Origin of the sequence: Pseudomonas sp. GM74, assembly GCF_000282455.1 — a bacterium.
GTDB lineage: Bacteria > Pseudomonadota > Gammaproteobacteria > Pseudomonadales > Pseudomonadaceae > Aquipseudomonas.
Genome location: NZ_AKJG01000044.1, coordinates 1 through 111,675 on the forward strand (window position 1 = coordinate 1; position 111,675 = coordinate 111,675).

The window sequence follows — 111,675 nt, forward strand, 5'->3', positions numbered from 1 at the left end:
GCGCGCCAATCCCCGGATGAACACCTCCACTCAGCCTCCCGAGGGGGCGGGTGGATCAAGATCAAGAGCTGCAGGCGAGCTAACGCTCGGCCTGTTGAGTGGTGAGGAGCAGTCGGTGTATGCCGCTTTTTCCTTTGCTTCTCTGTGGGAGCGGGCTTGCCCGCGAAGGCGTCCTGTCAATCACCGCTGCCCCATCAGGCATGCACCTTCACGTTCCTGCACCGCCAGACTATCAATCACATGCACGCTATAGCCCTGCACATTCTTCGCATGGTGCTTGGCTTGTGACGCCATTTCCGCCAGCAGGCTCGCATCGAGTTGTCCACAGGCCTGTGGATGCAAATGCACCACGCCGATCGACAGCGACAACAACGCAAACTCCTGCCGCACGCCCTGGCGATTTGGTGCGATGAAGCATCCGGCCTCCAGGTGTTCGCTGCGGTAGAAACGTCGGCACTGGCTCTGGAAGTCGTCGAGCAACTGGTTCAAACGTTTGCGCCAGTCTTCCGGGCCGAGTACCAGCAGGAAATCATCGCCGCCGATGTGGCCGACGAAGTCGCGGGACGGGTCGACGCGGTCGTTCAGGCATTGCGCCAGGCACAGCAGGACTTCGTCGCCACGACCATAGCCGTAGATGTCGTTGAAGGGCTTGAAGCTATCAATGTCCACGTAGCAGATCACCGATTCCCGTCGCTGTTGCAGCAGCCGTGTCAGGCATTGCCGGATCGGTACGTTGCCCGGAAGCAAGGTCAGCGGGTTGGCGTAGCGGGCCTGCTGGATCTTCAGTTCCGTGATCAGCTTGAGCACGTCAATCACCCGCCCCAACCCCAGATAACCGCCGTTGAGGGTGATGATGAAGTCTTCTTCGATGCGCTGGCGGGCACGGCTGGTGATCAGTCGGCTGACCTGTTGCAGGGATTGGCTCAGTTCGACGGCGAGGAAGTCATCGTTCATCAGGCGGCTGATGGGCTTGCGGGCGAACAGGTCGGTGGCAAAGGGCTTGAGCAGGGCGTCGGAGAGCGAATGACGATGGACGATACCGCAGGGCTGACCCTGTTCGTCCAGGACTGCCAGCGAGTTCAGGTTGGCCTGGCGGCGAAAGGCTTCGAGCACCATGGCGGTCGGGGTGTCCCGGTTCACCGCGGGGAGTTCGTTGAGCAGGGCGCTGAGGTCGCTGCCGTCTTCGCTCAGTACAACGGCGGTGTTGTCCTGTCGGGGCATCAATGCCCGGGCATCCCGTGGCGGGTGTTCCTGAGGGCGGCAAAGCAGATAGCCCTGCACCAGGTCCACGCCCATTTCGGTCAGCACCGTGAGTTCTTCGGCTAGCTCGATACCTTCGGCAATGACTTGTGCCCGCGAGGCCTTGGCGATTTGCAGGATCGAGCCGACGAACTCGCGCTTGAGCGCATCCTGATGAATGCCATCAATGAAATGCCGGTCGATTTTCACGTAATCAGGCCGCAGTTCGGACCACAAGCGTAAACTCGAATAGCCCGCCCCCAGATCATCCAGCGCAATCGAAAACCCCATCGCCCGATAGTGATGCAGGGCGGTTTGCAGCAACTGGAAGTCGTCCGTCGGCGTCTGCTCCGTGAGCTCGATGACCACCTGGCTTGGCGGAATGCCGAAGTCTTGCAGCAATTGCAAGGTGCGCCCTGGTTGATGGGCCGCTTCGAGCAGGGACTCCGGGGACACGTTAAGGAACAACAGACCAGGCAGTTGTTGTTCATTGAAGCGTCGGCAAGCGCTTTCGCGGCAGGCAATTTCCAGTTCGCTCAGGCGTCCGGCCTGACGGGCGACGGCGAACAGGGCGACAGGAGAGTGCAGAGGGCTGTTGGAGGGGCCGCGACTGAGGGCTTCGTAACCGAGGATACGTCGTTCAGAGAGGCTGATGATCGGTTGGAACAGACTGTGCAAACCGCTTTGACTCAGGATCGAGCTCAAGGCACTCAGCTGTTCGGTTGTGGTCATGGCGATCTCTGGCAATAAAAAAAGGACCGGGCGTGCCCTTGGTAAAAAGAGCACGCCCGGTCCTTTATTTCACGACAGAATGATGACTGTATGATGACGCTACAGGGGCGTCAGCATTAAATTGCCATCACTTGTTTGTGCAAACTCAGTGCTTGGCCACTGCCGTGTTGAGTTTCAGGTAGTCCAGCAGAATCCGCCCGGTTTCGCTGAGGTAGGCGTCGTCTTCCGGTTTGGTCTTGTCATCATCGGCCGCAATGGCGTCCTCGTCTTCTTTCTTCAACTCTTTGAGCGGTTCTTCGCCCTTGGCCTTGCGACGGATGTTTTCCATGGCCAGCTGTTTGGCTTCGATGTCGGCGTGTTGGGCACGACGGTCGACTTCATTGAGGCTGACGGTTTTCTCGGCCATCAGTTTCTGCGCCAGGGCCAGCTTGTCGCGAATGAACACGAACTCCGCATCTTTGGCCGTACGCATGTCGTGCTCGGACTGGAGCTGCGAAATATACGGCTTGAACGGGTCGAGCGCAGGTTTGATCGCCGCCTTGATGGTGTCCCACGGCATGGCTTCCGGCAGGGCGCTTTCACCGATTTCCTTGGTGTCGATGATCGACGGGTAATCGATGTCCGGCAAGACGCCCTGATGCTGGGTGCTCTGTCCGGAAACCCGGTAGAACTTGGCCAGGGTCAACTTCAGTTCGCCATGGTTGAGCGGCTGAATGGTCTGCACGGTGCCTTTGCCGAAGGTCTGGCCGCCGATGATCAGTGCACGGTGGTAGTCCTGCATGGCGCCGGCAAAAATCTCCGAAGCCGAGGCGGACAGGCGGTTGACCAGCAACGCCATCGGGCCCTTGTAGAACGCGCCCGGGTTTTCATCTTCCAGGACATCAACCCGGCCATCGGCGTTACGCACGAGCACGGTCGGACCTTTGTCGATGAACAGGCTGGTCAGCTCGGTGGCCTCTTGCAAGGAGCCGCCGCCGTTGTTGCGCAGGTCGATGACCACGCCGTCGACTTTCTCTTTCTGCAACTCGGTCAGCAGTTTCTTGACGTCCCGGGTGGTGCTCTTGTAATCCGGATCGCCGGCACGGAAGGCCTTGAAGTCCAGATAGAACGCCGGGATCTCGATAACGCCGAGCTTGTAGTCCTTGCCGTCCTGCTTCAGGTTCAAGACCGATTTCTTCACGGCCTGGTCTTCAAGCTTCACCGCTTCACGGGTGATCGGCACGATCTTGGTGGTCTGGTCGTTCGGCGCATTGCTGGCCGGGATGACTTCCAGGCGCACCACGGTGCCCTTCGGACCACGGATCAGCTTGACCACTTCGTCCAGGCGCCAGCCCACGACGTCGACCATTTCCTTGTTGCCCTGGGCAACGCCGATGATCTTGTCGGCCGGTGCAACCTGCTTGGTCTTGTCCGCCGGACCTGCCGGCACCAGGCGCACGACTTTCACCTGGTCGTTATCACTCTGCAACACGGCGCCGATGCCCTCGAGGGACAAGCTCATGTTGATGTCGAAGTTCTCCGCGTTATCCGGCGACAGATAGTTGGTGTGCGGGTCGTAGGACATGGCGAAGGTGTTGATGTACGCCTGGAAGATGTCTTCCGCGCGGGTCTGGTCCAGGCGCGCCAACTGGTTCTTGTATCGCTTGGTCAGGGTTTCCTGGATCTGCTTGGAATCCTTGCCGGCGATCCTCTGACGCAGGACTTCGTCCTTGACGCGTTTACGCCACAGGTCGTCGAGTTCCGCGGTGGATTTGAGCCAAGGGGCGTCCTTGCGGTCGATCAGCAAGGTTTCCTTGGTGGTGAAGTCGATCTTGTCGACGCCCTTGTTCAGCTCGGCAAGGGCGAAGTCCAGACGCGCCTTGACGCGGTCCAGGTAGCGCTTGTAGATGGTGAACCCGGCGTTCAGGTCGCCGCTCTTGAGGAAATCGTCGAACTGCGTCTTCCACTTGTCGAATTCGGCAATGTCGCTGGCCATGAAGTAGCTGCGCGACGGATCCAGCAGCTTGAGGTAGCTGTCGTAGATGATTACCGAGCGTGCGTCATCGAGTGGCGGCTTGCTGTAGTGGTGGCGCTTGAGCAACTCCACGACGTTCAGGCTGGCGATCACTTCGTCACGATCGGGTTGAAGCTTGTCCCAGCTATTGGCTGCGAATGTATTGCTCGACATCGGCAGCAAGCCGATACCGATGAACAAGGCGAGGGCAGTGCTGGGGAACAGATGCTTCATGCTGATTCGACGCGGGGACAATTGATAACGCATATTAGGCCGTCTTTGAAGTCGCCGGTTCTTTGGGAGCCGGTCGCATAATGCAAAAAGCCCGGCGCTATAGCTTCGGGCTCAGTCCAGACTCACTATGGAGGCACTGTGAAAGCATTGCAAGGCGTTGACGGTCAAGTGGTGTGGGTTGAAGAGCCGAGTCCTGCGTGCGATGTAGGACAAGTTCGTATACGAGTGGCGGCAGCGGGTCTCAATCGCGCCGATTTATTGCAGAAAGCGGGCCTTTACCCGCCACCACCGGGGGCCAGTCAAGTGCTTGGTCTAGAGTGCTCGGGGGTCATCAGCGAGGTTGGCGCCGGCTCCTCCTGGCAGGTTGGCGATCGGGTTTGCGCCTTGCTGGCCGGGGGCGGGATGGCCGAAGAGGTGGTTGTCGACGGGCGGCATGTGCTGCCGGTTCCCGACGGACTGTCATTGGTCGAGGCGGCTGCGTTGCCCGAAGTTTATGCAACAGTCTGGCTGAATGTGTTTCAACTGGCTGCGCTCAAACCGGGTCAGAAAGTTCTTCTGCATGCCGGGGCAAGTGGAATCGGTTCAGCGGCCATTCAGCTGTGCAAGGCGTTCGGCAACCCGTGTTGGGTCAGTGTTGGCTCCGCCGAGCGATTGGCGTACTGCGAAGCGCTGGGCGCCCAAGGCGGCGTGGTGCGTAATGACGATCTGGAGAGCCTGCGGGATCTGGGGCCGTTCGACGTGATTCTCGATCCGGTGGGCGGTAATTATGCGGCTTTGAACCTCAAGCTGCTGGCCCAGGATGGCCGTTGGGTGTTGATCGGTCTGATGGGCGGCCGCGAGGCCAAGCTGGATCTGGCCCAGGTGCTGGCCAAGCGCGTGCAGTTGCTGGGTTCGACCCTGCGCAGCCGCGACGATCAATTCAAGGCCGATCTGTTCAGTGATTTGAGCCAGCATGTCTGGCCGCTGTTTGCCGAGGGACGGTTGAGTCCGCAACTGGCCAGGACATTCCCGATCAAGGATGCCGAGGCGGCGTTTGCCGAGCTGGCGAGTAACAATGTGGCGGGGAAAGTTGTATTGGTGATAAATGAAAGCTTGAGCTGACAACGCTGAACCTGCGGGATCGGGCTTGCTCGCGAAAGCAGTGCGTCATTCAACGATGTATTGACTGATTCGACGCCTTCGCGAGCAAGCCCGCTCCCACAGGGGGGGCTTGCGTTATTTCCAGGTATGGATCGGCCAGCCCGCCTTTTCGGCGTGCTCGCGCAACACCGGATCCGGGTTGACCGCGTGGGGGAAATCCACCTTCAGCAACAGCGGCAGGTCGTTGCGTGAGTCGGAATAGAAACTCGCGCCTTCGAGGTTTTCCTCCTCTGCATCCAGCCACTCCAGCAAGCGGGTGATCTTGCCTTCGCGGTAGGTCAGGGTGCCAACGGTGTGGCCGGTGTAAACGCCATGGGCCACTTCCAGTTCGATGCCGAGAATCTCGTCGATGCCCAGACGCTCGGCAATGGGGCCGACCAGATGGGTGCCCGAGGCCGAGATCACCAGGATCCGGTCGCCGGCCTTGCGATGGGCGGCGATGGTTTTGGTGGCATCACTGAAAATGATCGGCTCGATGTAGTCTTCCACCCACGGGCCAACCAGGTGCGCGACTTCTTCAGGTGTACGACCAATCAACGGCTCCAGGCTGAAGGCCATGTAGTCCTCCATGGCCAGATGGCCCCTGCCGTACGCATCCATCAACTCCTTGTCGCGACGCAGGAACGATTCGCCATCGACCCAGCCGAGGCGGACCATTTGCTCGCTCCACAGTGAGGCGCAGTCGCCGTGGATCAGGGTTTCATCCAGATCAAAAATTGCCAGGGCCATCGGGTTCTCTCTGAGAACAGCTGCAAGCTGCAAGCTGCAAGAAGTGGATTGGAGTGGTCAGCAGCTTACAGCTTGAAGCTTGTCGCTTGCAGCTGCTTTCAAGCTACCTCACACAGGGCCGTCGGATCGATGGAAAGCGCCAGGCGCTGACCATCGGGATGCAGGTCGGCCGCCGAGCGGTTCAGCACATCCACCACCAATTCCACGCCCCGGGCTTCGACCCGGTAGCGAATCACGTTGCCCAGCAGGCTGTGGCTGCGTATCTGTGCGTCCAGTTCGCCGTTAAGGCTCAGTTCGATGGCTTCCGGGCGAATGGCGATGCGCTTGCTGATCGGTCGCTGCAGCAGCTTCGAAGCGCTGTCGGCATCCAGCAGGTTGTAGTTGCCGATGAAACCGGCGGCGAACACATCCACCGGCGCAGTGTAGAGGGTTTCGGCGTCGCCGCTTTGTACGATTTTTCCCTGATTCATCAGGAAAATCCGGTCAGACATGGTCAGGGCTTCCTCCTGATCGTGTGTGACGAAAATCGTGGTCAGGCCCAGTTCGCGCTGGATCTGACGGATCTGTTCGCGCAGGTGCTTGCGAATGCGCGCATCCAGCGCCGACAGCGGTTCGTCCAGCAGCAACAGGCGTGGCCGGGTCACCAGCGAGCGGGCGAGGGCGACGCGCTGGCATTGGCCACCGGACAGCTGATGTGGATAGCGTGCGGCGAAGTCCTGCAACTCCACCAGTTTCAGTACTTCGGCGACGCGTTTGTGGCTGTCATCGGCATTGACCTTTTGCATGCGCAGACCAAAGGCGACGTTTTGCTCCACGGTCATGTTGGGGAACAGCGCATAGCTCTGGAACACCATGCCGATCCCGCGTTTCTGTGGGCTCACCGGCACGATATCGGCGCCATCGAGCAGGATTTTGCCGCCATCCACCGAAGTCAGGCCGGCGATGCAGCGCAGCAGGGTGGATTTGCCGCAGCCGGACGGGCCGAGCAGGGTGACGAACTCACCTTTCTGGATTTCGCAATTGATGTCGCTGAACACCGTGGTGCCGGCGAAGCTTTTCTGAAGATGTTGGACGCTGACATAGCTCATTCGCTTTTGTCCCTGTTCAAGATATTGGCAATCCAGGTCAGAACCAGCACAAAGAAGAAGTAGGAAATCACCAGCGCACTGGTGAAATGACCGCTGCTGTTGCGCATGTTGTTGAGGTAGACCTGCAGGGTTTCGTAGCGGGTGCCGACGAGGATGTTGGCGAACACGAACTCACCGAACAGGAACGAGAACGACAGCAGCAGCGCTACCATCAGGCCCTTGCGCAGGTTCGGCAGCACCACCAGGAAGGCGGCTTGCCAGGTGCTGGCGCCGAGCAACTGGGCGGCGTCCATCAGGTCGCGCAGGTTGATCGCTTGCAGGTTGTTGGTGATCGCCCGGTACATGAACGGCAGCGCCACGGTGAAGTAGCAACCGATCAGAATCCACGGCGTCCCGACCATGGCGAATGGTCCGGAACCGTAGAGCTGCAACAGCCCCACCGACGACACCACCGGCGGCACGGCGAAGGGCAGCAGGATCAGGATGTTCATCAGCGCGTCGAGTTTCGGGAAGTGGTAGTGCACCACGAACAGCAGCGGCAGAATCAGCACCACCGAAAGAATCAGCGAGCCGACGCAGACCAGCAGCGATTGTCCGAACGCATTCAGGAAGCGCGGATCGCTCCACAGCTGGATGTACCACTTGAGGGTGAAACCGCTGGGCAGGATGGTCGCCGACCAACTGCTGGCGATCGAGTAGATCAGCGTGCCGGCCAGCGGCAACAGCAGGATGGCAAACAGCAAGTACACCACGACGCGGTGGTAGACACCGGCGGGCCCCAGTTCAGCGCGAGACATGGTAGCTCCTCTTCAACAGCAACTGATGCACGATGGTCACCAGGGTCATCAAGGCCACCAGCACCACGGCCAGGGCGCTGGCCAGGTTCGGGTCCAGGGAGATGTCACCGGACACCATCGCCGCAATACGGATCGGCAGCACGTTGAAGTTGCCGGTGGTCAGGGCGTACACCGTAGCGTAGGCACCGAGGGCGTTAGCCAGCAGGATAACGAAGGTACCCAGCAGTGCCGGCGTCAACACCGGCAAGCCGATGTGCCGCCAGTACTGCCAACCGTCGGCGCCGAGCAGTGAAGCCGATTCACGCCAGTCTTCGCGCAGCGCATCGAAGGCCGGGTACAGCAGCAGCACGCCGAGGGGAATCTGGAAGTAGGTGTAGAGAATGATCAACCCGGTTTTCGAGTACAGGTTGAAGTCCTGAATGATTCCGGCCTGCTTGAGCATGATGGTGAAGCTGCCGTTGAAGCCGAGCAGAATGATGAACGCGAAGGCCAGGGGCACGCCGGCGAAGTTGCTGGTCATGTTGGCGAAGGCGTTGACGAAGTTGCGCAGTTTCGAATCGACCCGACGCAGGGAGTAGGCGCCCAGTATTGCGATGACGATCCCGAACACGCTGGACCAGAAGCTGATCTCAAGGCTGTACTGGATGGCCTGCAGGTAAAACTTCGAGCTGAAGATTTTGCTGAAGTTGGCCAGGCCCCAGCCGAACTCTTCCGATTGCAGGCTGTTGATCATCACCCAGGTCAGCGGTGCGATTTCGAACACGATGAAGAACAGCGCGAACGGGACCAGGCATAAGGCTGCCAGCCATTTACTGCGGGTCATGGCATTCACTTCAACAGCTCCCGGCAGACCGGTTTGTCGTGGGGCACGCCGAGCAACTGGCAGACGGTGCCGCAGATCTCGGTTTGTTTCGGTGCGGCACCGGCGTCGAGGCTGAACGCGTCACCCAGAACGAACAGCGGCACTTCTCGTTCTTCGGGCAGCAGGCCGTTGTGGGAGCGGTCGTTGTTCATTCCGTGGTCGGCGGTGACCAGCACCTGATAGCCGGCATCGAGCCAGCCTTGCAGGTAGTCGGCCAGGATGATGTCGGCCGAGCGGGCGCTGTTGCGGTACTGCGGGGTGTCGAGACCGTGCTTGTGCCCGGCGTCGTCAATGTTCATCGGGTGGATCAGCAAAAAGTTCGGCGCATGGCGCAGGCGCAGGTTTTCGGCGTCGGCGAACAGGTGCGAGTCCGGGTAGTGATCGTTCCAGTAGAAATGCCCGTGCTGGATCGGCAGTTGCGGGTCATCGGTGTGACGGTCACGGGCCGCCACGAAGGGCGAACGGTTGTACAACTCGCTGACCCAGTGATAGGCCGCCGCCGCGGTGACAAGACCTGCGTCGGTGGCGTAGTGATAGATACTGCGCTGGTTGGACAGGCGCGAGACGTTGTTGTGGACGATACCGCTGTCGATGGGCGCCACGCCGGTCAGGATGCATTCGTACAGCGGGCGGGACAGGGCCGGCAACTCGCACTCCAGTTTGTAGAGTGCGGCGCGTCCGGCACCGACGTACGCCTGCAGGTGCCCCATGGCGTGGCGGGCGACCTCGTGGTTGAGGCCGTCGAGCACGACAAGGATGACGTTGTGCTTCATAGGGGCAAAAACTCCGTGTAACAGATATTCGAAGCTCACTCGATCCACTGTGGGAGCGGGCTTGCTCGCGAAAGCGGTGCGTCATTCAACGATGTATTGACTGATTCGACGCCTTCGCGAGCAAGCCCGCTCCCACATTTGGATCGCCATCAGATCCCGAAATGGGGATCTTCCCGGTTATTGCATATTGATGATGACTTCTTCCTGCCACTTCTGAGGAAGGGCCTTGGAGGTCTTTTCCCAGGCATCTGCGTCTTTGATCGGCGTCACTTTCTTGTACTGCTCGTTAGGCAGCAGCTTGGCCTGTACCTCGGCCGGCAGTGTGATGTGCTCGGCACGGATCGGACGAGCGTTGCCCTTGGCCAGGTTGATCTGGCCGGCGTCGCTGAAGATGTATTCGCGGGTCAGCTTGGCGGCGTTCGGGTTTTTCGCGTACTTGTTGATGATGGTGGTGTAACCGGAAATCACCGAGCCGTCGGACGGGATCAGCACCACGTAGTCATCCGGGTTGGCCATCTTGGCCTTGTAGCTCAGGCCGTTGAAGTCCCAGACCACGCCGACTTCGATTTCGCCTTTTTCCATGGTGGCAATCGTCGGGTTGGACATCGACAGGCGACCTTGCTTGGCGATGTCGGCGAACAGGTCCAGGGCCGGCTTGAGGTTTTTCTCGTCGCCACCGTTGGCCAGTGCCGCGGCCAGTACGCCGTTGGCTGCCTGGGCCGCGGTGCTCACGTCACCGATGGAGACTTTGTATTTGCCGGTCTTGAGGTCAGCCCACTTGGTTGGCGCCTCGGAGCCGTGCAGCAACTTCTTGTTGACGATGAAAGCGATGGTGCCGGTGTAGGCCAGTGCCCAGTTGCCGTCCTTGTCCTTGGCCCAGGCTGGAACCTGATCCCAGGTCGATGGCTTGTAGGGCTGGACCACGCCTTGCTTGACCGCGATCGGGCCGAACGCTGCACCGACGTCGCCGATGTCGGCGCTGGCGTTGTCTTTTTCCGCGGCGAACTTGGCGATCTCCTGGGCCGAGCTCATGTCGGTGTCGATGTGCTTGAGGCCGTACTTGTCGCTCAGGTCTTTCCAGGTGCCGGCCCAGTTGGCCCAGTCATTGGGCATGCCGACGCTGTTGACGGCGCCTTCCGCTTTTGCAGCGGCTTCCAGGGTTTTCAGATCATCGGCCGCCATGGCGGCGGTGCACATTGCGATGGTCGAGCCTAACAGTGATGCCAGGAAAAGCTTTTTCATTCCGAAGCTCCTTGGGTCGTGTTCAACGCTGCGATTGCGGTTTGTGTTGGTCTAGGTCAGCAATACCTGAGCCAATTTAAGGGGGCTGGATGACACTTTGATGTCGCTCGTCGCCCGGAATGACTTTTTGTTGAGCGGTATCGCGACTGGCCTGCTAAGCGTAGACCATGGTCAAGGCCTCGGCTGGCAAGGGGCTTGGCCGATGAATTGCAGGTTTTTGAGTTCGCAGAATGGCGACCGTTGGGCAGCTTTGTCACATCTCGGTCATCTACGCTGCCTACGCTTGCAGATCATTGAATGAGCCGGTTTGCGCGGTGGTTCTGCCCTGAATTGGTGCTGGTCTAGTCCAGAAAGGAAACGTTGATGCGTGAAGAGGCGACAAAAGCGGTAACAGCCATCGGCCAGGTGCTTCAGGAGCAGATCGACCACGGCCTGTTGACCCCCGGCAGCAAATTGCCGGCCGAGCGCAAGCTCAGTGAATTGTTCGGCACCACGCGGATCACTTTGCGTGAAGCGTTGTTGCAGTTGGAGTCGCAGGGGCAGATTTATCGCGAGGAGCGTCGTGGCTGGTTCGTCTCGCCACCACGCCTGGCGTACAACCTGATGCAGCGCAGCCACTTTCACGCGATGGTCAGTGCCCAGGGGCGGGTACCTTCCACCGAGGTGATTTCGGCACGATTGCAACCGGCGTCGGCGGCCGTTTGTGCCTGGCTGCAATTGCCGGCGCTGTCGAGCGTGATCCAGATCTGCCGCGCACGGAGGATCGACGGGCGGCTGGTGCTGTATGTGGAGCACTACCTGAATCCGCAGTACTTTCCCGGGATACTCGATTTCGATTTGAATCAGTCGATCACCGAGTTGTATGCGCGGCATTACGACTTGCATTACGGACGGGTGCGCTTCGAGATTGTGCCCACGGCGTTGTCGGTGGATGCGGCGGCGGCGTTGAAGGTGTCGGTAGGTAGCCCGGGTTTACAGATTGCCCGGGTCAACTATGACCAGCATGAACGCTTGATCGACTGCGACCTGGAGTTCTGGCGGCATGATGCAATTCATGTCGGTGTGGATGTGGTTTGATTTGAGTTGCATGCCATCACAATCAATATTGTTTGAGAGCATATTTTTGGTTGTTTGTTGTTTGGTTCTTGTAGTGATAAAACAATAAGTTTCGTTTGTAATCACTAAGTGTGTTGAAAAAATCAGATTTATTATTTTTCTGGTGAATTTGATTTTGGTGTGTGATTTTGCATGGGCCTTTTTTGATGGCTATGGATTTTTAATTTTACAAGGATTTAGTATGTCTAATTCGAGTTTTTCGTTTGTTGCAACGGTGGAAATCTTTGGGCGTCCAGTCAAGTGTTTTCCGGAGGGCCGGATTGGAACGGAATGGAACTACGGTGATTCAACGATTTTTAATGTCCATTGCGAAAATGATGAGTTTATTTTGTCCGTAGGACAGGGTGAAGATAAACGTTATGTAGCTCTGGATACCCAAGGGTATCTTACTCTGAGGAGCACTCACGCAAGTCTTCTTATTAAAGACGCTGGCGGTAAATCAATGTCGTCGGAAATCGTTGCGCAAGGCAAGGCGTCTGTCAAGTTGTATGCAACTAATGGGGCTCCTGTACTGCAGTTCTACGGGGATGACTTGTTTGATGTGGACGATGAGGCGCTCTATAATTTTTTGATAGCTGCGCAGAAGGTCAGAAAAGAGGGGAAAGATGGTAGTGTTAGTTATTATGTGCCATCCGGAGATGGGGCTTGGCTTAAAGTTTCGAGGGATAAGTCCTATTCCGCGATACCTGTGCCTATCGAGTTAAATATTCAAAGTGTTGTGGTTACGGGTTCCTGAGGTTTTATCGTTATCTGACACACCCTGCATGTTTTTTAGTTGAGGCAGTATCGGCTATCCCCCGAGCTGCCTTTTCTTTGTGCTATTTCTACTGTAGAACTTCAGCAGCGGTAATCACTTGCACGCTCATCCTCGGTGTCGCCAGATCCAGTCCGGCTTCATCCATATGTCGTTTCAGCGAAAGATTGAACGCCCGTGAAACCTCCCACTGCTTGATTGGCGCAGTCTTGAAACGGGCACGCAGGATGGCGTTGCCCGACTCGAAACTTTCCACCCCCTGAAACTCCAGCGGCGACCAGATATTGCGTCGCTGCAACGGATCGGTGCGCATTTTCTGGCCGACTTCGCGCATCAGTTTGATGGCGTTGTCGATGTCCATGTTGGCCGGCACCGCGACCCGGAAGATCGCGTAGCCGAATTCCCGGGAGTAGTTCTTGATGCTTTTGATTTCACTGAACGGAATAGTGTGGACGATGCCGTCGATGTCCCGCAGGCGCACGGTGCGGATGGTCAGGCCTTCGACCGTGCCGAGGTGGCCGCCGACATCCACGTAGTCGTCGATGGCCAGGGAGTCTTCGATGATGATGAACAGCCCGGTAATCAGGTCGGCTACCAGCGATTGCGCACCAAAGCCGATGGCCAGACCGATCACACCGGCACCGGCCAGCAGGGGCGTGACGTTCATGCCCATGTTCGCCAGGGCAACGATCAGCGCGACAATGAAAATGGCCACGAACAGTACGTTGCGGATCAGCGGCATCATCGTCTGCGCGCGGGCGTTGGCCAGGCCTTTGCGCGAGCGGGTCAGGGCGTGATGTACGGCGGTGTCGCTGAGAATCCAGATCAACCAGGCGAACAGCAGCGTGCCGGCGAGGCTGAACAGCTTGACGCTGACTTCGTGGCCGTCGCCTTCGGTAAAGCGGATCAACGACATGCCCCAGACCCGCAGGCCGAGCTCGATAAAGGCCAGCCACACCAACAGGTGGAGGATTGTGTAGAAGAAGTTTTTCAGTCGTTCCGAATACACGGCGTAGCGCCGGATGCCGCGCTGGGGCTTGAGGGCGTGGCGGCGTACCAGGCCGTTGATGACCATGCACAACACCAGCAACACGGTGCAGATCAGCGACTGGCGCAGGGCAGTGCTGGTGTCACCGGCGGAAATGAACGTCGCGAACAGGGAAATGGCCACCAGCACCAGCGCCGGTACGTACCAGAAGGTGCCGAGAATCGACAGGGTGTCGTTGAGGGCGCGGCGGGTCAGGCGTCGGGACAGCGGCTGGTTACGGATCAGGTGGGCGATGGGGCGGCGGAAACGCAAGATGAACCGGGCGGTGGACAAGGCTGCCAGGACGTTGGCAACCGTGGCAGCCGTATGGGCCAGATGACTGCCGAGGCTGTCGACCAGTTTTGGATCGCTCAGCGCTTCGCCAAACGCGGCGAAGCTGCCGATCAGCCACAGCGGCCGAAACGCCTGGTGCCGCAGAATGTACAAGGCGCGGTGGCGGTGTGGACCGTCGAGCAGGGAAAAGGCAATCACGCAGATGGCCGAGAAACAGGTGCCGACCACCAGTGCATAGGCCAGCACCATGGCCAGGCTTTTACCCAGGGACGAGGGCAGGGCGTAGCTCATGTAGATCGTGATCACCAGGGCGATCAGCCATGGCCCGAGCTTGCGCAAGGCAAAGCGCAACATGTCCAGGGCACGGGGGTGCTGCGGCAGTTCTTCAGTCAGGCCGAAACGCATGCGCACACGGTGGCTGATCCAGATCAGCGCGGCGGCCAGCAGGCTCCAGACCATCAGGATCATGGCGAATGCAAAGAGCATCGGCAGCCATTCATTGGCCGGCAGCGCCAGCGCCATCAACTCTTCCTGGGCCTGGTCGAACTCGCTGGACCAGCGTGTGAGCGGACTGTCGTCGCCGGTAAATTTCTTTTCGAGAGTGGCCAGGGTTCCGCCAATCAAGCCCAGCACGCCTTCTTCGGTAATCGGCTGGGCCTGTTTGGTGGTGTCACGCAGTCTTTTCAGATCGGCCAGCAGCTTGGTGCGCTGCTGATCGTTTTCCAGTGACTTGATCACTTCGTCCAGGGACTGCCCCAGCGGTTCCTGTGCTTCGGGCTGCGCCTTGGCCTGGCCGCCGAGCAGGTTTGGCAGGCCGGCCGCCTGGGCAGGTGCCACTGGCAGCAGCATCAGGCAGACAAGGAAAAAATACGGAAGGGCAAAAATACGAGCGAACACTAGGCGGTCAACCTCGCAGAGAGCGGATCGACCGAGTGTACGAGCCCGTCAAAATCAATGCGAGCCAAGGGTGATGAATTATTCGTTGAGTTTGGCGAGGATCTTGATCACCACGGTCGCGAGGATGGTCAGCATGCCGATCCACATGGCAAACACACCGGCATTCTTATCGCGAAAGTTGAAGCCGACGGCCAGCAGGAGCATCCCGGCTAGAATCGGAATCAGCATGGCGTGAAAGGTAGACATCGAAATCATGGAGACAGCCTTGTCGAAGGGATACTTGAAGTCTAGGCGGCTTTTGACGCGGCCGGCGTGATGTGTGTCAGAAATGAGCCATGTGCAGCGCAATTTTTTGTGGCGAGGGAGCTTGCTCCCGCCCGACTGCGCAGCAGTCGTAATTGAGACTTCCGCGGTCTATCTGACAGACCGCGAAATCTGAATTTGGGGCTGCTTCGCATCCCAGCGGGAGCAAGCTCCCTCGCCACAACGGTGTCTCAACCTTTAGTGTTGCACCAGGTTACGGCAACTCGCGGCAGGTGTAGAACGCGCTCAGTACCTTGACCAGATGCGCCAGGTCATGGCTGCCGCACAGTTCGCGGATCGAGTGCATGGCGAACGTCGGCAGGCCGATGTCCACGGTGCGCACGCCCAGGTGGCTGGCGGTGATCGGGCCGATGGTCGAACCACATCCCATGTCGCTGCGCACCACGAAGCTTTGCACCGGCACTTCTTCAGCCATGCACAGGTGACGGAAGAACCCCGCGGTTTCGCTGTTGGTGGCGTAGCGCTGGTTGCTGTTGACCTTGATCACCGGGCCGGCGTTGAGTTTCGGGCCGTGGTTGGCATCGTGCTTGTCGGCGTAGTTCGGATGCACGCCGTGGGCGTTGTCAGCCGAAACCAGCAGGGATTTCTGAATGGTGCGTACGAATTCATCACCTTCAGGCAGCAGGCGACGCAGGGTTTGCTCAAGCATCGGGCCGTCGGCACCGCAGGCCGAGCAGGAACCGACTTCTTCGTGGTCGTTGCAGACCAGCACGCAGGTTTCGTCGGTGTCGGCCGTCAGCAGCGCTTGCAGGCCGGCGTAGCACGACAGCAGGTTGTCCAGGCGCGCGCCGGCGATGAAATCGCCATGCAGGCCGATGACCGCAGCGCTTTGGGTGTCGTAGAAACTCAGCTCGTAATCGAGCACCACATCGGCATTCAGACCGTGTTCGCGGGCCAGTTGGTCGGTGAGCACTGCGCGGAAGTCCACACGCTCGTCGCCGGCAAATTGCGCGAGGATCGGCGGCAGTTCGGTCTGGGCGTTGATGGCCCAGCCCATGTTGGCTTCGCGGTTGAGGTGAATCGCCAGGTTCGGAATGATCGCGACCGGTGCCTTGAAGTCGATCAACTGGCTCTCGACCTTGCCATCACGTCGGAAGGTTACGCGCCCCGCCAGGGACAGGTCACGGTCGAACCACGGCGCCAACAGCGCGCCGCCATAGACTTCGACGCCCAGTTGCCAGAAGCCCTGGCGTTGCAGCTCCGGTTGCGGCTTGACGCGCAGGCACGGGCTGTCGGTGTGGGCGCCGACCAGGCGAATGCCACCGTGCAACGGTGAATGACGGCCCATCTTGATCGCGACAATCGAAGAGTCGTTGCGGGTGACGTAGTAGCGACCGTTGGCTTCGGTATTCCACGGCTCGCGCTCGTCGAGGCGTTGATAGCCCGCCGCTTCCAGGCGCTGAACAAGGCTGGCGGTGGCATGGAACGGTGTAGGGGAGGCCTTGAGGAAATCGATCAGGCCTTGGTTCAACTCTTCGCGCATAAAGTAGCTCCAGACAGCAGTGGCGCCAGTTTAACGTATTGGTTGCAGAAGTGGCGGGGGACTGCTGGTGGGGTGATGCCAGGATTGAATCTGGCAGAGAACCCTGTGGGAGCGGGCTTGCCCGCGAAGGCGGTTTGCCGGTCAGCATTGATGTCGCCTGGTACGACGCCATCGCGGGCAAGTCGGATCGCCGCACCGCCGCTCCCACAGGGATTACATCTGTTTCAGAACGGTGCCGGACACTCGAATCGCAGGCGCTCGCCACTTTGCGGGTGGGTGAAGCTGAGCATGCTCGCGTGCAGGCACAGGCGCGGCCAGGCCGCCAGCGCCTGTTCATGGGCATAGAGCCCGTCGCCCAGCAGCGGATGGCCAATCGAGAGCATGTGCACGCGCAACTGGTGGGAACGGCCGGTGATCGGTGTCAGCTCAACGCGGCACCAGTCGCCGCAGCGTTCCAGCACGCGCCAGAAGGTCAGCGCATGTTTGCCGAATTCATGGTCGACCACGTGGCGCGGCTTGGTCGGCGGGTCATAGCGCAAGGGCAGGTCGATGCTGCCGCTGTCCAGATCCGGCTGACCCCAGCACAGGGCGGTGTAGGCCTTTTCCGTTTCGCGGTCGTGAAACTGTCGGGACAGCTCGCGATGGGTGTCCGGGTCGCGGGCCAGCAGGATGATGCCGGAAGTCTCCCAGTCCAGCCGGTGGACAATTCGCGCTTCCGGGTAGCCGTTTTCCTGCAGACGGGTAATCAGGCAGTCCTTGTTGTCATCGGCCCGGCCAGGGACAGAGAGCAACAGGGTCGGTTTGTTCACCACCAGTACGGCGGCATCCTGATGGATGATGTGGATGTTGGACAACGGCATTAAAACAGCCTCGTAACAAACGCCAACGGCGACTCAGGTCCCTTCCGGTTGCAGAAGGGACCTGAGCCGCCGTGGCTCCTGGCGGATCGACTCAGCGATCAGGCAGGGTGATATTGAGTTCCAGAATCGAGCAGCTGCCCTGGCTTTCCAGTGCGACATGCACGTCATCGGACCCGATATTGACGTACTTGCGGATCACCTCGACCAGTTCCTTCTGCAAGGCTGGCAGGTAGTCCGGGGTACTGCGTTGGCCGCGTTCGTGCGCCACGATGATCTGTAGACGCTCTTTCGCTACCGACGCGGTGCTTTGCTTTTTGTTGGCACGAAAGAAGTCAAAAAGGTTCATTGCTTAGTTGCCTCCAAACAGGCGCTCGAAGAATCCCTTCTTCTGTACATCGAGGAATCGATGATCCACGGTCTTGCCCAGCAGGCGGTCAACGGTATCGCTGTAGGCCTGGCCGGCATCGCTCTGGTCGTCGAGAATCACCGGAACACCCTGGTTGGATGCCTTGAGCACCGCCTGGGATTCAGGGATCACGCCGAGCAGGGTCACCGAAAGGATTTCCTTGACGTCTTCTACGCCGAGCATTTCGCCTTTGCTCACACGTTCCGGGTGATAACGGGTAATCAGCAGGTGTTCCTTGATCGGGTCTTCGCCACGTTCGGCGCGACGGGACTTGCTGGCCAGCAGGCCAAGCATGCGGTCGGAGTCACGTACCGAGGAGACTTCCGGGTTGGTCACGACGATCGCTTCGTCAGCGAAGTACATGGCCAGGTGGGCGCCTTTCTCGATGCCCGCCGGGGAGTCGCAGACCACGAACTCAAAGTCTTCCTTGAGTTGCATCAGGACTTTTTCCACGCCTTCGACGGTCAGCGCGTCTTTGTCGCGGGTCTGGCTGGCGGCCAGCACGTAGAGGTTTTCCAGGCGCTTGTCTTTGATCAGGGCCTGTTGCAGGTTGGCTTCGCCGTTGACCACGTTGACGAAGTCATACACCACGCGGCGCTCGCAACCCATGATCAGGTCGAGGTTACGCAAGCCCACGTCGAAGTCGACGATCACTGTTTTGTGGCCGCGCAGAGCGAGGCCGGTACCGATAGCGGCGCTGGTGGTGGTCTTACCCACACCACCCTTGCCGGATGTAACCACGAGAATCTTGGCCAAGGTGTTTCACCCCTAAGGAAGAAGGACTTTTCAGTCCCTGAAAAACATCTCCTGAAAAACTACTGCAGTCGGACAGCCTTGGCTGGAATCCGGTTTTGAGCGGCGTTTACCCCCGGTAAACACTGCTTTCGGCCTTTTTCCTACTTCGTTTGAGCCGTTTTCGCTACGTTTTAGAGATGCTTGGAAAATGCGGCAGTATCCGTTAAAGCCGAATGATGTTCAACACGTCGCCGGACAGGCTGACCTGCACACCCGAACCCCATAGAGGGTCGCGGCGCAGATCTTCGGAAACCTTGTAATGCCCGGCGATGGAAATCAGTTCAGCACTCATTTGCTGACAGAATATCCGCGCCTTGGTGTCGCCCTTGACGCCGGCCAATACGCGACCACGCATCGGGCCGTATACATGGATGTTGCCATCGGCGAGAAGTTCCGCTCCCGGGCTGACCGAGGAGATCACCACCAGATCGCTGCCCTGGGCATAAATCTGCTGGCCACCACGTACTGGCGAGGTGATGATTTTCGTCGGCTTGATGGTCGGCTCGGGCGGTTTTTCCGGTTTTTTCTTCGGTTCGCCTTCGGTCAGGTCCAGTGGCCGCTCCCGGGCGCCGGACGGTGGCAGCACCGGCAGGTCGACCGCGATGGCGGCGGCAATGTCTTCGATGCGGCTGGCGCGGATCGCCAGGGTACGCAGGCCATGCTGGCGGCAGACGCGCATCAGCCCTGGCAGATCGACCGCGCCTTCGTTGGCCGGGAGTTTGTCCAGGGCCAGTACCAGCGGTGCGTTGCTGAAGAAGTTGGGCGCCTGGGCGACCTTGGCGGCCAGTTGCCGATCAAGGCTTTCGAGGTCGTTACGGGCCAGTTCCAGCACCGTAATGGCCAGCATGCTGCCCTTCAACTGGAACACGGGATCTTGGTCTAGCGGTTCGGTTTGGCTCATGGTCGGCATACAACGACTTGTCACTAAAAGTGCCGAGACTTATAACGAGAACGCCCGCGGGCCGCAAGCCGGGTCGAACGATGTAGAATGCGCGGCCATTGTCATTCCGGAAGCATTAATGGACCGCCCGCGTTTTCGAAAAGCATTTCTATCTCCACGTTTCTGGCCGCTGTGGTGTGGCCTGGGGCTGTTGTGGCTGATCGTCCAGCTGCCGTATCCGGCGCTGCTGTGGATCGGTCGTGTCCTGGGCTCTTTGATGTATCGGGTGGCCGGCGACAGACGGCGCATTGCCAAACGCAATCTGGAACTGTGTTTTCCTGAAAAGACCGCCGCCGAACGCAAACGCCTGCTCAAGGAAAACTTCGCCTCCACCGGTATCGCTTTCTTTGAGATGGCGATGAGCTGGTGGTGGTCGCGCAGGCGCCTGGCGAATCTCGCTCATATCGAAGGGCTGGAGCATTTGCAGCAGGCTCAGCGCGAAGGCAAGGGCGTGATCCTGATGGCCCTGCACTTCACGACGCTGGAAATCGGCGCGGCGTTGCTCGGTCAGCAGCACACCATCGACGGCATGTACCGCGAGCACAAGAATCCGCTGTTCGACTACATCCAGCGCCAGGGCCGCGAGCGGCACAACCTCGATTCGCTGGCGGTGGAACGCGAAGACGTGCGCGGCATGCTCAAGTTGCTGCGCTCGGGCCGGGCGATCTGGTACGCACCGGATCAGGATTACGGCGCCAAGCAAAGTATTTTCGTGCCGTTGTTTGGCATCCAGGCTGCGACCGTCACCGCCACGAGCAAGTTTGCGCGCCTGGGCAAGGCGCTGGTGGTGCCGTTCACCCAGGAGCGCCTGGCGGACGGCAGCGGTTATCGCTTGGTGATCCATGCGCCGCTCGAAGGCTTCCCCGGCGAAACCGAAGAAGAGGACTGCCTGCGCATCAACCAATGGATCGAAAGCGTTCTGCGCGAGCATCCCGAGCAATACCTGTGGGCTCACCGTCGCTTCAAGAGCCGTCCACCGGGCGAACCGAAGCTGTACGCCAAACGCGGTTGAATCCCGATCCAACAGGGGAATAGGTCGAAACAACGAAATCCCATCAAGCACCATGGAGAGTTGTGCATGAGTCCAGCTGAACCGGTTACAGGGTTGATTCTTTCCGGAGGCGGGGCTCGGGCGGCCTATCAGGTCGGGGTGCTGGCGGCGATTGCCGAATTGTTGCCGCCGGGGGCCCGCAATCCTTTTCCGGTGATCGTCGGCACCTCGGCGGGCGCGATCAACGCCGTCAGCCTCGCCAGCGGGGCAATGGATTTTCGTAACGCCATCGAACGTCTGACGGCCTTCTGGCAGGGCTTTCGCAGTCATCTGGTGTTGCGCAGCGACTGGCCCGGGGTGATCCGCCAGGCCAGTCGCTTTGTCAGCCACAGTTTGCTCGGCATCGGTGCTCAGGTGCCGGTGGCGCTGCTCAACAGTTCTCCGTTGCGGGATTTGCTCAACGACAAGCTGCATATGGGCGGCATCGCCGAAGCGATCGCACAGAAGCAATTGCATGCGGTGGCGGTCACCGCGTTCGGCTATGAGTCCGGCCAGGCAGTCACCTTCTATGAGGGCGGCGGCAAGATCGATGCCTGGTTGCGCCATCGACGCATTGGCGTTCCCACCCGCTTGTCCGTTGAACACCTGCTCGCCAGTTCGGCCATTCCGCTGCTGTTCGCTCCGGTGAAAATCGACGAAGAGTATTTCGGTGATGGCGCGGTGCGTCAGTCGGCGCCGATCAGTCCGGCGTTGCACCTGGGCGCCAGTCGGGTGCTGGTGGTGGGCGTCAGCGGCAACCCCCGCGGGTTCGACCCGCAACAACCCTTGCAGCGCAGCTACACCGGTCAGCAGCCGACCCTGGCGCAGATCGGCGGGCACATGCTCAACAGTACGTTCATTGACAGCCTGGAAAGCGATATCGAGCTGTTGCAGCGCCTGAACCAGTTCAGTCACCTGATGCCCGACGGTACACCCATCCGCGCTTTGGGCGTGGCGCCAGTGGACGTATTGGTGATCTCACCGAGCCAGCCGATCGACGAGATCGCCGCGCGCCATCGCCAGGAATTGCCGGCGGCATTGCGCCTGTTTTTGCGCGGGCCGGGTGCGACCAAGACCAGCGGGGCGGGGGTGCTGAGTTACCTGCTGTTCGAGGCGGGGTATTGCAGCGAGTTGATCGAACTGGGGCGACGGGATGCGTTGGCCAAGCGCGGGGAGTTGTGCCGGTTTCTCGGCTTGGCGGAGCCTGCAGTCTCGGCTTGAGATAGGCGGTGCAGCCATTCGCGAGCAAGCCCGCTCCCACACTCGATTTTCAGCGAACACAATAATTGCGTACGGCGCAGATCAAATGCGGGAGCGGGCTTGCTCGCGAAGGCGCCCATACAGACGCCTGCAGAATTAAATGATCAGAAGTGAACCTTGACCAGGAAGCTGGTCACGCTCTGATCGGTCTTGAAGCCCTGGCTGTCTTCGATACCGTACTTGTTTTTCCAGTAGTCATACTCGACACCCACGTACAGCTGCTTGGCACCCAGGTTCAACGCCTTGCCCAGGTCGTATTTGACCTGCGGGTTGAAGTGCAGGTTGGCGTGGTACTCGCCTTTGCTGTTGACGTCGTTGTCGACCACCCAGTCCATGAAGCCGTCGATCAGCACGTCCGAGCCACCCACCGGAATGGTGTAGGACCAGACCGGCGAGACCTGCCAGATGTTGTCGCCCGGGCGGTCGCCTTCGGTGTGGCGATTGTAGAAGTTCAGCTGGAAGTAATCGAAGCCCGGGATGGCCAGGTCGAAACCAGGGCCGATCAGGTAGGACTCAGTATCGTCTTCACCGAACTCGTAGGTCATGGCCAGCAGCACGTCCTTGATCGGGCCGAACTCGAACTTCTGGTCGAAGATCTTGTTGAACGACAGGCGTGGGCTGAGTTCGCCGTAGTGGGTGTTCTCGCCCGCGAAGTGGTCTTCCTTGCCGTTGTAGAAGATTTTGTCGATGAAGAAGAAGTTGTCGCCGTACTTCCAGCCATCGGCGTGTTCGAAGGTCACCGTCTGCTGGATGCGCGGGTTGACCTGGAAGTCCTTGCCATAGAGGTAGGTCAGGCTGTTGTTCTGCCACTGCAGCAAATCGCCGGCCATGGCCTGGCCCCCGGCCAGCATTGATCCCGCCAGCATCAGGCTAGTGCACGTACGTTTCATTCGGTTGCTCCCAAAAAGTAGGTGGTTCCACGTTATTTTTTTAAGGTCGGCGCTCTGGTGTGGCGCCTGTTTCTGTAGCTGTAAAAAATCATCCATTCGGTCAGCTTTAATGCTGTTAGCAAGAGCTGAGCCAAGGCTTTCAAAAAGCAAAAAAACTCCCGTTCGGCGGCTCAAGAGCGGTCGATTGAGAGGGGTTTTGGAGTGCCTTGGTGCCTGCCAGAGCCGGGATAAGTTGGCTTTCTGGTCAGGTTTTACATCCGGGCTTTTTTTTAAACCGGATTCGGGCGGCCGCGGAGAATACTGACTCCTCGGCCAGGTCTCAAGTACTCCGCAACGGCGCACCGACGACAGGCTTGGGGCACGGTTGCGGGGCAGCATCAGAAGTGCACCTTGACCAGCAGGCTGGTGGTGTTTTCATTGGTGTCGAAGCTGGAGCTGTTTTCGATGCCGTACTTGTCTTTCCAGTAGCTGTATTCGACGCCGACGTACACCTGTTTTTCCCGCCAGCCCATGACCTTGCCCAGGTCGTACTTGATCTGCGGGTTGAAGTGCAGGTTGGCGTGATAAGTACCATGGGCGTTCTGGTCGTTGTCCACGACCCAGTCCATGTAGCCGTCGATCAACAGGTTCGAGCTGCCCAATGGAAGGGTGTAGGACCAGGCCGGGCTGATTTGCCAGACGTCATCGCCAGGGCGCGAGCCTTCGGTCTGGCGATAGTAGAAGTTCAGGGTGAAAAAGTTGAAGCCCGGTACCGCGAGGTCGAAACCGGGGCCGATCATGTAGGCCTCGGTGTCGTCTTCGCCGTTCTCGTAGGTCATGGCCAGCAGCACGTCCTTGATCGGGCCGAATTCGAAACGGCGGTCGAGGATCTTGCCGAAGGAGAGGCGCGGGCTGAACTCGCCGTAGTAGGCGTGAACGCCTTTGTTCCGGTCTTTCTCGCCGTTGTAGTAGGTGCTGTCGATGAACATGAAGTTGTCGCCGTACTTCCAGCGATCGGCGTGTTCGAAGGTTATCGTCTGCTGGATGTGCGGGTTGACCACGAAATCCTTGCCATACAGGTAGCTCAGGCTGTTGGTCTGCCACAGCAGCAGATCGCCGGCCATGGCCTGACTCGCGGCCAGCAGGCCAGCACTCAACAGCAGGTTGGTTTGTGTCCGAATCATCTGTTGCTCCCTCTTGTTTTTATTTTTGAGGCGCATGTAGCTCTCCTGTGGGAGCGGGCTTGCTCGCGAAAGCGGTGCATCAGTCAACGAGGATGTTGAGGCTGATGGCCCCTTCGCGGGCAAGCCCGCTCCCACAGGTTTTGTGGCTTTCGTCTGTTAATGCGTGTGAGCGTGGCAGTCGTTGATGGCCGCGCGTTCGGCGCCACCGAGGATGTTGAACAACAGGTTCAGCGTCAGCGCACTGAGGGTGGCCATGGCGATGCCACTGTGGGTGATCGGGCTCATCCACACGGGCAGGTGGGCGAAAAACTCCGGGCGGACAACCGGGATCAAGCCCATGCCGATGCTCACCGCCACCAACAACTGGTTGCGACGGTCACCGATATCGGCTTCCTGGAGAATCTTGATCCCGGTGGTGGCGACCATGCCGAACATCGCAATCGCCGCGCCACCCAGTACCGCCGGAGGAATCGACGCCACCAAAAACGCGGCTTTGGGCAGCAGGCTCAACACGATCAGCAACCCGCCGGCAACGATGGTCACCGAACGGCAGCGCACGCCGGTCATCTGCACCAGGCCGATGTTCTGGGCGAAGGAGGAGTGGGTGAAGGTGTTGAAGAACCCGGCGAAGAACGAGGCGCCGGCATCGCACAGCAAGCCGCGACGCAGCATCCGTGGGCAGACTTCCTGGCCGGTGATCTTGCCCAGCGCCAGAAACATCCCGGTGGACTCGACGAAAATGATCACCACCACCAGGCACATCGACAGGATCGGCGCGAGCTCGAATTTCGGCATGCCGAAGTGCAGCGGCGTGACGAATTGCAGCCATGGCGCCTGAGCCATGCCACTGAGGTCGACCATGCCGAGCAGGCCGCAGAGCACGTAGCCCAGGCACATGCCGATCAGCACGGAAATGTTGACCCAGAAGCCGCGCATGAAACGGTGCACCAGCAAGATGGTGCCCAGTACCAGGGCGGCGATGGTCAGGTAGATCGGTGAGCCGAATTGAGCGGCGCCGGCACCGCCGCCGGCCCAGTTCACGGCCACGGGGAACAGCGACAAACCGATCGAGGTGATGACCGTCCCGGTCACCAGTGGCGGGAAGAAGCGCACGACCTTGGACATGAACGGGGCGATGAGCATGCCGAAGAACCCGGCGGCGATGGTCGCGCCGAAGATCCCTTGCAGGCCGATACCGGGCATGCCGGCCATGGCGACCATGCTGCCGACGGCGGCGAAACTGGCGCCCATCATCACCGGCATGCGAATGCCCATGGGGCCGATGCCGAGGGACTGGACGATGGTGGCGATACCCGCCACCAGCAGGTCGGCGTTGATCAGGAAGGCGATTTCTTCACGACTCAGGCCAGCGGCCTGTCCGATGATCAGCGGTACCGCGATGGCACCACCGTACATCAGCAGAACATGTTGCAAACCGACCAGGATCAGTTGCAAGAGGGGCAAACGCTGAATGGCGGGTGCGTCGGGGATGCGCGCTGCGGATAGCTCGGACATGCAACACCTCGGATCTTTTTATTCTTGTGATTTACAGCTGCAGTGCTGCCGGCAGTTGTATTCGAATCAGATAGGCCGCTTTGCGGCCATTCGCGGGCAAGCCCGCTCCCACAGGTTCTGTGTTGCCTGTGTGGGAACGAGCCTGCTCGCGAAGCTTTTAACGATTAATTGGTCTGGGCTCCCTGCACAATCCAGGCACCGATCAGGTCACGTTCCTGCTGGGTCATCTGAGTGATGTTGCCCAGTGGCATGATCTGGCTGGTGACGGCTTGCGCCTGGATCCGCGGTGCGTTCTGGCGAATCTGCTCAGGGGTGTCGAGCATCACGCCGGCAGGGGCCGCACTGAACAGCGGGCTGGTGGGTTTGGCCGAGTGGCAAACCGCGCAACGTTCCTGAATCACGCTGTGCACTTTGTCAAAGCCAGGGCCGGCGTTGGACGCCTGCGCCGGAGCGGCGGCTGGCGTTTCTGCAGGTTTGGCTTCAGCGGGTTTCAAACCACCGCCCACTGCGGTTTCCGGCAGCGGCTGGTATTCGATTTTCGCTGGAACGTTGGCCACTTCAGGGGCGCTGGACATCGGCTTCGGACCAGTCACATAAGCCAGGCAGATCATGCCCACCGCTGCCACAGGCAGGGTCCAGGCAAACTTGTGGCTGTCGTGACGGGTGTTGAAGTAGTGACGCACCAACACCGCCAGTACCGCGATCCCGGCCAGGATCAACCAGTTGTACTGGCTGCCGTAGGTGCTCGGGAAGTGGTTGCTGATCATGATGAACAGCACCGGCAAGGTGAAGTAGTTGTTGTGACGCGAACGCAGCAAGCCTTTGGCCGGCAGCGCCGGATCCGGCGTACGGTTCTCGGCGATGGCCGCAACCAGTGCACGTTGCGCCGGCATGATGATACGGAACACGTTGCCGACCATGATGGTGCCGATGATCGCGCCGACGTGCAGGTACGCACCCCGACCGCTGAACACTTTGCTGAAGCCGTAGGCCGCGCCGATGATCAGGACGAACAGGATGAAGCCCAGCAGGGCAGGGCGTTTGCCCAGGGCCGAGTCGCACAGGAAGGAGTAGACGAACCAGCCGATGAACAGCGAGCCGAGACCGATGGCCACGCCTTCAGGGCCGCTCAGGGTGCTGCCCGGAGCCAGCAGGTAGAGCGTCGGGTTGGAGTAGAACACCACGCACAGCAGCGCGATACCCGACATCCAGGTGAAGTAGGCTTCCCATTTGAACCAGTGCAGGTTGTCCGGCATGGTCGGTGGAGCCAGTTTGTATTTTTCCAGGTGGTAGATACCGCCGCCGTGGATCGCCCACAAATCGCCGGCCAGACCGCTTTTCGGGTTGACCCGATTGAGGTTGTTTTCCAGCCAGACGAAGTAGAACGATGCGCCGATCCAGGCCACGCCAGTAATCATGTGAACCCAGCGCACGCTCAGGTTCAGCCATTCCAACAGATGTGCTTCCACAGTCTTTACCTCTCGCCTGTCACTCTGTTGTCGAGTGATCAGACCTTCTCTTATTGGTGGGGGGCGAGGATCAAACGCTCATCCTCTTTGAAAAAATGCTCATCGCAGTTATTGCCTGTGCCACTGCGATCAACCACCAGGAAGTCATCCCGCTTTTCGATCGTCAGCACCGGGTGGTGCCAGACGCCGCGATGGTAATTAATGCCCTGCCTGCCGTTGGTGACGAAGGCTCGGACCAAGCCTGATACAGGTTCATCGCCAAGTGGCGCGACCACGATCAGAAAGGGGTTGCCGAGCAGCGGAATGAAAGCCTGGCTGCCCAGCGGATGGCGCTCCAGCATGCTCACGGTCAGCGGCATGTCCTGCGCGTCGGCGCGGAAGATGCTGATAATCGCGTTGTCCTCTGGCGTTGCGGTTTCGACCGTCGCCAGTTTATGGAAGCGCATGGTCGAACCGTTGTTGATCATGAAGTGATCGCTGCCGTCGGTTTCGATCACGTCACCGAAAGGGGCGAAGGCTTCTTTGGTCAGCGGTTCAATCGTCAGTGTGCGCATGCTGTTCTTATCCGAATTCTGTGTTGTTTGTTTTGACGCCATCGCGAGCAAGCTCGCTCCCACAGTGGACTGTGGCGTTCACAAAACCTGTGGGAGCGAGCTTGCTCGCGATTGGGTTCAGCGCTTATTTAGCGACCTTGCCCAGTACACGCAGGCGGCTCACACCACCATCCGGGAACACGTTCAGGCGGATGTGGGTGATCGGGCCCAGTGCCTTGATCTGCTCGGCGAAGGTGTGTTCGGCGTGCATTTCCAGCTTCTGGCTTGGCAGCAGTTCGCGCCAGAACAGCGACTGGGTTTCGATCTGGCTGTCGGTGCCGCCCTTCACGAACGCGCCCTGGATCGAGCAGCTGTCCGGGTAGTTGCCCTTGAAGTGCAGGGTGTCGACGATGACTTTCTCGACTTCGCCGGCATGACCCAGCGCGACGATGACCCAGTCATTGCCCGGGGTACGACGACGCGCGGTTTCCCAGCCATCGCCCATGTTGATGCCACGGCCCGGGTTAAGGATGTTGCTCATGCGGCCGAAGTGTTCGTCGGAGCAGGCGAGGGCGCGGCCACCGTTGAGGGCTGCGGCCAGGTCGACCTGCTCGTTGTCGCCGGTAGCCGACCAGTCACGGAATGGCACGCCGTACACGCGCAGACGGGCCACGCCGCCATCCGGGTAGATGTTGAAGCGCAGGTGGCTGAAGGCCTGGTCATTGTTGATTTCGTGGTAGTGGTGGCTGTTGCCTTGCAGCTCGACGGCGGACAGCACTTCAACCCACTGGGTGTTTTCGTTCGGCTCGCCTTCGGCCAGGAAGCAGGCTTCCAGGGACGCCGACGGCGGGAAGTTGCCGGTGAAGAATGAAGTGTCGATGTCGACGCCCTTGATCGAACCCGGTACGCCAAGGCGGATCACTGCGCTGTCGAAGCCTTCGAAGCGCTTGCGGCGCGATTCCCAGCCGTCCATCCACTTGCCGTTGTCATCGAACACGCCCTCCTTCCATACGGCCGGGGTCGGTTGGAACAGACGGTTGGCGTCTGCGAACCAGTCATCGGTGACCGAGATGATTTTGGTGCCCAGACGGGCATCGGCCAGGTTGACGAACTTCTCGAAAGGTACGGCGTAAGCTTTCATTCTTCTTGTCTGCCTTTAAATAAGTGGCTTGGGATGCTTGCAAGGCCCTGGTGGATTTCGGCGTTCATGAGATCGCAGGGCCAGGCTTGCTATAGGGTCAGTAATCGGAACAGGGCAATCTTGTTGATCTGCGCCAGCGCGCATTTGAACTCGGTGTCGACCGGGTTGTGGATGCGCGTTTCGAACGCTGCGAGGATCTGATGCCGGTTGCTGCCTTTTACCGCCATGATGAAGGGAAACTTGAACTTGGCCTTGTAGGCATCGTTCAGCTCGGTGAAGCGCTGGAACTCTTCGGCCGTGCATTGGTGAATACCCGCGCCAGACTGTTCTTCAGTGCTGGCCGCGGTAAGCTCGCCCTGGACGGCGGCTTTGCCGGCCAGGTCCGGGTGAGCGTTGATCAGGGCAAGCTGGCTTGCATGATCGGCGCTCAACAGGATGTCGCTCATGCGCTGGTGCAGGGTTTCGATCTGGTCGATCGAAGCGTCCTGGCCCAGGTCGAAGGCCTTCTCGGCCACCCATGGCGAATGTTCGTAGATGTCGGCGAAGGCTTTGACGAAGGCGTCGCGGCTCAATGTCGATGGTTTCAATGTTTGAAAGGCGCTCATTTCGCGGCCCCTTGGTACGGGTGGGTTTCCTGCCAGTGGCGCGCGATGTCGACGCGACGGCTGAACCACACCTGTTCATGACTTTTAGCGTATTCGATAAAGCGCTTGAGTGACGCCAGACGCGCCGGACGGCCGATCAGGCGGCAGTGCAGGCCGATCGACAGCATTTTCGGTGCCTCGGCGCCTTCGGCGTAGAGCACGTCGAACGCATCCTTGAGGTATTCGAAGAAGTCGTCGCCCTTGTTGAAACCCTGGACCTGAGTGAAGCGCATGTCGTTGGTGTCCAGGGTGTACGGGATCACCAGGTGCGGCTTGCCGGTCGGGTTGTTCGGTTCCCAGTAGGGCAGGTCGTCGTCGTAGGTGTCGCAGTCGTAGAGGAAACCACCTTCTTCCATCACCAGGCGACGGGTGTTCGGGCCGGTGCGGCCGGTGTACCAGCCCAGCGGGCGACTGCCTGTGATTTCGGTGAGGATGCGGATCGCTTCGAGCATGTGCTCGCGCTCCTGGTTTTCATCCATGTACTGGTAGTCGATCCAGCGGTAGCCATGGCTGCAGATCTCGTGACCGGCATCGACCATGGCGCGGATCACGTCCGGGTGACGCTGGGCGGCCATGGCCACGGCGAAGATGGTCAGCGGAATGTCGAATTCCTTGAACAGCTTGAGGATCCGCCACACGCCGGCACGGCTGCCATACTCGTAAAGGGATTCCATGCTCATGTTGCGCGCGCCTTGCAGCGGCTGGGCAGAAACCATTTCCGAGAGGAACGCTTCGGATTCTTTGTCACCGTGCAGGATGTTGCGCTCGCCGCCTTCTTCGTAATTGAGTACGAACGACAGGGCGATTCGGGCATTGCCCGGCCAGTGTGGGTGAGGAGGGTTACTGCCGTAACCGACCAGGTCGCGTGGGTAGTCAGCGCTCACTGCAGGCTTCCTTCTTGTTCGATGATGACGGTTGGTGTGACGCAGCTGAAGATTGGGTGGCGGGCTTGCGTCACAGCGATGGGCTGATTGTATACAACTTTATATTCACTTTGTAAGCCTGAATTTTCGCATTTTTAACCGACTGTCATCTTTTACTGCGATTGGCGTGAGCCTGCAAGAAATCTGCCTGACTGGTCAATTATTGATTGAAGGGTTCATAGGCTGTGCGGTTTGGCGGGAAATCGACGGTAAATATACAGACGGCGGGGCTAAGGCGAAAAATGTCGTTTTTATTGTGTACAATTTTTTTGAAAAGTGTCTTAATCAGTCGCTCGCCGCAGCTTTTCGTGCTCCGAATCGGTGCGGTCTCCTTTTCAACTGACTTCGGGAGGCGCGAAGTCTGACTGCTCCACGCAGGCAGGCGCGCAGAATCAATGGGACGTTTGACTACACACGTTTTGGACGCAGCACACGGTTGCCCGGGCAGCTCGATCAAGGTCGAGTTGTACCGCGTTGAAGGATCGCAGCTGGAATTGGTCGCCAGCGCTATAACCAACAGCGATGGCCGTGTCGATGCACCGCTGCTGCAAGGCGATGACTACCGCACCGGGGTCTATCAGGTTCAGTTTCATGCCGGCGATTACTACCGCGCCCGTGGCGTCAAGCTGCCGGAGCCGGCCTTCCTGGATGTGGTGGTGCTGCGTTTCGGCATCTCCGCCGAGCAGGATCACTACCATGTGCCGTTGTTGATTTCGCCTTACAGCTACTCCACCTACCGCGGCAGCTGATCCCCCAGGCAGCAGCTGCACCCTGGAAGCGACTGCGCATATAGCTTCTTTGGTCTTTGGCCCGCTCACACTGCGGGCTTTTTTTCGTCCTTGAGAAAGAGGGTGTCTGGTCTGACGCGTTCGCGAGCAAGCCCGCTCCCACAGGAGAATGCGTTCCAGTGTGGGAGCGGGCTTGCTCGCGAAGCTTTAGCTTTTGGCTTTTAGCGGCTCAGCAGGGACGCAGCCCCCGCCCCACTGAACAACCCCGCACTGATCCGGTTGAACCAGCTCTGCCCCTTACCACTGCGCAGATACCGCGCCGCACCATGAGCACCGAGGCCATAAGCCAACTTGCAGGCCAGATCCAGCAGTGTCCAAGTGACAATCATCACCAGCAACTGCGGCAGGAACGGCAGTTCAGCACTCAAGAACTGCGGCAGGAAAGCGGCGAAGAACAGGATGTCCTTCGGGTTGCTGGCGCCCAGCATGAACGCGCGCCCGAACAGCGCGCGAAAGCGTGGCACCGGCGCGGCCTGTGGCACTTCAGCGCCATGGGAAGGCAGGCGCGATTGCTGCCAGCTCTGCCAGGCGAGGTAGAACAGGTAAAGGGCGCCAAGAATCTTCAGAGCGCTGAACAGCTGTTCCGACGCCAGCAACAACGCACCCAGGCCCAGCGCCGAAGCGCTCAGCAGGCAGATCGACGCCGACACGCCGCCAAGAAAGGCCGGGTAAGAGCGGCGCAGGCCGTAATTCAGACTGTTGCTGATCATCAGCAACGACAGCGGCCCCGGGATCAGGATCACTATCAGCGCAGCGCCGCTGAACAGCAGCCAGGTTTCCAGACTCATCACTTTCCTCCATTTGCACAAAAGCCCCACCCGACGGGGTGAGGCTGTTTTCAAGCGTGTACCGCGTGTGGCTTACAAGAAGATGAACTTGGCGATGAAGATCGCGCAGAGTACCCACAGGCTCACGGAAATTTCCTTGTACTTGCCGGTGCCGGCCTTCAGCGCCACGTAGGTGATAAAGCCCAGCGCGATACCGTCGGCGACCGAGAAGGTCAGCGGCATCATGATTGCGGTGACGATCGCCGGGATGCTGTCGGTCGCTTCATCCCATTCGATGTGGGCCATGCCGCCCATCATCAGCATCGCTACATAAATCAGTGCGCCCGCGGTTGCATAGGCAGGAATCATCCCGGCCAGCGGAGCGAAGAACATGGCTGCAATAAATAGCACACCTACGGTCACTGCGGTAAGACCAGTCCGACCACCCGCAGCTACACCAGCGGCACTTTCAACGTAGCTGGTGACCGGCGGAACGCCGACTACCGCACCGAATACGCTGGACGCACTGTCGGCTTTCATGGCACGGGAGAGGTTTTCGATGCGGCCGTCAGCACCGACCAGGTTGGCGCGCTGGGCAACACCCATCAAGGTACCGGCGGTGTCGAACATGTGTACGAAGAGGAACGCCAGGACCACGCTGATCATGCTGACGTTGAACACGCCGGCGACGTTCATGGCCATGAAGGTAGGGGCGAGGCTCGGTGGAGCCGACATGATGCCCTCGTAGTGCACCAGGCCCAGACCCCAGCCAGCGAGGGTCACGGTGATGATGCTGATGAGGATCGCGCCGAACACTTTGTGATAGCTGAGGATGGAGATCATCAGGAAGCACACGGCAGCGAGCAGCGGGCCGGGTTCGCGCAGGGAGCCGAGCTTGATCAGCGTGGCTGGGCTATCGACGACGATACCCGCGGTTTTCAGACCGATCAGCCCCAGGAACAGACCCACGCCGGCGCCCATGGCGAAGCGCAGGCTGACCGGGATGCTGTTGAGCAGCCATTCGCGGATCCGCGAGAAGGTCAGGATCATGAACAACACACCGGACACGAATACCGCACCGAGGGCGGTTTCCCAGTTGTAGCCCATGGTGCCGACCACGGTGTAGGTGAAGAAGGCGTTCAGCCCCATGCCCGGTGCCAGGCCGACCGGCCAGTTGGCGTACAGGCCCATCAACAGGCAACCCAGGGCCGCGGCGATGCAGGTGGCGACGAACGCCGCACCGTGATCGATCCCGGCGTCAGCCATGATGTTGGGGTTGACGAAAATGATGTAAGCCATGGTGATGAAGGTTGTCAGACCGGCAATCAGCTCGGTCTTCACCGTGGTGCCGTGCAAGCTGAGTTTGAACAGACGTTCCAGCAAGCCATTGCGTAATGGCGGCGAGAGATCCAGCGTCGATGCTTCGGATTTGCGGCTTTCCACAGCGAATACTCCTCAAGAGTTTTATTGTTATTTCCAGGGCCGGACCCATGAGGGTGGCAGCGGCCCTTTGAGGCACTTGCGAATTTGTTGACCGCATGGTCAGGAACTCGCACGAAGTGGATTATGCTTTTGTATACAAAGAAAGCAAATAATGTTTTTGATTTTGTCGACGAAAAGTTTGGCTTTAGGGATATATCGCCTGTTTCGGCCCCTTCGTCGGAACGCCGCCCGGGGCAAGCCCGCTCCCACAGGAAAACCGGTCAGGCACAAGATTTGTGGACACCATCAATCACTGTGGGGGCGGGCTTGCCCGCGAAGGCGTCGGTTCAGCCACTACAAATCCAGCAGATTGAATACTCAGTCTGCCGACAACCGGCTTTGCCCCAACGCCAGATTCACCGCCAACCACCCATTCACCGCCGTCTCCCCAGCCTCGGCAAACACCCGCTCCAGCAATTTCACCTGCTCACGCCTCAATGCCTGCTCAAACCGCGCACCTTCAGCTGTCAACTCCAGCAGACGCTTACGCTTGTCCGTCTCGGACGCGACGCTGTCGACCAGATGCATCTCGAGCAATTGCCGCAACGGCATGTTCAACGCCTGCTTGCTCACGCCGAGCAACGCCAACAGCTCCTTCACGCTCAGGTTCGGATAGCGGGCGATGAAAAACACGATGCGCTGATGCACCCGACTCAGGCCGCGACGTTCGAGCATTTCATCGGCCTTGGCGGTGAAGGCCTGGTAGCCAAAGAAAAACGCCTCCATGGCCTGCTGCTGGGATAGCGGGTTTTTAAGGTCAAGCATATTGACGTATCCGTTCGAGTAAGCGTAATTTCGGTCAACAAGTTTGACTCATTTTCCACATGCCTCGCTACCGGTGATCCCCATGGCTTTTTCCGAACGTGTCTCACGCCTTAAAAGTTCTTTGATCCGTGAAATCCTCGCCGCGGCCCAGCGTCCGCAGATGATGTCGTTTGCCGGCGGTCTGCCGGCCGAAGCCATGCTGCCAAAAGTCGATTGGGCCGGGATGCCAGTTTCCATGGGTCAATACGGCATGAGCGAAGGCGAGCCGGCACTGCGTGAAGCGCTGGCCGCCGAGGCGCGAGCGTTGGGAGTGGCCTGTGAGGCGAGCCAGGTGCTGGTGGTCAGCGGCTCACAGCAGACCCTCGACTTGGCGGCCAAGCTGTACATCGACAAGGGCACCGAAATCCTGCTCGAAGCGCCGACTTATCTGGCGGCGTTGCAGATTTTTCAGCTGTTCGGCGCTGATTGCCTGACCGTGCCGCTGGAGGCCGACGGCCCGAACCTGATGGAGCTACGCGCTCGCCTGGAGCAGCACAGCCCGGCCTTCATCTACCTGATCCCGACCTTCCAGAATCCATCGGCGGTGCGTTACAGCGAAGCCAAGCGCGACGCGGTGGCGGCATTGCTCGATGAATTCAGCGTGACACTGATTGAAGACGAGCCTTACCGCGAACTGACCTTCGACGGTGGCAGCGCCACGCCGATTGTCAGCCGCTTGAAGAAGGCCAGCTGGATCTATACCGGGACGGTGTCGAAAACCCTGTTGCCGGGATTGCGCATCGGCTACCTGATCGCCAGCCCGGACCTGTTTCCCCATCTGCTGAAACTCAAGCAGTCGGCTGATCTGCACACCAATCGGGTCGGCCAGTGGCAGGCACTGCAATGGATCGGCACCGAGAAATATCAGCGACACCGCAGTGAATTGCGCGATTTTTATCGGGGCCGTCGGGATGCGTTTCAGGCTGCACTGGAAACTCATTTCTCCGATCTGGCGGACTGGAATGTGCCCCAGGGCGGGCTGTTTTTCTGGTTGAAACTCAAGCAGCCGCAAGACACCCGCACCTTGCTCAATGCCGCGCTGGCCAACGATGTGGCGTTCATGCCGGGCGAGCCGTTCTTCCCCGATCCGGACAAGCATCACGGCTATTTGCGGTTGAACTTCAGCCACATTGACCCGGCGCGACTGGATGAAGGGCTCAAGCGGCTGGCGGCGGTGGTGCGACAGGCGCAGGCGGCACAAGCGGCCTGAAAACAAATAAACCGGCGCAAGGGCCGGTTTATTTTTGTCTGAGTCATGTGTCGTTTTAGCGGGCCCCATCGCTGGCAAGCCAGCGATGGGGCCATCAGCAACACCACAGCAACATCAGGCTGCCGCGAAACGCTTGTCCAGATAATCAATGATCACCTTGGACTCATACATCCAGGTGGTCCGGCCATTCTCTTCGATGCGCAGGCACGGCACCTTGATCTTGCCACCTTGCTCCAGCAAGGTCTGGCGATCCTGTTCATTGTTCTTCGCATCGCGAAGGGCCACCGGCACATTCAGGCGGCGCAGGGTGCGGCGGGTCTTCACGCAGAACGGACAGGCGTGGAATTGATACAGGGTCAGACCCTTGGCGGCGGATTCGACCTGGACCTGAGCGGCGGCAGGACGCTTCATCTTGCTTGGGCGAGTGATGAAGTCGATGAAAATGATCAGTTGGCCAAGGCCGACACGAAGCGCTTTTACGAACACGTTGAAAGCCTCACGGTGCAAACGAAGAAGGGCGCGCAGCTTACCTGATTTTTTGCAGGTGAAAAAAAACCGGCGATGAATGCCGGTTTTCTTCGTGCGGCGAATTACTTGATGAGGCTGAGGAATTCACTGCGGGTGGCGGCGTTTTCGCGGAACTCACCGAGCATCACCGAGGTGATCATCGTCGAATTCTGCTTTTCCACGCCGCGCATCATCATGCACATGTGCTTGGCCTCGATCACCACCGCAACGCCCAGGGCACCGGTGACTTGCTGGACCGCATCGGCGATCTGGCGGCTGAGGTTTTCCTGGATCTGCAGGCGACGGGCGTACATATCGACGATCCGCGCCACCTTCGACAGGCCCAGCACCTTGCCGCTCGGGATGTAGGCGACGTGAGCCTTGCCGATGAACGGCAGCAGGTGGTGTTCGCACAACGAGTACAACTCGATGTCCTTGACCAGCACCATTTCGCTGTTGTCGGAGCTGAACAGGGCACCGTTGGTGACCTCTTCCAGTGTCTGTTCATAGCCGCGGCAGAGGTACTGCATGGCTTTGGCGGCACGTTTTGGCGTGTCGAGCAGGCCTTCGCGGGAAACGTCCTCGCCGAGCTGGCCGAGGATCGCCGTGTAATTCTGTTCCAGGGACATGAAACTACCTGTGGGATTTTACGCAAAGGGCAAGGGTACGGTGACGGACACGACGCTGCAAGCGTGACGCGTCAGCTTTACTCGTCGCGACCTTCCATCATGGTGCGTTTGAGCATCACATATACGGCGCCGGCACCGCCATGTTTCGCCTGGCACGAGGTGAAGCCGAGCACCTGTGGATGCTGGCGCAGCCAGGTGTTGACGTGGCTTTTGATCATCGGCCGCTTGCCGTCCAGGCGTACCGCCTTGCCATGGGTGACGCGCACGCAGCGGATTTCGAATCTGGTGGCTTCGGCCAGGAACGCCCAGAGGGTTTCCCGGGCTTTTTCCACGCTCATGCCGTGCAGGTCGAGGCTGCCTTCGAACGGAATCTGTCCGATCTTGAGCTTGCGCATCTGGCTTTCCTGCACGCCATCGCGAGCCCACATCAGTTCGTCTTCAGGGCCGACGTCGATGACGAACTGATCGGACAGCCCGTCAACGGTGGTGGATTCGGTGCGTACGGTTGCCGCTTGACGCAGCTTGGCAATCTGCGCGCGATCAGCCTTGGGTTTGCCGGTTTCGGCGCGATCATGCTTGATCGGCTTGACGCCTTGGATCGCGCTCTTGAACAGGGAAAAATCGTCGTCTTGCATGTCAGCCTCCGCGAAGGGCGGCCAGTTTACCCAACTCGAAGCGAATCGGGCGCGACAAAAACGCGCGCGACGCCAGGCTCAGTCGTGTTTTTTCATCAGGTGCGGCGACATGGCCAGTTCCCGGGACTGGCGCGAGCGACGACGGCAACGGCGCCACAGCCAGACACCGAGGTACAGCACGAACAGGCCGATGGCCAGGATCACGGCAGCACCGGTGCGGCTGGTGTTCAATTCACCCAGGGCGGGTGCGTGGCCGAGCAGGCTGGCGGCACCGGCCATGGCGAGCAACACGCCACACATCGCCAGCAACGCCGCGAACGTCGCGCCGATTCGAAAACGCCAGTTGCTTTGCCCTTTGGGCCGCAAGCGGCGAGCGTCAAAACCATCGGATAACTTCATTCCGACCTTCCTCAATGGGTATCGGCCCTTCGACCGGGAGTTGACCGGGATGTTCCTGAGGCTAAGACAATTACGGCAAATGGGAGGCTTTTGCGGATGAGCGGCGTTCCAGGCCGCTCATTGAGCGTCGATCAGATCAGCTCACGGGTCAGCGCGAGGGTGGCGAAGTTGTCGCCCATGATCGCCATTTCCGTCTGATGGACGTGTGCGGCACTCAGCACGCCGCCCTTGTAGGGCAGGTCGCGGGTGGCGCAGGCGTCTTCCACCAGGGTGCAGCGAAAGCCCAGGTTCTTGGCGGCGCGCACTGTGGTGCTGACGCTGGAGTGACTCATGAAGCCGCAGACGATCAGGTCAAGGGCGCCAAGGTCTTCCAGGCGTTTTGCCAGTTCGGTGCCGTGAAACGCGCTTGGCAACAATTTGCCGATGACGGTTTCATCGCTCTGTGGCTCCAGGCCCGGAATGAACTCACCACCTACGCCCTGGGGGTTGAACAGCCCGCCGAGCGTACCGAGGTGGCGGACATGCACGATCGGCCGGCCGGCGGCGCGGGCAGCCTCGAGCAACTGCTTGATGTTCGCGACAGCTTCATCTATGCCGCTCAGGGCCAGGGGACCGCTGAGGTATTCTTTCTGGGCATCGATGATGACCAGGGTGGCATGGCTCAGATTGGCCGCTGCATAACCGCGGCCGCTGAGTTGAAACATCGTTTTTGGAACAGACATTCTGGGGCTCCTTGGAGTGGGGCTTTTGCGCCATTGTCCTCTGGCTGAGCGGTTCTGTGAATCGCTACGATCGTAGGTGCCGTCGTTGCTGGCCTGTAGCCTTGTCAATAGTCACGTTTTGTTCAAGAGCCTGGCGAAAAAATGGATAACTCCTACATTTGAATCGGTAGTTTCCCGCGTCGTCGTGACGTCGTTTGACTGGTAGAATCTCCCGTCGATTTTTCTGGAGTTTGCCGTCGTGATCACTTCCCGCCTTCGTACCCTGCGTGACCATATCCGTTGGGCCGTCAGCCGCTTCCATGGGGAGGATCTGTTTTTCGGCCATGGTACTGACAACGCCTGGGACGAAGCCCGGCAATTGGTGTTGGGCGCGCTGCACCTGCCGTGGGAAATCGCCGACAGCTATCTCGACTGCAATCTGGAAGAGGACGAAGTGGTTCACCTGCAGCTCTTGCTCAAGCGTCGCATCGAGGAGCGGGTGCCTACGGCGTACCTGCTGGGCGAGGCCTGGTTCTGCGGCATGTCGTTCATCGTCGATGAGCGTGTGCTAATCCCGCGTTCACCTATCGGCGAGTTGATCGAAAACCGGTTTACCCCGTGGCTGGCCACCGAGCCTGCGCGGATTCTCGACCTTTGCACCGGTTCCGGTTGCATCGGCATCGCCTGCGCCTACGAGTTCCAGCATGCCGAGGTGGTGTTGGCGGACCTGTCGTTCGAAGCACTGGAAGTGGCCAATCAGAACATCGAGCGCCATGGCGTCGATGAGCGCGTGTACACGGTGCAGGGCGACGGTTTCGAGGGTTTGCCGGGTCAGCGTTTCGACCTGATCGTGTCGAACCCGCCCTACGTTGATGCGGAAGATTTCGCCGACATGCCGGACGAATACCAGCACGAACCGGAACTGGGCCTGGCCTGCGGTGATGACGGTTTGAACCTGGTGCGACGCATGCTCGCCGAGGCGGCGGATCATCTGACCGAGAAGGGCTTGCTGATTGTCGAAGTGGGCAACAGCCAGGTGCACGTCGAGGCGTTGTACCCGGAAGTCGACTTCGCCTGGCTGGAGTTCGAGCGTGGCGGCCATGGTGTGTTCATGCTGAGCGCGCAGCAATGCCGTGAGCATCAGGCGTTGTTTGCTTCCCGCGTCTGACTTCCAAAAGCTTCGCGAGCAAGCCCGCTCCCACATAGGATTTGTGTCTGACTACAAATCTTTTATCGATAACAATCGAGTGTGGGAGCGGGCTTGCTCGCGAATGGCGGCACCGCGGTCTTGAACCTTTACCGGTGCGTGGCAATCCAGATCAACAATCCCGCCTGAAACACCGCAAACGCCACCAGGCAGGTGATGGTGAATCGCAGCCCGGCGTCTTCGCGTTTGTACTTGCTGACTTTCTCTTCGTGTTTCTTGAGTTTGACTTCCTGCTCGGCCAGGTTCTGCTCGGCTTGCTGGAGCATCTGCGCCGCCTCGAGAATCTCCACGACCTGCAGTTTTTCACTGTTCCAGTCGCCAGAGAGGTCGCCGACCTTGACCGGCTTGACGCTGCCTTTCAAATGCTGGGCATCGGCATACGCCACGTCGAAACCGTGAACGCGCAAAAAATGATCGCGGCGCAGGCGAGTGTCTTCGTTCAGTGCATCCTTGTTGTTCAGGTCAAAGCCGTCGACGGTGTAGGTCGGCCAGCGCTTCTTCGCCCAGTTGATGCCTTGGGCCGCCATGAATCGGCCGATGCCACGGTTCAGCGGTTCGACCTGCAAGCCGCTTTCCGGTCCGAAATGCACGCGTTTTTCGGCGTGATCGACCCACACATCCAGATGATTCTGTTCCTTGCGCACGCGCTGGCCGGGCAGGGTGATGCTCATGCGCATCAGGCTGTGCGCTTTGTCGTTGCGTTCGGCATAGCCTAATTCGACAAAGCGCAATGGGCGCCCGCCGGTGTTGCGGTCAGTCTGCAGCGGCGCCAGACGGAGCATCTTGTGGTGCTCGGCGTGGACGTCCGCCCAGGGCAGCTCGACCGCTGGCGGTGCGTCTTTTTCAGCGCTGGTGTCGGGTGAAGTCTGGGTGTCAGTCATAACGGCGAGATCCTGTCCAAGCTCAGCTTGTCGCCAACCAATGTGTTGGCGACAAAGGCTTATCGGCCGTTTTTTTCAAGACTGGAGGTTAACTGGCGCGAAGTCCGTCAATAAAACCGAGGATTCGCGTGCCCAGTTCCGCCGCCAGGGGCAACTGCGGGTCCTTATAGGAGGCCATTTGGCGTTTGACGTCGTTGGGCACGATGCGCATGACGTGGTTCATGCCCTCGATCAGCGCCAGTTCGGCGTCCGGTTTGGCCGCCTTGAGCAACCTTGCGTCATTGACGCCGACCTGGATGTCGTTGCTGCCCTGGATGATCAGCGCCGGCATCTTCAGCTTGGCAAACGCCGTGGCCGGGTCCTGGCGGAACAGGGAAATCAGGTAAGGCTGCACACTCGGGCGGAAAATCGCCTGCAAGGGTGGCGGCACATTGTCGTCGGGTTTCCCGGCCTTGAGGCTGTCGAGCAATTCATTGCTGCGCAGCATCAGCGGTGGCGGCAGGCGATTGCCCAGTTGCTCGCGAATGACCTGATCCACCGGCCTTGCGCTGCCGGAGATAGAAATCACCGCGTCGGCATCGATATCCGGCGCAGCGAGGCTGGCGATCAAGGCGCCTTCGCTGTGACCCAGCACGATCAGTTGGCCGAAACGCGGATCGGTCTTGAGCTTGCGACCCCAGGCCTGTGCGTCGGCCACGTAGGCTTCCACCGTCAGGTTGCGTTCATCCGGGGTCGCCGCCAGGCTCGCGGCCACGCCACGCTTGTCGTAACGCACGCTGGCGATGTTGTGTTTGGCCAGCACCCAGGCCAGGCGCTTGAGGCTGTCATTGCGCCCGCCGTCGGTGTTGTTTCCGTCACGGTCCGTAGGGCCGGAACCGGAAATGATCAGCACAACCGGCACTCGATTGTCGGATTTTGGCAGCAACAGCGAGCCGAAAAGCTCGCCGGTGCCCGTATCCAATGTGATCGGTCGTTGCAGGACAGTCGCCTGGGCGAAGCCGGAAATCAGGGTAAGGCTCAAGGCTAGAACTCGCAGCATCATCGCGCCATCATCAAGAAGATGCCGGTTGGACTCACAGGCACCCATAAGGTTCGAGGATGAACTACTTGGGTAGCCTGCGTATACTGGCGCGCATTACGTATTCAGGTTCATTTCACGGAGCGTCCTGCATGTCCGGCAATACCTACGGCAAGCTGTTCACTGTCACCACCGCGGGCGAAAGCCATGGCCCGGCGTTGGTCGCCATTGTCGATGGCTGCCCGCCGGGGCTGGAGATATCCCTTGAGGATCTGCAGCGTGACCTGGACCGCCGCAAGCCCGGCACCAGCCGCCATACCACCCAGCGCCAGGAAGCCGACGAAGTCGAAATCCTCTCCGGTGTGTTCGAAGGCCGCACCACTGGCTGCCCGATCGGCCTGCTGATCCGCAACACCGACCAGAAGTCCAAGGACTACTCGGCGATCAAGGACCTGTTCCGTCCGGCCCATGCCGACTACACCTACCACCACAAGTACGGCGAGCGCGATTATCGCGGCGGCGGTCGCAGCTCGGCCCGGGAAACCGCCATGCGCGTGGCTGCAGGCGCGATTGCGAAAAAATACCTGGCCAGCCAGGGCATCGTCATTCGTGGCTACATGAGCCAGCTGGGGCCGATTGAAATCCCGTTCAAGACCTGGGAATCGGTCGAGCAGAACGCCTTCTTCAGCCCGGACCCGGACAAGGTGCCGGAACTGGAGGCCTACATGGACCAGTTGCGCCGCGACCAGGATTCGGTCGGCGCGAAAATCACCGTGGTGGCCGAGGGTGTGATGCCGGGCCTGGGCGAGCCGATCTTCGACCGCCTCGACGCCGAACTGGCCCATGCGCTGATGAGCATCAACGCGGTCAAGGGCGTGGAAATCGGCGCCGGCTTTGCCAGCGTCGCCCAGCGCGGCACCGAGCACCGCGATGAAATGACCCCGGAAGGTTTTCTCAGCAACAACGCGGGCGGCATTCTCGGCGGTATTTCCTCCGGTCAGCCCATCGTTGCGCACCTGGCGCTGAAGCCGACGTCGAGCATCACCACGCCGGGCCGTTCCATCGACATCCATGGCAACCCGGTGGAAGTGATCACCAAGGGCCGTCACGACCCGTGCGTCGGTATCCGCGCCACGCCGATTGCCGAGGCGATGATGGCCATCGTGCTGATGGATCACCTGCTGCGCCACCGTGGGCAGAACGCCGATGTGCGCGTGAGCACGCCGGTGCTGGGTCAGCTGTAAATGGCTGACATCATGGTCGCAGCCGTCTGATGGCGACTGCGGCGCTCCCGTACTGGCGGCTCTCCAGTTTCTATCTGTTCTATTTCGCCTTGCTCGGTTCGACAGCGCCGTTCCTGGCGCTGTACTTCGATCACCTGGGTTTCAGCGCCGCGCGCATTGGCGAGCTGGTGGCGATCCCGATGCTGATGCGCTGCGTGGCACCGAACATCTGGGGCTGGCTGGGCGACTACACCGGTCGGCGACTGACCATCGTGCGCTTCGGCGCTGTGTGCACGATGCTGACCTTTTCGCTGATTTTCGTCAGCAAGACTTACGCCTGGCTGGCGATGGTCATGGCCTTGCATGCGTTCTTCTGGCACGCGGTGTTGCCGCAGTTCGAAGTCATCACCCTGGCGCACTTGCAGGGGCAGACCTCGCGCTACAGCCAGATTCGCCTGTGGGGCTCCATCGGATTCATCATCACCGTGGTCGCGCTGGGCCGCTTGTTCGAATGGCTGAGCCTGGACATCTACCCGGCGGCGCTGGTGCTGATCATGGCCGGCATCGTGCTTAGCAGCCTGTGGGTGCCCAATGCCCAACCGGCGCCGGGCAACCGGGTGACGGGGGAAGGATTCCTCAAGCAACTGCGCAGCCCCGGCGTTTTGGCGTTTTACGGCTGCGTGGCGCTGATGCAGATGAGCCACGGGCCGTATTACACGTTCTTGACGCTGCATCTTGAGCACCTGGGTTACAGCCGGGGCGTGATCGGCATGCTCTGGGCCGTTGGCGTGGTGGCCGAAGTGTTGATGTTTTTGGCCATGAGCAAGATCCTCGCGCGGTTTTCCCTGCGTCGGGTGCTGATGGCGAGTTTTCTGCTGGCGGCGTTGCGTTGGCTGTTGCTGGGTTCGCTGGCGGAGTTTCTCTGGGTGCTGTTGTTTGCCCAGGTATTGCACGCGGCGACATTCGGCAGCTTTCACGCCGCTGCCATTTCATTCGTGCAACGTAGCTTCGGGGCGCGCCAGCAAGGCCAGGGCCAGGCGCTGTATGCCGCATTGGCCGGCACTGGCGGTGCGTTGGGCGCTTTGTATTCCGGCTACAGCTGGAATGCCCTCGGCGCGGAATGGACCTTTAGTATTGCCAGTCTCGCAGCCGTCGCGGCTGCCGTTATCATTGCCACTCGTATGCAAGAGGACAGGCCATGAGCCTTACCCGTGAACAACTCGCCCAGGAAATCATCGACGCCGGGCGTTTTCTGTATGGCCGCGGCTGGTCGCCGGCCACCAGCAGCAACTACTCGACCCGCCTGTCGCCGACCGAAGCCTTGCTGACCGTCTCCGGCAAGCACAAGGGGCAACTGGGTATGGACGATGTGCTGGCCACTGACCTGTCGGGCAACAGCCTGGAGCCGGGCAAGAAACCGTCCGCCGAAACCCTGTTGCACACCCAACTCTACAACTGGCGCCCGGAGATCGGTGCCGTGCTGCACACCCACTCGGTGAACGCCACCGTGCTGTCACGCCTGACGCCGCAAGACTTCATCGAGTTCGAAGACTACGAACTGCAAAAGGCCTTCAGCGGTGTGACGACCCACGAATCCCGGGTGCGGGTGCCGATTTTCGACAACGACCAGGACATTGCGCGCCTGGCCGCCAAGGTGCAGCCTTGGCTCGACGCCCATCCCGATTGCGTCGGCTACCTGATCCGTGGCCACGGCCTGTACACCTGGGGCGCGCGCATGAGCGATGCCCTGCGGCAGATCGAGGCCTTTGAATTTTTGTTCGAGTGCGAGTTGAAGGTGCGCTCGCTCTTTAAAGCATGAACCGTTAAGGAGTTGCCCTGATGAGCAGCCTGTCCGTCTATCACGTCTCCAGCCCTGAAATTCCCAACAAGGTGCTGACCCATTTCGAAGACATCGTCTCGACCCTGGCCGAGCAGGGCGTACGTTTCGACCGCTGGCAAGCGGCGGCGAAAATCCAGCCGGGTGCCAGTCAGGAAGAAGTGATCGCCGCCTACCGGGAGCAGATCGACCAACTGATGACCGAGCGCGGTTACGTCACTGTCGACGTGATCAGCCTCAACAGCGATCACCCGCAAAAAGCCGAATTGCGCGCCAAGTTCCTCAACGAACACCGCCATGGCGAAGACGAAGTACGATTTTTCGTCGCCGGTCGTGGCCTGTTTACCCTGCACATCGACGATTACGTCTACGCGGTGCTGTGCGAGAAAAACGACCTGATCTCGGTGCCGGCCGGCACCAGGCACTGGTTCGACATGGGCGAACATCCGCATTTCGTCGCGATCCGTCTGTTCAACAACCCGGAAGGCTGGGTGGCCAATTTCACCGGCGAAGACATTGCCAGCCAATTCCCGCGACTGGAGGACTGAGTCGATGCCGATCAAAGCGATTCTCACCGACATCGAAGGCACCACCAGCGCGGTGAGTTTTGTGTTCGACGTGCTGTTCCCCTATGCCGCCAAACACTTGCCGGCGTTTGTCCGTCAGCACGCCGAACGCGCCGATGTGGCGGAGCAACTGGCTGCCGTGCGCCACGACAGCAACGAACCGGACGCCGACGTCGAGCGGGTCATCGAGATCCTGTTGGGCTGGATCGCTGAAGACCGCAAGGCCACGCCGTTGAAAGCGTTGCAGGGCATGGTCTGGGAACAGGGCTATCAGACCGGGCAACTGAAGGGGCACGTGTACCCGGACGCCGTTGACGCGCTCAAGCGCTGGCATCGGGACGGCTTTCAACTGTTTGTTTATTCGTCCGGTTCGATCCAGGCCCAGCGGCTGATTTTCGGCTGCTCGGAGGCGGGGGATCTGACGCCGCTGTTCAGCGGTTATTTCGATACGACTTCGGGGCCAAAGCGCGAGGCGCAGTCCTACGTCAACATCACCCAGGCGATCAACCTTGAGGCGGGGAAGATTCTGTTTCTGTCGGACATCGTCGAGGAACTGGATGCCGCGCGCGCAGCAGGCATGTCCACATGCGGGCTGGCCCGTGAGGGCGGCGAACTGGCGGGGCATGTCACCGTGGACAGCTTTGCGCGGATAAATCCCGCTAGTTTCTAAACGCCACAAAACCTGTGGGAGCGGGCTTGCTCGCGAAAGCGGTATGTCAGTCAACATCAACGTTGAATGACACTCCGCTTTCGCGAGCAAGCCCGCTCCCACAGTTTTATTTACCGTTTTACAGCGAGTGATAAGTCGGCAAGGCAAACCGTTGCTGGCTCTGCAGCATGGAAATCTGCGGCAGTTCACTGGCTTGTTCGGCGAGGTCGCGGCGAATCGCGCTGATGACCCACGACAGTTGATCGCCATTGTGCAATTGCTGGTAGGAAATCGAGCGCTTGAACACTTTGCCTTCGCCGCCGCTCAGGGTCAGCAGGATCCCACCGTCGGGGCGGTCCTGGGTGGTGACTTCGAAGTTGGCGAACAGGGACGAAAATTTTTCCTGAATCAGGTTCATGTCTTTCAGCTCCGTTGGCTCTTGAATGGCAAGCATACGGAGAGGGTTGCAGTGATTGTGCCAGCCTTGGTTGTTTGTAAATAATCTTATAAAACAGCAAGTTGGTATCTTTGGTGATTTTTGCTTTCGTGCATTCTGCATGAACGGCCATCGTGCATCCTGCATTTTGCGAGGTCGTTCGGCACTTCGATGGAACCATTGTGTGTGCGGGGGTTCACGATTGGCCCGGATCAATCGCGGATCAAGATCGCAGATACAAAACATTTCAAAAACCGCGTGTACAGCTCAAGAACCGTTGACGTATTTTCGGGCTCAGTCATCGCAGCCCGACAATAAAAAGATCGAACGGGAGCATCATGAGCCGCACGTCGAACGACACGATTACCTGGAGCATGATGCTCCGCAAGCTGCCTTCCATCGCCAAGGCCATCCCCCGGGTGGTAAAGGGCATGAAGGCGGCCAACGTCAAGGACCCGGCCCAAGCGTGTGGTTTGGGCTGGAGTTTCGAGCAAGCCACGTTGCGCAACCCGGATGGCCCGGCGCTGTTGCAAGGCGACGTAACGCTCAGTTACTCCGAAGTCAACCAATGGGCCAATCGAATCGCCCATCACCTGATCGGCCAAGGCATCGGCAAGGGTGATGTGGTGGCGGTCTTCATCGAGAACCGCCCGGAACTGCTGGTGACGATTCTGGCGGTGGCCAAGGTCGGCGCGATCAGTGCGCTGCTCAATACCTCGCAGACCCGCGATACCCTGGTGCACAGTGTGAATCTGGTGGCGCCGGTGGCGATCATTGTCGGCGAGGAACTGGTCCCGGCGTACCTGGCGGTGCGTGACCGGGTGTCGATCAAGGCTGACCGAACCTGGTTCGTCGCCGATCAGGACACCTCGCGCCAACCGGGTATCGCGCCTGAAGGTTTCGTCAACCTGATGACCGCCAGTCTCGACGACGCCAGCGACAACCCGGCCAGCAGCCGGCAGATTTTCTTCGACGATCCCTGTTTTTATATCTACACCTCGGGCACCACGGGGCTGCCCAAGGCTGGCGTGTTCAAGCACGGACGCTGGATGCGCAGCTCGGCGAGCTTCGGCATGATCGCCCTGGACATGCGCCCCGAGGATGTCGTCTATTGCACCTTGCCGCTGTACCACGCCACGGGCCTTTGCGTGTGCTGGGGTTCGGCCGTCAGTGGTGCCAGCGGGTTCGCCATCCGTCGCAAATTCAGCGCCAGTCAGTTCTGGAACGACGCGCGCAAGTACCGGGCAACCACCATCGGTTATGTCGGCGAATTGTGCCGCTACCTGGTCGATCAACCGCCCAGCGCCGACGACAGCCGGCACGATGTGAAGAAAATGATCGGAAACGGCTTGCGTCCCGGTGCCTGGAACGAGTTCAAGACCCGCTTTGCGGTCAATCACATCTGCGAGCTGTACGCCGCCAGCGACGGCAACATCGGTTTCACCAACATTCTCAATTTTGATAACACCATCGGTTTTTCCCTGATGTCCTGGGAACTGGTCGCGTATGACCATGACAGCGGCGCGCCGATACGTCAGGCCAATGGCCTGATGCGCAAGGTTGCCAAGGGCGAGCAGGGGTTGTTGCTGGCAAAAATCGACGACAAGGCGCCCCTGGACGGCTACACCGATCCGCAGAAAACCGCCAAGGTCGTGCTTGAGGATGTGTTCGAAAAGGGTGACCGCTACTTCAACACCGGCGACCTGTTGCGCAACATCGGCTTCGGGCATGCGCAGTTTGTCGACCGCCTGGGCGACACCTACCGCTGGAAAGGCGAAAACGTCTCGACCACGGAGGTTGAAAACATCCTCCTGCAACACCCGCTGATTTCCGAAGCCGTGGCCTATGGCGTGGAAATCCGCAACACCAATGGCCGGGCCGGGATGGCGGCGATCACTCCTGCCGAATCCCTGGCAACCCTGGACTTCGGTGAGCTGCTGGCCTTCGCCCGCGAGCAAATGCCGGCCTATGCGGTGCCATTGTTCCTGCGGGTGAAAGTGAAAATGGAAACCACCGGGACTTTCAAATATCAAAAGACCCGACTTAAGGACGAGGCCTTCGATCCGGCTAAAACCGGCGATGACCCGATTTATGCCTGGCTGCCGGGGACGCAGACTTACGTGCAGGTCACGGAGCAGTTGTTGTCCGATATTCACGGCGGCAAGTACCGCTATTGAATCTGGCTATGGCGGCCCATGAGAAAAAACAAGTGACAGTGCCGGGGGCGCTCGGGAAACTGTCGGCTTTTACGAATGACAGAAAAGGGAGTGCCCAATGTCAGACAAAAGCCGCCAGATGACCCCCGAAGAAGCCGCTGAATTCACCGAACAGGTATTCAACAAGGCACGGGAGGGCGATGCGGCGATGATGGCCGCGCTGCTGACCAAGGGTTTGCCGCCGAACCTGCGTAACCACAAGGGCGATACCTTGCTGATGCTGGCCGCGTATCACGGTCATGTGGACACGGTAAAAGTCCTGCTGGAGCACAAGGCCGACCCGGAGATCCGCAACGACAACGGCCAGAGCCCGATTGCCGGCGCCGCCTTCAAGGGCGACCTGGCGGTGATCAAGGTCTTGGTCGATGGCGGTGCCCAGATTGAAGGTTCGTCCTTCGATGGCCGCACGGCGCTGATGATGGCGGCGATGTTCAACCGCGTCGAAGTGGTCGACTACCTGATCAGCAAGGGCGCCGACCCGAAAGCCAAGGACGCCAATGGCATCACCGCGCTGGAAGCGGCTAAAACCATGGGTGCTTCCGATACGGTTGCGCAGCTGGAAAAACTGCTGGGTTGACGTTGAGCCCTGTGGAGAGGGGGAGTGTGGCGAGGGATTGCATCGCCACAGGTCCGCATTTCACTCATTAATGCGCTATCCTTCGCGCCCTCAAAATTCACCTCGCTACAGGATCCTCCCCATGAAAGCCGCACTCGTCGAACTCATCAGCAAAATCAGCTCCGGGTGCATGGGCGAAGACGAAATCCTCAAGGTCGCGGACGAAGCGGCCCAGGCCTACGCCGATCCCGAGGCTTTCCTGACGGCCAATCCGGACATCAACTACGACGAAACCTTCCCGATCCCGCTGGGTGAGTGGGTGGTGGTCGGCAGCCTGCCGGAAACGGTACTGTTCCAGGCTGACACCTACATGGACCTGTTCGCGCAGATCGTCGCCTCGTTCGGCCCGGGTGTGGAGTTCAATCTCAAGCCCAAGCAACTGGCCAAGACCGAAGCCCTGACCGCGCTCAACCGCATCCAGGTGCAGATGAGCAGCATGAACAAGGAAAACGGTGGCTACACGCTGATGAACTTCAGCCAGTTGCTCGATGACGAGTTGCAGGTGGTCCTGGTCTACGGCAATGACCTGCCACGTGTGCTGGAATTGTGCGCCGAAGTCGGCATCGCAGCCGCGCCCTCCCTGGAAGCCCTGAAAGTGGCGATCCACGTCTGATCCAGACACTGTCAATAAAAAGGAATCCTCGTGGCGACCGTCTATCCTGAGGGGGCATTTCACTCTTTGGGAGCGTCACCATGGGTTCCACGTTCAACAGCCTGGTTGCCTTGATCATTTTTGTCCTGGATATCTGGGCAATCATCAATGTCTTCAAAAGTAGCGTCGAGACCGGGATGAAAATCCTCTGGGTACTGCTGATCGCGCTGTTGCCGGTGCTGGGACTGATCATCTGGGCCATTGCCGGACCGCGGGGCAACGTCAAACTCTGAACAGGCGACACTGAACCTGTGGGAGCGTGGCTTGCCCGCGATGCAGACGCCTTGGTCTGTCGGATGCACCGCGGTGATTTTATCGCGGGCAAGCCACGCTCCCACAGGATTGTGGAATGCTGATCGAACTGAGGTTCGACCTGTCATGTTCCGCGACGTAGAATGCGCGCCTTTCCCGGTCATTCGAGACGAACGAATGGCCATCATGGGCGGGTAACCGTCCGTTGCCACCCGCATTCATCGGAGCACTTCCCATGAGCAACACCCCGACCAGCGACTACCTGGAAACCCTTTACGAAGGCTACGGCCAGCGTTTTCGCATGGAAAAACTGCTGCACGAAGTGCGCACCGACCACCAGCACCTGGTGATCTTCGAGAACCCGCGCATGGGCCGGGTCATGGCACTGGATGGCGTAATCCAGACCACCGAAGCCGACGAATTCATCTACCACGAAATGCTCACCCACGTGCCGATCCTCGCCCATGGCACCGCCAAACGCGTGCTGATCATCGGCGGCGGTGACGGCGGCATGTTGCGTGAAGTGGCCAAGCACCGCGGCGTCGAACACATCACCATGGTCGAGATCGACGGCACCGTGGTCGACATGTGCAAGGAATTCCTGCCGAACCACTCCAAGGGCGCATTCGATGATCCACGCCTGAACCTGGTGATCGACGACGGCATGCGTTTCGTCGCCACCACCACTGAAAAGTTCGACGTGATCATTTCCGACTCCACCGACCCGATCGGACCGGGTGAAGTGCTGTTTTCGGAAAACTTCTACCAGGCCTGCCACCGTTGCCTGAACGAAGGCGGCATTCTGGTGACCCAGAACGGCACGCCGTTCATGCAGATCGAAGAAGTGAAGACCACCGCCGGCCGCCTGCGCAGCCTGTTCCCGGACTGGCACTTCTACCAGGCCGCCGTGCCGACCTACATCGGTGGCTCGATGACCTTCGCCTGGGGCGCCACCAATACCGCTTATCGCAAGTTGTCCCGCGAAACCCTGCAACAGCGCTTCACGGGCAGCGGCATCGTCACCCGCTACTACAATCCTGAAATCCACATCGGCGCCTTCGCCTTGCCGCAATACGTGTTGCAGGCAGTGAACAAGCCAAGCAACGACTGATCTTTCAGTCCACGCACCAACCCTGTGGGAGCGGGCAAGCCCGCTCCCACACTGAATTGCGGCGGAACAATTAGCCAGCTATCAAGGTCGAGATAGATGTAAGCCCATCCATGGGTTTTATCGAGGAGGCACCAATGCAAAAGTGGAGAGTCACTTTCGTGGATGACCATGGCGAAACCATCAACGAAGTCTTTGAGTGCACCGAGCGCCCGGACTACGAGCGCGCCGCCAAGCTCATCAAGGCCCGGTTGCTTCCTGTCGCCGCCGAACTGGATCTGAACGATCTGGAAGGGCGGACCGCCGATGCGTGCGTCAAAGAGCTCAAGTCCCAGAACAGCATTCAAATACTCGGCATTACTCCAATCTGAACGACACCTGTCGCATTCACATCCAGACCTTGGCAGAGGCTCTATCTTGAGGCTACTCTGCAAGCGAGATCAGCGAATGAATCGCTAAGGTCTGGTCTTGTCAGCTCCATGCTTGTTTCCCGCCGGCACATCGGTTGCCGTCGCTCGCGCTGTTCGGTTGCGGGCGAGGGAGTACGGAAAGTCTATCCATCGTTTTGAGGAGGACGTTTCATGAGCACAGCCTATCAAGAAGACATCAGCAGCAGCGTGCTGCGCCGCATGAAAGAAGGCGGTTTTGACTTTTCACGGTTTCACCCCATCGAGTTCTACGCCATTTTCCCGGACGAGGAGCGGGCACGCAGGGCGGCAGGTCATTTCCACCGTGGTGAATCCCTGGATGCTCAAGTCAGTGTGCGCGACGACGGCGCCTGGGCGCTGGAGTTGTGCAAGGTCATGTATGCCACCTACGACGATATCGGCGACTTCGAACAGGGTTTCGAAGCAGTGGTCGAGCCTCTGGGCGGCATCATCGAAGGCTGGGGTGTGAAACAGGAGGTACGAGGGCGACTCGCATAACCTTATGAACAGTGACAACCAGAAATGACGGCTGACCTTCGGGTTGGCCGTTTTCATTTGCGGGCGTTGGACACCTGCAAAAAAAAGCCGCCAGGGCAGGCGGCTAAAAGGGAAGTCCGGTGAGCTTTTCAGCGAATGCCTGGATTATCCGCACCCGTTGTCGGGCAGTGAAATCAACTCTGGCTATGCTGGTGATAGGCGACCACCACGCCTTGCAATGAAGCGGGGGCGATCAGGTTGGGGCATTTACCGCACAGGATTGGTGCGGTGCGTGCGCGTTGATTATCCAACCGATTGAAATCTAAGCGTTTATGCCGCTGGCACGGGCCTTGCGAAGGTCTGGACGTCCGAGTGACAAGGAGTACGGCATGATCCGCACCTATTTTGATGAGATGTACGATGCCGGCGGCCAGGTCCGCCCGCATTATCGGGAGTTTGCCCGTTGGCTGGCCGAGACGCCTGACGAGCTTCTGGCACAACGGCGACGCGAGGCCGATCTGCTGTTTCATCGCGCCGGGATTACTTTCACGCTCTACGGGGACGAGCAGGGCACAGAACGCCTGATCCCCTTCGACACCATCCCCCGCAGCATCCCCGCCAGCGAATGGCGGATTGTCGAACGCGGTTGCGTCCAGCGGGTCAAGGCGTTGAACATGTTCCTCGCCGATCTCTACCACGAGCAGCGCATTATCAAGGCCGGCATCATTCCGGCCGAGCAGGTGCTGGCCAACGAGCAGTACCAGTTGGCGATGCAAGGGCTGGATCTGCACCGCGATATCTACTCGCACATCTCCGGCGTCGACCTTGTGCGCGACGGCGACGGCACCTACTACGTGCTCGAAGACAATCTGCGAACACCGAGCGGCGTCAGCTACATGCTCGAAGACCGCAAGATGATGATGCGCCTGTTCCCCGAGCTGTTCGCGGCGCAACGCATCGCCCCCATCGACCACTACCCGAACCTGCTGCTCGACACCCTGAAAAGCTCAAGCCCGATCGATAACCCGAGCGTGGTGGTGCTGACGCCGGGGCGCTTCAACAGTGCGTTCTTCGAACATGCGTTCCTGGCGCGGGAAATGGGCGTGGAACTGGTGGAGGGCGCGGACCTGTTCGTGCGTGACGACAAAGTCTACATGCGGACCACCGACGGGCCGAAAGCGGTCGACGTGATTTATCGTCGACTCGACGATGCGTTCCTCGATCCTCTGGCGTTCAACCCGGAATCGATGCTCGGCGTGCCGGGGCTGCTGTCGTCCTACCGTTCCGGCAACGTGGTGCTGGCTAATGCCATCGGCACGGGGGTAGCGGACGACAAGTCGGTGTATCCGTTCGTTACCGACATGATCCGTTTCTACCTGGACGAAGAACCGATCCTGAAGAACGTTCCTACGTGGCAATGCCGTAATCCGTCTGAGCTTTCCCACGTACTGGCCAATCTTCCAGAACTGGTGGTCAAGGAAACCCAAGGCTCCGGCGGGTACGGAATGCTGGTGGGGCCGGCGGCGACGGCAGCGGAAATCGAAGCCTTCCGCGCGCGGATCATCGCCAAGCCCCATGCCTATATCGCGCAACCGACGCTGTCGCTGTCGACCTGTCCGACCTTTGTCGAAAACGGCATTGCGCCACGCCATATCGACTTGCGGCCGTTTGTCCTGTCGGGTCGTGAAACCCGGGTCGTGCCCGGCGGCTTGACCCGTGTTGCCCTGCGCGAAGGCTCCCTGGTGGTCAACTCCTCCCAGGGCGGCGGAACCAAGGACACCTGGGTGGTCGAGGATTAAAGGAAGCCTGTCATGTTAAGTAGAACTGCCTCGGATCTGTATTGGATGTCGCGTTACCTGGAGCGGGCGGAAAACCTCGCACGGATGCTCGACATCAGCTATTCGCTGTCGCTGATGCCGCAGGACGGACGTGGCGACGGTTTGCACGAACTGGCCATGCCGCTGTTGATCACCGGCACCCTGGACGATTACCTGGAGCGCCATGGTGAGCTGCATGCCGAACGGCTGCTGCATTTTTTCGCCCTGGATGCGGCCAACCCGGCGAGCATCTACAGCTGTCTCGGTGCCGCACGGGCCAGCGCCCATGCGGTGCGTGGGCGTATCACCGCCGACATGTGGGAAAACATCAACGCCACCTGGCTGGAAATTCGCGGCATCGCCGAACAGGGCCTCAGTCGCTACGGCATGAGCCGTTTCTGCGAGTGGATCAAGGAGCGTTCCCACCTGTTCCGGGGCGCGTCCTACGGCACCATCATGCGTAACGATGCGTTTCGCTTCATTCGCCTGGGGACCTTTATCGAACGGGCGGACAACACCTTGCGCCTGCTCGATGCCCGCTACGAAATGGCCGGCGACCAGGCCGAAGCGGTCAGCGATGGCACCGCTCACGCGTATTACCAATGGAGCGCGTTGCTGCGGGCTTTGTCGTCGTTCGAGGCCTATACGGAAATCTACCGCGACGCTCCCGGCGCCCGGCATGTCGCCGAGTTGCTGTTGCTGCGGGCCGATGTGCCGCGATCCCTGCGCGCCTGCACCGAAGAAATCGACCAGATCCTCGCGCAATTGCCGGGGGCCAACGGTCGCCCCGCACAACGCCTGGCGGCAGAAATGGACGCACGCCTGCGCTACACCGGCATCCATGAAATTCTCGAAGAAGGCCTGCACGCCTGGCTGACCGAGTTCATCCCGCTGGTGCGCCAGTTGGGTAACGCGATTCACAGTTCTTATCTGGAGGCCGCATGAGACTTTCCATTAGCCACGAGACCACCTATCACTACGAAGACAAGGTGCGGGCGAGCATCCAGTACCTGCGCCTTACTCCCCACGACAGCGAGCGCCAGCACGTGCTCAGCTGGCAGCTCGACCTGCCGCGTCCGGTGCGGGCGCAGCTCGATCCGTTCGGCAACATCCTGCATGTGCTGACCATGGACGAGCCCCACGAGGCGATAATCATCGGCGCCCGTGGCCAGGTCGATATCGACGAATGGCGTGAGGCCGAGCACGAGAGCCAGTCGGCGCTGCCGTTTCTGCGCTTTACCCGTTTGACCGAAGCCGACGCCGCTCTGCGTGCGTTCGCCGAGAAGGAGTGCAAGCAACGCCGCGATCGCACGGCGCTGATCGATCTGATGCATGGCCTCAACCAGCATATGACTTACACGCCGGGCTCCACGGAAGTGGATACCAGCGCGGCCCAGGCCTTTGCCGGACGCGCCGGCGTGTGTCAGGACCACACCCACGCGTTTCTCGCCTGCACCCGCAGCCTGGGCATTCCGGCTCGATATGTGTCGGGCTACCTGTACAGCGAAAACAGCGAACACCTGGCCAGTCACGCCTGGGCCGAAGCCTGGCTGGATGACGCCTGGTACAGCTTCGACGTGACCAATGAACTGGCTCGGCCGGAACGCCACCTGAAACTGGCGGTGGGCCTGGATTACCTGGATGCTTGCCCGGTGCGCGGGATGCGCCGGGGCGGAGGGTGTGAGCAGATGCACGCCAAGGTGCTGGTCTCACCGACGCCCGCGCCGGTGATTTCAGTGCAGCAGCAGTAGGCGGGATACCAAAGAACCCTGTGGGAGCGAGCAAGCTCGCTCCCTCAAAGAATTCGGTGTCAGGGCTTCACCTTGCGCCCGACCATATGTTGCAAATACCCCACCAACATCCCCAGATCTCCATCCGGCAACACCTCGGCCGAGAACCCGGGCATCTTCGCCTGCGGCCACTGGCGCAAGCTCTGTGGATCGCGAATGTAGCGCTTGAGGAAGTCCGCGCCGAAGTACTCGGTCGGGTTGTACGGAATATTCAGGTCCGGCCCGAATTGCGCATCCCCGGCGCCATTGAGTCGATGGCAGGCCAGGCAATTTTTCTGGAACAACGCAAAGCCCTTGTTCACAGGATCATCCGCCTTCAAGGCCGGATCGGGCAGCAGGGCAGGGAAGCGCTCGGCCACGGGCGCCAGGCGTTTGATGCTCGCCACCTGGAACGGCCATTGTTCGGGGCTGATGTTGCCAGCCTGCGGGTTGCTCCAGACCAGATAGAACGGCCCGGCGCCCGGCTTGCCTTCCGATAGCGGCGGCCAGGGTTTGGCCGGGTCTTCAATCGCCAGCCACGCCTGTGCCCCCTGGGTATTGAGCAACGGCGCCGCGGTCATTTCGGCGGCAAAGCCATCCAGGGCCACGGCTTGCAGATGGTCTTCAGGCTTGATGCCGGTCAGCAGTGCGGACAGCGGCACGGCGCGGTAACTCATGTCCCGTTTGTAGGAAACGTCGTTGCTGATGTCGATGGTTTGAACCTGAGGATGCTTGAGCAATTGCTCGGTCTGCCAGGTGCGACTGTTCGCGCCCAGTTCCAGGTTCAACTGTGCGGCATACAGGGGCGAGCCGAACAGCATGGCCCCGAGCAGAATGAGCATTTTCAAGTGATCGCCGTCCATGTCGTGTGCAAGTGCCGCAAGATTGGCACAGCCACGCTGGCCCGGGTAGCGGGCCAGTCACATTTTGAGAGTGGCAATTCAAAAACTGTGACGCCGTATCTTTTAGACGCGACTAGCCGATGACTTTGGTCAGATTCGGCAATATCAACAACAGCGTGGTGGCGAAAAGGATGAGCCCGGCTTGACGTACTTTCGATTGTTTGAACATGGCTTGACCGCCTTTTTTGTTATTTCCTGATGCCTGCCCGCATAGCTCCATGATGGCAGCGCGTTGCACTTCCTGTAGTGACGAGCGCCTCGGCAAAACCCGACGACAACTTCGTACAAGTTCACCTTAGAGCCCGCGCTGCGCTTGGTTTAGATCCATTTCGTATGGTGTTGTTACGATTTGCTTTAAAAAAGGCATGAGGCCTATTGCCAGCTTCTTTGGCGCCCGTTGGCTAGACAGCTTGGGGTCCTGAATGGTAGCTGACTACCGTCCGTCTGAGCGTGAGCGTCAACGTCTGTGAGCGCTGCGGTCATTGAATCAAACGCGGCTCGGGCCAAGAGTGGGCACTCGGTATTTACCCACCTGCATTGCGGTTCGAGGACGTCATGACCCAAGCATTGATTTTCGACGCGTTACGCACGCCCCGTGGTAAAGGCAAGGCCGATGGCGCCTTGCACAGCGTCAAACCGGTGAACCTGGTTGCCGGTTTGCTCACCGCACTGCAACAGCGCACGGCGCTGGACACCAGCCAGGTCGATGACGTGGTGCTCGGCTGCGTGACACCGATCGGCGATCAAGGTTCCGACATCGCCAAGACCGCCGCTCAGGTGGCCGACTGGGATGTCAGCGTGGCGGGGGTACAGATCAACCGGTTCTGTGCTTCGGGACTGGAGGCTGTGAATCTCGGCGCGATGAAAGTGCGCTCCGGCTTCGAAGACCTGGTGGTGGTCGGTGGTGTCGAGTCGATGTCCCGGGTGCCGATGGGCAGCGATGGCGGGGCCTGGGCGCTGGACCCGGCGACCAACCTGCACAGTCACTTCACGCCACAGGGTGTGGGCGCCGACCTGATCGCCACCCTTGAAGGCTTCAGCCGTCAGGACGTCGATGCCTACGCCCTGCATTCCCAGCAAAAGGCTGCGCGGGCGCGGGCCGACGGTTCGTTCAACAAGTCGCTGGTGCCGGTGCAGGACCAGAACGGCATCATCCTGCTCGATCACGATGAGTTCATCCGCGCCGAATCGACCCTGGAAGGCCTGGGCAAGCTCAAGCCAAGTTTCGAGATGATGGGGCAGATGGGCTTCGATGCCACCGCGTTGCGGGTCTACAGCCATGTCGAGCGGATCAACCATGTGCACACCCCCGGCAACAGTTCCGGGATTGTCGATGGCGCGGCGCTGATGCTCATCGGCTCTGAAGCCAAGGGCCGGGCGCTGGGTTTGCAGCCCCGGGCGCGGATTGTCGCCACGGCAGTCACCAGCACCGATCCGACCATCATGCTCACCGGCCCCGCGCCGGCGACCCGCAAGGCGTTGGCCAAGGCCGGGCTGCGGGTCGAAGACATCGATCTGTTCGAGGTCAACGAGGCGTTCGCTTCAGTGGTGTTGAAATTCATCAAGGACATGGCCGTGGATCCGGACAAGGTCAATGTCAACGGCGGCTCAATCGCCATGGGCCACCCGCTGGGCGCCACCGGTTGCGCCATTCTCGGCACGCTGCTCGATGAGCTGGAAGCCCGACGCCTGCGTTATGGTCTCGCGACCCTGTGTGTCGGCGGCGGCATGGGCATTGCCACCATCATCGAACGCCTCTGAGCCCGGACTTCAAGGAACCCCGTTATGAACGAAGCCATTCGTTACGAAAAAGGCCAGGACCAGATCGTTGTCCTGACCATCGACATGCCCGGCCAGAGCGCCAACACCATGAACGCGGTGTACCGCGAAGCCATGGCGGACTGCGTTGCGCGCCTGGTGGCCGACAAGGACAGCATCGCCGGTGTGATCATCACCTCGGCCAAGAAGACTTTCTTCGCAGGCGGCGACCTCAACGAACTGATCAAGGTCGGCAACCCCCAGGCCAAGGCCTTCTACGACATGGTGCTGAGCCTCAAGGGCCAGTTGCGCACCCTGGAAACCCTCGGCAAGCCGGTGGTCGCGGCGATCAATGGCGCCGCATTGGGCGGCGGCTGGGAAATCTGCCTGGCCTGTCATCATCGCGTGGCGCTGGACAACCCGTCGGTGCAAATCGGCCTGCCGGAAGTCACCCTCGGCCTGCTGCCTGGCGGCGGAGGCGTGGTGCGCATGGTGCGCATGCTCGGCCTGGAAAAAGCCCTGCCTTATCTGCTTGAAGGCAAGAGGTTGCGGCCGCAACAGGCGTTGCAGGCGGGATTGATCGATGCGCTGGCGAGCGATCACGAAGACCTGTTGGCCAAGGCGCGCGCGTGGATTCTTGCCAATCCGGTGGCGGTGCAGCGCTGGGACGTGAAGGGCTACCAGATTCCGGGCGGCACACCGTCAAACCCGAAAGTCGCGCAGATGCTGGCGATTGCACCGTCAATCCTGCGCAGCAAAACCCAGGGCACGATGCCCGCGCCGGAGAAAATCCTCTGCGCGGCGGTCGAGGGGGCGCAGGTGGATTTCGACACGGCGCACCTGATCGAAACCCGCTACTTCACCGAACTGACCACCGGCCAGGTCTCGAAAAACCTGATTGGCACGTTCTGGTTCCAGCTCAACGAAATCAATGCCGGCGGCTCGCGGCCTCAAGGCTTTGAACCGTATGTCACTCGTAAAGTCGGCGTGCTCGGTGCCGGGATGATGGGCGCCGGTATCGCGTTTGTCAGTGCGGCGGCGGGGATCGATGTGGTGCTCAAGGACATCAATCTTGCGGCAGCGGAGAAGGGCAAGGCGCATTCGGCGGCGCTACTGGACAAGAAAGTCGCTCGCGGACAAATGAGCCTCGAACAACGCGATACCGTTCTTTCACGCATTCAAACCAGCGAAAACGATGCTGACCTGGCCGGTTGCGACCTGATCATCGAGGCCGTGTTCGAGGATCGAGAATTGAAGGCCAAGGTCTCGTTGGCGGCGCAGAAGGTCGTCGGGGCGGACGCGGTGATCGCTTCCAACACCTCGACCTTGCCGATCAGTGGGCTGGCGTGCGCAGTGCCCGACCAAAGCAAGTTCATCGGCCTGCATTTTTTCAGCCCCGTGGAAAAAATGCCGCTGGTGGAAATCATCAAGGGCGCCAATACCAGCGACGAAACTTTGGCCCGCGGGTTCGATTACGTCCTGCAAATCAGGAAAACCCCGATTGTGGTCAACGACAGCCGCGGTTTTTTCACCTCGCGGGTGTTCGGCACCTTCACCAACGAAGGCATTGCCATGCTGGGCGAGGGCGTGAGCGCGGCGATGATCGAGACTGAAGCGCGCAAGGCCGGCATGCCGGTAGGACCGCTGGCGATCTCTGACGAAGTGTCCCTCAGCCTGATGAGCCATATCCGTCTGCAAACGGCCAAGGACCTGCAAGCAGAAGGCAAACCGCTGATAGAGCACCCGGCATTTACCGTGATTGACGTGTTGCTCAATGAGTTCAAGCGTCCGGGCAAGGCTGGCGGTGGAGGTTTCTACGAGTATCCGACGGGCGGCCAGAAACACCTGTGGCCTGAGTTGAAAACCCGCTTCGAGAAAGCCGACGGGCAGATTTCGCCCAAGGACGTGCGTGATCGCCTGCTGTTCGTGCAAGCCATCGAAACCGTGCGCTGTGTGGAGGAGGGCGTGTTGACCTCGACGGCCGATGCCAACGTTGGCTCGATCTTCGGTATCGGTTTCGCCGCCTGGACCGGCGGTGCGCTGCAGTTCATCAACCAGTACGGCGTGCAGGACTTTGTCGCCCGGGCGCAGTATCTGGCCAAGCAATATGGCGAGCGGTTCGCGCCACCCGCCTTGCTGCTGGAGAAGGCCGCCAAAGGGGAGGCGTTCTAAGGGGGAGAGGATGCATTTCGGGGCTTGCCTTGTCACAGCGTTTCAAGGCAGGCTCTGGGGTGTGCATTATTCCCATCACGTGTCAGGTATTTTTTATGTCGTTACGCATCTGCATTCTGGAAACCGACCACCTGCGTCCGGAATTGGTTGACCAATATCAGGGCTACGGGCAGATGTTCAAACACCTGTTTTCGCAGCAACCGATTGCCGCCGATTTCACGGTCTACAACGTGGTGCAGGGTGAATACCCAAGCGACGACCTGACGTTCGACGCCTACCTGGTGACGGGCAGCAAGGCCGACTCCTTCGGCACCGACCCGTGGATCGAAACCCTCAAGAAATATCTGTTGACCCGCTACGAGCGCGGCGACAAATTGCTGGGCGTCTGCTTCGGTCATCAGTTGCTGGCGTTGCTGCTCGGTGGCAAGAGTGAGCGTGCGACCCAGGGCTGGGGCGTCGGCACCCACAACTACAAATTGGCCGCCAAGGCGCCATGGATGAACCCGGTGCGCGAAGAACTGACGCTGCTGATCAGCCACCAGGACCAGGTCACGTCGCTACCGGAGAACGCCACGGTCATCGCCTCCAGCGATTTCTGCCCGTATGCCGCCTATCACATCAACGATCAGGTGTTGTGCTTCCAGGGGCATCCGGAATTCATCCACGACTACTCCCGTGCCCTGCTGGAGATTCGCCAACAGGCACTGGGCGAGCAAGTCTACTCCAAGGGTATCGCGAGCCTGGAACAGGAGCACCACGGCACCACGGTTGCCGAGTGGATGATGCGGTTTGTCGCGCACAAGCCAACAGCTGTCAAAGGCTGAAAACATCGCGAGCAAGTCGGATCGCCGCACCGCCGCTCCCACATTGAAATGCGATCAACATGTGGGAGCGGGCTTGCTCGCGAATGGGGCAACCGGTTTTCACTGTGGGCACACTGTCCTACAGCCACCCCGACTTCTTGAAACTCGCCCACAACCCCAAACAACCCACCGTAATGAACCCCAGCACCCCGAAATACCCGTAGTGCCAGCTCAACTCCGGCATGTTCTGGAAGTTCATCCCGTAGATCCCCGCCACTGCCGTCGGGAAGGCCAGGATCGCCGCCCAGGCCGCAAATTTGCGTTGCACCACGCTCTGGCGTGAGGCCTCCAACAGCACCCCGACCTCAATCGTCTGGCTGGCAATATCCGCCAGAGTCGTCAGGTCTTCCATCTGCCGCGTTACATGGATCTGCACATCGCGAAAGTACGGGCGCATGTTCTTGTCGATAAACGGGAAGCTCAGCCTCTGTAACTCCTCTCCTATCTCGATCATCGGGGCCACATAACGACGCAAGCGCAAGACATCACGACGCAGGCCATGTAGCTTCTGGATGTCGTAGTCATTCAACACGCCACATAACACATTGCCCTCCAGTTCATCGATTTCCGCGTGAATGGCTTCGCCCATCGGCTGGTAGTTTTCGATCACGAAATCGAGGATGGCATAGAGTACGAAATCTTCCCCGTGCTCAAGCAATAGCGGACGCGCCTCACAGCGCTGTCGGACATGGGCGTAGGACGCCGAGTGACCGTTGCGCGCAGTAATGATGTAGCCATTGCCGGCAAAGATATGCGTCTCGATGAACTTGAGTTTGCCTTCGTCCCGGATGGGGGAATAGGTCACGATGAACAGCGCATCGCCGAAGGTTTCCAGCTTCGGCCGGCTGTGCTTTTCCAGGGCGTCTTCGATGGCCAGTTCGTGCAGGTTGAACTGGCGTTGCAGATTGTAGAGTTCCTCGGCGTTCGGCTCTTCGAGGCCGATCCAGACAAAGTGCCCGGGCTTTGCCGCCCAGGCTGCGCCTTCGTCAAGGGTGATATTGGTGACTCTCTTACCGGCGCTATAAACCGCAGCAGCAACAACTCTACCCATGATGGTGGTTCACTTCTTTTGGCAGCTTTCAATTGGCAACGAATGCATTGGTAGTGTGGATCAGCTTAACCTCGCAGTGTTTGAGAGTCAGTTAAATCTGCCGAGTTCTGGGCAAAGACGCACAGGCAAAAGAAAACCCGCACCAGGCGGGTTTTCTTTTTCAGGCGGCTTGCAGTTGCCGGTCCATCGATTCGATGCATTCACGCATCTGCTCGCGGCACTGGGTGATCAGCATGGGCATGTCGTCCAGGCTCAATCCGGCGGTGGGAATCGCCGGCAACGAGCGAATCAGGATTTTCCCGCTGCGCCAGCGGTTCAATCGCATGTGTTTGACGTAACTGCTGACACATACCGGGACGATCGGCACCCCCGCGGCAATGGCCATCTGAAAGGCGCCTTTCTTGAAGGGCAGCAAGTCCTCACCCAGGTTGCGCGTGCCTTCCGGGAAAACCCAGATCGAGGTGTCTTTGTTTTGCAGGGTGTGAGTGGTGGTCAACATCGACTTTCGCGCCTTTTGCGCATTGCCACGGTCGATCAGCACATTGCCGGCCAGCCAGAACAACTGCCCGAACAGCGGCACCCATTTCAGGCTCTTTTTGCCGATGCATACGGTACGGCGGGGCACCACATTGCCAAACACAAACAGGTCGTAGTTGGACTGGTGGTTGGCGATGATCACGCAGCTGTCGGGTTTATCCATCAACGGCCTGACTTCGGCTTTCACCCGCAAACGCAAAATACACATGGCCGGCCATGCGTACAGGCGTGCGCACAGGCGGCTATTGTCCGGATTGAATGGCCGACACAGGCCGAGAATCACTCCCAGCACACCTGCCACGATAAAGTGCAGGCCCATCAATGACATACGGAACAAAAACAGCATTTATAGGCCCCACCGGGACAAAAGGTGGCGCAGTGTACGGATGTGCACTGTTTTCGGCAATTGCTCCCAGGGAAGTGGGGGATGGCTGATGTTTGAGCTGATGTGTCCGACTATTTGGTCAGATGCGGTCTAGAGCGGTTACAGACGTTTAACGTAGACATGTATGAAAAAGCCCGACACGACGGTCGGGCTTTTCGTTGCAGTAGAACCGGGCTTAGCCCAAATGTTCCTGATCCTGGATGATGGCGTTGTCCAGGGCCTCCAGCAACGCTTTGCGCACTTTCAGCTTGGTGTTTTTGTGCGCGGTCATGTTGATCTTCTTCAACTGACGAGCCGCCGCCAGTGCCGCGCCCTGCAGTTCTTCAGGCGAGACCACGACATCAAGGAAACCGGCCGCCACGGCACCTTGTGGGTTGAACATCTCACCGTTGACCACCGAGCGCTGCAACGCCACTTTGTTCAGGCGGTCACGGGCAATCTCGATACCGGCGTGGTGCATGGTCATGCCGATCTGTACTTCGTTCAGGCCAATGCTGAACGCGCCTTCAACGCCGATGCGATAGTCGGCCGACAACAGCAGGAACGCGCCCTTTGCCACCGCATGTCCCGGGCATGCAACGATCACCGGGAAGGGGTGCGACAGCAGGCGGCGGGCCAGGGTCGAGCCGGCGGTCACCAGTGCCACGGCTTCCCTGGGGCCGGCCGTCATCACCTTCAGGTCATAACCGCCAGAGAGAATGCCCGGCTGGCCGGTAATGATCACCACCGCACGATCAGTCACGGCCCGATCCAGCGCAGCGTTGAACTCGGCAATCACATCCGGGGAGATGGCGTTGACCTTGCCATTGCTCAAGGTCAGGGTCGCGATACCGTCTTCGAGATGGTAGGAAATCAACTCACTCATGACGCTATTCCTTTCAATAAAGTTGGGCAGACGTTACCCACCGCCGCAGGCCAGGTAAAGCGCCGTGACTGACCCGCCAGTCACCCTTTACCCGCCCGCCAAGCGTAGCCCGCCGTGCCTGCTGCGCATTCCCCTCTATATAGAAGAGGACACGAAGCCGGAGATTGGCCGGTTTGCCATGGCCCGGAGCGACTGCAAATGCTGAATCGCGTTAACCGCATGAAAATTCTGAAAAAAATGTTTGCCATCGGAAAAGCTTTCGACTACATTAGCGCGCCTCGACAGACAGAACTTGTTTGAAGAGATACGGTGAAGTGTCCGAGTGGCTTAAGGAGCACGCCTGGAAAGTGTGTATACAGGAAACTGTATCGAGAGTTCGAATCTCTCCTTCACCGCCACATTCAGTAAACGCAAACCCCTGATTTTCCTAGAGAAAGTCGGGGGTTTGTGGTTTTTGGCGTCTGAAAAAGGGCCATATGGGACAGATCTGGGACAGATGCTCTAATCTGGTGCAGAAATAGGCCCCCACTGAATGAGTGAGTGGCCGTCGCCCGCGACGAGATGAACTAGACTTTTCCGACCGCCCCAAGGACGACTTCCATGCCAGATAACTCGGACTCCAACATTGCCACGGCAGATGCTCTGACATTGCTGCTGCACAACCAGCATGCCCTGGGAGCTGCTATAGAGGAGGTCACCAAGTGGCTTTCGGAGAATGGCGCAGAGACTGTTGCAGATAACGCAGTCGTGGCCATGGAAACCCTGGACACAAATACAAAAGCGATTACAGATGCGATTATGCGACTGCGGCAGTCCTAGGGAATCGCCCCTGAATCTGCAACGTAAATGACTGGCCACCAGCAATCTCTTTCAGATCTTCACGGTATGCAGCAATCGGCCATTTTCAGCCGGTCGCGACAGGCAGAAATCGGCCAGAAGCGGTCAGCCAAGGCCACATCAAAATCACTCATTCCGAAGACAATCTGGCACCTTTTTGAGTTCGGCGGGCTCTAAATGCTGCATTCGTCGATAAATGCGCCTTGAAGATGACATTTTTATTACAATTTAATGGCAAACCTTCCGGGTCAGAAGATGAAAGTCAGAGCTACCGTCATATGCGAGAGAGATAGGCATATCTTGCTCGTTCGAAAACCGAAGTCGAAATGGGTTCTGCCTGGTGGCAAGGTAGAAACTGGCGAAGCTATCGCTGGAGCTGCCGCTCGAGAACTCCAAGAAGAAACCGGGCTGAGCGTTGATCAGCTCCTGTACATTTTTGAGTTCGATGCAGGCAACACACGCCACCATGTTTTTGAAGCGTCTGTCCCTGATGCCGAAAACGCCACACCTCAAAACGAGATCTCCGAGTGCATTTGGCACTCTCTGAGCGCGCTTCATGACTTAGACACAAGCGATGCTACGAAATCAATTGTCAGTTCATTTCTACGCCGCCTTTAACTCCCCCCGGATCGTTTAGGTCGGCGCAAAGGTTAATCGTCTTCACATCATTCCGAGTGTCCGCATAGGGTTGTGGATTCAACCGGTCGACACAACAGATTGGCTAAATCGTTCAGCGGGCGTTTCGTAGTTTAGTGTTTTTTGAGGGGGCGATCAGGCTGAAGTAGGTTTACTACAGCCTTCGCCAGATCATCACTAGACCAGGGCTTAGCCAGGTACGTAGTTGAGTAGGGCACTATTGAGGCATCCAGCAAGTAACCGGAAGTGAGAATCGTAGCGGTAGCGGGCCATTTCGCCTTCACCATCTTTATGAATTCCGCACCTTGGAGTTGACCTGGCAAAACATGATCCGCGATCACCAGTGGGCAACCGTCCGGCATGCTCCGTAGGTAGGTCAAAGCGTCATCGGCAGTTTCGAAGTCCAAGGAAAGGAGACCGATCTCGTTCAAGATATCGACTATCAACTTGCGAATTGCTGGGTCGTCCTCAACAACGACCGCCCATCCCATTACCAGCGAGAGCTTTCCCCATTCTCTGTACACGCATGGCTCCTTAATCGGGTTCGAATTCCGAAATAGGCAGAGATAACGTGTCCAGTGTAGGTGCTTTCTACGCGGCATTACGGATCCAATCGGCGGCGAAAAATGCCATGAGTGGGCACGTTGTGAATGGTTGAGGGAACGTCGGCTATGGGTTGATAGCTGCCTCTGGCGACAGGTAGACAGAACGCCGCTTATGTTCAAAAGGCCCCCACACCTTGCCCAGGTGTGGGGGCCTTTCTTTGTTGCCACGAAAACCAGAACCCCATGGACTGGTATACCAATCTAGGGGGTTCTGGTTTGCTAAAGCTTTAAAGCGAGCTGCAGCATCCCCACGACATCCGGTCCGTCCTCATTAATCCACGTCCCATAATGTTGGCGGATCATGTTCCCGTTGGTATGCCCCATTTGTTCGGCGATCCAATCAATTGAGGCAATGCCCGTGGTCAGCAACTGACTGGCGTAAGTGTGACGGCATTGGCCAGGCCCTCGATAACGAACCCCGGCCGCAAGCAAGTGAGCCTTGAAGAACCTGTCTCGGACCACGAAGTCGTTGACATGCGGCAGGCCGCTTTTCGTATTCAGGAAGACGAAGTGCAGTTTGTGCTGCCGCACCGTTTTGTTGTCCCGCTCCACGATATCAACGGTTTCCGCTTTCCTTTTTCGGTTCAGCGCATCGATCTTTTGCAATGCATCCCAGGCGGGGGCGAGTAGGCGAACCTTGCGCGTCGATCTACGGGTTTTCGTCACCCGGTAAGCCCCGCGCACCTTGGATCTGCGGAAGGTCACCGTACCTTGTTCCAAGTCGACATCTTCCCAGGCCAAGGCGATGGTCTCGGATACACGGGGGCCTGCCCATACCATGAATTGAACCATTAACAGCTCTTGCGTGCGGCTGGTCGGGGTTTCGAGGATCTGTTTGATTTCTGCTCTAGTGAACGGGTCCGGTGCCTCGGGATCTGGCAGACGCACCATCAATCCCTCGGTCGGGTCGTGCGCGACTTTCATCCTGGTGCGATACAACCGGAACACCTGCCGCACGTTGCTGATGATGTCGCGGATGGTCTTGTTTTTGAGCGTTTTGGACAGCGTTCCCTGGATCCATTCCTGCAGGTCCAAGTGATCAATCTTGTTGATCTGTACTTTTCCCCAACGCGGCCGAACGTGGACTTCGGCTTTGTTTGCATAACCTCGATAGCTTGATGCTGCCACGCTATTGGCCTTGATCTTCAACCACAGGTCCAGGTAGTGACCGAAGGTGTTTTCGACCAACCTGGAAGAGTCGGGGAAGTGCCTTGCGTAATCAAATGTGCCGGCCTGGATCTCGTATTCGATGATGTCGACCAGGCGTCTTGCCTGGGCCACGATGGCCGGTGTGTTGCCCCCCGGGATTGATTCTCGGCATTTTTCTCCGTTGTGTTGAAAATAGATTCTCACGGAATTGCCGCGAGCTTCGACACCACTCATGTGAACCCCTAAGGCTGTGCTTGTGTATCGACAGTCTGACGAACGGAAACAAAAAGGCCCGTTTCCGGGCCAAGTATCTTGACGTGCATCTTCTAGTGGACGCGGCTCATTACTTCGGCCGTTGCTTGCGAAGATGGGCATTCATCAATTGGCGTTGCCGGCTGCATTTCATATGTCTGCCTTGGGCGCGCCACCTGCCGCACTGGTCGCAAAGACTGGTGTAGTCGATGTTCCAGGGGAAACGCTTTCCATTGATCTCGGCGGAGCTACTAGACATTGTGTTCAGTCCCCATGTCAGTGGTACTGGGCCACCGGGATGGTATAGCGAGCAGTTGGGCTACTAACGCCGCATCACTTTCACTCAGTTCGCCCAGGGTGTTGGCCATCTGACTTAGGCTTTCGAGGCGCGTCCGTGATTCGGGCGTTTTGTGTACCAGGTACCCGATCACTGCAGAGCCGATGATCGCGGTGGCCACTAGGTGCCGCGCCGGTGTGTTAGCCTTTGTGCCGCTGCTGCTTTGGTGCTGTGCTTGCATGGTGTTGCCCTCTGTGGTGGTTGGTGTCGGGGAGGTGCAACTCCTCGACACCGCATTCATTTCAGGTCAGTCCTTGCGGGCCAGGTGGATCACCAGGCCGTCAAAATGTGGCTCGTCCTCGACACGCGATTGCCACTCCAAAACCCTCAAGATTTGCTGTCTGCTGCAGTCGTCCACCAGGATCTCGCGCTGGCCACCTGCTGCCCGGACTTCCAGGATCTTCAGCAAGCCATCCTCCCCATAAGCACCCGCCTGGATAATCGGCGCGCTTTCTCCCGTGAAGTCCAGACGGTCCTGAACTGCCTGTAGCTTGCTTGTCTTGCCGTCGCCGGCATTGCCAATAAACACTTGGATTTGCATCGGTCTTGCTCTCCTTTACGCCTTGAAAGTCCAGCACTTCACTGTGGTCGGCCGGGGTTGTGAGCATGGATTGCGATTGTTGAAAGCAGCGCGTACGGCGCTGTGTACTGCCTTGTTGCTATCCAGGAACTTGCGGGAACGGGATTCTTTGAGCAGATCGCGCAACGTGGCCACATCGGCCAGCTTCTGTTTGTGTTCGGCGGCACGTTCACAGAATTCGTTGAGGTTGATGGCGATCACGGTGGGGTCGCTGCTGTGGTCCACCACCGGATCCTCGCTCAAGGATTCGAGGTAGTCGTAGACCTCCCAAAACTCGGCCACGGCCGCATGGTCGGAGCTGATCGACGCCTGGCGCTCGATGGCCATCCGTACGATTTGGCGCTGGGTAGCAGCGACCTGAGGATCACTCAGTTTGAGTACCAAGCGAAGGCCGTCCAGCAGCGAGAGCAGTTGCGCGTGGTTCTTGCTGATCCGCTCGACACGGATGTACCCGCGCAAGTCATAGCCGCAACTACTGCAGTTACCCTGGTCGCTGGTATAGGCCGTGCTGCAGGCGAAGCAGTGCGTATGCAACCGGCGCAGTTTCGCTTCGTGTTCGGACATACGTTGGGCGAACAGCTCAAGCACCGCGGACTCTTTGCCCACGGCTCGCAACAGGAAGTGGCTGAGGGTACCGCCATCCAGTGCGTTGAGCTGATCAGCTGCAGCACGGCTTTCCGGTGTGACGGTCGGGCGCACAAAGTGCAGTTTTACGATGCGCGTCATGATCGCTTCGTGGGCGACCACGGCCGCGTTTTGACTGATAGCGATCGTTCCCCTAAATGGGGGCTCGTACGTCTCGTTGCCGGCCGTCTTGACGCCTTTCGTGGCTAACGTGCCGCCGCCGTAAAAGTCTTTCAGTTCGTCCCACTCAAATGTTTTTGCGTGTGCCCGATCTTCGCTATGGCGGTCGGCTTCCAGGAACACTACCGGCATGCCGGAAACCTGGCCCATTAGGCGAGAGCGCCCGGCCTTCGTGGATTTCATAGGGTCGAATCCTTCATAACCTTCGCGTCCGAGTAGTTTCCAGAGCAGGTTCAGCAGAGTGGTTTTGCCGGCACCGGCTTCACCGGTGGCTTCCAAAAACGGGAATGATTGGTAGCGGGCGCGGATCTGTTCGCAGAACAGCGAGCCGAAGAAGAACACCAAGGCGACGAAGCCCTGGGCGCCGAAGCAGGTCCACAGCAGTTGCACCCACTTCTCGTCAAAGCCCTTTGCTTCGCGCTGCAGCTTGATGGGGACGCCCTTCTGCAGGGTTTTCAGGCGCAGCTTGCCGAACTCGAAATAGTCTTCACTGTTGACCTTGTAGGTGGTGCCGTCCTTGATCGCGATATCGCCGTAGACATAGCAGGTGTACTCCTTGCTGTAGCCCACGTAGTCAATCGTCGAAACGGTTTTGATGCCGAACAGTTGGTCCTTCATGAGTTTGTCGAGCTGCTGGCCACTGCCGGTAAACATTGCACCTGCCGCCATGCCGAGCAGCCGCTTTTTGAATTCGCTTGCGGCCGACAGCTGGCCGCTGGTGAAGGTGTTTTTCACGCTTTCGGAGTCGTGCGGGAAGTCCACGCGCAGGTAGTACCAGGACTCGTCCGTTACCTCGTTGCGTTGGAAATACAAGGCTTGCGGGTAGCAGTTGGCAATCTCTGCGACGCTACCGGACTGCTGCAGCGCCTTCTCGCGCTGTTGCGACTGGTTCAGCAACTGATCGTCGTGGTTCTCGCTGTCCTCGATGTCGGACATAGCCCGGTTGAATTTCTCCATGTCCAACTTGAACCAATACAGGCGGCTCCCAAAGCCCAGGTGAAATTCTCCGCGCTTGTTCCAGTCGTACATGAGCAAGGCCTTTTCCGCTGCGCTCTCTGCCAGCAGCAATGCTCCTTGGTGGCGGGCCTGCTTGAGGTCGGTGGCGATCTGTTCGGCACGTTTAGTGTCGTCTTGGATGAAGCTCCAGCGCTGATGGAGGTCGTTCCAATCAGACTTACGGCCGTCGCGTTGCGGGATCTGTGCTGACTCGCAGACGAAGCCAAGGGCCCGGGCTTCGCGCACCCAACGCCGGGTGTATGCGTTAGCGCTGGGCTCGTTATCAAGGGCCCACACCAACTTAGGCAGCTTCCCTCCCTCGCGGGTCTTAGCCAACGCCTTGAGCGAGTCTCCAGGGAACGCTGTCGAGGACATGGCCGATACGGCCGCGATGTCGTTGTGTACCAAAGCGATGGCGTCGAAGATCCCTTCGACGATCCAGATTTCCTTGGCTTCAAGAAGGTCGACGCAGGGAGGGCACCACCAGACGCCGCGATAGCTGTCCTTGGATTTGAAGCGGGCCTTCATCTTGCCGAAGCGGTGCGGCTGATCGATCAGGCGTTCCCACCAGCCGCCTTTTTCCAGGGCGAAGCGCACAGTTGCGCTGCCAGCGTTGTGTTCAGGGGAGTAGAAACTTTCCTGAGTGAACCAACCCTGGATCAGCTCAAACCGAAAGCCACGGGCGAACTCCAGGTAGGCACGCGCAGTGGCGTTCGGGTGCTGGTCTGTAGCCGGCGCACGCTTGCTCCAGTCTTCGAACAGATCGTCGTACAGTTCTTTAACATGCAGGGTGTGGCCACACTTTTCAGGTCGGCCACAGATCACCATCCATGGGGTATCGAACCTGGAGTACAGCTCTTTCTTTTTGCACTTGGGGCAAGTGCCGCCGCGCATGTAATCGGTGCCTGTGCGATGTTTCAGACCGAAGTCGGATTGGAGGCGTTGCAGCACGTCGTGGCGAAGATCTTCTTTCATGGGGGTTACTTCACTGCTTTCAGGCTGTGGGTTAGGGCTGCCATAAGGCTTTTTTGCGCAGCCATTGCCGGGACGTGTGCGAGAATTGCGCCGTGGCGCAGACCGTCCGCAACGAAGCGGAATTGATCGGCATACCAGTGTTCATTGAGGCTCAAGCGATATTGCTCACGCAGGGCTACCAGCAGTGCTTCAGCCTCGACAGGTGTCAGTTTCGCGTTGATGTTCATGGCGTTTTCCATCGTCAAACCTCAATTTTGGGCGCAGCTCACCCAAACCCACGGCGGTGGGACAGGCGATTTGTTGGGGGGATTACGAAGCGGTGACGCGGAAGCGGCCGTTATCAGGGGCGATAAGAATGCGTTCGTAGATCAGGCTGACTGGGATTGCCCAGGCTTTTCCGGTGGCAGTGTCGAAGATGACGGTGTGCGTGGACGTGCTGCTGGCAATGTCAATTCGTTGCCGATTGCTGGCTGCCACCATTTCGCTGCTGGCCAGGTGCACCAGCTTTTCGGCTGTCCGAGTCAGGACATCGTAATCCGCAATCAGGTGTTGCACGGCACGGTCAAACAGTTGCTGATCGTCGCCGAGGTGTTCGCATCGGTGCCGCTCAAGGAATACGAGAGCTGCGGCTTGAAGCGTGTCCTGATACTCCTGTACTGCGGGCAGGTTGTTCACTGGGCTTTCCCCGGTTTTACGCGGTATAAGTCGATGGCTGCCAGTACTTCGGCGTGTCGTGCGGCCATGTGTAGATTGTGAGCGTGGAGGATGATTTTGGCCTCTCCCTCATTGATCAAACCATCCTCCAGCGCTTGGGCAATTGCCTGGTCAACACAGCCGCGTTTGGCTGAAACCTGAACTGATCTCGCATACAGCTCGACGTTATCCAGCGTTTCCGGGTCGGCGATCGGTACAAACAACCCGCCGTACATGAGCGCAACAAAATTCGGCAGATGATAGGTGCCGCACTCTTTTTCCAGTATGTGAACCTGAACATCGCTGAGCGGACTGCAGCTCGCGTTTTCATAAGCATGGTTATCGAACTTTTTGACGTTCATTCCCAAACGAGCTGCAGCGCCTTCGCGCCCATTTGGGAAGCTACGAATGATCTGGCGTATAACTTCCTTGCGCGTCTCTAGAACTAGGCTTTTCATCTTCTACTTTTTCCTGTTGATCAGTGCCGCTACTGTGGGATTACGCCGTCTTTGATACCGAGTAATACGGCGGCGCGATGTGCTTCCCCACGGCGACATAGGCTCTGTCCACTCAGTACCGCGTATACGGTGCTGGGGTTCAGGTCGTGTAGTGCTGCGAAATTTTTTGCGCTCTGACCGCGTTTCTCTAGGGCTTCACGCGCTTGTTGTCGTGCTTGCTCGGTGATACTTCTGTTGGGCATAGTGCAGATCCGTGCAATTTCATGTGGTGTGAGATGCACAATGATGCACTTAGGTGCATTTGTAAACATCAGAGATGAATAATTTTGCACCTTTCAGAAGAAATTGGCTCCCGGCTCCAGGAAGAGCGGAAGCGCTGCGCTATGACGCAGAACGAAATTGCAGAAGCTCTGGGGATAGCTAAACGAACCCAAGCTAACTACGAAGCCGGGACAAGCGACGCCACAGCGTCTTACTTGAGCAAAGTCGCGAGCCAGTTCGGTTTTGACGTCCCCTATATTCTCACTGGATTGCGCACGACTCTGGCTGAACACGCTTTGAGCGAAGTCGAGGATTGTCTAATAAGGCAATTCAGAAGCATTACGCCATTCGATAAAGAAGCGATACGTCGTTTTCTGCAAGTTATGGCTGATGACGCCTCGAAGAGGTCGAATTAACTTGTAACAAAACTCGCAAGAGATTCATGGTGTTTAAGTTTTAACGCCGCTTAACGCCCCGATATCGTCGATTCAGCAATGCACTTTACGGAGTAGTTAGCATGTTGGATCGCACAGTAGGCGACGTTGGGGCGGTTGCAGTATCTGATATTGAATGGCATCCATTGACGAAAATTGAACGTCGTCTAATTTGTTTTCATCGACAGTTGACTGAGGAAGAGCAACTTCAACTATATCGACTAGCCGAACTCCTGTTCCAGTCCAGAGAGCCTACATAGGTCCTGATCGAGAGTTAAAATCTAACGATTAATGCACCTAACAAGTCACCGGCCTGAGCGGACGGGGGCTTGTATATTATGCAGTGGCAGGCGACCCGAGCTTCTCAAACAGTTCCCTCTGTTCCGCCCGGGGCATATTGCGTAAGTGATCGAGTAGCAGGCGATCAACCACCTGAGCTGATGGATTGAGGGTATGGCAAAACGTGAGGTTCGCGACCCAAGTGTGGCCACAATTGACAGACAGGCACTGGCAATAGAGCCTGGCAAACTCTAGCGACAATTCCTCACGCGAAGCGATCCGACCTTTCTCGCCACATTCCTTGCAGTAAATCCGCATAGCCCCACCCACCGTATTCACAGGAGGGTATTTTGCCACACAACATCTGGTGGTTGTGTGACTCTTCAAATACTAGCTGTGGTGAATCAGGTAACGGACTCGGGTTCAGCCCAGGCAATATGACGATCAGCCCGCAAACAGTCATTGACCTGGAGGAACAGTTGGCAAATCGGTCGAATCTCGTTGTTGGTGTAGATTCTGTCGATCTTTTCTATATCTCCAAACCCTCCCGCGTTCTCCGGTATCACCCCAGCCAAGGCCGGGTGCATTCGCCAGGCGGCAATCACATCGTTTCGTGTGATGTTCTTGATCCGTTCGAATTCGTCTTTGGTGGCCACGTCTCCAATCGGAATAATCTGAATGGCTTTTTCCGCGCCGCCGGGAATGTTTACAAACATCGAGCGAAAGTTACCCACACCCTTGGCACTTTGAATCTGGGACTTCAAGTTTGCCTCGTCCTCTTCGGACAAGTCAGGGTCGTTGGTATAAAAGATGAACCCTGCATGGGCGCCGTTATTGTAATAGCGACGGCGGAACAAGGTAGCCGATTCGTTCAAGAGCAAAGCATGCATGCCGCCCAGGTAGTCGGGCACACCATAAATATTCTGCTCCACGTCGTAATCCATGACGTGTTCCACGTCCTCCTCTTCAAAGTGCAACTCCTTGGCGTTGGGCAACAGCATCATGAAACCGCCCCCAACCTTGCGGCGCATGTTGATCGCCGGTAAGTGCTGCAACTCAATCACCTGGCCGATGACGTTGCGGATGCGCAGGAAAAACGCATCACCAAACACCATGAAATCCAACCCTGCGCGGCCCATGGTCTGCCGGCTGCACCCAGCCGAGGGGATGAAGTCACGCAGCAGCATGTTGCGTTTGAAGCGCGGAATGGTGCCGTGATGGGCGTTGGCCCGCAGCAGCTTGGCCAACCCCGTGCGCGACACGGGCGGCACGTACACCCGCCCGTCGCTGGTCGAGAACACGCCCAGGTATTCGCCGACGTTGTTGGTCAGCACCGACTCCGGCGCGCCGAAGCTGAACGCCTGCACTTTGTGAGGCTGGGGATTGGGCTGTTCGAGTTCGTTCATGGCTGCCTTCTAGGGTTGACCAGCGGCTGCGCCGCTTTTTGTTGACGTTGAGGGGTTCGTTGGCCAGCGCATGCATCACCGCCCAGGCGATGTCGGCATGCCCGGTGGCGTCGGTGCGCGAGGCGCTGTAGGTGATTTGGCCGCTGTTGGTCGCGCCGCGCTTGATCGTCAGGAAGGCCGAGGCGATGTCGTTCCAGTCGGCGTCCCATTCGATCCGCCGCCCTTGAATGGTGTCCTGGGCTTTGAGCACCAAGGTGTTTTTGGTTTCCAGGCTGTAATGGATCGGCGTCACGCGTGGGAAGAAATCGCGCACCAGGTCGAACACGCCATAGCCCACACCGGTGATGTCGATGCCAATGTGTTGGACGTTGAAACGCTCGGTAATCTTTTTGACCTGCGCCGCCTGGTAGGTGAACGAGTGCCCGCGCCAAGAGTACTTCTCCAGGATGCGGAACTTGCCGCCTTGCTCCAGGGGCGGAGCGACCACCACGCAAGTGGCATCGTCGCGGGTGCGGCTGGGGTCGTAACCGACCCACACCGGGCTGTTGGCGAATGGCCGTAGCGCCTTCGGGTCCGTGTCGTAATCGGTCCACAGCTGGCGATCCGAATAACAGCGCTCCAGATCCGCCAGGGCGAAAGCGCTCTGCGTGCTGTCGATAAATTTGCACAGGTAGAGCTGGTCGAACTGGTCGTCGGAGTTTTCCAGTTGCAGCTGTTCCAGGTCGAACAGATCGCAGCCGCCGGCAATGGCATCGTGAATGGTGATGATCTTGCGCCACTGCCCATCCGGACACAGCGCGCCCTGGCGTAGTTCGGCTTCGCTGGGGAACGGCAGGCTGGCCTTCTTGTGTTTACCGCGTTTGAAGGCATCGCCGGTCCAGAACGGATACGCCTGATGGCTGACCGCGCTGGGGGTAGAGAAATAGGTTTTGCGCCACTTCTTGTGGGTGGCCATGGCCCCGGAGAGGGTATTGAGTTTGTCGAAATCGCGAATCCAGAAGTACTCGTCGACGTAAACGTGGCCATGGTGCCCTTGGGCGGTGCTGCTGTTGGTGCTGAGAAAGCGCAGCTCGGCACCGTTGCTGAGGATGATCGGGTTACCGGTCAGCTCCAGGCCAAACCACTCGCGGGCAAACTTGATGATGTAGTTGCGGAAAATCTCGGACTGGGCACGGCTGGCGGACAGGAACATCTGGTTGTCACCGGTCAGCACCGCATCCATGAACGCTTCGCCGGCAAAGTAGTAGGTCAGGCCGGTTTGGCGAGCCTTCAGCACGTTGCGGATGCGCCGCGTCAGCGGGTTCTGCTTGGCCTCGAACAACTCTTTTTGATAGCCGAACAGCTTGCTGGTGAACTTGTCGAGAAAGTCCACCTCGGTCAGGTGGCTGATGTCGTTCTTTGGCGCTTTGGGTTTCTTCTTCCCAGGGCCGTCAGCGTCGCGACGGCTGGACTTATCCCCAGGCGCTCGCCGCTCACCATCGGCACCGGCGGGCAGATCCGCAGCAGTGCCGGGGGCCGGTTTGACCGCCTGCTTTTGCAAGCGCTCGCGCACGCTGAGCAGCCGGTCGAGCTCGTCCAGTTCCTTTTTTTCCAGCGTCTCGACCTTCTCCAGAATCAAGGTGATGCGCCGGCTGACCGCCGTCAGTGGTTCCTCGTCCGTCAGCAGTTCATCCCAACTGCCCTTGGCAATCCAGTAGTACACAATCCGGATGTTAGGCAGCTTGAGTTGCGCCTGTATCTCGCGGGGTTTGTAGCGGCGCAAATAGAGCTTTCTGGCCGCGTCTTTGACTTCAGGTAAGTAGGGCATGAGCCGCAGTTTATGCAGCTCCCCCCTCACAAACCCGCCCTTAAATTCCTGCTCAATCCTATTTCCTGAATATAGGATTTTCGCGCAATGGAACCGTTTGTTCGGGCTGGCGCAGCTGCCTATCGTGGCGGCCACTGCACCGAATCGAGCGACTTTGCCCCATGCCCCGCACCCTTGTTTCTGACTGGAAACGTGTCGCCACCAGCGGCAAAACCGTTGATGGCCGAACCATCGAAGCCCAGGACTTGCGCGACATGGCCAGCGCTTACGATCCGACCACCTACACCGCGACCATCTGGTACGAACACATTCGCTACTTTGGCAGCCTGGGCACTGTCGCCGAGGTGAAAGCCGAAAATATCAGCGGCGGCAAAGTGGCCCTGTTCGCCAGGCTCCAGCCCAACGACCGCCTGTTGAGCCTGAACAAAGACGGCCAGAAGCTGTTCACCAGCGTGGAGATTCAGCCGAACTTCGCCGACACCGGCAAACCCTATCTGCGCGGCATGGCGGTGACCGATGACCCGGCCAGCCTCGGTACCGAGGCATTGCACTTTTGTCGTCGAGCCGAGGCCGGCAACCACTTTGCCAACCTGGAACCCCTTGACGACCTGACCACGGGCAACAGCGACGAGGCTGTGGCCCTGTCGTTCTTCGCCCGTGCGTTCGCCGCCATCCTGGGCAAAGGCGGTTTCGAAGCCCCCGCACACCTCACAGAAGAGAACACTCCTATGGATCAAACAACCGTGCAGGCATTTGCCGCAGCGGTGGACAAACTCGGCACCGTGGCCACCAGCCTGGAAACGAGCGCCGCCACCTTTGCCACGCAGAAGCCGAACGAGCCAGACACCGCGCTCACCACTGACAAGACGGGCGATCAGCCCACCGGCATCACCGTCGAACAGTTCAACAGCCTGAAGGGCTCGCTGGACTCGCTCGCCGAAAAATTCAACACCGCGTTGAATCACGGCAAGGGGCAGGAGCTGCCCCACACCACCGGTGCCGTGAGTGACCAGCCAGAGGGCATCTACTGATGAAGCTTAGCGATAATGCCCGCTTGAAATTCAGCACCCTGGCCCTGGCGATTGCATCGACCTATGCCGTGGCCTCGGTCCATGAAGAGTTCAACGTCACGCCGACCCATGCGCAGACCTTGAATGAAAAAATCACCCTGAGTTCGGCTTTCCTGCAACGCATCAACGTGTTGCCAGTGACCGAGATCAAGGGCGAAAAAGTCATGATCGGGGTCAACGGCACCGTCACGGGTCGTATCAATACGGCCACCAATGACCGGGTCGCCCGTGACGTGCTGGGACTCGATGGCAATGGTTACGAGCTGTTCGATACCCAAAGCGACGTGGCGCTCAAATACGCCACCATCGATGCCTGGTCCAAGTTCCCCGAATTTGCGCAGAAGTACGCCGCTGCCGTGCAGAAGCAGATCGGCCTCGACCGCATCATGATCGGCTGGAACGGAACCAGCGTTGCTCCGAACACCGACCGCACAGCCAATCCGTTGTTGCAGGACGTCAACAAAGGCTGGATGCAGATCGTTCGCGAGCAAGCCCCGCAACAGATCCTGGTCGAGGGTGCGACAGCTGGAAAAATCCAGATCGGTGTCGGCGGCGATTACGCCAACCTGGACGCCCTGGTCTTCGACGTCTCGTTGATGATCGACGAGGAGTTCCGCGACGGTGGCGACCTGGTTGCCATTATCGGGCGCGACCTGCTGGCCTACGACAAGGGCAAGCTGTATGCCGCTCAAGGCGACAAGCCGACCGAAAAAGAACGCATCGAGATGGCCCAGGTGATCGCCACCTATGGCGGCCTGCCGTCGTTCACCTGCCCGCATTTTCCAAGCAAGGGCGTGGTGGTCACCAGCTGGGACAACCTGTCGATCTATTTCCAGGACAGCAGCTGGCGCCGCCAGATCATCCAGAACCCGAAACGCTCGCAGGTTGAAGACTACAACGCGCGCAACGAGGGCTATGTGGTCGAGCAACTGGGCAAGTTCGCCGGCATCGAAGCGGCCAACGTTGAGTTCGTCACTGTCACAGTGCCGGAGCCACCTGCGCCATGAGCCTCGCCCTCAATCACAAAAAGCGCCTGCTTGAGCAGGGGCCGATAACCGACCCAAAACCCTACACCTCGGCCACGGCCTTGGCGGGACCGGCCAACGCTCAAAAACACCTGGCGTTGATGAACGCGGCGCTGGCCGAGGATTGCGGCCGGCTGTCGGAGCTGAACTCGCTGGAGGCTCGCCAGCGCTTGAAGCGCGACGAGCTGTTGCCCAAGTACCTGGTGTACGTGCAGCGCTACCGCGAATCCGGTCTGAACCACCCGAACCTGGTGCTGATGCAGGTCCTGGTCTGGCTGTTTGACACCGAGCAGTTCGAGCAGGCCCTGGAGCTGGCGGACTTTGCCATCGAGCAGGGTCAGGCCATGCCGGAGCGCTTCCGCCGCGATATTCCCACCTTTGTGGGTGACACGATGGTCGAGTGGGCCGAGGCGCAGCACAAAGCCCAGCGCAACCCGGAACCGTACCTGTCGCAGCTGTTGTTGCGTGTGGACGGTCAGTGGCCAGGCCACCGCGATCCTCGTGATGGCGACCCACGCGAGCTGCCGGCACCGGCGGCCTCGTGGGAGCTGTTCGAGAAGATCCCGGCGCGCTACCACAAGCTGCTGGGCATCCTCGCCATGGAAGACAAGCGCTGGGCCAAAGCCTGCGCGCACTTTTACCGGGCCAATGAGCTGTATCCCGAGATCGGTGTAAAGACCCGGATGGATGAGGCCAGCAAAGCCCTGCGCAAGCAGGAAGCCGACGAAAAGTCCGGTACCGAATAAACGACTAACCCCCCCAGCGGGGGCCTGCCGAGGTGAAGGCCCTGTGCCAACCGCCTAACGCAGTCACCCCCGCATCTATTCCGTAACAGCCCACCGAGGAGGTCAGCACATGAGTTTTGGCGGCAAGCCGACCACCCTGGTGGATTGCACAATACCCAACGACGGTTTTTGGCCGGACCTTGAGCTGGCCGAATTCCAGGCGTCCTATCGTCTGCCGGCGGAGTACTTGCCGGAGATGATGGTCGAGGGGCTGACGCTCGCCATGGGTGAAGTCAACCTGGACCTGGCCAAGCGAAAAGCTGAATGGCAGGACATGGGCTACAAGTACCTGGAAGGCTCCGGCATGGAGCTGGAAAGCTTCTACCTGGCCAGCTACCGGCGTGCCGCGTACTGCCGCGCCAAGTCCTTTTTGCTCCAGCAGTTCGCCACGGTCAACCGCCGCGAGAGCGCCGAGAACCTGGGCAAAGAAGCCCCGGAACGACATGAGCTTTTTCTGTCCTACAGCCAGCAGTCCGTGCGCGTTCTGCAAGGCCGTGGGCGTGTCACCGCGGAACTGCTCTGATGGAAAAGCTCCGTGCCCTGACCAAGTACCTGATCGAACATCGCGTGGTGGTCGCCGAGCAGCTGGAAAGTTGCGCGGAACAGGTCAACTTGACGCTGGTCTGGAAGCCTGAAGAACTCGGCTTGCACATGGGCGACATGCGTTACCGCGCTGTGATCTTCCTGGAGCGTTTTACCGAGCAACCGGCGCGGCTGATGGCCTTGCTGGGCACCTGGTTGGTGAACAACGATCCCGACCGCCACCTGGATGAACTGCCGGCGCCGACCTTCGATATTGAACAGATGGACCCGGATGCGTCGGACGTGGAAATCACGGTCGAATTTATCGAACCGCTGCACCTGACCGAGTCGCCGGACGGCGAGTTCGAGGCCTTCGGGACCACCTGGGCCCTCGAACCGTTCGACCTCTGGATTGCTGAGCGCGGTGAGGTGCTGTATGGCGCGTAAACAAGCCATCAGCCTGACCGTCGAGGGCATGCTGGATGTTCAAACCCAGCTGGCCATGCTCAGCCTGCCGCCCAAATTACAAGCGCGCTTGATGAACCGCGTTGGCCTGCGTCTGCGTAGCCAATGGCGGCAACGCGTGCGCAAACAGAGCGACCTGAACGACAGCCCATTCCAGCCTCGCAAGTTTCGCAAGCAAGGGCAGAAGAAACGCATGCTCACCGGCCTGGCCAAACGAATGGGCGTCAAGCGCCTGGTCGGTAACGCCGCTGAGGTGGGTTGGGGCAACGCCAAAACCGCCATGATCGCCAGCGTTCATAACGCCGGCATGACCCTGCGTGGTGGTGCTGACCAACTGAGCCGGCAAAAGGGCAAAAACACCCTCATGGCCACCCGTTTTCAGGCCAAACGCCTGCGGGTGCTGGGCTACAAACGTGCCGTTCAGAACCCGGACAAAAAGCGCCGCAAACCCCGCTTTATGCGACCCGGTGTGGCGTGGATCGAGGCGAACCTGAGCTACGACCAGGCCGGCCTGTTGATCCGTTTACTCAAGGGCGACGACCCCGGCCCGGCGAAGTGGGACATCAAACTCCCAGGCCGCGAATTCTTCGGCATCGCCAACCAGCAAGAGGTCAACGAGCTGGTGACCTACCTCATTCCACAAATCCTTAATTCACCGCGATAGAGGCCCCTTCCATGGCTCTTGGCAAAGTAAGTGTCAACAACCTGAACCTCGGCCAAGGCCCGGTGACGGAGATCGAGCGTTACTTTCTGTTCATCGGTCCGGCGTCCGCCAACGTCGGCGAGCTGGTCGCGCTCAATACCCAAAGCGACCTCGATGTCGAACTGGGGGTCGATGCCTCCGATCTGAAAACCCAGATTGCCGCCGCGCAATTGAATGGCGGTGACCGCTGGGCCTGTATGGCGGCCCCGATTGCCCCGGACGGTGACTGGGCCGAAGCCCTGGACAAAGCCCAGCAAGCCGGTGTTTCGGTGGAAGGCGTGATCATCACCACGCCGGTGACCACCGGTGCCGAGCTAACGGCGATGCAAGACAAAGCGACGGAAATTACCAACGTGTACGGGCGCCGCGTGTTCTTCATGGCCGCCACCAGGGGCATCGACATTACTCCGGAGCCGGAGCCCCCGTTGAAAACTGCCGCTGCGTCCAAGGACCCGGACACCTCCGCGAAAAGCCCACGTGCGACGCCCAAGGCGGTTCAAACCACCGAAGGGGAAACACCGGCCCCGCGTATCCCTGAAGACTGGTCGACCTACCTGACAGCCCAGCGCGCTATCACCGCCGGCGTGGCCGCTCAACGGGTCATGGTCGTGCCGCAACTGCACGGCAATGACCAGGGCGTGTTGGCCGGCCGTCTGGCCAATGCCATTGTCAGCATTGCCGACAGTCCGATGCGGGTTGCCTCCGGCCCGTTGCAGGGTTTGGGGCCGGTGCCCGTCGATGCCGCCGGCGTGCCATTGCCGGGCAGCGTGCGCGCCGAGTTGGATAAGGCCCGTTTTTCCGTGTCGCAAACCTACCCGGATTACCCGGGTGTGTTCTGGGCCGACGGCAATACGTTGGACGCACCAGGCTCCGACTTTCAGGTGATCGAGTACCTGCGCATCGTGGACAAGGCCTCACGCCGCATCCAGGTGCTCCTGATCCAGCGGGTCGCGGATCGCCGGTTGAACAACACGCCCAACAGCATGGCTACTGCCACCTCGGCATTCATGCGCCCGCTGCGCGACATGGCGCGCTCCGTCACGGTGAACGGCCAAGTGCAGCCCGGCGAGATCGAATCGCCCAAAGACGGTGACGTGACCATCTTCTGGAAGAGCAAAACAGCCGTGGAAATCTACTTCACGGTGACCCCTTACAACTGCCCGAAAGACCTGACGGCATACATCGCCCTGGACCTGTCCAACGGCGAAGAGGAGTAACCCATGGGTGCGCGCATTGGCGGCAAAAACTTCGATGTGAACATTGGCGATCTGCAAATTCACGTCGAAAAAATCAGCCTGGACATCACCGACAACACCGCCGTAGCCCAAACCGGCGGTGTTCCGGACGGCCATGTGGACGGCGACGTGTCGGCCAGCGGCGAGATGGAGCTGGACAGCGGCAACTTCTCCTTGCTGATCGACGCCGCCCGCCAGGCGGGCAGCTTCCGAGCCCTGGAACCCTTCGACAGCGTGTTCTTTGCCAAGACCCCCAGCGAGGAGCTGCGGGTGGAGGCCTTCGGCCTGAAGCTGAAGGTATCCAACCTGCTCGACATCGATCCGAAGGGTGGCGAAAAGAGCGTGCACAAGGTGCCGTTCGACGTCACGTCCCCCGACTTTATCCGCATCAACGGCGTGCCGTATCTCGATCCGAGCGAGATTGAAGGCCTACTCGGATGAGCAAATTCGACATGTGGCTGGCTCGTATCAGCTGGTCACTCAGCATTTTGGTTTTACTGGTCTGGCTCGCCAATGGCGCCTGGGACCTGGCACTCAATTACGACCTGACCAGCTGCACGTTTGGCTAAGACGGCGTGCCGCTCGCATGTGCGGCCCTGATAACTGGAGACGTTGATGGACCTTTCACCCGCCAGCGTCAGCGTGATGCTGCTGCTCACTGACTTGCTGGTGACCGGTGTACTGGGCTTCCAGGTGTACCTGTTCCGGCAAATCAGCTTTGCCCGCCGGGAACACCTGGAGTTCCGCATCAAGATCGCCGAGGAGTACGTGCGCAATGAGCACCTGGACAAGGCGCTGAGCAAGCTGGAAGAGAACCTGGAGCGGCGTCTGACCGCACTTTTAAGCACTTCAAATAAACGGAACTGAGCAATGAGCGAACGACGCGAAATCACCCTGGAAGTCGGCGACAACGAATTCACTTTTGCCCTGGACCCGGTGGACGTGAGCAAGTACTTCAACCACCTGACGCCGAGCAACAAGGTGGCACCGGCCAACAATCTGCTGACCCAAACCGTCAAGCAGGAACAGTTGGCCAGCCTGCGCCCGCTGCTGGCCAATCCGGTGATTACCCTGCAACTGGCCGGCGCACTGCTGGAGGAATACACCCCGGACATTGAGATCAACGTAAAAAAGCGCTCGCCCGCGCCGAGCGCTTAAACGAAAACGCCCTGGGCCAGCTGATGGCCCTGGTCGACCGCTGGCTACCGGGTGAAGAGCCGACCACGGACAACATGGGCACCGCCAAGTGGCTGGACGACCAGTACTGGAGCCGTATGGAAATCGCCATCGCCAACGGCATTTCCCGGGCGTTCAAAGGGTAACCGGCCAGCACCTGGTCAACGGAGAGTTTCATGGCTGACAACAGCGCCAAGCTCAATTTCATCGTTGCGCTAACCGACATGATCACCGGCCCGCTGAACAAGGTGAACGCCAGTTTCACTGACTTGGCCAGCGGCGCACAAAAGGGCCTCACCCAGATGGGCGTGGGGGCCGCCGGCATGGTCGCCACCGGCTACGCGTTGCAGGCCGCCATGGGCCCCGCGATTGACCAGCAGCGGGCATTGGGCGAAGTCAAGTCACTCGGCGTTGCCGCCGAGAGCCTGGACCTGCTCAACCAGAAGTCCCTGGAGTTCGCCATCAATTACGGCGAAAACGCCCAGGCCTTTGTTCGCTCGGCCTACGACATTCAGAGCGCTATTGCCGGGCTCACCGGCACCCAGTTGGCCACCTTTACCAATGCGTCCAACGTGCTGGCCAAAGCCACCAAGGCCGATGCCGCCACCATCACCAACTACGTCGGCACCATGTACGGCATCTTTAAAGATCAAGCCGACGCCATGGGCAAAGGCGATTGGGTCGAGAACCTGGCCGGTGTCACGGCGACCGCTGTGAAAATGTTCAAGACGACGGGGCAGGGGATGAGTGACGCGTTTACCTCCGTCGGTGCCAACGCCACCGCTGCCGGCATTAGCTTGAACGAGCAAATGGCGATCCTCGGCACGCTGCAAGCCACTATGAGCGGTGGCGAGGCCGGTACCCAGTACAAGTCCTTTTTGGCCGGAATTGGGGGCGCTCAAGGCAAGCTCGGTTTGAAATTCACCGATGCTCAGGGCGCCATGCTGCCCGTCCTGCAGATCCTCGAAAAAATCAAAGGCAAGTTCGGCGACACCTTGGATGTGGCCGAGTCGGATGCCTTGAAAGCAGCCTTTGGCTCCGACGAAGCCGTGAGCATGATCAAGTTGCTGATGGCCGACACCGATGGCCTGGCCGATAGTTTGAACGCCCTGGGCCAGGTCAAGGGCATGGAGCAAGCCCAGACCATGGCCGAAGCGATGATTGATCCCTGGGCACAATTTGCCAGCACGATAGAGGTGCTGAACATTGCGTTCGGCCAACTGATAGGCCCCGCGCTCACGCCCCTGCTGAAAATGCTCACCGAGGGCGGCGCGAAAATTCTGAAGTGGACCAAGCTGTTCCCCCACTTGACCAAAGTGATTGGCATGACCGTGCTCAGCGTCATTGCGCTGGTGGCGGCCGTCGCGCTCTTCACCTTGGGCATGGGGATGGCACGCACGGTGATGGTCGGTTTCATCGTCATTCAGAAGATCTTCCGGATGGGCTGGCTTCTGACCAAAGCGGCGGTGATGTCCAACATCGTTTGGGGAGCCCTGTACGTCACGCTGCTTGGCGTCATGGCCATCGGCATGGGCACCGTGAGTGCCGCCATGATGATTTGGCAAGGGATCATCTGGCTGGTGAATGCGGCGCTGTTGGCCAACCCGATCGGGTTGGTCGTCACCGGCATCGTCGCCCTGGTCGCGGTCATTGTTGCAGCCATTTACTACTGGGATGAATGGACGGCGGCGCTGCTCAACAGTGCTGCGTTCACCTGGCTGAATGAACAATTCCAAGCCTTGAGCAGCTGGCTTGCCGCGTTCGGCACGCTGGCCAGCGATGCCTGGAGCGCGTTCACCACTGCCTGGAGTGACCTGTCGGTGTTCGACCTGCTGGGAGACGCGGCCAACGGCTTGATCGAACTGCTGAATCAGATTCCAGGCATCAACATCGAAACCCGCTTTGCGACTCCAGCCGCCCCAGGCACCGCTGAAGCCCTGGGCGCAGCAATGGGGCCCGGCGCCCCCGAAGCCCTGAGCAACTCGATGGTGCCTGGCGTTCCCGAGGCCATGCAGGCCGCCGACCAAGCCAACATGGCCACCAAAGCCCAGCAGACCATCAACGGTGCCATTCCCAGCCTGCTGCCTGCCGGCCCCAGCGAGGTTCCAACCGGCGGCCTGATGCAGTCGTTCCAGAACAACACCACCCAAAACAAAGGCACGCAGATTGGCAAGGTCGAGATCCATACCAGCCAACCCCTGTCGCAGCACGAGCTCGACAAGATGCTGGAGATGGCTGCCGGATGAGTGAATACGTCGACTTGCTGATCAGTGCCAACGACCTGGTGTTCGACCCATCGAACCAGCCCATGGAGATCGAGGACCGCGCCAGCATTGCCCAGGACATCGCCCACATGATTCGGGAAAGCGGCCTGCTGGTGACCTTGATCGCCGAACGCAACAGCCTGCGTCAGCGTGACTGCATTCAGCAGCTGGAGCTGATGGTGGAGGCTGACGAACGACTGGTACCAGGTACGGCGCGTATCACTCAACCGGGGTACGGCCAGTACCTGATCGAGGCCGACACCATTAAATTTGGCAACATTGAGGTGGCGTTTTGAGCGACGTTGATTTTCGTCAGGCGTTAGCTGACGCCGGCATTCCGACCACGCAGGAAGAGCTGCAGGCCGCGTGGGAAAGCGAGATCGCCGAACAGGGCAGCCGCTTGAGCAACACCAGCGCCTGGTCGCCATTCTGGCGGGTCGTTACCGCCATCGTGACCGAACCCGTGATGTGGTTCATCGACTTTATGGTTGAAGTCTCGCTGCCCAACGCCTACGTCAAAACCGCCGAAGGTGAGTATCTGGAAATGCTCGCCTGGGCGGTACAGGTGGAACCCATGGGGGCCACCAAAACCGAAGGCAATCTGCTGTTCACCCGTTCCAGCCCAGTCGGCACGCTGGAAGTTGCCGCCGGCACACGTGTCCAGTCCGGCGCCATTAACGGGCATGTGTACGAGCTGTTGACCAGCCTGCCAGGCACGTTTACCGATGGCCTCACCCAGATCCTGATCCCGGCCATGGCCGCCGAACCGGGTAGCGGCTACAACCTCGCGCCGGGTTACTACGCCATCTTGCCGGAGCCGGTACCGGGCATTGTCAACGTGGTCAACCTGGACGGCTGGATGACCGTACCGGGCACTGACAAGGAGTCGGATGAAGACCTTCGCCTGCGCACGCGCAACCAGTATTCGGCCATCAACCAATGGAACACCGACGCGGTTTATCGTGCGCTCATCACCACCTTTCCCGGCGTACAACCGGACGGCGTGTACTTTGAACACGAAGCCCCACGCGGCCCCGGCAGTGCCAATGCCTTTGTGTTGTTTGAAGCCAACGTGCCGGCGGACAGCTACCTGGAAGAAATCAACGACTACATCCGAGACCAGGGTAACCATGGCCACGGCGACGACATGCTGGTCATGGCCATGCCCGAGACCCTGCATGACATCCGCGTGACGCTGTGGCCGGTGCTGAACCTGCCGGTGGAGCAGTCGGACAAGCTGTTTGCCGATGTCGAGATGTTCATCCGTACGGCCTTTCGGGAAAGCACCCAAGCCGACTATCAGCCGACGCTGACCTATCCCCAGTCGCGATTTTCCTTCAGCCGCCTGGGCGAAGAGCTGCACCAAAAATTCCCCGAACTCGACTCGTTGCACTTCGACAACCTCGACATCGTGTCCGACCTGAACATTCCCCGCATTCAGACGCTGGAGGTGGTGGCCGGTGTTTAACCTCAAACTGCCGTTTTGGCTCGACGGGCCGGAGCTGGCCAAGCTCAAAGGCGCCGCGCAGGCCTGGTGGGCCAACGTCGAGGGCTGGCTGAATTGGCCGCTGCACCAGATCGACCCCGACATCTGCCCCCTGTCTTTGCTCGACCTGCTCGCCTGGCAGCGCGACATCACCCGCTTCCCGGGGGAAGAGGAAAGCCTGTACCGCCTGCGGATCAAACACGCCTACATCAACGCGGTGGACGCAGGCAGTACGGCGGGTCTGAAAAGGATTCTGATGCGCTTAGGCGTCGGTCGTGTCGAGATTCAGGAACGCATGGAGGGCCGCGACTGGGACGTGGTGTTCGTGAAGATCACCGACGAACAGAGCGCGCTGCACTCGGACCTGTTACGCGTGCTGCTCCGCAGTTACGGCCGCACCTGCCGCCGTTACGCATTTTTGACCGTGACCCCGCTGGATAACCTGCGGGTGTTCGCGGTGGAGTTCAACGACGACCAGCAGACCCTGATTGCCAGTTACGAGGAAGCCACATGGCCGCAATAACCATTGCCGGTGAAAACCTGATCGCCGAGAAGCAAGCCGCTCAGGAAGTCCTGGTCGTGAGCAAGTTTCTCTACGCCCTGGTGCCGGGGCAGGACCCGGCCACACCGGTGGACCGCTATGCCGGCAAGCCACCGCCCGAGCAGATGATGTACGAAACGGACATCACCAAAGGCGGGTATGTAGACCCTAACCAAGTGGTCTACAGCAGCATGATCGGCTCCAATGTCGGCGACTGGGACTTTAACTGGCTGGGCTTGGAAACCGCTGAAGGTGTGCTGTTAGCCGCGGCTTACACACCGGTGCAGCAGAAGCGCAAAAACATTCCGAACCAGCAGATCGGCAACAACATCACCCGCAACATGATGCTGGTATTCGACGGCGCGCAGTCGGTCACCGAGCTGACCATCAACGCCGACACCTGGCAGGCTGACTTCACCGTGCGCATGGCGGGCATGGACGAACGCGAGCGCCTGAGCAACCGCGACATGTTCGGGCGAGCCTGTTTCTTTGGCGACAGCTTGGCGCTGGTCTATCAGAACGAACAGTTCACGATTCAGCCGGGCATCGCCTACGTGGAAGGCTTGGCCGTCCATCAGCCTGCCGGCGGATTCATCACGCCGCCGGCGTTTCCCTTCACCTTGTGGTACGACATTTCGCTTAAAGGTGAATTGAGCGACGTGAACGTGGTTTTGGCCACCAGCTACGGTGACGACCTGGTGGACTTTGCCGATACCAACGGTGTGTGGCATTACCTGGTGCCGGTGGCCACGGTCCTCAGTTCCACCGAAATCACCGACCTGCGCAGCACCGTTGAACCGATTACCGGGGCCTTGATTCAGCACCTCGCGGCGCGCAGTGGCGACTATCCAGATTTGCGGGCTCGCGCCACCACCAAAGACGATGTCGACCTGGGCAATCTACCCAACGAAAAGAGTGATGATCCTGAGTCGAACAGCAGTGAGATTCTGGCCACCACTGCTGCGTTGCACGCGGTCAAGGTCGGTATCGACACCGAGCTGGATGCACTCGGTTCAGCCGCCTACTTGGATGCTCAAATCGATCTGCACGATGTCACGACTGATGCGCTGATGAAGGTCGGAGCGTTCGGCTGGGGCGGGGCCGCCTATGCGGTCAGTGATGTTGACATCGGTGGTCTGAACGCGGTGACAGCCCTCTATTTCGTCAGCAATGGCACGGGAGGGCCAGGTGGCGCGCCCTATGAGGGTTGGGTTCGCGTCTCGGCGATTACACCAGGTCAATACGCCTTCCAGGAGATTTATGGGAATGCCGACCACACCCTATATCGCCGGGCCTTGACTGCCGGTGTTTGGGGCGAATGGGAAAGCACCTGGGACTCAACCGATCTGGTTAAACAAACCTCTCCCCAAGATGACACACCAGGCCATGTATTACTCACGGGTGCTCATGGTTGGGGGCACGGGGGGATTGTCCTTCCCGACGGCACCGATCTAAACACAATCACCACTGTGGGCATTTACCGGGTGAACCCCGGCCCGAACGTTCCAGAAGGGTGTCAATTCTCCCCCATGCTGGTTGCGGTCAGTCAAGACACCCTCTGGCAACAAATCATCGGCTATAACACCGGTACAACTTATTCTCGTGGCGGTGTGCAGACCCCAGAGGGATTCGTATTCAGTGAGTGGGTCACGGGTTGGGACACTAGTAACTTTGACCCTGCTTCAATATTTGCCGTCCCTGTCGGTGTGCCGTTTCCCTGGCCAACCGCTACGCCGCCCGAAAAATGCGTTTTGATGGCGGGTCAGCCATTCAATGTCGAGTGGTACCCGGCATTGCTGGCCGTGTACCCCAGCGGCATCCTGCCAGATCTGCGCGGTGAGTCGATTCGTGGCCTGGATGGCGGACGTGGCGTTGACCCCGATTGGGGACGCCCCGTGTTGAGCGCTCAGCTCGACACGCTGCAAAACATGACGGGCGAGCTCGTCCTGCAAGACGACGACTCGACGTTACTGGTGAACACCGCGACTGGCGCGTTTATGGGTGGCAATTACAGTACGGCCATCACGCCGGCCGCACCGCAAGTCACTACAACGGGTTACCGCTCAGTCGTTTTCAACCCTTCAGCCGTCGTCCGTGTGAGTACGGAAACCCGTATGCGCAACGTGGCGTACAACTACATTTGCAGGATGTACTGATGACGACTTTAGTGAATGGTTTTTTTGAAGAGAGCGGCTGGATCGAGGTTTACACGTTCAGTGAAACCACCACCGAATACCTAGGCCAACACGAAACCTATGTCAGCTGTGGCTGCGGTCTGCCAGCGGGCGCCACGCTGGAAGAACCGCCCGAAGCCGGGGATGGGGAGGTGGTGGTCTGGAGGGATGGGGCGTGGGTGGTCGTGCCAGACTTCCGTGGTCCGGTGTATCAGACTACCGATGGCGCCGAGGTGCTGTACTCGCTGCCGGGGGAGTTGCCGCCCGAGCTGACAACCTTGCCGCGACCGAGTGCGGCCTATCTCTGGGATGGTTTCGTTTGGGTGCTCGATGCCGCACGCGATTTGGTGATTCAAAGCCGTCGAGAACGGTCATGGATCGAAAATGAACTGCATTGGGCGGGCAGAGAGATCGACAAGCATCTGGATGCCGACCCGGCCGCGCTCAGCACGGAGCTGGCCTGGCGCACCTACCGCAATGAACTGCGGGCCTGGCCGACCAACGAGCTGTTTCCCAACCTCGACGCTCGTCCTACCGCGCCAAACGGCCAGCAGCTATGACCTGGACGTCGGTCACCATGCAGTGGCCCAGCGAGGCCACGCAGTGGGTCGAAGGGCTGGATGAAGCCAAAGGCCTGGCCAGCACTGAAATCGCCAAAACGGAAGAGCGCCTGGCCGGAATGACGGCCACTACCAACCCCGGTCCCGTGGGTTCCGCCGCACAAGAAGCCATTGAGGTCGGGCGCGCCGCCATGACTGAGCAACTGGCCACCGCGCCGGCCAGTCTCGTGGTGACGCCGTTCCAAAGCGGCATGGGCCAGGGCCGGGGATATCAAAAGTTTCTCTCAGCGCCCAACTTGCTGGAGGCGCTGGCCGACAAACTCACCGACATCGATGCTGGGCGTCCCGAGGGGGAGCAGTATGGTTTGTGCGTGCTGTTCCTCTCGACACGCTTCGACCAGTTTGCCGCGACCCTGGGCCGCTTCAATGCCTTGCTGCCCACTCCCGACCTGGAACGCGCCGAACGTCGTGCCACGAACATCGCACGCCTGGAGGCGGAGAAGTGGACGTTGCCCACGGCCGAGACGTTGCCACGTTGGGGAGCGTTGCCGCTGGAGCGTTGCACGGTGACCCGGGTGTCCCAGCAGACGCTGAACAGCCAGCTGGCCATCTATGAAAGCTATGCCGCCGATACGTCCCCGATGGCTGACTTGAGCGCCTTGGCGACCCGCAAGGCTGAGCAACAGGCCGCGTGTGATCAGCAGTTGAGTGACCTGCAAAATGCACTGGCCAACGGTTTGCCCGATGCCACGATGCAGGCGCGCATGATCGGTCCAGGTGATGCCGCTGAATTGCGCCGGCAACTGCTGGAGGGCCCTACGCCTGGCTATGAATGGGTGCTGTGTGCCGGCCTGTTGTTGCTCGGCAGTGAAGAGAGCCTGAGCTTTGTGCAGGAGCTGATCGGGCTATGACATTGCTACTCAACGGCGAGAAAGTTCAGGGCAAGGGCCTCAAGGTCATGGCCACCCTGACCATTGAAAGCGAAGACCTGTCAGGCCAAACCAGCAATACGGCACAGGCGCACAAGGGCTTTAAACCCAAAACCCTCAGCGTCACGCTGATGATTCCCTACCGTGACGAGTCCGACTTGCGCAACTTGATGCGCCTGGCCAGCTCGACCGCCGGCGGCGGGCAGTTGACGGTCTATCGGATCGTCAATCGCACGGCCTCAGCCTTCGGTGTGCGCGAGGTGCAGTTTCGCGACAACGTGAACGCCAATGAAGACGACAGCCTGCGAGCCTGGCGCGTGCAATTCAATCTGATCGAAAAACTGTCGATACCGGAGCGCGTGGAGCAACGCAGCCCGAGTAATCCCGTCGTGCAGCAAAGTGCACCAGGACAACCCGTCTCTGGTACGTCCGGTGCAGACGGTGGCAGCGCGCCCGTTGAAATGGACGGATTTGAGAAAGTCCTGAAGTCCGTCGACGACTGGTTAAAACCGGTCACGCCATGAACCTGCACAAAGTGTTGACCGTCGACGGCGTGTCCTACCCCCTCTGCAAAGATGAAACACGCCTGGACTATCACGCCCCGGGGCGCGCCAGTTTCACCATCACCGCCAGCGAATCCGTACACGGGTTAGTGACCTTCGACATCGGCTACAACGACAGCCCACTCCAGCGGCATTTTTTGGGCTACGTGGAGCGTTGCACTGCCGCCAACAGCCAACAGCAAGTCCTGCTCTGTCGTGAACTGTCCGCCGCACTGGAAATCCCCATGCCGCTGAACCTGCGTCATGTGGACTTGCACGCGGTCCTGGCTGCGATCAGTGAGCGCAATGGCCTACGTTTTCGGGTTCCCGACCAAGCCTACGCCCACACCAAAACCGCGTTCTTCTTCAACCTGGCCAACGGCGTGCAAGCCATCGACAGTCTCGGCAAAGTGTTTTCGATCCCTGACTTTATGTGGCAGCAGCAGGGCGACGGCGAAATCTATGTGGGCAGTTGGGCCGACAGCTTCTGGGGCCAGCGTCAGCCGCTGCAACTGCCCCGCGAACTCTTTGACAGCTACAACAGCAACCAGAGTGCGGTCATTGCCGCACTGCCTGGGATTCGTCCTGGTGCGCCGATTAACCAGGGCGAACGCATCACCGCCGTGACCCTCACAGAAAGCCAAATGAGCATCAAATGGAAGACGTAATTCGCCGTGTGGTTGACCGCCAGTATCCCGAACTGACCGGCGGCTATCACCTGCCGCGCTTTGCCCGGGTGGTGGCCATCCCAGACCCACCCACCAACGCGGGGCTGTGTGACGACTTTCGCCCACGTTTCGCCGCTGACCTTGAGGTTCTGGGGCCCGACGGCGAGCCCGATACGGCATTGCCACTGCTCCAGGGCGTGCCGCTACCGTTGCCGATCGGTGGCGAGTCCATGGGGATCTACGGCCTTCCCGATGAAGGCACGATGGTCGTGGTGTCATTTGCCTACGGCCTGCCGCACAAACCCTTTGTCCTGGCCATCCTGCCCCAGGGCTTGAGCCTGCCCAACCTGCCCAAAGGCGATCAGGTCTGGCAGCACAGCGAGGCGGTACAGCAACGCGTCGACGCCGATGGCAACTGGCTGCGCCAGACCGATGGCCAGATCCATGATCAGGCCAGCGAGCGCCGTGTGGAGGCGCTGGAGAACACTGAACACTACCAGCGCCACAGCGTGACCGTGGATGACCACAGCATCGAGTCAGTGGGTGGCATCAAAAAGATCGAGGCCCTGGGCTCGCTCAAGCTGCTCTCAGGCGGCTCCGCCAGCCTGGCGGCCGTGGACGACCTGCATCAGGCCACCGGGCGCGACCTGAATCTGGTCGTGGGGCAGAAGCTCAATGCTTCGGTGGGTGGCGATATGGAAGAGCGCATTGCCGGCCTACGGCGCAGTGTCGCGGAAAAGACCTGGATGGGATCGGAGGGGGTGAACGTGCTACAGGTCCTGTGCGATTTGCTCGACCTGGTGACGGCAATGAGCACGCAACTGGCCGGCCATACCCATGTTCCCGGGCCGGAGCCGAGCCCGAGCGATGCGGAGGCCTTTACCGATAATGCGGCACAGGCCATCGCGCTCGTCGGTCAGCTAAAACCCATCACCCTGTAGTTAGGGAGTTGCGCAGACTTGCCCCCGATTTGCATTCGACCTGACTAGTCATCTGCATTGGATTTTACCAGCGCGATTCGTGGCCATGACCGACAGAAGACGACCCACAGAGGCCTGTAGTGAAGGATTGAGCCAAACGCGGATGCTCTGAGCGGCACTGGCTGACCAAAATCACCCTCTCGATGTTGCGTAGAAGCGAGGCCCTTCATAGAGGCATATTCATATTTGATAAGGATTGCTAGGATGCCTTTCTTACTCTAAAACACCGAGACAGGGAGATTCGCATGAGTGCAGAAAAGTACTCCAGCGCTATAAAGTCCATAAAAACCGATTTGAGTCGATACACTCATCGCTCTGTTTTTTCTATGTCGGTGCAGTATCTAAGAACCAGAAATACTGACGCGGTAGAAGAAGTCAAAAAAATGCCTTGGCTTGTTATGCTGCTTGTTAAGTTTTCCTTTTTAGAATCTGAGGGTGTATTAGAAATTAACGAAAGTCAGTTTTATCTGATTGCCAACAAACTTTACAGCCTGCAAAGTCTCGCTTCAAATATTAAAACAAGACCTCTCGATCTAAAATTGCGCGCGCTTACTGTTCAGCAATTATGGTACCAGCAAAGTCATCAAAAGGACTATTTATCCTTGATCAGACAAAGTCATTTAATGAGGCGCGATGACGGGTTTTACGACAAGAAGTTTCGAGAGATTACGGGGATAGATATTGATAATTTTTTTACTGTTGCATTGTATATGATGACGCTGGCGCGATCAGATGCAGCATCGAACGTAATGGAAGTTAGTCTGCCTTCGATTGTTTTTCACTTGACGCCTAATGTCCCTCTGTCTCAACTGGCTAAATTTTTCGAATTGCTCGCAATTAAATTCGAGGATATATCGGACTTCTTAAAAAAAGGTCATGAACTGAAGGGGGAGCCTCAAAGCGAGTACTTCCAGGAGACGCCGTTTAAGTTGAAGCCCATCGTGATCGATGGTTCGAGTGTTTATATATTTAATTCAAGAGTGTTTGTGACTGGTGTAAGTCTTCTGTTGCCCGCGCTACTCAAAAAGAAAATAAATAATTATAAGAATGAGTTTGGTTCGGATATGGAGAGCTACGTTGGACGCCTTATTGCCATTTCAGGCCTTCAGCATATTACTGAGCGTGAAATTGGGCAACTTTATGCTAGCGCAGGATTGCGCGCTAAACTTAAAGAAGAAGGGGTAAGTGGTAAAGTTGTAGATTTCGCTTTGTCTGATGGAAAAGATAGAGTTGTTCTAATTGAGTGCAAAGCAGTTGAGCCAAGCGATGTGGTTAAAGCATCCTATGATCCTGAGGTTTTAAGGGCGTCGTTAGAGAATAGTTTTATAAATGCTATCGTCCAGGGGGAGGAGACAAAGTTTATTTTATCAAAAATCCCGGAGTTCGAGGGTAAGAAATTTAAGCTAATTGTGATCACCCACCAAGAATTTAATATTTTCGGAGGGGCAATGGTTGGTGAGTGTATAGATTTCGGACTGGAAGATAGACTTTGTAAAAAGTACGGTGAACTACCCATTGAATTGAACGATGTTGCATATGTGACGGTTGGAGATTTTGAAAGCTTAATGAGCGCCCATTCTATTGGTAAAATAAATTTCCATGACTTCATTGATGAATGCTTACAGCAGCAATTAAATCCCGCGGGCAAGAGATTCTCAATGTCGCAGATGGTTGAGGAAAAAATAAAAGTTTCAGTCCCTCAGATACCAGAACTTTCTGCGGAGATGGATCTCCATACAAATCGCATTTTTTCCGCTATGAAAGGAAGCAAAGCGAGATGGATTGGTAAGGTTGCTGAATTCATCTCCGCTTCAGATTATTTGGCAGCCCATATTCGGGCTAAATAGCTCTCAAAGATTTATGGATGAGAGACTTGCAATGGTGCGAGTAAGTGAGTGGGCATATTCGTTGCTTTTTTTCAGGCCAGCTCGCAATGCTTAAGGCATCTCTGCACATAATGAAAAGGTAGTGAACAATATGAAGAGCTTTATGCCTGAGTACTTATACAGGTTCCGCACCGTCGACAGTTTGCTGGGGTTGACCAGAGAAAGCGAACTTGAGGGGACATACATATACTTTGCATCTCCGGCGCAACTCAACGACCCACTTGAAGGTTATAGAGAGCTAATTTGGAAAGGCGACAGTATCATTTGGACTAATTTCTTCAAGCATTACATTGAATGCCTTTTTATTCGAAACACCCAATACTTCACACAGCAATTTGAGGGTTTACAATTCCCAATTCATCCTCACTTGAATGATGTTCCACCAACGCATGCAAAAGCGATCATAGACAATATTTATAAATTTATCGAAAATAAAAATATACAAAGGCACATCGCATACTTATCTAGCAATCAAAGAACGGTGTATAGCAGTGAGCTATTGCTTCATACCCGTGCCATACAACTGTTTGCAATGCATGTTGTCTCGAAAGTTTTGGTTGAGTATGGATTGGTGCCTGACGGGTATGGCATAAATGGTGAGTCCCCTGAAAATCTCTTGATTACTTCAAATAAATTGCTTGACTCCTTAGAGCAAAGAGTTGATTCGGTCAGGGGTAAAATATTCGATCAAACTATGCTCGCTGCCTTGCAAAGTATAGATTTGACTGATGGCTACATTCGCTTCAAACAGCAGGAGTCATCCAATTGGGTACGTCTCTGCAATGAATTCCCTGAGGAGTTTCTAAACTCCAGGATCCGCTTAACCTCCCCAGATTGGTTCGTTTCATGCTTCATGGATAATTGTTCTAACTCATCTATTTGGGGTAGTTACGGCGACAACCACAAAGGAGCTTGCTTGAAGTTTAAGGTCACAACGATTTCCGAAAACTCTATCTTGCCACTTCAAGTGCCTTCACTGCGCGAGGGTGTTCAGTGGTGGACCGAAAAAAATTTCGTCTTCCACAAAGTTGACTACAAAAGAAAAAGCCCGGAACTGGATTTTTTTTCCAGTTTCGGCGCCTATACAGAGGGCGAACTTATTAGTAAGTGGTATTCAAATGAAAGCGGCGACATAAGCTCGCGTACAAATGAAGTGTTCGGTGATCTCAGCACATGGCAAACTAAATATCACTTAAATCATCAAATAAGCCTGACAACGAAAACCCGGCACTGGGCTAATGAGCAGGAATACAGGCTCATCTTGCAATCGAATTTTCATTCTTATATTAATGCCAATGACAGGAAGCTAAAATACAATTTCAATGACCTGGAGGGGATTATATTTGGCATCAATACTCCATTGTCCGAAAAATACCAAATAATGCAAATGGTAGAAAAAATGTGTAAGTCTCGAAACCGGGAAGACTTCACGTTCTACCAAGCTTATTACAGCGATACAGTTGACGACATTCAATATCGACCGATAGCACACGCAACTGCAAATAATGGAATTACACGCCATTCTTATAATAACAAAGAACCAAATAGTGGGGCGTAGCACTGTACGCCAGTTTTAACGTCTGCAATTGAGCGAAGTCCGACTTCTCGACTGCCACCTATTGGCTGTTCTCTGCCGATCATGATTACAAAGCGTGCTGGTCAAGTCCGATGTAATCACTGGTCAGGTCGAACGCAACCGGCTGGTCAAGTGGAGTGCAATTTCGCAGTAGCTTGCGCTTCAGCTAAAGCCGGCGGGCCGGCCGGTAGTGGCCCTAACTCGACTTCGGCCCCCTGCGCGCGCATGGTGGCGACGACACGGGACAATTCGTCCTCACTCAGCGTAAGCAAGGCTGCCATGTAGAAGTGCATGTGCATGCCCATCACGCGGTCCTCAGTGCGGCCCGTGTACTTGCGCCACTGCGACCCTTTCCCCAACCCGGCCAGATCCGCCATCTGTGGACTGGTGAACCCCAGTTCGATTTTTAGGCGCGCCAAATCTTCCGCCGTGGGCGGTCCATAGTGCTGAATTCGTTTCATTGAAAGTCCGAAAGCCCCAACACGTTGGGGCAAAACTGAAAAGGTCAGTTACAGGTGCGAGATATAGGTGTAAGCCAAGAACACCGCACCGGCGCATGCGGCACCAATTAGGAACGGCAGTAGACCGTAAGTGGGCTTCTTGCTCAGGAGCTTGTCCAGGGCGGCGATCTCATCGGCCATCGGCTTGATCGGCGTCTTGTGGCTGTGGTTCATCGTTCATCCTCGTAAGGGGGTGGCAGGCGCGCCTATCGCGGCCCTTTGGGGTAATTTGGACTGATTCCCGGTAAAGCTCAAGGCCGAGAGGGTTGGCCCCGATGTTCGGGGCCGGTGACTCAGGGTTTGTTTAGCAGGTTGATCAGGGAAACTACCGCGGTAATCAGGGCCGCTCCAACCAGTAGCGGGTAAAACATTCCTTCCCGCCTCAACTTCTGTTCTTCGGCGATTAGCTTGCGGGTCTCTGCGACTAACTTCCGATTTTCTAACTGGAGCTTATCCAGTTCGAGGTAGGCTTTTTCATCTAGGTCCATCTGGCTTCCTTGGTTTGGGCGGCGCCTTCTGCGTCCCCCTTGGAAGCTATATTGACCCTTTAGGGGTCAATTAGAAAGGTCGTGTTGTGCCAACATTTCCACTATTTACGTGACTGCACTGGCTGCCGCTGGCGCTTGGGCAGCGCACGCCCCCATGTGCCTTCTCTTCACTGGAAAAACTCTTGCGCGAAGAAAGCGCAGGCAAGGAACGCACTTTTCCCCCTCCCGCCGACGGGCTTTGCGTCCCTTTTTTTTGCAACGACAGGTGGTGGTGCAAACGATGCTGCCGCCCAAGCCCGCTGCGGGTTCTGTGGGCGGTTAAGCATTTGCACGGAGTGCAAGGTTTTGCAAAGAAGTGCAGTGGCGTTGCACTGCGTTATGGAACGGCTGCGAATTACTCAGGGGAGGAAGGTGTCCGGTTTACTAGGGCTGCGGGTGCGAAAACCAGCGGGAGACGGAGTTTTCGTTTTCGGAACCGTTCGCACCAGGTGCGAATCAGTCATCACCCAGCCCAATAACAAAGCGGCTGTTAGGCCCAGCCTGTGCGGCTTTCCGCAGTTTTGTGGTATTGCACAGCATCGCCACCATTCCCCGACAGTGAGTAACGATTTGGAGGGCGCGAAAAAGCTCCAAAAAGGACGGCGCATAGCCATTTTTCATGCGTGGGCTGGGAAAAGGGTAATTTTAGTAAGCAAGGGATCAAAGCGGGCTGGAGCCCCCGTAGCGCTTGACTCTCACCTATTACCTCAGAGGGTAATATCAGGTAAGAGAAAGGGTAATATTTTATTCAAGCTCTTATTTTACTGGGTTTGGTAGGTGTTGGTTATTACTTGTACTGAAGGTAATTTCATAACCTTTTTCTTACCTTATTATTACCTCTATAGGATGTATGAACTACTTGGTTTTAATGGCTTCCGTTCGGTTTTCGGCAACACATTACCAATATTACCTTTTTCCCATGCCTCAACATAAATCGGCTCGGGCGCAATTTTTCGCCCCCTCGCAGCGTGCTCGTCCAAAAACCCATGGGACTGCCATGGGACTGGCGCGCTCCGATTTTCAAGAGAGTCATCAGGCTACAGCCCTTGTAAACGAATAGCTTTCATAATCATAGTGACTTGGCGGGTAGTTTCGAATCTCTCCTTCACCGCCAAATTCGATGTAAACAAAACCCCTGGTTTCGAAAGAAACCGGGGGTTTTGTGTTCTTGGCGTTTGATTTTCGCCAAGCAAGAAACAAGAAGCGTCTACCGCACTAGCAATGACCTGGCAGGTCCGGCTGCTAGACTGCTCAAACTCTTCGAACGGAATCGACATCATGCCCCATTCCCGCGCCAGCTTTAGCGGCGTAGCCAAGTTCATCGCGCCGTACGCTTCGAAGACGGCAGCTAACTCCAGTTCCCGGCAATGCGCCGGAGTGTTTCGAACTTTCGCCAACTGATGCAAACGATCCCGTCACCTCGCTGGCGTTTGAGGCGCGGGCTGAATTTCTGAACAGAAAGGAACATTCATGATCATCACCACGACCCACTCCATCGAAGGCCGACAAATTACCGCCTACCTGGACATCGTCAGTGCCGAGTCGGTGCAAGGGATCAACGTTGTCCGCGATGTGTTTGCCGGGATGCGCGACTTTTTCGGCGGGCGCTCCCAGACGCTGGAACGAGCGTTGAAGGAAGCGCGCATTCAGGCCACCGATGAGATCAAGGAACGGGCGCTGTCGATTCAGGCGGACGCGGTGGTCGGGCTTGATTATGAGATCAGCATGCCGGCCGGCAGGGGCGGGATGGTCGTGGTGTTTGTGACCGGGACTGCGGTCAAGTTGAGGTAAAAGGTGAGAAGCCATTCGTCGGTCACGAGGAAATCAGAACGGCAGGTCCATTAATGACCGGCTAGTCTGGAAAACCTTGGCGATCGATATTCTTTCAGGCAAAGGGCTTGCCGGTGTCGGTCGCGCTTTTTGAAAGGGGTGAAGAGATGGCTGATCCGTATATCGAGGACGATGGCGCAGAATTTCCGATCAACAACTCCGTGCGGTGTGGTCAGACCCAGTATGTGGCCAGCTTCGGCGAGGACCAGACCGAGGTCGACAAGATCAAGACCAGGGCGTGCCGGGTACTGAAGGGCAAATTTTTACCCAAGGTGACGGCGCCGGTCAGGAAGTAACCGAACGTCAGGCAGACTCCGTCATAGAACGTTTTTTTCATGCCTGAAAAGTTTTATGACAATTTTTTTGAAAGGGTGATTTTTTCACAAACTTTTCACAGGTCCCTTCGTAATCTCGACTCATCCGTTAGAAAGCAACACCTGGCCCGTTTCCCCAGCGGGCTTTTTTTTGTCCGCGATAAAACCTTTTCGGTAAACGCTGTCCAACCGTCGCCAATCGCGAAGTTGGACCGGCGTGCTGGACTTTTTCCGCGCAAAAGCATTCAATCTCGCCCCCTTTTTGTGTACCCCTATTTTTGAGGTTTTTGTCATGCGTTTAACACTGCCCGCTCTGGTTCTGGGGCTTCTGGTTGCTCAAGGTGCAATGGCTGGTGACGGCACTGCCGCGCTGGGCGGTGGCCTGGGCGGCGCATTGGGTAACGTGGTCGGCCAGAAGATGGGCGGCAGCACTGGTGCCGCGATTGGCGCGGGCGTCGCAGGCGCGGCGGGCAGCGCAGTTGCCGCCAAAAAAGGTCATCGCACCAGCGCAGCTATCGGTGGCGGTGTCGGCGCGGCCAGTGGTTCGGTGATCGGCAATAGCCTCGGCGGCAAGTCCGGTGCCACCATCGGTGCAGGCCTGGGCGGTGCATTGGGCGGCGGCGTAGGCAGCAACCTGGCCAATGGTCACAAGCGTCACTGATCCTGATTCAGGTTTTAAAGGAGCCCGGCTTGATGCCGGGCTTTTTCATTTATGAACGATTCACGCCGCAGCAGCTCAAATCTTCCATACCCTGGAAGAATGCGAGGCGTGCCATGAACCCGAAAACCAACGGCAATAAAAACGGAAGCTTGAATGCTCGACTATTGATGGTGCCAGCGATTGTTTTTGGATTGCTGGTCTCTCAGGCGGCGCTGGCGGGAGGTAATGGAGATGCCGCGGTAGGCGGTGGTCTTGGTGGGGTGCTAGGCAACGTTGTCGGTGGCCAGGTGGGTGGCAGCACGGGCGCAGCCATCGGTGCAGGTGTCGGTGGAGCGGCCGGCAGTGCCATTGCCGCGCCCAAGCGCAGTCGCACCGAAGCGGCGGTAGGTGGTGGTTTGGGTGCCGCGGGTGGATCGGTGGTCGGCAACAGTCTTGGCGGTTCGACCGGGTCGGCCATCGGTGCAGGCCTGGGCGGTGCAGCTGGCGGTGCGGTCGGCAATGATCTGGGGAGTGACAGCGGTCATTCCCATTCCGGTAACGGTTATAAACACTCGAACAAGCACCACAAAAAGCATCACTAGTTGAGCGAGGCATCCCATGACTGCGAAAAGCGAAGGCAAGGAAGAAAAGGGCCCGGGCGGACTGCCATCCATCAACGATCCTGGCAATGAAGATCCGGGATCGCTGATGGATGATGCGACGGTGCCGCTTAACGATGCTGATGATTTGGGCGATGTGGGGAATATCGAGTTTGAAGATGAGGAAGAGGACGAAGATTGATTGAATCGTGCTGGTAGATTGACCGGTTGTCTAGCTGATCGAACGTGTCCATCGTCCGGTCCTGGTCATGTCGTGGCCTGAGTCTGCGCGATGCAAGTATTGCTTTGGAGTTTTTGGAGAGGGCACGTTGGACTCACACCCTCACCAACCCCATCTCGCGCCGAGCCTCCTGCCTTGTTCGCCAGTGGACAGTTCCCGCTCAACCCCAACGGACTCACCCACCCTGTCGGGTTCCGGGTGTACCGATACGGGTTCAACCCACCGGCCAACTTGACCGGATCCGGCGTCAGATAACGACCGATCTCGGGATGGTAGTAGCGATGCCGGTTGTAGTGCAGGCCGCTCTCGGCGTCGAAGTATTGCCCCTGAAACCGTAGCGGCTGTTCGAATCGTTCGCCGTCGCTCTGGCTCAGCTCTCGGAGTTTGCCGTGGGCGGTGTACTTCGCCGACCAGACGATGGCGCCACCGTAACTGGTCAGTTCCTGCGGGGTGCCGAGGTGGTCGAGTTGGTAGTAGAACGGGCAGGCATCTGCCCGGCCCTTGCCGTCGAGCAGCGCCAGCGGGCGAAAGCTGCCGGGTTCGTAAACGTAGCTGCGGTAGTGCTCGGGAGCGCTTTCGGCAATGAGTTGGTCGCCTTGCCAGAAGAATTGCGTGGTCTGGCCGTCGACGGTTTTGCGGATGCGCCGTCCGAAGGCGTCATAGCGGTAGCTGACACTTTTACCGTCCGGGGTGCGGATACTGATCAGGCGGTGCTGGCTGTCGTAGGTGTATTGAGTGACCTGGGGCGGCATACCGCGGCGTTCGCGGATCAGGTTGCCGAAGGCGTCGTAGTCGTAATGGCTGTTGCAGTGGCGGCGCAGACGGTTGCCCTGGAGCACGAACGGGCCCGGACGACCATGGATCTGCAGGTTGCCGGCCGGGTCATGGGTGAAGTTCTCCGCGAACTGGTCGCGGGCGTGGCGTACGGCGGTCAGGCGGTCGAGCGCATCGTATTGATAGCAGCGTTGACCGTGACGGCTGTCGGCAATCTGCAGGAGATTACCCTTGGCACTGTAGGCATACTCGCGGCGGTACAGCGATCGTTGCTTTTGGCTGACGGCATGGGCCTGCAAATAGCCTTGCTCGTCGTAGGCGTAATCGCTGAGCAGCAGGCCCTGTTGGCGTTGCTGTTCACGCCCGCCGACAAAACGGTGGCTGGTCAGGCGCGTGCCATTGAGATCGACGGCAGTGAGGACCCCCCCCTTGGCGTGGTGGTAGACAAGGACACCGCCGTCCGGCAGACGCAGTCGCTTGAGCCGACCGCAGGCATCGTAGCCGTAACGCAGGGTTCCCCAGCCCTGATGCTCGGTGATCAGCCGGCCCCGGCGGTCGTATTCGAACGCCAACGGGTGTTCCTGACCGTCATCGACGCGGACCAGTCGCCCGAAGTTGTCATAGTGGTACTCGACCTTGATCCCGTCGGGCAGGGTCTTGAGCAATAAGCGCCCGGCACTGTCGCGTTGGTACTGCGTGACGAATTGCGAACCTTCGTCGCCGAACTCGGTTGTCTCCAGCTGCTGGCCATTAGCGTCATACGCATAGGTGGTACGACGGCCATCGAAGCCGGTTTCCTGTCGGATCAATCCGCCTGGCGTGTAGTCCAGCCGATAGGTGTCGCCGACCTCGTTTTCGATCTCGGTGAGCAATAGCTGCGCATGGTCGTAGCGGTACTTCAGTGCACTGCCGTCCGGGTTGATCCGACGGCTGACCAAGTGCAGGTCGTCGGCGTATTCGTAACGGGTTACCCGTCCCAGTTCGTCGGTTTCGGCGGTGACCTGGCCGTAGGCGTTGTAGCGACAGGCACGGCAGGCACCGGTGGGTAGCGTGGTTCTGGTCAGTCGCCCCACGGCATCCCACTCATAGCCGGTGACGGCTCCGTGTTCGTCCTGCCGGGTAATCCGTCGGCCCAGCGCATCGTAGGAAAAAGTGCGCTGGGCACCGTCCGGCAGGGTCTCCTCCACCAATTGCCCCAAGGCGTTCCAGACAAACCGGTGAGCGCTCTGGTCGGGGAAGCGGATTGTCAACAAGCGCCCCTGCGGGTCGTATAAATAGCGGGTGATCTGCCCGTCGGGATCGGAGATGGCAGTGATGTCGCCCTGGGTATTGCGCTGACAGGTCCACATCGCCTGGCCACGGGTGAAGGTGCACAGGAAGCCGTGGCGATAGTCGCAGGATATGGGCGCCTCATCTGGCGCAAGCTGCGTGATCAACCGGCCGGCTTCGTCATACTGGTATTCGGTGACGGCGCCGAGGGCGTCTTGCTCGGCGATCAGGCGGCCCTGATCGTCGTACGCCTTTTGCAACTCACCGCCGTCGGGCCCGACCTGGCGCACCAACCGTGCACGGCCGTCATGAACGTAAACCTCTTCGCTACCGTCGGCGTTGTTTACTGCCACGCAACCTTGATCGTCCCAGGCGTAACGCGCCTCCATTTGCGTAAACGAGGCCCAATGATGGATGCAGCGGGCTGCCTTGCCGGAGCGTTCCCACGCCCAGAAAAAGCTCGCGCCGCCGGCCAGTTGCCGTTGCAGGATGACGTGCTGCTCGTCGTAGTCATAGCGCTCGCTTTCACCTGCGGCGTTGGTTGCCTCGATCAAGCGCTGGCGGGCGTCGTAGCGGTAGCTGACCAGTGTCTGTTCGGTGCGCCAGGTGTTCGCCTCGGGGGTGCCGCGCTGAAGCACCTGATAGTCGACGGCCACCAGGTGCTTGAGGTCGTAGCGCAGCAATAAGGCGCGGTCGGCGCCGTTGTCCAGGCGCTGGATCCGGTCACAGCGGTCCCGCTGCACCGTCAGGCGGTTGCCGTAGGCGTCGCTGATCGCGCTGAGCCGGCCGTCACGAAAGTGGTAGAACCGCGTGGGGTCGTCGGCCAGGGCGAGGATCAGTTCGTCCGGCCTCTCACCGAGGTAAATCGCCGCCCGCGACAGGCTGTTGTGGATCACCGGGCGCTCTGCCGTCGGGCGTGGAAAGGGCGTTCGGCGGTTTTCGGGGTCGATCCATAGCACTTGCTCGCCGTGGAATTCCAGGTGCTGGGACAGCGAATGGCTCCAGCCAAAACCGAGGCCGCTGTCGATTTCGACGGCACTGGTGCGATAGAAGCGGGTGAAGTCGAAGGGCAGGATCCCGTCGAGGGTGCCATTGGTGAGGGGCAGCAATCCTTCGCCGGTAACCATCGACACCTGGCCGTTGTGGGTGGCGGTTCGCTCGACGGTGTCGGTGCTGTCGCCGTTGGGGTTTTTCGCCTGTCTGGAGGCGTCCTCGTAGCGTTCTTGCTTACCGGAGCGAAGTGTCAGGGGACCGCTGGCGGGGCATGCCAATACCTCTTGGGGATCGAACATCTGCTGTCTTTCGCTTGGCGGAGTGTGGAGCTCGAAACTCTGCGGGGGATCGGCGACGAAAGAAGTCGGGAAAGGTGGCGCTTGCTGTAGGGCGATTCGCTAAATCTCGGAGGGCCATTCGGCGCAGACCGGGATTTGATCATTGCTCTAGGCCGGTGGCGCTCGCTATGCTGCTGAATCCTTTAATCCCTGGGGCATCGGCCGTACCCGAGCTGCCCCGGATGCCTTTGAAAACGGATCAGATGCGATGAATGCACCACTGAAAGCATTCGGCCCGATCAAGGCCGTGATTTTCGATATGGACGGCTTGTTGCTGGATACAGAGGGCATCTACACCGAAGTTACGTCCATCATTGCCGCGCGTTACGGCCGGACGTTCGACTGGAGCATCAAACAGAACATCATTGGCCGGGGCGCGGGCGATCTGGCGCGTTATGTGGTTGAAGCGCTGGACTTGCCGATCTCGGCGCAAGAGTTTCTGGTGATCCGCGAGCCGCTGATGCGCGAGCGTTTTCCTACGGCCCAGGCAATGCCCGGCGCACAGGAGCTGGTTCGGCATCTGAAGGCCAACAACATTCCCATTGCCGTGGGCACCAGTTCTTCGAGCCAGTCGTTCGGCCAGAAAACCACTTTGCACCGTGACTGGTTCGCCCTGTTCGACTTCATCGTCACCGCCGATGACCCCGAGGTGGGCGCGGCCAAGCCGGCACCGGATATTTTCCTGACGGCGGCGCGGCGCCTGGGTGTTGCACCGGAAGATTGCCTGGTGTTCGAGGATTCGCCCTTCGGTGTCACTGCGGCGAAAGCGGCAGGGATGACGGCGATTGCGATTCCGGATGCGGCAATGGCCGACGCCAGGTACGCACATGCCGATGGCATTCTTCGTACGTTGAAGGCGTTCGAGCCGGGCGCATTTGGTTTGCCGGCGCTTGAGTGGGCCTGACAAAGAAAAGTGTGGGAGCGGGCTTGCTCGCTCCCACATTTTGCTTTGCGTTCAACGCATCAGGCGCCGAAACCACCGTCGATGGTCAGACTCGCGCCAGTGATGTAGCCGGCTTCAGGGCTGACGAGGTAGGCGACGAAGCTGGCGATCTCTTCGGCCTTGCCGTAACGACCCACGGCCATCAACGGGATCAGGCTTTGCGCGAAGTCACCCTCGGCCGGGTTCATGTCGGTGTCGACCGGGCCCGGTTGCACGTTATTGATGGTGATGCCTTGCGGTCCGAGATCGCGGGCCAGGCCTTTGGTCAGGCCGACCAGTGCCGACTTGCTCATGGCGTACGGGCCGCCACCGGCAAAAGGCATGCGGTCGGCGTTGGTGCTGCCGATGTTGATGATGCGACCGCCTTCGGTCATGTGTCTGGCGGCGGCCTGGGTGGCGATGAACACGCTACGCACGTTGATGGCCAGTGTCTGGTCGAAGTCTTCGAGTTTGAAGTCGGCCAGTGGTGCGACCGCCAGTACGCCAGCATTGTTGACCAGGATATCCAGGCGACCGAAGGCTTCCACCGTGGCGGACACGGCACCGCGGATCGCCTCGGCGTCGGCGCTGTCGGCCTTGATGGCCAGGGCCTTGCCGCCCTTGGCGGTGATGCTGTCTTGCAGTTCTTCGGCCTTGGCTGTGGAACTGACATAAGTGAAGGCAACGGTCGCGCCTTCAGCGGCCAGGCGCTTGACGATGGCGGCGCCGATACCGCGGGAACCACCTTGAATCAATGCCACTTTGCCGCTGAGGTTCTGAGTAGTCATGTCGATCTCCAAGTACCGAGGCGAGATGTCCCGGTTGATGGAGCCTAGTATCGATTCAGGATTACCTGCTGTGTAGACCATAATTACGATAGTCTGTGTAAACCAAAAGTTTATAGTGGCGCCTATGGAAACCTTCAGCAGTATCGAATGCTTTGTGCGCAGTGCGGAGGTAGGCAGCTTTGCCGAAGCGGCGCGGCGCTTGAGCCTGACACCCGCGGCGGTGGGCAAGAGCGTTGCCAAGCTCGAGGCGCGCCTGGGTGTCAGGTTGTTTCAGCGCAGCACTCGCAGTCTGACCCTGACGGAGGCCGGTCAGTTGTTTCTCGGCGAAGTCAGCGCCAGCCTGCATACGATCCAGAATGCCGTGGCCAACCTTGCCAGCGCCGGAGGGCAGCCGGCGGGCACCCTGAAAGTCAGCATGGGGACGGTATTCGGCTGCCTGTACATTGTTCCGATGCTCGGCGAGTTTCTGCGGCGATTCCCGGCCATCAACCCGGACTGGCACTTCGACAACCGCCAGGTCGATCTGATCGGGCAGGGTTTCGACGCGGCAATCGGCGGCGGATTCGAATTGCCTCAAGGCGTGGTGGCCCGCCGGCTGAGTCCGGCGCATCGGGTGTTGGTGGCTACGCAGGACTATCTGGAGACACATGCGGCAATCAGCGAGCCGGATGACCTCAAGCACCATGACGGGATCCTGATCCGCTCGCCGCAAACCGGTCGTGTGCGCTCCTGGCAATTGACCCATCGCAATCAGCAACACAGCCCGTTGATGCTCAAGGCGCGGATGACCATGAGCGATTCCGAGGCCGCCTGCGTCACGGCCGCGCAGGGTCTGGGCATTGCGCTGGTGAGCATGCCGTTTGCTGCAGGCTATCTGGAGTCGGGCAGGCTGCAACGGGTGTTGCCGGACTGGTACATCGACGACGGCTACACCTCCATCTATTACGCCGAACACAAACTGCTGCCCGGCAAGACCCGGGCGTTTGTCGATTTCGTCATTGAACAGTTTGCCGAGCGGGGGTTGGGGCAGAGGTTCAGTGCGGTTTGAGGCAGGCTCAGGACCGAGGCGTGGCCATCGCGGGCAAGCCACGCTCCCACAGGTTCTGCGTCGTATCGCGGTGATGAGAGCGACGCAATACTTGTGGGAGCGTGGCTTGCCCGCGATGAACGATAACGCGGTCTACCGGGCAAACCGCCCCGGCCAGCCAATGATGTGTTTCGGCCGCGGCGTCGCATAGGTCCGCACTTTCGACGTCGACAGCCCCAACCGCACCAATGATTCGGCAATGGTCACCGCAGCCGTCACCCCATCCACCACCGGTACCCCGGTACGCCGGCGAATCTGCTCGTCCAGCCCTGCCATGCCGCCGCAGCCCAGGCATATCACTTCGGCCTTGTCCCGGGTCACCGCCAGTTCGGCCTGGTGCACGATGGCTTCCAGTGCGCGCTGCGGTTCGTGTTCCAGTTCCAGCACCGCCAGGCCACTGGCCCGTACCGAGGCGCAACGGTCCCACAGGCCCGAGAGCTTGAGGCGATCTTCGATCAGCGGCACGGTGCGGTCGAGGGTGGTAACCACGGAATAGGCGTGGCCTAGAAACATCGCCGTGCTGGCGGCGGCATCGGTGATGTCCACCACCGGCACATTGAGCAGTTCCTGCAAGCCTTCACGGCCGTGTTCGCCGTAGCCGGCCTGGATCACGGCGTCGAATGGCTGGTCGTAGGACATCACCCGATCCATGACCGCGATGGCCGCCAGGTAACTCTCGAAATTGCCTTCGATGGAGTCGGCTCCGAAGTGCGGGGTGAGGCCGACGATTTCCGTGCCGGGGGACGCGACGGCCTGCGCCGAGCGGGCGATGGCTTGGGTGATGGATTCGGTGGTGTTTACGTTGACCACGAGAATGCGCATGGGAAGTCCTTATTGCAGGTGGTTCTGCGGCCCGACAACGCCGGGCCGCGACAGGATTAATGACTGACGTTGTCGACCGCGATGGCTTCGCCGCTGACGTCGGCGTAGTGCGGTTGGCGCTTGGCGATGATCAGGTAGACCATCCCGGCAATGCCCGCACCAACCAGCCAGGAGAACGGCGATACGCTGTGGAACCCAGGCACCAAGGCCAGGACGATGGCGATCAGGGCTGCGGGAATGAACGCCGCCACCGCGCGTAAATTGACCCCGCGGCTGTAGTAATACGCACCGTTCGGGTCTTCGCTATACAACTGCGGCACGTTGACCTGGCCTTTTCGTACCAGCCAGTAGTCGACCATGATCACGCCGTACAAAGGGCCGAGGAGGGCACCGAGGCCGGACAGGAAGTACACGATCACCAGCGGACTGTTGTAGAGGTTCCACGGCAGGATCAGCACGGCGATGGTCGCGCTGATCAGCCCGGCGCGGCGGAAGGTCAGGTACTTCGGCGCCAGGTTGCTGAGTACGAACGCCGGGGCGACGAAGTTGGCCATGATGTTCACCGCCACGGTGACGATCAGGAACGCCAGGCAGCCGAGCACCAGGAAAAAGGTATTGGGGATCGAAGCGATGATTTCCGTCGGGCTTTCGATGATCCGGCCATTGATCTGAAATTGCGCGCCACACAGCAGGACAGTGATGCTGGCGAACACCAGGATATTCACCGGAAGGCCCCAGAAATTGCCGACCTTGATGGTTTTTCGGCACGGCGAAGAGCGGGCGAAGTCGCAGAAATTGAGGATCAGGGTGCCGTAGATCGCCAGCCACAATGCGCCGCCGGCAAAGATATTGCGCCACATCTCAGCGCCAGCCAGCGGCTCACGGATCGACCAGGCGATAGTCGCATCGGCCTGGGTGTACATCCAGGCGGCGAGGGCCGCGACAGTCAGCAGAATTACCGGGCCGGCAAACGCCTCATAGCGCCGCACCATTTCCATGCCGTAAGCGAGGATCGCCAGCTGCACGAACCAGATCGCGACGAAACACACCCAGCCCAGGGTCGACAGACCGAGGATCGAGTTGTGGTCGTAGTCGGCGAACCCGGGATGGATCGCCGTCAACAACACGCGAAACACGACGGACGCGAGGTACGTCTGAATCCCGAACCAGGCGATGGCGATCACGGCGCGGATCAACGCGGGAATCTGTGCACCATGAATGCCGAAACTGATCCGGCTGATGACCGGAAAGGGCACCCCGGTTTTCTGGCCCATGTAGCCAGACAGGTTCATGAAGAAGTAAACCAGCGCCGCGCCGATCCCCAGGGACAGGAGAATCTGCCAGCCACCCAGGCCCAAAGCGTATAGACCTATGGCAAACGAGTAGTTGGCAATGTTGTGCACGTCGTTGGCCCACAGGGCAAAGATGCTGTAGCGGCCCCAGCGCCGGCCCTCGGACTTGGTCGGTGCCAGGTCTTTGTTGTGCAATCGGGGACTGAGCACCACGGGGGCGTGATGCGCCTGATTGTCGGCGGTGTGAGTTGAATGGGAGGAGGGTAGATCCAGCGCGATGTTGTTATTGGAGAGACTAGTACGCATTCCGGCAGGCTCCTGATGCTCGACGCCGCGATGACTGTGCATGAGCCTTGGCTCGACAAATCTTCGTCGCGGGTAGCGAATATCATTGGTTACGGGGCATCTGCAGCCTGTACGGGATAGGGCGCTTCAGGCTTGCGGATCTAAAGTGTGTGTATGTTTTGAGTTGATTGTATACAAAACATGTATGCACTTAAGCCATATCCATGCCAGTCAGGATTCTATAAAAGCCAGTGCTCATTTCGTTTTGTTATCGAAAACAGATAACTGACTGAAAAACAGAAAATTTAAATTGACCGGTTGAACAGGTATTTGTTTTTTTTGAGAGGGTCTTGGGCGAGGCGGGGGGAAAGGAGATGTAACTTTTTGGGGCGCAGAAACTAAAAGTGCACACACAAATGGCACCTATGGTGACATTCGTGTGTACACATTTATTGTGAGCTGACGCTAACCCGTGTGGGAGCGGGCTTGCTCCGGGCGGCGCTCCGACGAAAGCGTCGGGTCCGTCGATGCATTTACTGACTGATACACCGCCTTCGCGAGCAAGCCCGCTCCCACAGGGGTATTTCACAAGGCTTGGGATCAGGCTTTCGACTTGCTGATGATATTCCCGGCATGCAGCCCGCATTCTTTCTGCGTCGCTTCTTCCCACCACCAGCGGCCTTCGCGCTCATGCTGGTTCGGTAGCACCGGGCGGGTGCAGGGTTCGCAGCCGATGCTGATGAAGCCGCGTTCGTGCAGGCTGTTGTACGGCAGTTCCAGCATGCGGATGTAGCCCCAGATCTCTTCGCTGGTCATTTGTGCCAGCGGGTTGAACTTGTACAGGGTGCGTTCCGGGGTGGAGAACGCGGTGTCGATTTCCATCACCGCGACGGCGCTGCGGGTGCCGGGGCTCTGGTCACGGCGCTGGCCGGTGGCCCAGGCCTTCACGCCGGACAGCTTGCGACGCAGTGGTTCGATCTTGCGGATGCCGCAGCATTCGCCATGGCCATCCTTGTAGAAGCTGAACAGGCCTTTTTCCTTCACGAAGGGTTCAAGTTTCGTGTAATCCGGCGACACCAGTTCGATGTCGATCTTGTAGTGCTCGCGCACCTGATCGATGAAACGGTAGGTCTCGGGGTGCAAGCGGCCGGTGTCGAGGCTGAACACCTTGACGTTCTTGTTCAGCTTCCATGCCATGTCCACCAGCACCACGTCTTCGGCGCCGCTGAAAGATATCCACAGGTCATCGCCGAACTCGGCAAAAGCGAGTTTGAGAATGTCCTGGGCGGACTTGTTGGCATAGGTCGTGGCGAGTTCCACGACGTCGAACGTTGGGCTCATCAGGGCGGCTTCCTACAGGTCGGTGGCGCTGGGCGCTCTATATGGGGTCGATGGTAACAAAAAGCTGCGCGGGCCGGGGCATCCTCTGCGTTGCGCAGGCAGGCCCGAGTCGCTAGA

At 58.8% G+C, this 111,675-nt stretch carries 118 protein-coding genes and 1 tRNA gene; 61 read left to right on the top strand and 58 right to left on the bottom strand.

Going from position 1 to position 111,675, the window contains the following annotated elements; genetic code table 11:
• Positions 1-180: 180 nt before the first annotated feature.
• On the bottom strand, positions 181-1,971 hold the full coding sequence (locus PMI34_RS19370) for a bifunctional diguanylate cyclase/phosphodiesterase (protein ID WP_008048352.1): 1,791 nt from the start codon (positions 1,969-1,971) through the stop codon (positions 181-183).
• A gap of 145 nt (positions 1,972-2,116) precedes the next feature.
• The gene (locus PMI34_RS19365; RefSeq protein ID WP_008048353.1) at positions 2,117-4,198 is read right to left on the bottom strand and encodes a carboxy terminal-processing peptidase; all 2,082 of its coding nucleotides are present in this window, start codon (positions 4,196-4,198) and stop codon (positions 2,117-2,119) included.
• Between the two features lie 138 nt (positions 4,199-4,336).
• On the opposite strand from PMI34_RS19365, the gene PMI34_RS19360 reads away from it, so the two are divergent.
• Complete coding sequence (locus PMI34_RS19360) at positions 4,337-5,299, top strand: zinc-binding dehydrogenase (protein ID WP_008048354.1); 963 nt, start codon at positions 4,337-4,339, stop codon at positions 5,297-5,299.
• A gap of 114 nt (positions 5,300-5,413) precedes the next feature.
• On the opposite strand, the gene PMI34_RS19355 is transcribed toward PMI34_RS19360, so the two are convergent.
• From PMI34_RS19355 to PMI34_RS19330, 6 genes are all read right to left on the bottom strand, one after another.
• A complete protein-coding gene (locus tag PMI34_RS19355; protein ID WP_008048355.1) occupies positions 5,414-6,067 on the bottom strand; it encodes an HAD family hydrolase in 654 nt (217 codons plus the stop codon).
• A 98-nt stretch (positions 6,068-6,165) separates the two neighbouring features.
• A complete protein-coding gene (locus PMI34_RS19350) occupies positions 6,166-7,155 on the bottom strand; it encodes an ABC transporter ATP-binding protein (protein ID WP_008048356.1) in 990 nt (329 codons plus the stop codon).
• The gene (locus tag PMI34_RS19345; RefSeq protein WP_008048357.1) at positions 7,152-7,952 is read right to left on the bottom strand and encodes an ABC transporter permease; all 801 of its coding nucleotides are present in this window, start codon (positions 7,950-7,952) and stop codon (positions 7,152-7,154) included. The genes PMI34_RS19350 and PMI34_RS19345 overlap by 4 nt, the downstream gene beginning before the upstream one ends.
• Entirely contained in the window at positions 7,939-8,775 is an 837-nt protein-coding gene (locus tag PMI34_RS19340) for an ABC transporter permease (RefSeq protein ID WP_162130353.1), read from the bottom strand. The genes PMI34_RS19345 and PMI34_RS19340 overlap by 14 nt, the downstream gene beginning before the upstream one ends.
• A gap of 5 nt (positions 8,776-8,780) precedes the next feature.
• The gene (locus PMI34_RS19335) at positions 8,781-9,587 is read right to left on the bottom strand and encodes an alkaline phosphatase family protein (protein ID WP_008048360.1); all 807 of its coding nucleotides are present in this window, start codon (positions 9,585-9,587) and stop codon (positions 8,781-8,783) included.
• Between the two features lie 177 nt (positions 9,588-9,764).
• Positions 9,765-10,829 carry an ABC transporter substrate-binding protein gene (locus PMI34_RS19330; RefSeq protein WP_008048361.1) on the bottom strand — a complete coding sequence of 355 codons (1,065 nt, stop codon included), beginning with the start codon at positions 10,827-10,829 and terminating at the stop codon, positions 9,765-9,767.
• A gap of 363 nt (positions 10,830-11,192) precedes the next feature.
• On the opposite strand from PMI34_RS19330, the gene PMI34_RS19325 reads away from it, so the two are divergent.
• A complete protein-coding gene (locus PMI34_RS19325; protein ID WP_008048362.1) occupies positions 11,193-11,906 on the top strand; it encodes a UTRA domain-containing protein in 714 nt (237 codons plus the stop codon).
• Positions 11,907-12,048: 142 nt separating this feature from the next.
• Positions 12,049-12,681 (top strand): hypothetical protein, encoded by a 633-nt coding sequence (locus PMI34_RS19320; RefSeq protein WP_157222709.1) that lies wholly within the window; start codon positions 12,049-12,051, stop codon positions 12,679-12,681.
• Between the two features lie 88 nt (positions 12,682-12,769).
• Here PMI34_RS19320 and PMI34_RS19315 read toward each other — a convergent pair whose 3' ends face one another.
• From PMI34_RS19315 to minC, 7 genes are all read right to left on the bottom strand, one after another.
• Positions 12,770-14,869: a mechanosensitive ion channel family protein gene (locus tag PMI34_RS19315; protein ID WP_008048364.1), complete on the bottom strand. Its 2,100-nt coding sequence runs from the start codon at positions 14,867-14,869 to the stop codon at positions 12,770-12,772.
• 126 nt (positions 14,870-14,995) lie between these two features.
• Positions 14,996-15,172: a hypothetical protein gene (locus PMI34_RS28940; RefSeq protein WP_008048365.1), complete on the bottom strand. Its 177-nt coding sequence runs from the start codon at positions 15,170-15,172 to the stop codon at positions 14,996-14,998.
• Between the two features lie 262 nt (positions 15,173-15,434).
• Positions 15,435-16,724: a M18 family aminopeptidase gene (locus PMI34_RS19310; protein WP_008048366.1), complete on the bottom strand. Its 1,290-nt coding sequence runs from the start codon at positions 16,722-16,724 to the stop codon at positions 15,435-15,437.
• Between the two features lie 224 nt (positions 16,725-16,948).
• Positions 16,949-17,584 (bottom strand): RluA family pseudouridine synthase, encoded by a 636-nt coding sequence (locus tag PMI34_RS19305; protein ID WP_008048368.1) that lies wholly within the window; start codon positions 17,582-17,584, stop codon positions 16,949-16,951.
• 91 nt (positions 17,585-17,675) lie between these two features.
• Positions 17,676-17,930: a cell division topological specificity factor MinE gene (minE, locus tag PMI34_RS19300; RefSeq protein ID WP_007974947.1), complete on the bottom strand. Its 255-nt coding sequence runs from the start codon at positions 17,928-17,930 to the stop codon at positions 17,676-17,678.
• A 3-nt stretch (positions 17,931-17,933) separates the two neighbouring features.
• Positions 17,934-18,746, bottom strand: coding sequence for a septum site-determining protein MinD (gene minD, locus PMI34_RS19295; RefSeq protein ID WP_007974946.1), 813 nt, complete (start codon positions 18,744-18,746; stop codon positions 17,934-17,936).
• Positions 18,747-18,948: 202 nt separating this feature from the next.
• Entirely contained in the window at positions 18,949-19,686 is a 738-nt protein-coding gene (gene minC, locus PMI34_RS19290) for a septum site-determining protein MinC (RefSeq protein WP_007974945.1), read from the bottom strand.
• Between the two features lie 118 nt (positions 19,687-19,804).
• On the opposite strand from minC, the gene PMI34_RS19285 reads away from it, so the two are divergent.
• Positions 19,805-20,737, top strand: a complete 933-nt coding sequence (locus PMI34_RS19285) for a lipid A biosynthesis lauroyl acyltransferase (RefSeq protein ID WP_008048370.1) — start codon at positions 19,805-19,807, stop codon at positions 20,735-20,737.
• 66 nt (positions 20,738-20,803) lie between these two features.
• Positions 20,804-21,976 carry a patatin-like phospholipase family protein gene (locus PMI34_RS19280; RefSeq protein WP_008048372.1) on the top strand — a complete coding sequence of 391 codons (1,173 nt, stop codon included), beginning with the start codon at positions 20,804-20,806 and terminating at the stop codon, positions 21,974-21,976.
• A 143-nt stretch (positions 21,977-22,119) separates the two neighbouring features.
• Here the strand turns inward: PMI34_RS19280 and PMI34_RS19275 are convergent, their stop codons facing one another.
• From PMI34_RS19275 to puuE, 8 genes are all read right to left on the bottom strand, one after another.
• The gene (locus PMI34_RS19275) at positions 22,120-22,905 is read right to left on the bottom strand and encodes an outer membrane protein OmpK (protein ID WP_008048375.1); all 786 of its coding nucleotides are present in this window, start codon (positions 22,903-22,905) and stop codon (positions 22,120-22,122) included.
• 377 nt (positions 22,906-23,282) lie between these two features.
• Positions 23,283-24,068, bottom strand: a complete 786-nt coding sequence (locus tag PMI34_RS19270; protein WP_032829522.1) for an outer membrane protein OmpK — start codon at positions 24,066-24,068, stop codon at positions 23,283-23,285.
• A 156-nt stretch (positions 24,069-24,224) separates the two neighbouring features.
• On the bottom strand, positions 24,225-25,583 hold the full coding sequence (locus tag PMI34_RS19265; RefSeq protein WP_008048377.1) for a nucleobase:cation symporter-2 family protein: 1,359 nt from the start codon (positions 25,581-25,583) through the stop codon (positions 24,225-24,227).
• 164 nt (positions 25,584-25,747) lie between these two features.
• The gene (locus tag PMI34_RS19260; protein ID WP_008048380.1) at positions 25,748-27,052 is read right to left on the bottom strand and encodes a urate hydroxylase PuuD; all 1,305 of its coding nucleotides are present in this window, start codon (positions 27,050-27,052) and stop codon (positions 25,748-25,750) included.
• Between the two features lie 50 nt (positions 27,053-27,102).
• Positions 27,103-27,606, bottom strand: a complete 504-nt coding sequence (locus tag PMI34_RS19255; protein WP_007960046.1) for an ureidoglycolate lyase — start codon at positions 27,604-27,606, stop codon at positions 27,103-27,105.
• Between the two features lie 124 nt (positions 27,607-27,730).
• A complete protein-coding gene (alc, locus tag PMI34_RS19250; RefSeq protein WP_008048382.1) occupies positions 27,731-28,726 on the bottom strand; it encodes an allantoicase in 996 nt (331 codons plus the stop codon).
• 89 nt (positions 28,727-28,815) lie between these two features.
• A complete protein-coding gene (gene uraD, locus PMI34_RS19245) occupies positions 28,816-29,331 on the bottom strand; it encodes a 2-oxo-4-hydroxy-4-carboxy-5-ureidoimidazoline decarboxylase (protein ID WP_008048383.1) in 516 nt (171 codons plus the stop codon).
• Complete coding sequence (gene puuE, locus PMI34_RS19240) at positions 29,328-30,254, bottom strand: allantoinase PuuE (protein WP_008048385.1); 927 nt, start codon at positions 30,252-30,254, stop codon at positions 29,328-29,330. The genes uraD and puuE overlap by 4 nt, the downstream gene beginning before the upstream one ends.
• Positions 30,255-30,688: 434 nt before the next feature.
• Here puuE and uraH point away from each other — a divergent pair, with 434 nt between their 5' ends.
• On the top strand, positions 30,689-31,042 hold the full coding sequence (gene uraH / locus PMI34_RS19235; RefSeq protein WP_007988144.1) for a hydroxyisourate hydrolase: 354 nt from the start codon (positions 30,689-30,691) through the stop codon (positions 31,040-31,042).
• A 200-nt stretch (positions 31,043-31,242) separates the two neighbouring features.
• Here uraH and PMI34_RS19230 read toward each other — a convergent pair whose 3' ends face one another.
• The 3 genes from PMI34_RS19230 to PMI34_RS19220 form a co-directional block, all read right to left on the bottom strand.
• On the bottom strand, positions 31,243-31,869 hold the full coding sequence (locus tag PMI34_RS19230) for a LysE family translocator (RefSeq protein WP_008048387.1): 627 nt from the start codon (positions 31,867-31,869) through the stop codon (positions 31,243-31,245).
• 72 nt (positions 31,870-31,941) lie between these two features.
• Positions 31,942-33,291, bottom strand: coding sequence for an NCS2 family permease (locus PMI34_RS19225; protein WP_008048392.1), 1,350 nt, complete (start codon positions 33,289-33,291; stop codon positions 31,942-31,944).
• Positions 33,292-33,648: 357 nt separating this feature from the next.
• On the bottom strand, positions 33,649-34,095 hold the full coding sequence (locus tag PMI34_RS19220; RefSeq protein WP_008048396.1) for a MarR family winged helix-turn-helix transcriptional regulator: 447 nt from the start codon (positions 34,093-34,095) through the stop codon (positions 33,649-33,651).
• An 82-nt stretch (positions 34,096-34,177) separates the two neighbouring features.
• Here PMI34_RS19220 and PMI34_RS19215 point away from each other — a divergent pair, with 82 nt between their 5' ends.
• Positions 34,178-35,344 carry an aminotransferase-like domain-containing protein gene (locus tag PMI34_RS19215; RefSeq protein WP_008048397.1) on the top strand — a complete coding sequence of 389 codons (1,167 nt, stop codon included), beginning with the start codon at positions 34,178-34,180 and terminating at the stop codon, positions 35,342-35,344.
• Between the two features lie 114 nt (positions 35,345-35,458).
• Here PMI34_RS19215 and PMI34_RS19210 read toward each other — a convergent pair whose 3' ends face one another.
• The 5 genes from PMI34_RS19210 to PMI34_RS19190 form a co-directional block, all read right to left on the bottom strand.
• Positions 35,459-35,830, bottom strand: coding sequence for a glutathione S-transferase N-terminal domain-containing protein (locus PMI34_RS19210; RefSeq protein ID WP_008048398.1), 372 nt, complete (start codon positions 35,828-35,830; stop codon positions 35,459-35,461).
• A gap of 104 nt (positions 35,831-35,934) precedes the next feature.
• A complete protein-coding gene (gene folE / locus PMI34_RS19205) occupies positions 35,935-36,480 on the bottom strand; it encodes a GTP cyclohydrolase I FolE (RefSeq protein WP_007988130.1) in 546 nt (181 codons plus the stop codon).
• Positions 36,481-36,557: 77 nt separating this feature from the next.
• The gene (locus PMI34_RS19200) at positions 36,558-37,115 is read right to left on the bottom strand and encodes a Smr/MutS family protein (RefSeq protein WP_007974913.1); all 558 of its coding nucleotides are present in this window, start codon (positions 37,113-37,115) and stop codon (positions 36,558-36,560) included.
• A gap of 78 nt (positions 37,116-37,193) precedes the next feature.
• Entirely contained in the window at positions 37,194-37,514 is a 321-nt protein-coding gene (locus PMI34_RS19195) for a hypothetical protein (protein WP_008048404.1), read from the bottom strand.
• A 131-nt stretch (positions 37,515-37,645) separates the two neighbouring features.
• Positions 37,646-38,236 carry a cysteine hydrolase family protein gene (locus PMI34_RS19190; protein ID WP_008048405.1) on the bottom strand — a complete coding sequence of 197 codons (591 nt, stop codon included), beginning with the start codon at positions 38,234-38,236 and terminating at the stop codon, positions 37,646-37,648.
• Between the two features lie 238 nt (positions 38,237-38,474).
• Between PMI34_RS19190 and prmB the strand changes: the two genes are divergently transcribed.
• On the top strand, positions 38,475-39,383 hold the full coding sequence (gene prmB, locus PMI34_RS19185) for a 50S ribosomal protein L3 N(5)-glutamine methyltransferase (protein WP_008048406.1): 909 nt from the start codon (positions 38,475-38,477) through the stop codon (positions 39,381-39,383).
• A 128-nt stretch (positions 39,384-39,511) separates the two neighbouring features.
• Here prmB and PMI34_RS19180 read toward each other — a convergent pair whose 3' ends face one another.
• Together PMI34_RS19180 and PMI34_RS19175 are read right to left on the bottom strand one after the other, a co-directional pair.
• Positions 39,512-40,303 (bottom strand): hypothetical protein, encoded by a 792-nt coding sequence (locus PMI34_RS19180; RefSeq protein WP_008048407.1) that lies wholly within the window; start codon positions 40,301-40,303, stop codon positions 39,512-39,514.
• An 88-nt stretch (positions 40,304-40,391) separates the two neighbouring features.
• A complete protein-coding gene (locus PMI34_RS19175; protein ID WP_008048408.1) occupies positions 40,392-41,390 on the bottom strand; it encodes an alpha/beta hydrolase in 999 nt (332 codons plus the stop codon).
• 83 nt (positions 41,391-41,473) lie between these two features.
• On the opposite strand from PMI34_RS19175, the gene aroC reads away from it, so the two are divergent.
• The 5 genes from aroC to mtnC are packed head-to-tail and all read left to right on the top strand — an operon-like array spanning position 41,474 to position 45,617.
• Positions 41,474-42,565 (top strand): chorismate synthase, encoded by a 1,092-nt coding sequence (aroC, locus tag PMI34_RS19170; RefSeq protein ID WP_008048409.1) that lies wholly within the window; start codon positions 41,474-41,476, stop codon positions 42,563-42,565.
• Between the two features lie 29 nt (positions 42,566-42,594).
• A complete protein-coding gene (locus PMI34_RS19165) occupies positions 42,595-43,746 on the top strand; it encodes an MFS transporter (RefSeq protein ID WP_008048415.1) in 1,152 nt (383 codons plus the stop codon).
• Positions 43,743-44,363 (top strand): methylthioribulose 1-phosphate dehydratase, encoded by a 621-nt coding sequence (locus PMI34_RS19160; RefSeq protein ID WP_008048417.1) that lies wholly within the window; start codon positions 43,743-43,745, stop codon positions 44,361-44,363. The genes PMI34_RS19165 and PMI34_RS19160 overlap by 4 nt, the downstream gene beginning before the upstream one ends.
• 20 nt (positions 44,364-44,383) lie before the next feature.
• Positions 44,384-44,929 (top strand): 1,2-dihydroxy-3-keto-5-methylthiopentene dioxygenase, encoded by a 546-nt coding sequence (locus PMI34_RS19155; RefSeq protein ID WP_008048419.1) that lies wholly within the window; start codon positions 44,384-44,386, stop codon positions 44,927-44,929.
• Between the two features lie 4 nt (positions 44,930-44,933).
• Positions 44,934-45,617, top strand: a complete 684-nt coding sequence (gene mtnC / locus PMI34_RS19150; protein WP_008048421.1) for an acireductone synthase — start codon at positions 44,934-44,936, stop codon at positions 45,615-45,617.
• 118 nt (positions 45,618-45,735) lie between these two features.
• Here mtnC and PMI34_RS19145 read toward each other — a convergent pair whose 3' ends face one another.
• On the bottom strand, positions 45,736-46,014 hold the full coding sequence (locus PMI34_RS19145; protein WP_008048423.1) for a DUF3509 domain-containing protein: 279 nt from the start codon (positions 46,012-46,014) through the stop codon (positions 45,736-45,738).
• A gap of 356 nt (positions 46,015-46,370) precedes the next feature.
• On the opposite strand from PMI34_RS19145, the gene PMI34_RS19140 reads away from it, so the two are divergent.
• The 10 genes from PMI34_RS19140 to PMI34_RS19095 all read left to right on the top strand — a co-directional run bounded on the left by PMI34_RS19140 (position 46,371) and on the right by PMI34_RS19095 (position 55,349).
• A complete protein-coding gene (locus PMI34_RS19140) occupies positions 46,371-48,209 on the top strand; it encodes a long-chain-acyl-CoA synthetase (protein ID WP_008048425.1) in 1,839 nt (612 codons plus the stop codon).
• A 97-nt stretch (positions 48,210-48,306) separates the two neighbouring features.
• The gene (locus PMI34_RS19135; RefSeq protein ID WP_008048426.1) at positions 48,307-48,825 is read left to right on the top strand and encodes an ankyrin repeat domain-containing protein; all 519 of its coding nucleotides are present in this window, start codon (positions 48,307-48,309) and stop codon (positions 48,823-48,825) included.
• A gap of 121 nt (positions 48,826-48,946) precedes the next feature.
• A complete protein-coding gene (locus tag PMI34_RS19130; protein ID WP_008048428.1) occupies positions 48,947-49,477 on the top strand; it encodes a hypothetical protein in 531 nt (176 codons plus the stop codon).
• Positions 49,478-49,557: 80 nt separating this feature from the next.
• Positions 49,558-49,749 carry a PLD nuclease N-terminal domain-containing protein gene (locus PMI34_RS19125; RefSeq protein ID WP_008048434.1) on the top strand — a complete coding sequence of 64 codons (192 nt, stop codon included), beginning with the start codon at positions 49,558-49,560 and terminating at the stop codon, positions 49,747-49,749.
• A gap of 254 nt (positions 49,750-50,003) precedes the next feature.
• Complete coding sequence (gene speE / locus PMI34_RS19120) at positions 50,004-50,879, top strand: polyamine aminopropyltransferase (protein ID WP_008048435.1); 876 nt, start codon at positions 50,004-50,006, stop codon at positions 50,877-50,879.
• 134 nt (positions 50,880-51,013) lie between these two features.
• A complete protein-coding gene (locus PMI34_RS19115) occupies positions 51,014-51,247 on the top strand; it encodes a hypothetical protein (RefSeq protein WP_008048436.1) in 234 nt (77 codons plus the stop codon).
• A 210-nt stretch (positions 51,248-51,457) separates the two neighbouring features.
• On the top strand, positions 51,458-51,802 hold the full coding sequence (locus PMI34_RS19110) for a ribonuclease E inhibitor RraB (protein WP_007971898.1): 345 nt from the start codon (positions 51,458-51,460) through the stop codon (positions 51,800-51,802).
• Positions 51,803-52,170: 368 nt separating this feature from the next.
• Positions 52,171-53,580 carry a circularly permuted type 2 ATP-grasp protein gene (locus PMI34_RS19105; protein ID WP_008048437.1) on the top strand — a complete coding sequence of 470 codons (1,410 nt, stop codon included), beginning with the start codon at positions 52,171-52,173 and terminating at the stop codon, positions 53,578-53,580.
• 12 nt (positions 53,581-53,592) lie between these two features.
• Positions 53,593-54,543 carry an alpha-E domain-containing protein gene (locus PMI34_RS19100; RefSeq protein ID WP_007971901.1) on the top strand — a complete coding sequence of 317 codons (951 nt, stop codon included), beginning with the start codon at positions 53,593-53,595 and terminating at the stop codon, positions 54,541-54,543.
• Positions 54,540-55,349, top strand: a complete 810-nt coding sequence (locus PMI34_RS19095; protein ID WP_008048438.1) for a transglutaminase family protein — start codon at positions 54,540-54,542, stop codon at positions 55,347-55,349. The genes PMI34_RS19100 and PMI34_RS19095 overlap by 4 nt, the downstream gene beginning before the upstream one ends.
• A 59-nt stretch (positions 55,350-55,408) precedes the next feature.
• Here PMI34_RS19095 and PMI34_RS19090 read toward each other — a convergent pair whose 3' ends face one another.
• Positions 55,409-56,230 carry a c-type cytochrome gene (locus tag PMI34_RS19090; RefSeq protein ID WP_008048440.1) on the bottom strand — a complete coding sequence of 274 codons (822 nt, stop codon included), beginning with the start codon at positions 56,228-56,230 and terminating at the stop codon, positions 55,409-55,411.
• 594 nt (positions 56,231-56,824) lie between these two features.
• On the opposite strand from PMI34_RS19090, the gene PMI34_RS19085 reads away from it, so the two are divergent.
• From PMI34_RS19085 to PMI34_RS19075, 3 genes are all read left to right on the top strand, one after another.
• Positions 56,825-58,030: an acetyl-CoA C-acetyltransferase gene (locus tag PMI34_RS19085; RefSeq protein WP_008048443.1), complete on the top strand. Its 1,206-nt coding sequence runs from the start codon at positions 56,825-56,827 to the stop codon at positions 58,028-58,030.
• A 24-nt stretch (positions 58,031-58,054) separates the two neighbouring features.
• The gene (locus tag PMI34_RS19080; RefSeq protein WP_008048449.1) at positions 58,055-60,199 is read left to right on the top strand and encodes a 3-hydroxyacyl-CoA dehydrogenase NAD-binding domain-containing protein; all 2,145 of its coding nucleotides are present in this window, start codon (positions 58,055-58,057) and stop codon (positions 60,197-60,199) included.
• A gap of 95 nt (positions 60,200-60,294) precedes the next feature.
• Positions 60,295-61,023, top strand: a complete 729-nt coding sequence (locus PMI34_RS19075) for an amidotransferase (RefSeq protein ID WP_008048450.1) — start codon at positions 60,295-60,297, stop codon at positions 61,021-61,023.
• A 118-nt stretch (positions 61,024-61,141) separates the two neighbouring features.
• On the opposite strand, the gene PMI34_RS19070 is transcribed toward PMI34_RS19075, so the two are convergent.
• The 3 genes from PMI34_RS19070 to PMI34_RS19060 form a co-directional block, all read right to left on the bottom strand.
• Complete coding sequence (locus tag PMI34_RS19070) at positions 61,142-62,113, bottom strand: magnesium and cobalt transport protein CorA (RefSeq protein WP_008048451.1); 972 nt, start codon at positions 62,111-62,113, stop codon at positions 61,142-61,144.
• A gap of 160 nt (positions 62,114-62,273) precedes the next feature.
• On the bottom strand, positions 62,274-62,996 hold the full coding sequence (locus tag PMI34_RS19065) for a lysophospholipid acyltransferase family protein (protein WP_008048452.1): 723 nt from the start codon (positions 62,994-62,996) through the stop codon (positions 62,274-62,276).
• 214 nt (positions 62,997-63,210) lie between these two features.
• A complete protein-coding gene (locus PMI34_RS19060; RefSeq protein WP_008048453.1) occupies positions 63,211-63,900 on the bottom strand; it encodes a crotonase/enoyl-CoA hydratase family protein in 690 nt (229 codons plus the stop codon).
• Positions 63,901-64,208: 308 nt separating this feature from the next.
• Between PMI34_RS19060 and PMI34_RS19055 the strand changes: the two genes are divergently transcribed.
• From PMI34_RS19055 to PMI34_RS27945, 3 genes are all read left to right on the top strand, one after another.
• Positions 64,209-64,298: transfer RNA gene (locus PMI34_RS19055), tRNA-Ser, on the top strand.
• Between the two features lie 202 nt (positions 64,299-64,500).
• The gene (locus tag PMI34_RS19050; RefSeq protein ID WP_008048455.1) at positions 64,501-64,719 is read left to right on the top strand and encodes a hypothetical protein; all 219 of its coding nucleotides are present in this window, start codon (positions 64,501-64,503) and stop codon (positions 64,717-64,719) included.
• 273 nt (positions 64,720-64,992) lie between these two features.
• Positions 64,993-65,355, top strand: a complete 363-nt coding sequence (locus tag PMI34_RS27945; protein WP_032829523.1) for an NUDIX hydrolase — start codon at positions 64,993-64,995, stop codon at positions 65,353-65,355.
• 131 nt (positions 65,356-65,486) lie between these two features.
• Here PMI34_RS27945 and PMI34_RS0127155 read toward each other — a convergent pair whose 3' ends face one another.
• From PMI34_RS0127155 to PMI34_RS27950, 8 genes are all read right to left on the bottom strand, one after another.
• On the bottom strand, positions 65,487-65,897 hold the full coding sequence (locus tag PMI34_RS0127155) for a response regulator (RefSeq protein WP_081498056.1): 411 nt from the start codon (positions 65,895-65,897) through the stop codon (positions 65,487-65,489).
• Between the two features lie 300 nt (positions 65,898-66,197).
• Positions 66,198-67,361, bottom strand: a complete 1,164-nt coding sequence (locus PMI34_RS19045; RefSeq protein ID WP_008048467.1) for a site-specific integrase — start codon at positions 67,359-67,361, stop codon at positions 66,198-66,200.
• A gap of 602 nt (positions 67,362-67,963) precedes the next feature.
• Complete coding sequence (locus tag PMI34_RS19035; RefSeq protein ID WP_008048478.1) at positions 67,964-68,257, bottom strand: hypothetical protein; 294 nt, start codon at positions 68,255-68,257, stop codon at positions 67,964-67,966.
• A 15-nt stretch (positions 68,258-68,272) separates the two neighbouring features.
• Positions 68,273-71,071 (bottom strand): toprim domain-containing protein, encoded by a 2,799-nt coding sequence (locus tag PMI34_RS19030; protein WP_008048479.1) that lies wholly within the window; start codon positions 71,069-71,071, stop codon positions 68,273-68,275.
• 5 nt (positions 71,072-71,076) lie between these two features.
• A complete protein-coding gene (locus PMI34_RS19025; protein WP_008048480.1) occupies positions 71,077-71,310 on the bottom strand; it encodes a hypothetical protein in 234 nt (77 codons plus the stop codon).
• Positions 71,311-71,380: 70 nt separating this feature from the next.
• Positions 71,381-71,746 (bottom strand): hypothetical protein, encoded by a 366-nt coding sequence (locus tag PMI34_RS19020; RefSeq protein ID WP_008048481.1) that lies wholly within the window; start codon positions 71,744-71,746, stop codon positions 71,381-71,383.
• On the bottom strand, positions 71,743-72,222 hold the full coding sequence (locus tag PMI34_RS19015) for a YmfL family putative regulatory protein (protein ID WP_008048482.1): 480 nt from the start codon (positions 72,220-72,222) through the stop codon (positions 71,743-71,745). Before PMI34_RS19015 ends, PMI34_RS19020 begins: the two co-directional genes overlap by 4 nt.
• Before the next feature lie 29 nt (positions 72,223-72,251).
• Positions 72,252-72,464: a hypothetical protein gene (locus tag PMI34_RS27950; RefSeq protein ID WP_081498057.1), complete on the bottom strand. Its 213-nt coding sequence runs from the start codon at positions 72,462-72,464 to the stop codon at positions 72,252-72,254.
• Between the two features lie 84 nt (positions 72,465-72,548).
• Here PMI34_RS27950 and PMI34_RS0127160 point away from each other — a divergent pair, with 84 nt between their 5' ends.
• Positions 72,549-72,899, top strand: coding sequence for a helix-turn-helix domain-containing protein (locus PMI34_RS0127160; RefSeq protein WP_032829515.1), 351 nt, complete (start codon positions 72,549-72,551; stop codon positions 72,897-72,899).
• 354 nt (positions 72,900-73,253) lie between these two features.
• On the opposite strand, the gene PMI34_RS27955 is transcribed toward PMI34_RS0127160, so the two are convergent.
• The 3 genes from PMI34_RS27955 to PMI34_RS19005 all read right to left on the bottom strand — a co-directional run bounded on the left by PMI34_RS27955 (position 73,254) and on the right by PMI34_RS19005 (position 76,409).
• Complete coding sequence (locus PMI34_RS27955; RefSeq protein WP_081498058.1) at positions 73,254-73,514, bottom strand: ogr/Delta-like zinc finger family protein; 261 nt, start codon at positions 73,512-73,514, stop codon at positions 73,254-73,256.
• An 86-nt stretch (positions 73,515-73,600) separates the two neighbouring features.
• Positions 73,601-74,443 carry a phage portal protein gene (locus PMI34_RS19010; protein WP_162130354.1) on the bottom strand — a complete coding sequence of 281 codons (843 nt, stop codon included), beginning with the start codon at positions 74,441-74,443 and terminating at the stop codon, positions 73,601-73,603.
• Entirely contained in the window at positions 74,370-76,409 is a 2,040-nt protein-coding gene (locus tag PMI34_RS19005; protein WP_032829516.1) for a terminase large subunit domain-containing protein, read from the bottom strand. Before PMI34_RS19005 ends, PMI34_RS19010 begins: the two co-directional genes overlap by 74 nt.
• A gap of 161 nt (positions 76,410-76,570) precedes the next feature.
• Here PMI34_RS19005 and PMI34_RS19000 point away from each other — a divergent pair, with 161 nt between their 5' ends.
• The 24 genes from PMI34_RS19000 to PMI34_RS18895 all read left to right on the top strand — a co-directional run bounded on the left by PMI34_RS19000 (position 76,571) and on the right by PMI34_RS18895 (position 96,978).
• Positions 76,571-77,440, top strand: coding sequence for a GPO family capsid scaffolding protein (locus tag PMI34_RS19000; protein ID WP_008048486.1), 870 nt, complete (start codon positions 76,571-76,573; stop codon positions 77,438-77,440).
• A complete protein-coding gene (locus PMI34_RS18995) occupies positions 77,440-78,486 on the top strand; it encodes a phage major capsid protein, P2 family (protein WP_008048487.1) in 1,047 nt (348 codons plus the stop codon). The genes PMI34_RS19000 and PMI34_RS18995 overlap by 1 nt, the downstream gene beginning before the upstream one ends.
• Positions 78,483-79,250 (top strand): phage terminase small subunit, encoded by a 768-nt coding sequence (gpM, locus tag PMI34_RS18990; RefSeq protein WP_008048488.1) that lies wholly within the window; start codon positions 78,483-78,485, stop codon positions 79,248-79,250. Before PMI34_RS18995 ends, gpM begins: the two co-directional genes overlap by 4 nt.
• Before the next feature lie 109 nt (positions 79,251-79,359).
• Entirely contained in the window at positions 79,360-79,812 is a 453-nt protein-coding gene (locus tag PMI34_RS18985; protein WP_008048489.1) for a head completion/stabilization protein, read from the top strand.
• Entirely contained in the window at positions 79,812-80,258 is a 447-nt protein-coding gene (locus tag PMI34_RS18980) for a phage tail protein (RefSeq protein WP_008048490.1), read from the top strand. Before PMI34_RS18985 ends, PMI34_RS18980 begins: the two co-directional genes overlap by 1 nt.
• On the top strand, positions 80,248-80,940 hold the full coding sequence (locus tag PMI34_RS18975; RefSeq protein WP_008048491.1) for a phage virion morphogenesis protein: 693 nt from the start codon (positions 80,248-80,250) through the stop codon (positions 80,938-80,940). The genes PMI34_RS18980 and PMI34_RS18975 overlap by 11 nt, the downstream gene beginning before the upstream one ends.
• Positions 80,941-80,951: 11 nt before the next feature.
• On the top strand, positions 80,952-82,196 hold the full coding sequence (locus PMI34_RS29050) for a DUF2586 domain-containing protein (protein ID WP_008048492.1): 1,245 nt from the start codon (positions 80,952-80,954) through the stop codon (positions 82,194-82,196).
• Between the two features lie 3 nt (positions 82,197-82,199).
• A complete protein-coding gene (locus PMI34_RS18965; protein WP_008048493.1) occupies positions 82,200-82,655 on the top strand; it encodes a phage protein in 456 nt (151 codons plus the stop codon).
• Positions 82,652-82,783 (top strand): hypothetical protein, encoded by a 132-nt coding sequence (locus PMI34_RS29525; RefSeq protein WP_008048494.1) that lies wholly within the window; start codon positions 82,652-82,654, stop codon positions 82,781-82,783. The genes PMI34_RS18965 and PMI34_RS29525 overlap by 4 nt, the downstream gene beginning before the upstream one ends.
• A 46-nt stretch (positions 82,784-82,829) precedes the next feature.
• Positions 82,830-83,081 carry a hypothetical protein gene (locus PMI34_RS18960; RefSeq protein ID WP_008048496.1) on the top strand — a complete coding sequence of 84 codons (252 nt, stop codon included), beginning with the start codon at positions 82,830-82,832 and terminating at the stop codon, positions 83,079-83,081.
• Positions 83,082-83,084: 3 nt separating this feature from the next.
• Positions 83,085-83,372 (top strand): putative phage tail assembly chaperone, encoded by a 288-nt coding sequence (locus PMI34_RS18955; protein ID WP_008048498.1) that lies wholly within the window; start codon positions 83,085-83,087, stop codon positions 83,370-83,372.
• A 20-nt stretch (positions 83,373-83,392) separates the two neighbouring features.
• Positions 83,393-83,536, top strand: a complete 144-nt coding sequence (locus PMI34_RS28950; RefSeq protein ID WP_410922435.1) for a DUF6890 family protein — start codon at positions 83,393-83,395, stop codon at positions 83,534-83,536.
• A gap of 30 nt (positions 83,537-83,566) precedes the next feature.
• Positions 83,567-85,636, top strand: a complete 2,070-nt coding sequence (locus tag PMI34_RS18945; RefSeq protein ID WP_008048503.1) for a phage tail tape measure protein — start codon at positions 83,567-83,569, stop codon at positions 85,634-85,636.
• Positions 85,633-85,950 (top strand): DUF2590 family protein, encoded by a 318-nt coding sequence (locus PMI34_RS18940; protein ID WP_008048506.1) that lies wholly within the window; start codon positions 85,633-85,635, stop codon positions 85,948-85,950. The genes PMI34_RS18945 and PMI34_RS18940 overlap by 4 nt, the downstream gene beginning before the upstream one ends.
• Positions 85,947-87,122: a baseplate J/gp47 family protein gene (locus tag PMI34_RS18935; protein WP_008048507.1), complete on the top strand. Its 1,176-nt coding sequence runs from the start codon at positions 85,947-85,949 to the stop codon at positions 87,120-87,122. The genes PMI34_RS18940 and PMI34_RS18935 overlap by 4 nt, the downstream gene beginning before the upstream one ends.
• On the top strand, positions 87,115-87,663 hold the full coding sequence (locus PMI34_RS18930) for a phage tail protein (RefSeq protein WP_008048509.1): 549 nt from the start codon (positions 87,115-87,117) through the stop codon (positions 87,661-87,663). The genes PMI34_RS18935 and PMI34_RS18930 overlap by 8 nt, the downstream gene beginning before the upstream one ends.
• Positions 87,651-89,837 carry a phage tail-collar fiber domain-containing protein gene (locus PMI34_RS27670; RefSeq protein ID WP_008048510.1) on the top strand — a complete coding sequence of 729 codons (2,187 nt, stop codon included), beginning with the start codon at positions 87,651-87,653 and terminating at the stop codon, positions 89,835-89,837. The genes PMI34_RS18930 and PMI34_RS27670 overlap by 13 nt, the downstream gene beginning before the upstream one ends.
• Positions 89,837-90,415 (top strand): hypothetical protein, encoded by a 579-nt coding sequence (locus PMI34_RS18925; protein WP_008048513.1) that lies wholly within the window; start codon positions 89,837-89,839, stop codon positions 90,413-90,415. Before PMI34_RS27670 ends, PMI34_RS18925 begins: the two co-directional genes overlap by 1 nt.
• Positions 90,412-91,326 (top strand): hypothetical protein, encoded by a 915-nt coding sequence (locus tag PMI34_RS18920; RefSeq protein WP_008048514.1) that lies wholly within the window; start codon positions 90,412-90,414, stop codon positions 91,324-91,326. Before PMI34_RS18925 ends, PMI34_RS18920 begins: the two co-directional genes overlap by 4 nt.
• The gene (locus PMI34_RS18915; RefSeq protein WP_008048517.1) at positions 91,323-91,868 is read left to right on the top strand and encodes a baseplate complex protein; all 546 of its coding nucleotides are present in this window, start codon (positions 91,323-91,325) and stop codon (positions 91,866-91,868) included. The genes PMI34_RS18920 and PMI34_RS18915 overlap by 4 nt, the downstream gene beginning before the upstream one ends.
• A complete protein-coding gene (locus tag PMI34_RS18910; protein WP_008048521.1) occupies positions 91,865-92,554 on the top strand; it encodes a hypothetical protein in 690 nt (229 codons plus the stop codon). Before PMI34_RS18915 ends, PMI34_RS18910 begins: the two co-directional genes overlap by 4 nt.
• Positions 92,542-93,495: a hypothetical protein gene (locus PMI34_RS18905; RefSeq protein ID WP_008048522.1), complete on the top strand. Its 954-nt coding sequence runs from the start codon at positions 92,542-92,544 to the stop codon at positions 93,493-93,495. The genes PMI34_RS18910 and PMI34_RS18905 overlap by 13 nt, the downstream gene beginning before the upstream one ends.
• Positions 93,496-93,779: 284 nt before the next feature.
• Positions 93,780-95,381: a GapS1 family protein gene (gene gapS1, locus PMI34_RS18900; RefSeq protein WP_008048524.1), complete on the top strand. Its 1,602-nt coding sequence runs from the start codon at positions 93,780-93,782 to the stop codon at positions 95,379-95,381.
• Positions 95,382-95,511: 130 nt separating this feature from the next.
• The gene (locus PMI34_RS18895) at positions 95,512-96,978 is read left to right on the top strand and encodes a DUF2971 domain-containing protein (RefSeq protein WP_008048532.1); all 1,467 of its coding nucleotides are present in this window, start codon (positions 95,512-95,514) and stop codon (positions 96,976-96,978) included.
• 146 nt (positions 96,979-97,124) lie between these two features.
• Here the strand turns inward: PMI34_RS18895 and PMI34_RS0127175 are convergent, their stop codons facing one another.
• The 4 genes from PMI34_RS0127175 to PMI34_RS0127180 form a co-directional block, all read right to left on the bottom strand.
• Positions 97,125-97,457: a hypothetical protein gene (locus tag PMI34_RS0127175; RefSeq protein ID WP_008048538.1), complete on the bottom strand. Its 333-nt coding sequence runs from the start codon at positions 97,455-97,457 to the stop codon at positions 97,125-97,127.
• Between the two features lie 48 nt (positions 97,458-97,505).
• The gene (locus PMI34_RS28735; RefSeq protein ID WP_008048540.1) at positions 97,506-97,670 is read right to left on the bottom strand and encodes a hypothetical protein; all 165 of its coding nucleotides are present in this window, start codon (positions 97,668-97,670) and stop codon (positions 97,506-97,508) included.
• A gap of 119 nt (positions 97,671-97,789) precedes the next feature.
• Positions 97,790-97,984 carry a hypothetical protein gene (locus PMI34_RS18890; protein ID WP_008048542.1) on the bottom strand — a complete coding sequence of 65 codons (195 nt, stop codon included), beginning with the start codon at positions 97,982-97,984 and terminating at the stop codon, positions 97,790-97,792.
• 1,076 nt (positions 97,985-99,060) lie between these two features.
• Positions 99,061-99,429 (bottom strand): hypothetical protein, encoded by a 369-nt coding sequence (locus PMI34_RS0127180; protein ID WP_157222712.1) that lies wholly within the window; start codon positions 99,427-99,429, stop codon positions 99,061-99,063.
• A gap of 64 nt (positions 99,430-99,493) precedes the next feature.
• On the opposite strand from PMI34_RS0127180, the gene PMI34_RS18885 reads away from it, so the two are divergent.
• The 5 genes from PMI34_RS18885 to PMI34_RS18870 all read left to right on the top strand — a co-directional run bounded on the left by PMI34_RS18885 (position 99,494) and on the right by PMI34_RS18870 (position 101,608).
• A complete protein-coding gene (locus tag PMI34_RS18885) occupies positions 99,494-99,814 on the top strand; it encodes a YbjQ family protein (protein WP_008048543.1) in 321 nt (106 codons plus the stop codon).
• Between the two features lie 146 nt (positions 99,815-99,960).
• Entirely contained in the window at positions 99,961-100,149 is a 189-nt protein-coding gene (locus tag PMI34_RS18880; RefSeq protein WP_032829518.1) for a hypothetical protein, read from the top strand.
• 310 nt (positions 100,150-100,459) lie between these two features.
• Entirely contained in the window at positions 100,460-100,828 is a 369-nt protein-coding gene (locus PMI34_RS18875; protein WP_008048545.1) for a hypothetical protein, read from the top strand.
• Between the two features lie 167 nt (positions 100,829-100,995).
• A complete protein-coding gene (locus PMI34_RS27960; protein ID WP_086790177.1) occupies positions 100,996-101,409 on the top strand; it encodes a YMGG-like glycine zipper-containing protein in 414 nt (137 codons plus the stop codon).
• 16 nt (positions 101,410-101,425) lie between these two features.
• Entirely contained in the window at positions 101,426-101,608 is a 183-nt protein-coding gene (locus PMI34_RS18870; RefSeq protein WP_008048547.1) for a hypothetical protein, read from the top strand.
• Between the two features lie 65 nt (positions 101,609-101,673).
• On the opposite strand, the gene PMI34_RS18865 is transcribed toward PMI34_RS18870, so the two are convergent.
• Complete coding sequence (locus tag PMI34_RS18865) at positions 101,674-104,982, bottom strand: RHS repeat-associated core domain-containing protein (RefSeq protein WP_008048549.1); 3,309 nt, start codon at positions 104,980-104,982, stop codon at positions 101,674-101,676.
• A gap of 247 nt (positions 104,983-105,229) precedes the next feature.
• Between PMI34_RS18865 and PMI34_RS18860 the strand changes: the two genes are divergently transcribed.
• A complete protein-coding gene (locus PMI34_RS18860) occupies positions 105,230-105,925 on the top strand; it encodes an HAD-IA family hydrolase (RefSeq protein WP_008048550.1) in 696 nt (231 codons plus the stop codon).
• 59 nt (positions 105,926-105,984) lie between these two features.
• On the opposite strand, the gene PMI34_RS18855 is transcribed toward PMI34_RS18860, so the two are convergent.
• On the bottom strand, positions 105,985-106,731 hold the full coding sequence (locus tag PMI34_RS18855) for a 3-oxoacyl-ACP reductase family protein (RefSeq protein ID WP_008048552.1): 747 nt from the start codon (positions 106,729-106,731) through the stop codon (positions 105,985-105,987).
• 124 nt (positions 106,732-106,855) lie between these two features.
• Here PMI34_RS18855 and PMI34_RS18850 point away from each other — a divergent pair, with 124 nt between their 5' ends.
• The gene (locus PMI34_RS18850) at positions 106,856-107,779 is read left to right on the top strand and encodes a LysR family transcriptional regulator (protein ID WP_008048554.1); all 924 of its coding nucleotides are present in this window, start codon (positions 106,856-106,858) and stop codon (positions 107,777-107,779) included.
• 132 nt (positions 107,780-107,911) lie between these two features.
• On the opposite strand, the gene PMI34_RS18845 is transcribed toward PMI34_RS18850, so the two are convergent.
• The 3 genes from PMI34_RS18845 to PMI34_RS18835 form a co-directional block, all read right to left on the bottom strand.
• On the bottom strand, positions 107,912-108,640 hold the full coding sequence (locus tag PMI34_RS18845; RefSeq protein WP_008048556.1) for an aspartate/glutamate racemase family protein: 729 nt from the start codon (positions 108,638-108,640) through the stop codon (positions 107,912-107,914).
• A 56-nt stretch (positions 108,641-108,696) separates the two neighbouring features.
• On the bottom strand, positions 108,697-110,238 hold the full coding sequence (locus PMI34_RS18840; RefSeq protein WP_008048558.1) for an NCS1 family nucleobase:cation symporter-1: 1,542 nt from the start codon (positions 110,236-110,238) through the stop codon (positions 108,697-108,699).
• Between the two features lie 579 nt (positions 110,239-110,817).
• A complete protein-coding gene (locus PMI34_RS18835) occupies positions 110,818-111,558 on the bottom strand; it encodes a phosphoadenylyl-sulfate reductase (RefSeq protein ID WP_007971943.1) in 741 nt (246 codons plus the stop codon).
• Between the last annotated feature and the right edge of the window lie 117 nt (positions 111,559-111,675).

Coding starts and splice junctions, on each gene's coding strand:
- PMI34_RS19200 (WP_007974913.1), bottom strand. CDS start 37,115: ATGCAAGACGACGATTTTTCCCTGTTCAAGAGCGCGATCCAAGGCGTC.
- PMI34_RS19355 (WP_008048355.1), bottom strand. CDS start 6,067: ATGGCCCTGGCAATTTTTGATCTGGATGAAACCCTGATCCACGGCGAC.
- alc (WP_008048382.1), bottom strand. CDS start 28,726: ATGAAAGCTTACGCCGTACCTTTCGAGAAGTTCGTCAACCTGGCCGAT.
- PMI34_RS19195 (WP_008048404.1), bottom strand. CDS start 37,514: ATGAAGTTATCCGATGGTTTTGACGCTCGCCGCTTGCGGCCCAAAGGG.
- PMI34_RS19275 (WP_008048375.1), bottom strand. CDS start 22,905: ATGAAACGTACGTGCACTAGCCTGATGCTGGCGGGATCAATGCTGGCC.
- PMI34_RS19190 (WP_008048405.1), bottom strand. CDS start 38,236: ATGTCTGTTCCAAAAACGATGTTTCAACTCAGCGGCCGCGGTTATGCA.
- PMI34_RS19130 (WP_008048428.1), top strand. CDS start 48,947: ATGAAAGCCGCACTCGTCGAACTCATCAGCAAAATCAGCTCCGGGTGC.
- PMI34_RS19025 (WP_008048480.1), bottom strand. CDS start 71,310: ATGGAAAACGCCATGAACATCAACGCGAAACTGACACCTGTCGAGGCT.
- PMI34_RS19340 (WP_162130353.1), bottom strand. CDS start 8,775: ATGACCCGCAGTAAATGGCTGGCAGCCTTATGCCTGGTCCCGTTCGCG.
- PMI34_RS19030 (WP_008048479.1), bottom strand. CDS start 71,071: ATGAAAGAAGATCTTCGCCACGACGTGCTGCAACGCCTCCAATCCGAC.
- PMI34_RS18920 (WP_008048514.1), top strand. CDS start 90,412: ATGACCTGGACGTCGGTCACCATGCAGTGGCCCAGCGAGGCCACGCAG.
- PMI34_RS19045 (WP_008048467.1), bottom strand. CDS start 67,361: ATGAGTGGTGTCGAAGCTCGCGGCAATTCCGTGAGAATCTATTTTCAA.
- PMI34_RS19215 (WP_008048397.1), top strand. CDS start 34,178: ATGGCTTTTTCCGAACGTGTCTCACGCCTTAAAAGTTCTTTGATCCGT.
- PMI34_RS19125 (WP_008048434.1), top strand. CDS start 49,558: ATGGGTTCCACGTTCAACAGCCTGGTTGCCTTGATCATTTTTGTCCTG.
- PMI34_RS19270 (WP_032829522.1), bottom strand. CDS start 24,068: ATGATTCGGACACAAACCAACCTGCTGTTGAGTGCTGGCCTGCTGGCC.
- minC (WP_007974945.1), bottom strand. CDS start 19,686: ATGAGCCAAACCGAACCGCTAGACCAAGATCCCGTGTTCCAGTTGAAG.
- aroC (WP_008048409.1), top strand. CDS start 41,474: ATGTCCGGCAATACCTACGGCAAGCTGTTCACTGTCACCACCGCGGGC.
- PMI34_RS18955 (WP_008048498.1), top strand. CDS start 83,085: ATGAGCGAACGACGCGAAATCACCCTGGAAGTCGGCGACAACGAATTC.
- PMI34_RS19000 (WP_008048486.1), top strand. CDS start 76,571: ATGCCCCGCACCCTTGTTTCTGACTGGAAACGTGTCGCCACCAGCGGC.
- PMI34_RS19165 (WP_008048415.1), top strand. CDS start 42,595: ATGGCGACTGCGGCGCTCCCGTACTGGCGGCTCTCCAGTTTCTATCTG.
- PMI34_RS19175 (WP_008048408.1), bottom strand. CDS start 41,390: ATGGGTGCCTGTGAGTCCAACCGGCATCTTCTTGATGATGGCGCGATG.
- PMI34_RS18840 (WP_008048558.1), bottom strand. CDS start 110,238: ATGCGTACTAGTCTCTCCAATAACAACATCGCGCTGGATCTACCCTCC.
- PMI34_RS19155 (WP_008048419.1), top strand. CDS start 44,384: ATGAGCAGCCTGTCCGTCTATCACGTCTCCAGCCCTGAAATTCCCAAC.
- PMI34_RS0127175 (WP_008048538.1), bottom strand. CDS start 97,457: ATGAAACGAATTCAGCACTATGGACCGCCCACGGCGGAAGATTTGGCG.
- PMI34_RS18845 (WP_008048556.1), bottom strand. CDS start 108,640: ATGCGCATTCTCGTGGTCAACGTAAACACCACCGAATCCATCACCCAA.
- PMI34_RS18905 (WP_008048522.1), top strand. CDS start 92,542: ATGGAAGACGTAATTCGCCGTGTGGTTGACCGCCAGTATCCCGAACTG.
- PMI34_RS18915 (WP_008048517.1), top strand. CDS start 91,323: ATGACATTGCTACTCAACGGCGAGAAAGTTCAGGGCAAGGGCCTCAAG.
- PMI34_RS19145 (WP_008048423.1), bottom strand. CDS start 46,014: ATGAACCTGATTCAGGAAAAATTTTCGTCCCTGTTCGCCAACTTCGAA.
- PMI34_RS18850 (WP_008048554.1), top strand. CDS start 106,856: ATGGAAACCTTCAGCAGTATCGAATGCTTTGTGCGCAGTGCGGAGGTA.
- uraD (WP_008048383.1), bottom strand. CDS start 29,331: ATGAGCGCCTTTCAAACATTGAAACCATCGACATTGAGCCGCGACGCC.
- PMI34_RS18890 (WP_008048542.1), bottom strand. CDS start 97,984: ATGGACCTAGATGAAAAAGCCTACCTCGAACTGGATAAGCTCCAGTTA.
- PMI34_RS19140 (WP_008048425.1), top strand. CDS start 46,371: ATGAGCCGCACGTCGAACGACACGATTACCTGGAGCATGATGCTCCGC.
- gpM (WP_008048488.1), top strand. CDS start 78,483: ATGAGCCTCGCCCTCAATCACAAAAAGCGCCTGCTTGAGCAGGGGCCG.
- PMI34_RS19335 (WP_008048360.1), bottom strand. CDS start 9,587: ATGAAGCACAACGTCATCCTTGTCGTGCTCGACGGCCTCAACCACGAG.
- PMI34_RS19090 (WP_008048440.1), bottom strand. CDS start 56,230: ATGGACGGCGATCACTTGAAAATGCTCATTCTGCTCGGGGCCATGCTG.
- PMI34_RS19005 (WP_032829516.1), bottom strand. CDS start 76,409: ATGCCCTACTTACCTGAAGTCAAAGACGCGGCCAGAAAGCTCTATTTG.
- PMI34_RS19035 (WP_008048478.1), bottom strand. CDS start 68,257: ATGCAAATCCAAGTGTTTATTGGCAATGCCGGCGACGGCAAGACAAGC.
- PMI34_RS19105 (WP_008048437.1), top strand. CDS start 52,171: ATGATCCGCACCTATTTTGATGAGATGTACGATGCCGGCGGCCAGGTC.
- PMI34_RS19050 (WP_008048455.1), top strand. CDS start 64,501: ATGCCAGATAACTCGGACTCCAACATTGCCACGGCAGATGCTCTGACA.
- PMI34_RS19220 (WP_008048396.1), bottom strand. CDS start 34,095: ATGCTTGACCTTAAAAACCCGCTATCCCAGCAGCAGGCCATGGAGGCG.
- PMI34_RS18985 (WP_008048489.1), top strand. CDS start 79,360: ATGAGTTTTGGCGGCAAGCCGACCACCCTGGTGGATTGCACAATACCC.
- PMI34_RS19365 (WP_008048353.1), bottom strand. CDS start 4,198: ATGAAGCATCTGTTCCCCAGCACTGCCCTCGCCTTGTTCATCGGTATC.
- PMI34_RS19180 (WP_008048407.1), bottom strand. CDS start 40,303: ATGACTGACACCCAGACTTCACCCGACACCAGCGCTGAAAAAGACGCA.
- PMI34_RS27945 (WP_032829523.1), top strand. CDS start 64,993: ATGAAAGTCAGAGCTACCGTCATATGCGAGAGAGATAGGCATATCTTG.
- PMI34_RS19110 (WP_007971898.1), top strand. CDS start 51,458: ATGAGCACAGCCTATCAAGAAGACATCAGCAGCAGCGTGCTGCGCCGC.
- PMI34_RS18835 (WP_007971943.1), bottom strand. CDS start 111,558: ATGAGCCCAACGTTCGACGTCGTGGAACTCGCCACGACCTATGCCAAC.
- PMI34_RS19160 (WP_008048417.1), top strand. CDS start 43,743: ATGAGCCTTACCCGTGAACAACTCGCCCAGGAAATCATCGACGCCGGG.
- PMI34_RS18975 (WP_008048491.1), top strand. CDS start 80,248: ATGGCGCGTAAACAAGCCATCAGCCTGACCGTCGAGGGCATGCTGGAT.
- PMI34_RS19135 (WP_008048426.1), top strand. CDS start 48,307: ATGTCAGACAAAAGCCGCCAGATGACCCCCGAAGAAGCCGCTGAATTC.
- PMI34_RS19265 (WP_008048377.1), bottom strand. CDS start 25,583: ATGTCCGAGCTATCCGCAGCGCGCATCCCCGACGCACCCGCCATTCAG.
- PMI34_RS18995 (WP_008048487.1), top strand. CDS start 77,440: ATGAAGCTTAGCGATAATGCCCGCTTGAAATTCAGCACCCTGGCCCTG.
- PMI34_RS27955 (WP_081498058.1), bottom strand. CDS start 73,514: ATGCGGATTTACTGCAAGGAATGTGGCGAGAAAGGTCGGATCGCTTCG.
- PMI34_RS18860 (WP_008048550.1), top strand. CDS start 105,230: ATGAATGCACCACTGAAAGCATTCGGCCCGATCAAGGCCGTGATTTTC.
- gapS1 (WP_008048524.1), top strand. CDS start 93,780: ATGAGTGCAGAAAAGTACTCCAGCGCTATAAAGTCCATAAAAACCGAT.
- PMI34_RS18875 (WP_008048545.1), top strand. CDS start 100,460: ATGCGTTTAACACTGCCCGCTCTGGTTCTGGGGCTTCTGGTTGCTCAA.
- PMI34_RS19115 (WP_008048436.1), top strand. CDS start 51,014: ATGCAAAAGTGGAGAGTCACTTTCGTGGATGACCATGGCGAAACCATC.
- PMI34_RS19330 (WP_008048361.1), bottom strand. CDS start 10,829: ATGAAAAAGCTTTTCCTGGCATCACTGTTAGGCTCGACCATCGCAATG.
- PMI34_RS29525 (WP_008048494.1), top strand. CDS start 82,652: ATGAGCAAATTCGACATGTGGCTGGCTCGTATCAGCTGGTCACTCAGC.
- PMI34_RS19095 (WP_008048438.1), top strand. CDS start 54,540: ATGAGACTTTCCATTAGCCACGAGACCACCTATCACTACGAAGACAAG.
- PMI34_RS19350 (WP_008048356.1), bottom strand. CDS start 7,155: ATGAGCTATGTCAGCGTCCAACATCTTCAGAAAAGCTTCGCCGGCACC.
- PMI34_RS18945 (WP_008048503.1), top strand. CDS start 83,567: ATGGCTGACAACAGCGCCAAGCTCAATTTCATCGTTGCGCTAACCGAC.
- PMI34_RS19100 (WP_007971901.1), top strand. CDS start 53,593: ATGTTAAGTAGAACTGCCTCGGATCTGTATTGGATGTCGCGTTACCTG.
- PMI34_RS19080 (WP_008048449.1), top strand. CDS start 58,055: ATGAACGAAGCCATTCGTTACGAAAAAGGCCAGGACCAGATCGTTGTC.
- PMI34_RS19015 (WP_008048482.1), bottom strand. CDS start 72,222: ATGAAAAGCCTAGTTCTAGAGACGCGCAAGGAAGTTATACGCCAGATC.
- PMI34_RS19075 (WP_008048450.1), top strand. CDS start 60,295: ATGTCGTTACGCATCTGCATTCTGGAAACCGACCACCTGCGTCCGGAA.
- PMI34_RS19345 (WP_008048357.1), bottom strand. CDS start 7,952: ATGTCTCGCGCTGAACTGGGGCCCGCCGGTGTCTACCACCGCGTCGTG.
- uraH (WP_007988144.1), top strand. CDS start 30,689: ATGGGACGTTTGACTACACACGTTTTGGACGCAGCACACGGTTGCCCG.
- PMI34_RS18980 (WP_008048490.1), top strand. CDS start 79,812: ATGGAAAAGCTCCGTGCCCTGACCAAGTACCTGATCGAACATCGCGTG.
- PMI34_RS18880 (WP_032829518.1), top strand. CDS start 99,961: ATGGCTGATCCGTATATCGAGGACGATGGCGCAGAATTTCCGATCAAC.
- PMI34_RS19315 (WP_008048364.1), bottom strand. CDS start 14,869: ATGCTGCTGCCAGTGGCACCTGCCCAGGCGGCCGGCCTGCCAAACCTG.
- PMI34_RS27960 (WP_086790177.1), top strand. CDS start 100,996: ATGGTGCCAGCGATTGTTTTTGGATTGCTGGTCTCTCAGGCGGCGCTG.
- PMI34_RS19285 (WP_008048370.1), top strand. CDS start 19,805: ATGGACCGCCCGCGTTTTCGAAAAGCATTTCTATCTCCACGTTTCTGG.
- PMI34_RS19065 (WP_008048452.1), bottom strand. CDS start 62,996: ATGCTGTTTTTGTTCCGTATGTCATTGATGGGCCTGCACTTTATCGTG.
- PMI34_RS29050 (WP_008048492.1), top strand. CDS start 80,952: ATGGCTCTTGGCAAAGTAAGTGTCAACAACCTGAACCTCGGCCAAGGC.
- PMI34_RS19310 (WP_008048366.1), bottom strand. CDS start 16,724: ATGCGCGAAGAGTTGAACCAAGGCCTGATCGATTTCCTCAAGGCCTCC.
- PMI34_RS19280 (WP_008048372.1), top strand. CDS start 20,804: ATGAGTCCAGCTGAACCGGTTACAGGGTTGATTCTTTCCGGAGGCGGG.
- PMI34_RS18925 (WP_008048513.1), top strand. CDS start 89,837: ATGACGACTTTAGTGAATGGTTTTTTTGAAGAGAGCGGCTGGATCGAG.
- PMI34_RS28735 (WP_008048540.1), bottom strand. CDS start 97,670: ATGAACCACAGCCACAAGACGCCGATCAAGCCGATGGCCGATGAGATC.
- PMI34_RS18865 (WP_008048549.1), bottom strand. CDS start 104,982: ATGTTCGATCCCCAAGAGGTATTGGCATGCCCCGCCAGCGGTCCCCTG.
- PMI34_RS28940 (WP_008048365.1), bottom strand. CDS start 15,172: ATGATTTCGATGTCTACCTTTCACGCCATGCTGATTCCGATTCTAGCC.
- folE (WP_007988130.1), bottom strand. CDS start 36,480: ATGTCCCTGGAACAGAATTACACGGCGATCCTCGGCCAGCTCGGCGAG.
- PMI34_RS18960 (WP_008048496.1), top strand. CDS start 82,830: ATGGACCTTTCACCCGCCAGCGTCAGCGTGATGCTGCTGCTCACTGAC.
- PMI34_RS19230 (WP_008048387.1), bottom strand. CDS start 31,869: ATGAGTCTGGAAACCTGGCTGCTGTTCAGCGGCGCTGCGCTGATAGTG.
- PMI34_RS27670 (WP_008048510.1), top strand. CDS start 87,651: ATGGCCGCAATAACCATTGCCGGTGAAAACCTGATCGCCGAGAAGCAA.
- PMI34_RS18885 (WP_008048543.1), top strand. CDS start 99,494: ATGATCATCACCACGACCCACTCCATCGAAGGCCGACAAATTACCGCC.
- PMI34_RS18870 (WP_008048547.1), top strand. CDS start 101,426: ATGACTGCGAAAAGCGAAGGCAAGGAAGAAAAGGGCCCGGGCGGACTG.
- PMI34_RS19370 (WP_008048352.1), bottom strand. CDS start 1,971: ATGACCACAACCGAACAGCTGAGTGCCTTGAGCTCGATCCTGAGTCAA.
- PMI34_RS27950 (WP_081498057.1), bottom strand. CDS start 72,464: ATGCCCAACAGAAGTATCACCGAGCAAGCACGACAACAAGCGCGTGAA.
- PMI34_RS19255 (WP_007960046.1), bottom strand. CDS start 27,606: ATGCGCACACTGACGATTGAACCGCTGACCAAAGAAGCCTTCGCCCCT.
- PMI34_RS19070 (WP_008048451.1), bottom strand. CDS start 62,113: ATGGGTAGAGTTGTTGCTGCTGCGGTTTATAGCGCCGGTAAGAGAGTC.
- speE (WP_008048435.1), top strand. CDS start 50,004: ATGAGCAACACCCCGACCAGCGACTACCTGGAAACCCTTTACGAAGGC.
- PMI34_RS19325 (WP_008048362.1), top strand. CDS start 11,193: ATGCGTGAAGAGGCGACAAAAGCGGTAACAGCCATCGGCCAGGTGCTT.
- PMI34_RS19085 (WP_008048443.1), top strand. CDS start 56,825: ATGACCCAAGCATTGATTTTCGACGCGTTACGCACGCCCCGTGGTAAA.
- mtnC (WP_008048421.1), top strand. CDS start 44,934: ATGCCGATCAAAGCGATTCTCACCGACATCGAAGGCACCACCAGCGCG.
- PMI34_RS18940 (WP_008048506.1), top strand. CDS start 85,633: ATGAGTGAATACGTCGACTTGCTGATCAGTGCCAACGACCTGGTGTTC.
- PMI34_RS18965 (WP_008048493.1), top strand. CDS start 82,200: ATGGGTGCGCGCATTGGCGGCAAAAACTTCGATGTGAACATTGGCGAT.
- PMI34_RS18910 (WP_008048521.1), top strand. CDS start 91,865: ATGAACCTGCACAAAGTGTTGACCGTCGACGGCGTGTCCTACCCCCTC.
- minE (WP_007974947.1), bottom strand. CDS start 17,930: ATGAACCTTTTTGACTTCTTTCGTGCCAACAAAAAGCAAAGCACCGCG.
- PMI34_RS18895 (WP_008048532.1), top strand. CDS start 95,512: ATGAAGAGCTTTATGCCTGAGTACTTATACAGGTTCCGCACCGTCGAC.
- PMI34_RS19305 (WP_008048368.1), bottom strand. CDS start 17,584: ATGCCGTTGTCCAACATCCACATCATCCATCAGGATGCCGCCGTACTG.
- PMI34_RS19060 (WP_008048453.1), bottom strand. CDS start 63,900: ATGAGTGAGTTGATTTCCTACCATCTCGAAGACGGTATCGCGACCCTG.
- PMI34_RS18855 (WP_008048552.1), bottom strand. CDS start 106,731: ATGACTACTCAGAACCTCAGCGGCAAAGTGGCATTGATTCAAGGTGGT.